The organism is Xenorhabdus bovienii SS-2004 (genome assembly GCF_000027225.1).
Classification (GTDB): Bacteria; Pseudomonadota; Gammaproteobacteria; order Enterobacterales; family Enterobacteriaceae; genus Xenorhabdus; species Xenorhabdus bovienii_C.
The window spans coordinates 4,036,450-4,151,792 of record NC_013892.1; the positions used below are offsets into that span (position 1 = coordinate 4,036,450).

Consider the following 115,343-nt stretch of genomic DNA (forward strand, 5'->3'; position numbering starts at 1 on the left):
TCCCTGCTCAAGTCCAACTGATTGCTGCCATGAACCCAAGCCCAACGGGATATCATCAAGGATTGCACAATCGCAGTAGCCCACAGCAAATATTACGCTATCTCTCCAAATTATCAGGTCCTTTTTTAGATCGTTTTGACCTCTCAATTGAAGTTCCCTTACTTCCTTCAGGTATCTTAAGCCAGTCATCAGAAAAACATGGCGAAAGTAGCTATGAAGTCAAAAAACGGGTACAAATTGCCAGAAAAGTGCAAATAGAACGATGTGGACATGTGAATGCTTATCTCAATCGCAAACAAACTGACAGCGCTTGTAAACTAAAAATGGAAGATTCAATTTTTCTGGAAGATACGCTACTGAAATTAGGCTTATCTGTCCGTGCCTGGCACCGAATACTCAAAGTTTCACGCACGATTGCAGACCTGAAAGAACAAAAAAGAATAGAAAGACCAGATATTATGGAAGCACTCAGCTACCGGAGCATGGATAGGTTACTTATTCAACTACAGAAACAAGCAGGGTAATCTGGAAGAGGGGCTATTTCGCCCCTCTTGATGGATCATTACTATCAATGATGATATTAATCATCAGTATCGGTATAGTCCTCCGCAGAATCTATCTGCGGTTTTCCGCCGGAAAGAGTATGAAAACGTTTTGGACGGCTGATTTTTGCCAAATACTTTATCCATACTTTTTCCTCTGTCGTTGCAGGGGCACGCTCACCTCGGCAAACGGCAACAAACAGTTTTTCTTCTTCTGTTTGAGGTTCACGTTTACCAAGATCCAATTCATTGAACGCATGGCCATAACGTTCTAGCAATTGGGCCTCTTTGATGGTGAAATCACCATGACGGGAAAATCCGCGTGGATAATTTCTATTATCAAAAAAACGATTAGTCGTGATGAAGCTTTCAGCCATCTGACACACTCCTAACTCTACTGTCATACTAATTATGGCGCGGAGTATTAGGTAGGCTTGACATTCTGTAAAACAAAATATTTAAATCTTAACGACAAAAACTATTGGAGATACATGTGGACACTGAATTACTGAAAACCTTTTTGGAAGTCAGTAAGACTCGTCACTTTGGTCGGGCAGCTGAATCACTCTATCTAACACAATCCGCTGTTAGCTTTCGGATCCGCCAATTAGAAAATCAGCTGGGTACCAATTTATTTACACGGCATCGCAATAATATTCGCCTGACAGCCGCAGGGGAACGCCTTGTGCCCTATGCAGAATCACTAATGAATACTTGGCAGTTAGCAAAGAAAGAAATCAGTTATGTCTCACAGCATACAGAACTCTCTATCGGTGCTACGGCGTCCTTATGGGAGGGCTACCTGATATCTTGGCTGAGTACTTTTTATCAGCATCATCAAGGGATGAGAATTGAATCTCGAGTTTCTACACGCCAAATTCTGGTCAAACAACTACACTCCCGTGAATTAGATCTCTTAATCACGACAGAACCGCCCAAAATGGATGAATTCCAAAGTCAATTGATCGGTAATATCCAACTCGTTTTATCGACAACGCAACATAATCTTAAACAAGGCATAGAAAATTACATCAAGTTGGAGTGGGGAGCTGATTTTCACCAGCAAGAGCAACAGATCTTAAAAAATGACTATCCGCCGATCATTACAACCACATCAGCACATATTGCCCGAGAATTACTAAATAGCGTAAATGCTGCAGCTTTTCTGCCTGTGCATTGGCAGGAAGACTATCCTAAACTGGTAACTTCACCCAATAAAGAACTAATCAAACGTCCATTATATGCGGTATGGTTGCAAAACAGCGATCAACAAACATTTATTCAGCAGTTATTAAAAATTCCTGTCGAAAAAGCGCCTATAACAGGCTAAGAACGGTGTTGTGAAAATAATTGGGATTTTTCTACAAGCAGACAATGGACACGGAGGAGGTAAGTTACAAGCAAGAAAAAACCCAGCTAAATTTAGCTGGGCTATTAATCTGAAAGCTATATCAATTATTACTTAGTTGTTAACTGGCAGGGGCGGAGAGACTCGAACTCCCAACACCCGGTTTTGGAGACCGGTGCTCTACCAATTGAACTACGCCCCTAAATACGGTGGCGGTGCGGACGGGACTCGAACCCGCGACCCCCGGCGTGACAGGCCGGTATTCTAACCAACTGAACTACCGCACCACCGAATTTTTTTTATCCATTTGACTGGAACTTCAGTAGACTTCTGCTTATGAGTCATACTGGCTAAATAGATGTCTGGCAGTGCCCTACTCTCACATGGGGAGACCCCACACTACCATCGGCGCTACGGCGTTTCACTGCTGAGTTCGGCATGGGATCAGGTGGGACCACCGCGCTATGGCCGCCAGACAAATTCTGTGTTCAATCCCGAACAAGCTGCTGTTTTTCATTTGAAACTGCGTCTCTCTCTCTCACCAAAACACCTTCGGTGTTGTCAGGTTAAGCCTCACGGTTCATTAGTACTGGTTAGCTCAACGTATCGCTACGCTTACACACCCAGCCTATCCACGTCCTCGTCTTGAACGTTCCTTCAGTATCCTCAAGGGACAAGGGAAGACTCATCTCAAGGCAAGTTTCCCGCTTAGATGCTTTCAGCGGTTATCTCTTCCGCACTTAGCTACCGGGCAGTGCCATTGGCATGACAACCCGAACACCAGTGGTGCGTCCACTCCGGTCCTCTCGTACTAGGAGCAGCCCCTTTCAATCTTCCAACGCCCACGGCAGATAGGGACCGAACTGTCTCACGACGTTCTAAACCCAGCTCGCGTACCACTTTAAACGGCGAACAGCCGTACCCTTGGGACCTACTTCAGCCCCAGGATGTGATGAGCCGACATCGAGGTGCCAAACACCGCCGTCGATATGAACTCTTGGGCGGTATCAGCCTGTTATCCCCGGAGTACCTTTTATCCGTTGAGCGATGGCCCTTCCATTCAGAACCACCGGATCACTATGACCTACTTTCGTACCTGCTCGAGCTGTCACTCTCGCAGTCAAGCTAGCTTATGCCATTGCACTAACCTCACGATGTCCGACCGTGATTAGCTAACCTTCGTGCTCCTCCGTTACGCTTTGGGAGGAGACCGCCCCAGTCAAACTACCCACCAGACACTGTCCGCGACCCGGATAACGGGCCTGCGTTAGAACATCAAACATTCAAGGGTGGTATTTCAAGGATGGCTCCGTGCAGACTGGCGTCCGCACTTCACAGCCTCCCACCTATCCTACACATCAAGGTTCAAGGTTCAGTGTCAAGCTATAGTAAAGGTTCACGGGGTCTTTCCGTCTTGCCGCGGGTACACTGCATCTTCACAGCGAGTTCAATTTCACTGAGTCTCGGGTGGAGACAGCCTGGCCATCATTACGCCATTCGTGCAGGTCGGAACTTACCCGACAAGGAATTTCGCTACCTTAGGACCGTTATAGTTACGGCCGCCGTTTACTGGGGCTTCGATCAAGAGCTTCGCGTTGCCGCTAACCCCATCAATTAACCTTCCAGCACCGGGCAGGCGTCACACCGTATACGTCCACTTTCGTGTTTGCACAGTGCTGTGTTTTTATTAAACAGTTGCAGCCAGCTGGTATCTGCGACTGGCCTCGGCTCGGGGAGCAAGTCCCGTCACCTGGCGCCAGCGTGCCTTCTCCCGAAGTTACGGCACCATTTTGCCTAGTTCCTTCACCCGAGTTCTCTCAAGCGCCTGAGTATTCTCTACCTGACCACCTGTGTCGGTTTGGGGTACGATTCACTGTTACCTGATGCTTAGAGGCTTTTCCTGGAAGCAGGGCATCAACCACTTCAGCACCGTAGTGCCTCGTTATCACGCCTCAGTGTTCACGGAAGAACGGATTTACCAATTCTTCCCACCTACACGCTTGAACCGGGACAACCGTCGCCCGGCTGGTCTAGCCTTCTCCGTCCCCCCTTCGCAGTAACACCGAGTACGGGAATATTAACCCGTTTCCCATCGACTACGCCTTTCGGCCTCGCCTTAGGGGTCGACTCACCCTGCCCCGATTAACGTTGGACAGGAACCCTTGGTCTTCCGGCGAGCGGGTTTTTCACCCGCTTTATCGTTACTTATGTCAGCATTCGCACTTCTGATACCTCCAGCATGCCTCACAGCACACCTTCGCAGGCTTACAGAACGCTCCCCTACCCAACAACACCTAAGTGTTGCTGCCGCAGCTTCGGTGCATGGTTTAGCCCCGTTACATCTTCCGCGCAGGCCGACTCGACCAGTGAGCTATTACGCTTTCTTTAAATGATGGCTGCTTCTAAGCCAACATCCTGGCTGTCTGAGCCTTCCCACTTCGTTTCCCACTTAACCATGACTTGGGGACCTTAGCTGGCGGTCTGGGTTGTTTCCCTCTTCACGACGGACGTTAGCACCCGCCGTGTGTCTCCCGTGATAACATTCTTCGGTATTCGCAGTTTGCATCGGGTTGGTAAGTCGGGATGACCCCCTAGCCGAAACAGTGCTCTACCCCCGAAGATGAATTCACGAGGCGCTACCTAAATAGCTTTCGGGGAGAACCAGCTATCTCCCGGTTTGATTGGCCTTTCACCCCCAGCCACAAGTCATCCGCTAATTTTTCAACATTAGTCGGTTCGGTCCTCCAGTTAGTGTTACCCAACCTTCAACCTGCCCATGGCTAGATCACCGGGTTTCGGGTCTATACCCTGCAACTTAACGCCCAGTTAAGACTCGGTTTCCCTGCGGCTCCCCTAAACGGTTAACCTTGCTACAGAATATAAGTCGCTGACCCATTATACAAAAGGTACGCAGTCACCCTGATAAATCAAGGCTCCCACTGCTTGTACGTACACGGTTTCAGGTTCTATTTCACTCCCCTCGCCGGGGTTCTTTTCGCCTTTCCCTCACGGTACTGGTTCACTATCGGTCAGTCAGGAGTATTTAGCCTTGGAGGATGGTCCCCCCATGTTCAGACAGGATACCACGTGTCCCGCCCTACTCGTCGAACTCACACCACCAGTGTCTTCAGATACGGGGCTATCACCCTTTACTGCCGGCCTTTCCAGACCGTTCTCCTGACGCTGATGCTGATGTTGGTTCTGGGCTGTTCCCCGTTCGCTCGCCGCTACTGGGGGAATCTCGGTTGATTTCTTTTCCTCGGGGTACTGAGATGTTTCAGTTCCCCCGGTTCGCCTCCGGACCCTATGAATTCAGGCCAGGATAGTGCAACGGATTGCACTGGGTTTCCCCATTCGGGTATCGCCGGTTATTGCGGTTCATATCACCTTACCGGCGCTTATCGCAGATTAGCACGCCCTTCATCGCCTCTGACTGCCTAGGCATCCACCGTGTACGCTTAGTCGCTTAACCTCACAACCCGAAGGTGTCTTCGGGTGTGCGTTTTGAGAGACTCACCAGTCCCGTCCATGACGGCACTGATTGTTTCAAATTTTCAGCTTGTTCCAGATTGTTAAAGAGCAAAAATTTCACAACACACGGGTGTTTTCCCCATGGGTTCTGAAATGATTTGTATGGTGGAGCTAAGCGGGATCGAACCGCTGACCTCCTGCGTGCAAGGCAGGCGCTCTCCCAGCTGAGCTATAGCCCCATACAGTGTTATCACCGGCCTGTCAGACAACTGTGCAGACCGTTTCCCCGCCCGCCGTTTCAACGCAGATAACACCGCTGCATCCGCACCGGGTCACCCTGGAAAGGGCCAGGAGTCAACGTGTCTGGTAGGCCTGAGTGGACTTGAACCACCGACCTCACCCTTATCAGGGGTGCGCTCTAACCACCTGAGCTACAAGCCTATACCGTGATACTCTATTTTCATCAGACAATCTGTGTGGACACTGCACAATCACTATCATTCAGGTAAGGAGGTGATCCAACCGCAGGTTCCCCTACGGTTACCTTGTTACGACTTCACCCCAGTCATGAATCACAAAGTGGTAAGCGCCCCCCCGAAGGTTAAGCTACCTACTTCTTTTGCAACCCACTCCCATGGTGTGACGGGCGGTGTGTACAAGGCCCGGGAACGTATTCACCGTAGCATTCTGATCTACGATTACTAGCGATTCCGACTTCATGGAGTCGAGTTGCAGACTCCAATCCGGACTACGACAGACTTTATGAGTTCCGCTTGCTCTCGCGAGGTCGCTTCTCTTTGTATCTGCCATTGTAGCACGTGTGTAGCCCTACTCGTAAGGGCCATGATGACTTGACGTCATCCCCACCTTCCTCCGGTTTATCACCGGCAGTCTCCCTTGAGTTCCCACCATCACGTGCTGGCAACAAAGGATAAGGGTTGCGCTCGTTGCGGGACTTAACCCAACATTTCACAACACGAGCTGACGACAGCCATGCAGCACCTGTCTCTCAGGTCCCGAAGGCACTCCGCCATCTCTGGCAGATTCTGAGGATGTCAAGAGTAGGTAAGGTTCTTCGCGTTGCATCGAATTAAACCACATGCTCCACCGCTTGTGCGGGCCCCCGTCAATTCATTTGAGTTTTAACCTTGCGGCCGTACTCCCCAGGCGGTCGATTTAACGCGTTAGCTCCGGAAGCCACGCCTCAAGGGCACAACCTCCAAATCGACATCGTTTACAGCGTGGACTACCAGGGTATCTAATCCTGTTTGCTCCCCACGCTTTCGCACCTGAGCGTCAGTCTTCGTCCAGGGGGCCGCCTTCGCCACCGGTATTCCTCCACATCTCTACGCATTTCACCGCTACACGTGGAATTCTACCCCCCTCTACGAGACTCTAGTCAACCAGTTTTAGATGCCGTTCCCAGGTTGAGCCCGGGGATTTCACATCTAACTTAATTGACCGCCTGCGTGCGCTTTACGCCCAGTAATTCCGATTAACGCTTGCACCCTCCGTATTACCGCGGCTGCTGGCACGGAGTTAGCCGGTGCTTCTTCTGCGGGTAACGTCAATCAACAACGCTGTTTACGCTGTTGCCTTCCTCCCCGCTGAAAGTACTTTACAACCCGAAGGCCTTCTTCATACACGCGGCATGGCTGCATCAGGCTTGCGCCCATTGTGCAATATTCCCCACTGCTGCCTCCCGTAGGAGTCTGGGCCGTGTCTCAGTCCCAGTGTGGCTGGTCATCCTCTCAGACCAGCTAGGGATCGTCGCCTAGGTGAGCCATTACCCCACCTACTAGCTAATCCCATCTGGGTTCATCCGATGGCGTGAGGCCCGAAGGTCCCCCACTTTGCTCCAAAGAGGTTATGCGGTATTAGCCACCGTTTCCAGTGGTTATCCCCCTCCATCGGGCAGATCCCCAGACATTACTCACCCGTCCGCCGCTCGCCGGCAGGGAAGCAAGCTTCCCCCCGCTGCCGCTCGACTTGCATGTGTTAGGCCTGCCGCCAGCGTTCAATCTGAGCCATGATCAAACTCTTCAATTAAAAGTCTGATGCTCAAAGAATTGTTACTGTTAGTTCGTAATGAATTAACTGTTTTAGTCACTCTTTAAGACTTTAAAGTTTTCGGCATCTTGCGATGCTGTCGATACTGTCTTGTGAGTGCCCACACAGATTGTCTGATTAAATTGTTAAAGAGCGGTCCGACCGGAGCAGGGCTCCGTGCCGTGAGGCTGCGTATCTTACGCTTTCCTCGCCGGGTGTCAAGCCTTTATTTTCAGGGCTTTTCTCCCGCTGTCCTCGGCGGCGTGTCTTCGCTCAGCGTCGGTCAGTGGTGGCGCATTATAGGGACTTTTCCGTGCTTGGCAATAGTTTTTCTGAATTTTATTTTCAAGCGAGCATTTTTTGCTCCGCCAAATACAAAAAGCACCCAATCGGGACGAATTTAATACAGTTCTTCCATTGCATGGTGGTCTATTACTCAATAACATCGCTGATAATTGTTATCCACTCTTACTGCTGTTGAGGTTTTTTATGTCTACTGTTTTACGCCAATACTTAAATCTCTATCCACAGGTTGGTCAAAGAGTCATGTTAGATTCTTCTTCTATTGTGATTGGAGATGTCAGATTAGCGAATGATGTAAGTATTTGGCCCCTTGTGGTTATCCGTGGTGATGTAAATTATGTTTCAATTGGTGCACGTACAAATATTCAGGATGGTTCCGTTTTGCATGTTACTCATAAATCACCTGATAATCCCGCTGGCTTCCCATTGATAATAGGAGAAGAGGTCACTGTTGGTCATAAAACGATGCTGCATGGCTGTAAGATTGGAAACCGAGTACTGGTTGGCATAGGTTCTATTCTACTTGATGGCGCTATTATTGAAGATGATGTTGTTATTGGGGCGGGAACTCTTGTCCCTCCAGGAAAGAAATTAGAAAGCGGATATCTGTATATAGGCAGCCCCGCCAAACAAGTGAGAAAACTCAAACCTGAAGAACTGGAAGGGCTACTTTATTCCGCTAATAACTACACCTACTGGAAAGATAATTATTTAGCAGACACGTCAGAGGGCAAGGAGTAACGCCCAAATTGATCATCATGCCCACTCAAGATGGCGGCTTCAAATTTCTCTTCTAGATCCCAGCGATGTCGGTGAAATAAGTCCAGTGGGTGATGATCTTTACCATAACGTTCAGCTAGCTCATCGGAACTAATCATACATTGTACCAATAACCCATCGACCATAGCTGGGAAAATCACTTTGCTTTCCATCTCATTCCATTCTTCACGATCAGGAAATTGAATAGCTTGATTCATGCGTGTAACTCTCGCCTCAAAGCGGTTAAAACTGATTCTATTTCAGGGAATACTCCATGCCACAATTCAAAAGCATTCGCAGCTTGCCACACCAACATTCCTAATCCATCAGCCAAACGTGAAATACCATTTTGCCGGGCAAAATCAAGGAATGGAGTTAATCCGTGTTGGTAATACATATCGTAACAAGCAATATCATTGCAAAAAATCAGCGGTGATACCTCAGGAATCTGCCCATCAATACCAGAAGCAGTCGCATTGATGATGATATCGAAATCTGGGGAAAGAAGGGATTCCATTTCAATTGGCTGAATATCGCCCAATTGGGAAAATTTATCTGCAATTATCTGCGCACGCGCGAATGTACGGTTCGTGATAGTGACGGCACATCCTAGTTCTAATAAAGGAGATAACACTCCTTTTGCTGCACCACCAGCCCCAATAATCAGAATATGCCGGCCCTTAGTAATGAAACCTAACCGCTGTAAATCTGCCAGTAACCCGACCCCATCAGTATTATCACCAAGGAGACGATTACCTTCAATCAATTTTAATGTGTTAACCGCACCACTAATTCTTGCTCGCTCAGTCAATTCATCTGAGCGCTGATAAGCCCTTTCTTTAAAAGGTACAGTAATATTCGCTCCTAGACCGCCCCGTTCAAAAAAACGATCCAAAGTTTGTTCAAAATGTTCTATCGGAGCAAGCACCCGCCCATATAGATGATCAATCCCCGTCTGATCAGCAAATAATCGATGAATGTAAGGAGATTTACTGTGTGCAATAGGGTTACCAAAAACCGCAAATTTATCCATTATTCCCTACCCTTGTCGATATAATTTGCCGGTTAAGGCATCTCTGATTTCTGATGGATTTTTACGTCCCCCTACTTCTCCTTCCAAAACAGGAACTCGGTTTCCAAATTGTTGACGAACTTCTTCCGCACTCCGACATGGCTCTAGTCCGCTTAAATTTGCACTTGTCGATACAAGGGCTTTCCCATAAAAAGAGCATAATTGTTTAACCAGAGGATGATCTGTGACCCGAACCGCCAGTGTTGAAAATTGCCCTGTTAACCATTTTGGTGTCGTCGTTTTCGCTGGTATTACCCATGTCACGGGACCAGGCCAAAATGAAAATACTGTTTCTTTCTGTATATCATTAAGTTGCTCATCATCAATATAAAGGCATAACCTTTCATAGCTATCAGCAATGAGAATTAGCCCTTTTTCCCACGGTCGATTTTTCAGCGATAATAATTCGTTCACTGCTTTCTCGCTGTCAGGATCACAACCCAATCCAAAAACGGCCTCTGTCGGATAAGCAATCACTTTTTCTTCTTTTAACGCAGTGATAATCACATCAAATGCAGGTGAGACTTTGTTACTCATTATATTTCTCAATTTCATTGATTTGCGGCTTGCTACACAGTTTACTGGCACAAAACAACTTTACGCCTTGAGCCGTTCTCTTTTCTATTAACAATGGGTAATGGCAGAAAAGACATTCTCCGGATACCGGCTTATTGTTAAGTACAAACTGACACTCTGGGTATCGGTTGCAGGCATGAAATGTTTTACCAAAACGTGACTTACGCTGGAATAATTTTCCTTGTTGACATTGGGGGCAATTAATCGATGTGTCATCGGGTTTATCGATCAATTCTGTGTGTTCACATTCAGGATAATGACTGCAACCAATGAACATGCCATAACGTCCTTGTCGCAAAACCAGAGTAAAGCCACACTTCGGGCAAACTTGCCCATCCAATTCTTTAACAATATGTCCATCTCCTTGAGTCTTTAGAGGACGAACGTAATGGCATGATGGATAGCTGGAACACGCATAAAATAAACCATGAGTTCCATTACGGATCACTAATTCAGCGCCACACTCAGGGCAATGTTCTGTTTCTTTTATCTCAAAGGGAACTTTCTTAGACATATCTCACTCGTTGAATCACAGCCACAATAATGTTGGAAAAAGTATAAATTAAACAGATCAATTTACCCGAATATAGCCACCAGCAACAACGGCGACTTTTCCCATGAGTTCCAGCTCCAAAAGTCTAGTCATGACTTCTGTGACAGGAAGACAAGAGCGTTGAGCAATCACATCAACTGGAGTAACTTCGTGACTTACGTTAACCAGCACATCAGCAAATGGCAACTCTATTTGGTCAACTTGCACGCGTTCTTCTTTTTCTATATTCAACCATCGAAACGCGCCATTAATATGTTCCATTATATCCGTTGGATTCACTGCCAAATAAGCCCCCTGCTTTATCAACCAATGATTGCCCTCACTTGAAGGAGTGCCTAATGCACCAGGTAATGCAAAAATATCTCGCCCCTGTTCAAGCGCACAACGCGCTGTAATCAACGAACCACTCTTTTCATAAGCTTCTACAATAAGAAGAGCGAGACTCAAGCCACTAATGATCCGATTGCGCCTTGGAAAATTTTTAGCTTTAGGTGGCATTTCAGGGAAAAACTCAGAAACTAATGCACCATTTTCTTCAATAAACCGCGCCAGAGAGTCATGCCGATAGGGATAAATTTTTTCAAGCCCACTGCCAAGTACAGCAATGGTTTTTCCGCCAGCACTAAGCGCTGCCTGATGGCAAATCCCATCAATACCGATTGCCAACCCACTGGTTATCACAACTCCATTTTTCGCTAATTCACCAGCAAAGATTTTCCCCCATTTCTCACCATAAAAACTTGCTGACCTACTACCCACCATTGCCACCTGCTTTTGGGATAACACAGTTACATCCCCTGACACAAAAAGCATAAGTGGAGGAGAGTGTATCTGTTTTAATAAAGGTGGGTATGCGGGATGAGAGAAGGTCAACAAATGGTTGCCCGGCCGCTCCAACCACGTAAAGCAAATAGCCAGCTCAGTAGAGTTAGCCTTAGTAAACTGTAAACACTGTGTGGGAGACAAACCACACGCCTTAAGTTCATTATTACTATAGTTTTGAGTTCTCAATAGATGTTCTATAATAGACACAGCTTTAATCGTTGAAAGATGGGAAACCATCTTCATTCGCAACCATATTTCCATCTCTTTCATAATGTCATCCTGACCTGATTGATAACTTGACTGGCCTTGATTAATTTATGGTCGATACTGTCAATCTAAATAGGAAATGTCTAGAATAGGCACAAATTATCACTCACTTCTTGGATACAGATCTAAACATATATGTCAGTTTTACAAGTATTACATTACCCAGACGAGCGACTTCGCACAATTGCAAAGCCAGTTGAAAAAGTCGATGCAGGAATTCAGAGCATCATTGATGATATGTTCGAAACAATGTATGCAGAAGAAGGTATCGGTTTAGCTGCAACACAAGTCGATATTCATCAGCGAATTATAGTCATTGATGTCTCTGAGAATCGTGATCAACGCCTTGTCCTCATCAACCCCGAATTGATGAATGAAGTTGGTGCAACAGGAATTGAGGAAGGATGTTTATCTGTCCCTGAACAACGCGCATTTGTACCACGTTTTGAGCAAGTAAAAATTAAAGCTTTAGATTATCACGGGCAGCAGTTTGAGTTGGAAGCTGACGACCTGCTAGCAATCTGTATTCAACATGAAATGGATCATCTGGTAGGTAAACTTTTTATCGATTATCTGTCACCATTGAAACGCCAGCGTATTCGCCAGAAAGTTGAAAAAATTGACCGTCTGAGAGCTAAAGAAAAATAAACTTTATCATTACAGGAAATAACAGTGTCTGATTCTTTACGTATTATTTTTGCCGGAAATCCTGATTTCGCGGTTCACCATTTGGCTGCTTTATTAAAATCTCAACATCAAGTTGTCGGAGTTCTCACCCGACCAGACAAACCGGCAGGAAGAGGTAAAAAACTGACACCAAGTCCTGTAAAAGCATTGGCTGAAGAACATAGTATTTCTGTTTTCCAGCCAAAAACCTTACGCACAGAAGAAAGCCAGCAATGGATCATGCATCAGCAGGCAGATATTATGATCGTTGTTGCGTATGGCCTGATTCTGCCTCAAGCCGTTCTGGACATACCACGCTTAGGATGCCTGAATGTCCATGGTTCTTTGTTACCACGCTGGCGTGGCGCCGCTCCGATTCAGCGTGCAATCTGGGCGGGAGATCAAGAAACTGGCATAACAATTATGCAAATGGATGCTGGTCTTGATACCGGTAATATGCTACTAAAAGCAGCTTGCCCAATTACAAATCAAGATACCAGCTCCAGCCTGTATGAAAAACTTGCCAATATTGGTCCTGATGCATTACTTAACACATTAGATCTGATAATATTAGGAAATTGCCAACCAAGCATTCAGGATGGTACTTTAGCAACTTACGCTGAAAAACTCAGTAAAGATGAAGCCAAAATGGACTGGCATTTACCTGCCATTCAGCTTGAACGTTGTGTCCGCTCATTTAACCCATGGCCGATGAGCTTCTTTCTCATTGATGAATACCCCATTAAGGTATGGCACGCTGAAGCCATTGCTGAACAAACTACTCACTCCCCTGGAACCATCATTAAGGCAGATAAGAAAGGTATTCAAATTGCAACCTCTGATGGAATATTAAATATCACACAATTGCAAGCATCAGGTAAGAAAGCAATGCCAGCCGCCGATTTCTTAAACTCAAAACGTGATTGGTTTACACCGGGTAACAAAATCAAATGAAATTAATTTGCCTGTATACTCTGAGCATACGGGCGTCTTCCTTTTTATAATGCTGACAACCGTCAGCTTTTTTTGACCATATCATGAAAAATACATATAACCTGCGAAACATCGCCGCAAAAGCGATCCATCAAGTACTGGAACAAGGGCAGTCACTCAGCACTGTTATTCCTGAACTCCAACAAAGAGTTTCTGACAAAGATAAAGCTCTTCTCCAAGAACTCTGTTTTGGCGTAATAAGGGTATTACCTCAACTAGAATGGTTCATTGGTCAGTTGATGGCAAAGCCATTGAAAGGCAAACAACGCATTTTTCACTATCTAATCATGGTTGGAATCTATCAGCTCACTTATACTCGTATACCTGCACATGCAGCGCTTGCCGAAACCGTCAATGGCGCGATCAGTTTAAAACGTCCGCAATTAAAAGGCTTAATTAATGGCGTTCTCCGCCAATTTCAGCGCCAACAACAGACATTAGTCGAGCAAGTTAATAATGTCAGCTGCCATTTACATCCCAAATGGCTGTTAGATCATATTCAAAAAGCCTATCCACAGGACTGGCAAAAGATTATTGACGCAAATAATCAAAAACCTCCCATGTGGTTACGAGTTAATCAGCGCTATCATAGTGCTAATCAATATCTAGCTCTGTTGCAAGAAGCTAATATAGACGCAGAGCTAGATGAAAATCATCCCAGCGCTATTCGCTTGCTAAATCCTTGCCCTGTTAACACTCTACCCGGATTCGATCAAGGATGGGTGACTATTCAAGATCGCTCTGCTCAAGGGTGTGCTGAATTATTAACGCCATGTGACGGAGAATCTATACTGGATCTGTGTGCTGCCCCTGGAGGAAAAACCACCCATATCCTTGAGATAGCGCCAAAGTCAAAAGTACTTGCCGTCGATATTGATGAACAGAGAATTAAACGAGTGAAAGAAAATTTACAGCGCCTTAATTTGCATGCTGTCGTCAAAACAGGTGATGGACGTTTTCCACATGAATGGGCAACAGGGGAACAGTTCGATCGCATTCTTCTTGATGCACCATGCTCAGCAACAGGTGTTATTCGTCGTCACCCTGACATAAAATGGCTGCGTCGAAATGAAGATATTGACCAATTGGTTACGCTACAAACTGAAATCCTTGATGCCATTTGGCCATATTTAAAGAAACATGGCACTCTGGTTTATGCAACCTGCTCCATTTTACCTCATGAAAATAGCCAACAAATAAAAGCATTCTTAGGACGCCACACAGATGCTGCATTATCAGATACAGGCACGCTTGACAAACCAGGGATACAAATTATTCCTGAAACAACAGGTGGTGACGGCTTCTTTTATGCCCGACTAACTAAGTATTGACGTATCTTCCTCGTCAAAATATCGGATCAGCAGGGATTTTGTGACTTTACTAAAATATCAAAAAATAGGAATACAGCTTCTAACACGAAGAGAATACTATGAAAATAATTATTCTGGGTGCTGGTCAGGTTGGTGGAACATTAGCTGAAAATTTGGTTGATGAAAATAATGATATTACTGTCGTTGATACCGATACTGATCGCTTACGCCAGTTACAGGACAAATTCGATCTACGGGTTGTAAATGGTCACGGCTCCCACCCCAGAGTATTGAGGGAAGCAGGTGCAGAAGATGCCGATATGTTGGTAGCCGTCACAAATTCAGATGAAACCAACATGATTGCGTGCCAGATCGCTTACTCCTTATTTAATACCCCCAATAAAGTCGCTCGGATACGTTCATCAGAATATATCTATGAATCAGAGAAATTATTTCAACCCAATGATATCCCTATTGATTATCTGATATCTCCTGAGCAATTGGTTATTGATTACATCTATAAATTAATTCAATACCCCGGAGCATTACAAGTTGTCAATTTTGCGGAAGGCCGTGTCAGTATCGTCGCGGTCAAAGCCTACTATGGGGGTTCACTAGTGGGTAATGCATTATCCTCGCTTCGAGAGCATATGCCACATATCGATAGCAAAGTTGCTGCAATATTTCGTCAAGACCGCCCGATCAGGCCACAAGGCTCCACAATTATTGAAGCGGGAGATGAAGTATTTTTTGTTGCCGCATCACAACATATCAGAGCGGTGATGAGTGAATTACAACGCCTTGAAAAACCATATAAACGTCTCATGATTGTTGGAGGTGGGAACGTCGGTGCAGGTTTAGCGCTGCGACTTGAGAAAGATTACAGCGTCAAGCTGATTGAACATAATCAAGAAAGAGCTACAAAGCTAGCAGAGCTCTTGCACGATACTATCGTTTTCTACGGTGATGCCTCTGATCAAGAGCTTCTGTCAGAAGAACATATTGAACAAGTCGATGTTTTCATTGCATTAACTAACGATGACGAAGCCAACATTATGTCAGCCATGCTTGCAAAACGAATGGGAGCCAAAAAAGCGATGGTTCTTATTCAACGCAGTGCATATGTTGATTTAGTACAAGGTGGTGTTATTGATATCGCCATCTCACCTCAGCAAGCTACCATTTCTGCATTACTTGGCCATGTCCGTAAAGCAGATATCGTCAGTGTATCTTCATTAAGAAGGGGAGTAGCCGAAGCTATTGAAGCCATAGCACATGGTGACGAGCATACTTCCAAAGTAGTTGGACGCAAGATTGGTGATATTAGACTACCACCAGGCACGATAATTGGCGCAATTGTCCGCGGTGAAGAAGTAATCATTGCCAATGATTACAGCATCATCCAACAAGGCGACCATGTAATCATGTTTATTACCGATAAAAAATTTGTTCCTGAAGTGGAAAAACTATTCCAGCCGAGCCCTTTTTTCCTGTAAGAAACACCTGCTTTGCTAAATCAGATAATACTTCCCGCTCAATAAATTAGAAGGCCAATGATAACAACTTGAAAAAATTATCATCATTGGCCTCCCAACCACTACTTTTGCCATGTTTTTCTTTACGACTATAACTTCCTTTACCCTTTTTGTTTGCTTCTACTCTCTGCCTAAATAAAGGGTCGTGCAACAGTGCCTCTATAGCATTATCTTTGATGACGCCTTTTTTATGGCGGTATGTCGTCATAATGTCCTCTAATGACATTCAATTGGTTAATGATTGAGCAATCATACTCTCAGCACCCGAAATAATAAAGAAAAATTATTTATTAGTTGCTCCTTCTTCCAAAATTTCCAATATGGAACAATATGTGCTGGTATGCGCACTACCACAACATGCATCACTCAACATTTTTAAAGAATTGCGCATTTTTTGCATTTCCAATAATTTATCTTCGACCTCCTGTAATCTAGAATCAACAATTTGTTTCGATTCTTGACATGTATGATGCTCAGGATCAACACGAATAGACAGTAACTCTACAATCGCTTCCAGTGTAAAACCCGATTGTTTTGCATAACGAATAAAACGTAATCGTTGTAAATCCTGTTCGGTATAAAGTCTATAACCGCCTTCTGTTCTTTCCTCATGAGCCATCAAACCTTGTTTTTCATAAAAACGAATAGTATCAGGCGTGACACTCGCTAATTTAGCCAACTGACCAATGCGATACATAGTGAATCACCTAACAAATAGGAAATAAGTTCAATACTATCAGAATAGGTTAAGAGAGCACCAGCACAGGTGAAATTTGCAGATTAACTTGTAGAAAACAAGATAGATAATTATTGGAAGGAAAAATAAAGAGCAATAAAAAACCGGGTGTTATCCCGGTTTTTTATGCTTCTACAGATTACTCTGCAGATGCTGCTTCTGTCTGAGACTCAACGGTGCGGTCAACAAGCTCGATGTATGCCATCGGAGCATTGTCACCAGCACGGAAGCCACACTTCAGGATACGAGTGTAACCACCTGCACGGCTCGCAAAACGCGGACCCAGTTCATTAAACAGTTTTGCCACGATTTCGTTATCACGAGTACGGGCGAATGCCAGACGACGATTAGCTACGCTGTCGGTCTTGGCAAGAGTAATCAGCGGCTCAACGACGCGACGCAGTTCTTTCGCTTTAGGCAGAGTCGTCTTGATGATCTCATGACGAACCAAAGAACCTGCCATGTTGCGGAACATAGCTTGGCGATGGCTGCTGTTGCGGTTCAATTGACGACCACTCTTACGATGGCGCATGACCTTATCCTTCTCAGTAAAACCTTAACCTGTGATCAAGTTATTCATCAGCAATACTTGCTGGTGGCCAGTTTTCCAGACGCATGCCCAGAGAAAGTCCACGCGAAGCCAGTACGTCTTTAATCTCAGTAAGAGATTTTTTACCCAGATTAGGTGTCTTAAGTAACTCAACCTCGGTACGCTGTACCAGATCACCGATGTAGTGGATAGCTTCTGCCTTAAGGCAGTTAGCAGAGCGGACAGTCAATTCCAGATCGTCAACAGGGCGCAGCAGGATCGGATCAAACTCTGGCTTCTCTTCTTTAACTTCTGGTTGACGTACATCACGTAAATCAACAAAAGCTTCCAGTTGTTCGGCCAGAATGGTAGCTGCACGGCGAATCGCCTCTTCAGGATCGATTGTGCCGTTAGTCTCCATTTCGATAACCAGCTTATCCAAGTCAGTACGCTGTTCTACACGAGCTGCTTCAACATTGTAGGCAATACGCTCTACTGGGCTATAGCAAGCATCTACTAACAAACGACCGATAGGGCGCTCATCTTCTTCCGAATGAATTCGGGCAGAAGCCGGCACATAACCACGACCGCGCTGAACTTTAATACGCATGCTAATGGAAGCACTTCCGTCAGTCAGATGGCAGATTACGTGCTGCGGCTTGACGATTTCAACATCACCATCATGGATGATGTCGGCTGCAGTCACAGGGCCAATGCCAGATTTATTCAAGGTAAGGATAACTTCATCTTTACCCTGAACTTTCACCGCTAGCCCTTTCAGATTGAGGAGAATCTCCAGGATATCTTCCTGTACGCCTTCTTTGGTGCTGTACTCATGCAGTACACCATCAATCTCAACCTCAGTCACCGCACAACCCGGCATAGACGAAAGCAGAATACGGCGCAGTGCGTTGCCAAGAGTATGGCCAAAGCCACGCTCTAATGGCTCAAGGGTCACCTTGGCGTGCGTCGAACTGACTTGCTCGATATCTACCAGGCGCGGTTTTAGAAACTCTGTCACAGAACCCTGCATTGTGTCCTCTCTTTGGTGCTAAGCTTTACTTAGAGTAAAGCTCGACGATCAGGTGTTCGTTAATGTCAGCGGATAGATCAGTACGTTCAGGAATACGTTTGAACACACCTTCCATCTTCGCAGCATCAACTTCCAACCAAGTTGGTTTCTCACGCTGCTCAGCCAGCTCTAAAGCTGCCTTAATACGAGCCTGCTTCTTCGCTTTTTCACGAACGCTGACTACGTCATTCGGGGATACCTGATAAGAAGCGATATTGACAACGCAACCATTTACCATGATAGCCTTATGGCTCACCATCTGACGTGATTCAGCACGAGTCGCGCCGAAGCCCATACGATAAACGACGTTATCTAAGCGACCTTCCAGCAGAGTCAACAGGTTTTCACCTGTGTTGCCTTTCAGACGAGTCGCTTCTTTATAGTAGTTACGGAATTGACGTTCCAGAACGCCGTAAGTACGACGAACTTTTTGTTTTTCACGTAACTGCACACCATAGTCAGACAGACGCGGTTTACGTGCGCCGTGCTGGCCTGGTGCCTGTTCTAATTTACACTTGGTGTCAATCGCGCGAACGCCAGACTTCAGGAAAAGGTCTGTACCCTCGCGACGGCTCAGCTTGAGCTTAGGACCCAAATATCTTGCCATTTTCTTTCTCCAACAATCCTAAAAACGAAGACGTCTTATTAAACTTAAACGCGACGTTTTTTCGGTGGGCGACAACCGTTATGAGGAATCGGAGTCACATCAGTAATATTAGTGATGCGGAAACCAGCCGCGTTTAATGCGCGAATAGTTGACTCACGGCCAGGACCAGGTCCTTTAACCATAACTTCCAGGTTCTTAATTCCGTATTCTTTTACTGCTTCAGCACAGCGCTCTGCTGCAACCTGAGCCGCAAACGGAGTAGATTTACGAGAACCACGGAAACCGGAACCACCTGCAGTTGCCCAACCCAAAGCATTACCCTGACGATCAGTAATAGTAACGATTGTGTTGTTGAAAGAAGCATGGATATGAGCCACACCGTCAGAGACTTGTTTTCTTACACGCTTACGTGCACGAATAGGTGCTTTTGCCATTATTCAATACCCCGATTATTTCTTGATCGGCTTACGCGGACCCTTACGGGTACGTGCATTGGTCTTAGTACGCTGACCGCGAACTGGCAGACCACGACGATGACGCAAACCACGATAGCAACCAAGGTCCATCAGACGTTTGATACTCAGGGTCACTTCACGACGCAGATCACCTTCTACAACGTATTTGGCAACTTCGTCACGCAGCTTGTCAATTTGCTCTTCAGACAGCTCACTGATCTTAACATTTTCAGCAATACACGCTGCTTCACAGATTTGCTGTGAGCGGGTTTTACCGATGCCGTAAATCGAGGTTAACGCGATTACGGTATGTTTCTGATCAGGAATGTTAATGCCTGCTATACGGGCCACTATGCACTCCTACAATATTTATTCACTGCAACATCATTCTGAAAAGCCCGTTTTCAGGATACTCAAATAATGTTGCTGTCAGATAAAAAAGATTGGCTGGCTAATTTAGCCAGCTCAACCCAACTTTGCAAGAAAAATATGCGATTAAATTAGCCTTGGCGTTGTTTATGCTTAGGCTCTGCACTGCAGATTACACGTACGATACCGTTACGTTTAACTATTTTGCAGTTGCGGCATAATTTCTTGACGGAAGCACGAACTTTCATTTTTACTCTCCGTAACTTCTCAAGCAAACCGATTAACGGTTATACCCTTTTAGGTTTGCCTTCTTCAATGCAGACTCATATTGACTCGACATCATCAGAGTTTGCACTTGAGCCATAAAGTCCATGATGACGACAACTACAATCAGTAAGGAAGTACCACCAAAATAAAATGGAACTTTCATTGCGTCACGCATGAACTCCGGGATTAAGCAGATAAAGGTAATGTATAACGCACCAACTAAGGTCAGGCGAGTCATTACCTTATCGATATACTTAGCCGTTTGCTCTCCCGGACGAATTCCTGGTACAAATGCACCGGACTTCTTCAGGTTATCTGCTGTTTCTCTTGGATTAAACACCAAAGCCGTGTAGAAGAAACAGAAGAAGATGATTGCAGATGCGTACAATAACACATAAAGCGGTTGACCTGGCTGCAAATACATAGAAATAGTTGTCAGCCAATTCCAGCCTGTTCCACCACCAAACCAAGAGGCTATGGTACCAGGGAACAAAATAATACTAGAAGCAAAAATTGCAGGGATAACCCCAGCCATATTCACTTTCAACGGTAAATGTGTACTTTGTGCCGCATAAACTCTTCGACCTTGTTGACGCTTAGCATAGTTAACAACGATACGGCGTTGACCACGCTCCATGAAAACAACGAAGAAAGTTACGGCAAACACTAATACTGCAACCAACAGCAACAGGAGGAAGTGCAGATCGCCTTGCCGAGCTTGCTCGATGGTGTGACCAATTGCAGGCGGTAAACCCGCAACGATACCAGCAAAGATTATGATTGAAATACCGTTACCGATACCTCGTTCAGTAATCTGCTCACCCAGCCACATCAGGAACATGGTTCCCGTGACCAAACTTACAACAGCCGTGAAATAGAACGCAAAGCCAGGGTTAATAACTAAACCTTGCATTCCAGGCATATTCGGCAACCCAGTAGCAATACCGATTGACTGGAATATTGCCAGCACTAACGTACCATAACGGGTGTATTGACTGATCTTACGACGACCAGCTTCCCCTTCCTTCTTAATCTCTGCTAAACGGGGATTAACCACAGTTAGCAACTGGATAATGATAGATGCAGAAATATACGGCATTATACCCAGTGCGAAGATAGAAGCACGGCTTAAAGCACCACCAGAGAACATGTTAAACATTTCAATGATGGTGCCTCGTTGCTGTTCGAGCAATTTGGCAAGCACAGTGGCATCAATACCAGGGATTGGAATAAAAGAGCCAATACGGAAAACAATCAGAGCTCCAATAACAAACAAAAGTCTGCGTTTTAACTCGCTTAATCCGCCTTTAGCACTTTGAAAATCTAATCCTGGTTGTTTAGCCATCTGTTACTTATTCCTCAATTTTACCGCCAGCAGCTTCAATTGCAGCACGGGCGCCTTTCGTAACACGTAAGCCACGCACAGTTACTGCGCGATTGACTTCGCCAGAAAGCATAACTTTTGCGAATTCAATTTGAGGGCCAACAATGTTAGCAGCTTTCAGTGCATTCAGATCGATAACATCGCCTTCAACATGGGCAAAATCAGACAGACGAATTTCTGCAGTGATCATTGCCTTACGTGAAGTAAAACCAAATTTTGGCAGGCGACGGTATAAAGGCATTTGGCCGCCTTCAAAACCACGACGAACACCACCGCCAGAACGAGATTTCTGACCTTTGTGTCCACGACCGCCGGTTTTACCTAGGCCAGAACCGATACCACGACCTACACGTTTAGATGCGTGCTTAGCACCTTCAGCCGGAGACAGAGTATTTAAGCGCATCTGTTACTCCTCAACTTTAACCATATAGGAAACCAAGTTGACCATACCACGAACCGCTGGTGTATCTTCGCGTTCAACAGTATGACCAATGCGACGCAGACCTAAACCAGTCAGAGTTGCCTTATGCTTAGGCAAACGACCAATTGAGCTGCGAACCTGAGTAATTTTAATAGTCTTAGCCATGGTCATTACCCCTGAATTTCTTCGACGGATTTGCCACGCTTAGCTGCGACCATTTCTGGAGACTTCATGCTGTCTAAAGCGTCCAGAGTTGCACGAACCACGTTGATCGGGTTAGTGGAACCGTAGGTTTTAGCCAGTACGTTACGAACTCCAGCCACTTCCAGAACAGCACGCATCGCGCCACCGGCGATGATACCTGTACCTTCGTGAGCAGGCTGCATGAACACGCGAGAACCGGTGTGTCCACCTTTCACTGGGTGGTGCAGGGTGCCGCTGTTAAGTGCGACGTTTTTCATATTGCGACGTGCTTTTTCCATCGCTTTCTGGATCGCTGCCGGAACTTCGCGTGCTTTGCCGTAGCCAAAACCAACGCGACCGTTACCATCACCAACTACAGTCAGTGCTGTAAAGCTGAAAATACGGCCACCTTTGACGGTTTTAGATACGCGGTTTACCGCGATCAGCTTTTCCTGCAGTTCGCCAGCTTGTTTTTCGATGTGAGCCATCTTACACCTCTACCTTAGAACTGAAGGCCAGCTTCACGGGCAGCATCTGCCAGTGCCTGGACTCTACCATGATATTGGAAACCAGAACGGTCAAAGGATACATTTTTGATACCTTTTTCCAGAGCACGTTCAGCAACAATTTTACCAACTACTGCTGCGGCTTCTTTGTTTCCAGTAAATTTCAGTTGTTCACTAATAGCTTTTTCTGTAGTAGAAGCGGCCACCAGAGTTTCAGAACCATTTGGTGCGATAACCTGCGCATAAATATGGCGAGGGGTACGGTGTACCACCAGGCGAGTTGCACCCAGTTCCTGGAGCTTGCGGCGTGCGCGGGTCGCACGACGGATACGAGCTGCTTTCTTATCCATAGTGTTACCTTACTTCTTCTTAGCCTCTTTGGTACGCACGACTTCATCGGCGTAACGAACACCCTTGCCTTTATATGGCTCAGGACGACGATAGGCACGCAGATCTGCCGCAACCTGACCAATCACCTGCTTATCAGCACCTTTCAGTACGATTTCAGTTTGTGACGGGCATTCCGCAGTTATGCCTGCTGGCAGTTGATGCTCAACCGGATGCGAGAAGCCTAAAGACAAACTAACAGCGTTGCCTTTAACTGCCGCACGGTAACCTACACCCACCAGCTGAAGCTTCTTGGTGAAGCCTTCGTTAACACCGATAACCATTGCATTCAGCAGAGAACGAGTTGTACCTGCCTGTGCCCAAGCATCAGCAAAACCTTCGCGTGGAGCGAAAGTCAGTTGGCCATCCGCATGTTTAACTTCAACTGCATTGTGGATTTTACGACTTAGTTCGCCGTTTTTACCCTTAATCGAAATAACCTGACCGTTGAGTTTAACCTCTACGCCGGCAGGAATGACGACGGGTGCTTTTGCAACACGAGACATTCTTTCCTCCCGAATTAAGCTACGTAGCAGAGAATCTCGCCACCCAGACCAGCTTGGCGAGCTGCACGATCAGTCATTACACCTTTAGAGGTAGAAATAACAGCGATACCCAAACCAGCCATAACTTTTGGCAGCTCATCTTTTTTCTTATAGATGCGCAGACTTGGGCGGCTTACACGCTGAATGCTTTCTACAACAGCCTTACCTTGGAAGTATTTCAGAGTGACTTCCAGTTCTGGCTTAGTGTCGCCTTCGATTTTAAAATCTTCAATGTAACCTTCTTCCTTCAGCACGTTGGCAATTGCCACTTTCAGCTTGGAGGAAGGCATGGTGACCGCAACTTTATTCGCGGCCTGACCGTTACGGATACGGGTCAGCATATCCGCGATCGGATCTTGCATGCTCATCTGTCTTTACTCCCGTGATTCAATTGGTGACAATTACCAGCTAGCCTTTTTAAGGCCCGGGATTTCACCGCGCATAGCGGCTTCACGGACTTTAATACGGCTCAACCCAAACTTCCGCAAAAATGCATGCGGACGCCCAGTCTGACGGCAGCGGTTACGCTGACGACAAGGGCTGGAATCACGTGGCAGTGTTTGCAGCTTGAGAACAGCATTCCAACGGTCTTCGTCAGATGCGTTTACATCAGAGATGATCGCTTTCAGTTCAACGCGTTTTGCGAAGAATTTCTCAGCTAATTTCGCACGTTTTACATCACGCGCTTTCATTGATTGCTTAGCCATGAATACCCTGCCTTACTTGCGGAACGGGAAGTTAAACGCAGCCAACAGTGCCCGGCCTTCATCATCAGATTTCGCAGTAGTGGTGATAGTAATATCTAAACCACGTACACGATCCACTTTATCATAATCGATTTCAGGGAAGATGATTTGCTCACGCACACCCATGCTGTAGTTACCACGACCATCAAATGATTTAGCGGATAAACCACGGAAGTCACGAATACGTGGTACAGCAATAGAAATCAGGCGCTCAAAGAACTCCCACATACGTTCGCCACGCAGGGTTACTTTACAGCCGATTGGATAGCCCTGACGGATTTTGAAGCCTGCAACTGATTTGCGTGCTTTGGTGATCAATGGTTTCTGACCAGAGATTGCTGTCAAGTCAGCTGCTGCATTGTCCAGCAGTTTTTTGTCAGCGATAGCTTCACCAACACCCATGTTCAGGGTGATCTTCTCGACCCGAGGGACTTGCATGACAGAATGGTAACCGAACTGACTCATCAGTTTCTGGACTACCTCGTCTTTGTAGTAATCATGCAGTTTCGCCATCGTATACTCCAAATTACTTGATAGTTTCGTTATTAGATTTGAAGAAACGAACTTTTTTGCCGTCTTCAAACCTAAAACCTACACGGTCAGCCTTGCTGGTTGCTGCATTAAAGATTGCAACGTTAGAAACATTAATAGCTGCTTCTTTTTCAACGATGCCACCTGGTTGATTCAGTGCCGGAACCGGCTTCTGATGTTTCTTAACCAGATTGATACCTTCAACGATAATTTTACCAGAAGAAAGAACCTGTTTTACTTTACCGCGCTTACCTTTATCTTTGCCAGTCAGCACGATAATTTCGTCATCACGACGGATTTTCGCTGCCATAGTTTCGCTCCTTACAGTACTTCAGGTGCCAGGGAGATAATTTTCATGAACTTTTCATTACGAAGTTCACGAGTTACCGGCCCAAAAATACGCGTACCGATAACTTGCTCACTATTGTTGTTCAACAATACACAAGCATTGCTATCAAAGCGAATGACAGAACCGTCCGGGCGACGAACACCCTTCTTGGTGCGCACCACTACCGCTTTCAGGACATCACCTTTTTTGACTTTACCACGAGGAATTGCTTCCTTGATGGTAATCTTGATAACATCACCGACGTTTGCGTAGCGACGGTGCGAGCCACCTAGAACCTTGATACACATTACGCGACGTGCACCGGAGTTGTCGGCCACGTTCAGCATAGTCTGTTCTTGGATCATTTTAGTGCTCCGCTAAATGTCAACTACTACTGAGCCCACTTCAGATACAAAGAGGCCGTATTCAATATCCCATATTACGAGGGCGCGGCATTATAACACCACATCCACGCTATGGACAGAAAAATAAACGGCCCGTTACTTTTTGAGCCGTTTATTTTGTGTGAGATAGCAGCTTATTATAAAACCGCTTTCTCAACGACGCGAACTAAAGTCCAAGATTTAGTCTTAGACAGTGGACGGGTTTCGCGGATTTCCACCACATCGCCAATTCCACATTCATTGCTCTCGTCATGTACGTGCAGTTTAGTCGTACGTTTGATGAATTTACCATACAGAGGGTGTTTCACCACACGTTCAATAGCAACAACAATGGACTTTTCCATTTTATCGCTAATAACACGACCTTGCAGAGTACGGATTTTATCGGTCATTACGCACCCGCCTTCTCAGTCAGTAAAGTCTTAACGCGTGCAATATTACGACGCACTTGTTTCAACAGGTGAGACTGTTGCAGCTGGCCACTTGCCGCCTGCATACGGAGATTAAATTGCTCACGTAACAGGTTCAGCAGCTCAGTGTTCAGCTCTTCAACGCTTTTATCGCGCAGCTCTTGTGCTTTCATTACATCACCGTCTTAGTTACAAAGGTGGTTTTGATAGGCAGTTTCGCTGCTGCCAGCTTGAATGCTTCACGAGCCAGCTCTTCAGGCACACCGTCCATTTCATACAGGACTTTACCGGGCTGGATCAAGGCAACCCAATACTCTACGTTACCTTTACCTTTACCCATACGCACTTCGAGTGGCTTTTCGGTGATAGGTTTGTCTGGGAATACACGGATCCAGATTTTACCTTGACGCTTAATTGCACGGGTCATAGCACGACGTGCCGCTTCAATCTGACGAGCAGTCAGACGACCACGACCCACAGCTTTCAGACCGAAAGTGCCGAAGCTAACATCCGCACCTGCAGCCAGACCACGGTTGCGGCCTTTATGCACCTTACGGAATTTCGTACGCTTTGGTTGTAACATCAGCGACTCTCCTTACTTGCGGCCTTTACGCTGCTGCTTTTTAGGTTGAGCAGCCGGTTTTTCCGCCTGTTCAACTGCAGCCATACCACCCAGGATCTCACCTTTGAAGATCCATACCTTAACGCCGATTACACCATAAGTGGTGTGCGCTTCTGAAGTGTTATAATCGATGTCTGCACGCAGAGTGTGCAGAGGTACACGACCTTCACGGTACCATTCAGTACGCGCAATCTCAGCACCGCCTAAACGACCACTGACTTCCACTTTGATGCCTTTAGCGCCCAGACGCATAGCATTTTGTACAGCACGTTTCATCGCACGACGGAACATTACACGACGTTCCAATTGTGAACTAATGCTGTCCGCAACTAATTTTGCGTCCAATTCAGGCTTGCGCACTTCGGCAATATTAATCTGCGCAGGAACACCAGCGATCTCCGCTACAGTCTTACGCAGTTTTTCAACGTCTTCACCTTTCTTACCGATAACGATACCTGGGCGGGCAGTGTGAATTGTCACACGGATGCTTTTTGCAGGACGTTCGATAACGATACGTGAAATAGATGCCTTAACCAGTTCTTTGTTCAAGTACTGGCGCACTTTAAAATCGCTGTCCAGGTTGTCAGCGAATTCTTTGGTATTCGCATACCAGGTAGAGTTCCAAGGTTTGACAATCCCCAGACGAATACCATTAGGATGTACTTTCTGACCCATTGCTAGTCTCCAGAGTCTCAGCGATCGGACACAACCACAGTAATGTGGCTGGTGCGCTTTAGGATACGATCTGCACGGCCTTTGGCACGAGGCATAATACGCTTCATGGTTGGGCCTTCGTCTACGAAAATTTTCGTGACTTTCAGATCATCGATGTCAGCGCCATCGTTGTGTTCTGCGTTAGCAATAGCAGACTCAAGTACTTTCTTCACTAAACCAGCAGCTTTCTTGTTGGTATAGAGCAGAGTTTCCAGAGCTTGCGACACTTTCTTACCGCGGATCAGGTCAGCCACGAGGCGAACCTTCTGAGCAGAAGAACGAGCGTGGCGATGTTTAGCGATAGTTTCCATCTCTTCCTCCTACCTTAGCGCTTTTTAGCCTTTTTATCGGCCGCATGGCCGCGATAAGTACGGGTCGGCGCGAATTCACCCAGTTTGTGACCAACCATTTCGTCGGAAACAAAAACTGGAACGTGCTGACGACCATTATGGACAGCGATGGTCAAACCGATCATGTTAGGAAAGATCGTTGAACGACGGGACCAAGTCTTAATAGGCTTTTTGTCTCCGCTTTCCACCGCTTTCTCTACCTTCTTCAGCAAGTGCAGGTCAATAAATGGACCTTTCTTGAGAGAACGTGGCATGGTTTATCCTCTAATTATTATTTAGAACGGCGGCGTACGATGTATTGATCAGTACGTTTGTTACTACGGGTCTTCTTACCTTTGGTCTGGATGCCCCATGGAGTTACAGGGTGTTTACCAAAGTTACGACCTTCACCACCACCATGTGGATGGTCTACTGGGTTCATCGCCGTACCACGAACGGTAGGACGGATACCACGCCAGCGGCTTGCACCAGCTTTACCCAGAACGCGTAACATGTGCTCTGCGTTACCAACTTCACCTAAAGTAGCGCGACAGTCAGACAGCACTTTACGCATTTCACCAGAACGCAGACGCAAGGTTACATAGGAACCGTCACGTGCAACGATCTGAGCGTAAGTACCTGCTGAACGAGCCAGCTGACCACCTTTACCTGGTTTCATTTCTATGTTGTGAACAGTAGAACCAACCGGGATATTGCGCATTGGCAGAGCATTACCGGCCTTGATTGCTGAATCAGCACCAGACTGGATTTGATCACCTGCTTTCAGACCCTTAGGTGCAAGGATGTAACGACGCTCACCGTCTCTATACAGAACTAGTGCGATGTTCGCTGAACGGTTTGGATCATATTCCAGACGTTCAACAACAGCAGGGATACCATCTTTGTTGCGTTTAAAGTCAACCAGACGATAATGCTGTTTATGGCCACCACCAATGTGACGAGTGGTAATACGACCATTGTTGTTACGACCACCAGTTTTGTTGTTTTTTTCCAACAACGGAGCATAAGGTTTGCCCTTATGCAGCTCAGGGTTAACCACTTTAACAACGTGGCGACGGCCCGGAGACGTAGGTTTACATTTAACAATTGCCATTGTTCTTTACTCCTCCGACTTACTCAGCGCCGCCGCCGAAGTCCAAGTTCTGGCCTTCTTTCAGGGTGACGTAAGCTTTTTTCCAGTCGCTACGACGACCAATACGCTGACCGTGGCGTTTAACTTTACCTTTAACTAGCAAAGTGTTTACACCTTCAACTTCAACTTCGAAGAGTTTCTGTACGGCAGCTTTGATCTCTGCTTTAGTCGCGTCTTTCGCAACTTTGAGAACGATGGTGTTGCTTTTTTCCATCGCTGTAGAAGCTTTTTCAGATACGTGCGGCGCGCACAGTATTTTCAGCAGACGTTCTTCACGGATCATGCCAGCATCTCCTCAACCTGCTTTACAGCATCAGCAGTCATAACCACTTTGTCGAAGGCGATCAGGCTTACTGGGTCGATACCTGCTGCATCACGAACGTCAACCTTATACAGGTTACGAGCTGCTAAGAACAGGTTCTCATCAACTTCGCCAGTGACAATCAGCACGTCTTGCAGAGCCATTTCTTTCAGTTTCTGTACCAGCAGCTTAGTTTTAGGTGCTTCAACAGAGAACTTCTCGACAACGATCAGACGTTCTTGACGTACCAGTTCAGATAAGATGCTTTTTAGAGCACCGCGGTACATCTTTTTATTAACTTTTTGACTGTGGTCCTGTGGCTTCGCTGCAAAAGTTACACCACCAGAGCGCCAGATTGGACTCTTAATAGAACCTGCACGTGCACGACCAGTACCTTTCTGACGCCATGGTTTTTTACCTGAACCAGAAACTTCAGCACGAGTTTTCTGAGCACGAGTACCTTGACGAGCACCAGCTGCGTACGCAACAACTACTTGATGCACAAGCGCTTCATTGAAGTCACGCCCGAAGGTAGTTTCGGAAACAGTCAGCGCGCTTTGCGCGTCTTTCATTACCAATTCCATTCCTATCTCCTCGACGTTACGCCTTAACAGCCGGTTTTACGATCAGGTCACTGCCAGTTGCACCTGGAACAGCACCTTTGACCAGCAGCAGGTTACGCTCAGCGTCAACACGTACTACATCTAGGCTCTGAACAGTTACACGTTCATTACCCATTTGGCCTGCCATTTTCTTACCTTTGAATACCTTGCCCGGGGTCTGGTTCTGACCGATAGAACCCGGAACACGATGAGACAAGGAGTTGCCATGGGTAGCATCTTGAGTACGGAAGTTCCAGCGTTTAACAGTACCCGCGAAACCTTTACCTTTAGATGTACCAGTAACGTCGACTTTTTTAACGTTAGCGAAAATTTCAACGCTAATGCTTTGACCCACTGTGTACTCTTCGTCGTCTAATGACAGACGGAACTCACGCAGAGTACGGCCAGCTTCAACGCCAGCTTTAGCGAAATGACCTGCTTCAGGTTTATTAACGCGGTTAGCTTTTTTGCTACCAGTCGTTACCTGAATTGCGCGATAACCGTCACTCTCTTGGTCTTTAACCTGAGTTATGCGGTTCTCTTCGATTTCGATAACACTTACAGGGATAGAAACGCCATCTTCAGTGAAGATGCGAGTCATGCCCACTTTTTTACCGACTAAACCAATCATTGTTTCAACCTCTCAATCGTTCAATGACCTGATTAACCCAGGCTGATCTGCACGTCTACACCAGCAGCCAGATCCAGACGCATCAGAGCATCAACGGTTTTCTCGGTTGGCTCAACGATGTCAACCAGACGTTTGTGAGTGCGAATCTCGTACTGATCACGCGCATCTTTGTTAACATGCGGAGAAATCAGAACGGTAAAACGCTCCTTACGAGTCGGCAGCGGGATCGGACCGCGAACTTGCGCACCAGTGCGCTTAGCGGTCTCTACGATTTCCGCAGTTGATTGATCGATTAAACGGTGATCAAATGCTTTCAGGCGGATACGGATTCTTTGGTTCTGCATGAGACCAGAGCTCCAACTATTTTATAAACGTAAATAATTACTACTCACACCCATTTCGATTGATGGGGGAGTGTAATCGTTCAATGTATAACCCCCATATCGGGAGTATTTTAACATGGCGGTAAATTACCGCTCATTACTGATGATAAATCAGTCCTACTCTACTGCGTAGGTAAGCTCGCTTATTATACGTGAATTTGCTGACAATGCAAGATAAGGGTGAAAGCTATTCAAAAGATAGGCAAGGAGGGGAAAACGCCCTATGCAAATTTATAGGGCGTTAATATTATTTCGTTATTCTTCAACAAGTTGAGATTGGATATAATTTTGTATTCCCACTCGATTGATCAAGTCCAGTTGGGTTTCCAACCAGTCTATGTGATTCTCTTCGTCAGAAAGAACCTCAATCATCAAGTCTCTGCTTACATAATCATAAGCTGAATCGGCATATGCAATTGCCTCTCTCAGATCCTTGGCACCGCGTATCTCTAGTGCTAGATCGGATTGCAGCATTTCTTCTATATCCTCACCGATATTGAGTTTGCCCAAATCCTGTAGATTTGGCAAACCTTCCAGAAACAAGATACGCTCAATATACTTATCAGCGTGTTTCATCTCCTCAATAGATTCACGATATTCAACTTCATTTAGACGCATTAACCCCCAGTTTTTAAACATTCGGGCATGTAAAAAATACTGGTTGATGGCAACAAGTTCATTGCCAAGAAGTTTATTAAGATGTGCAATTATCTTTTTATCACCTTTCATAGCTAGCTCCTCCACTTCCAGTACCTATAGTGTAGTACTAGTTCAGCAGAGTAATTGCAAGATAATTGTGTTTATTTTAAGCGAAATTATTTATGGGAGACAGTTGGGCAATCTCCTCATTCATTATTTCACGTGCTTGACGTATACATTTTCCACAATTGCTCCCTACAGGCACAAAGTCCCTCAGCTCTCTGATAGAACGAACATGTTGCTGGCAAACAATATTGCGTATCGTTTTATCGCTTATAGCATTACAGAGACAGATATACATGGAAGCACTCTTCTAACTATTTAGGCTAGGCACAATAGATATGACTCTACCTTTCATCTTTCAAGTTACTACCTTGTTGGTCACTCTCACTCACCTCAGTCATATCGCTATCTATGCTCTTAGAGATTTGTTCGCTTGCCATCAATTACAACTTGGGTATGGAGCATAGTCATATTTATAAAATAATAGATACTGCCAAATAGTAAATAGAAATAACTCTCATTTCAATTATTGTTTTTATTTTGTTTATAGATAAAAAATCTATGGTCCCCACCTTTTTTGCAACACTGATTTTTGATTGATGTTGGCTTGCTTAAATCTATCCGGCGTCACTATGGGCAGGGATGCCCGCGCCTCGATGAGTTCCGCACCTGATAAGCCTAAAAAACCGCACGGCTTCAGAGAGCCATTTTTTATGTCAGGATTCCATCAGGTCGATAAGCCGTTCATGTCATCAATAATCAGTCTTCGCAAAACCAGATTGGGAACTGCTTTAATTAACGATTAACCTGCCAGTCAGACTGGCGTCGTCGTTACCTTTCGAACACAGTTTGCCGTGTTGTGATTGCCCAGGCTATCCGGGCTAATTTGTTGGCCAGCGCACAGGCCACAACATTTGAGTGTTTTCGCTCAAGCTGAGCCTTTACCCATTCAGCCAGCCTTCCTGACTGATAATCGATTCTCTGGATAAAGACTCTGGCGCACTGGACAAGTAACCGTCGCAGATTTTTGTCTCCGCGTTTACTTATCCCTAAAAGCGTATTTTTGCCACCCGTGCTGTACTGGCGTGGTACCAGACCGGTTGAAGCAGCAAAATCCCGGCTACAGCCATACTGCTTACCATCGCCCAGCTGCGATGATAAGACGCTGGCAGTTATCGGACCCACGCCCGGTATTGTCTGAAGACGCTGTCCTGTTTCATCACGTCTCAGCTCCTGCTCCAGTGCCGTCTCAAGCTCGGTGAGCTGTTCGACAAGATAAAGATAATGGGCATGTAAGCGCATCAGCAACTGTGCCAGATAGGGAGGAAGTTCGTTCTCTGCCAAGACGGTTGAAAGTCTTTTTATCACGGCGGTTCCGATCGGCATACTGATGCCAAATTCCAGTAAAAAAGCGTGCATCTGATTAGTGGTTTTAACCCTGTCTCTGACCAGTGATTCTCTGACCCGATGCAGGGCGCGCATAGCTTGTTGCGCCTCTGTTCGTGGTTGCACAAATCGCATGGAGGGACGAGATGCAGCTTCGCATATGGCTTCAGCATCCACAAAATCGTTCTTGTTGCTCTTTACAAAAGGACGAACAAATTGTGGAGAAATCAGCTTCGCTTCGTGACCAAAAGCAGCGATCCGGCGAGCCATAAAGTGAGCACCGGCGCAGGCTTCCATTACAACAGTCGCTGATGGCGATCCCGCTAAAAACTCCATCAGTCTGGCGCGGGTAAATTTTTTACGCAGCAGGGCCTTTCCTGATTTGTCCTGACAGTGAACGTGGAAAGAATGTTTGCCGAGATCAATACCAATAAGCGTAACGTTTTGCATGATGGTCTTCTCCTGAAAGAAACACCCTGCCAGCATACCGCTCACAGGGTGGTGGGGACCATCTCATTAACCACCGTTTCCGGTGGTTCAAAATTTGAAAGAGAAGCTATAGCTTCTCTTTTTTCATAATTTTTTAATAATCAAAAGCTAAGCAATCACTTTAGCAACAACACCAGCACCTACAGTACGGCCACCTTCACGGATTGCGAAACGCAGACCTTCGTCCATTGCGATTGGAGCAATCAGGGTAACGATCATGTTGATGTTGTCACCTGGCATTACCATCTCAACGCCTTCTGGCAGTTCGATAGTTCCGGTTACATCAGTTGTACGGAAGTAGAACTGAGGACGGTAACCTTTGAAGAATGGAGTATGACGGCCACCTTCATCTTTGCTCAGAATATAAACTTCTGATTCGAATTGAGTGTGCGGCTGGATTGAACCTGGTTTAGCCAGTACCTGACCACGTTGGATTTCGTCACGCTTAGTACCACGCAGCAGAACACCTACGTTCTCACCAGCACGGCCTTCGTCCAGCAATTTGCGGAACATTTCAACGCCAGTACAAGTTGTTTTCACCGTATCTGTGATACCAACGATTGAAACTTCGTCACCCACTTTAACGATACCACGCTCAACACGACCAGTAACTACAGTACCACGGCCAGAGATGGAGAATACGTCTTCGATTGGCAGCAGGAATGGCTTGTCAATGTCACGCTCTGGCTCTGGGATGTAGGAATCCAGTGCATCTGCCAGTTCGATGATTTTCGCTTCCCACTCTGCTTCACCTTCCAGCGCTTTCAGAGCAGAACCACGGATGATTGGCGTATCATCGCCTGGGAAATCGTACTGAGACAGCAGCTCACGGACTTCCATTTCAACCAGTTCCAGCAGCTCTTCATCATCAACCATGTCACATTTGTTCAGGAACACGATGATGTATGGAACGCCTACCTGACGACCCAGCAGGATGTGCTCACGAGTCTGTGGCATTGGGCCATCAGTTGCAGCAACAACCAGAACTGCGCCATCCATCTGAGCAGCACCCGTGATCATGTTTTTAACATAGTCGGCGTGGCCTGGGCAGTCAACGTGCGCATAGTGGCGAGTTGGGGTATCGTATTCTACGTGAGAAGTAGAAATGGTGATACCACGCGCTTTTTCTTCTGGTGCATTATCGATCTGATCGAATGCACGAGCGCTACCGCCGTAAGTTTTCGCCAGAACAGTAGTGATTGCTGCAGTCAGGGTAGTTTTACCGTGGTCAACGTGGCCGATAGTACCAACGTTAACGTGCGGTTTTTTACGTTCAAACTTTTCTTTAGACATTAGATTGTTCCTCTAAAACACGGAATCGGTGGTTTCACCACATCAACCAAGCAGTCGCTTGTTAGATATTTACAGGAAGAAAAATCAGGAGGCAAGAACGGGGGAAGTGGTGCTGATAGGCAGATTCGAACTGCCGACCTCACCCTTACCAAGGGTGTGCTCTACCAACTGAGCTATATCAGCACATCTTGGAGCGGGCAGCGGGAATCGAACCCGCATCATCAGCTTGGAAGGCTGAGGTAATAGCCATTATACGATGCCCGCGTGAACTCGGCTACCTGACTTTAATCAGCTGTTTATTGTATCTCAAGTATCTTCTCTGGAAGTAGTAACTAGAGCAGAACACTCAAGAAAAAAAACTGGTTAATGGTGGTGGGGGAAGGATTCGAACCTTCGAAGTCTGTGACGGCAGATTTACAGTCTGCTCCCTTTGGCCGCTCGGGAACCCCACCTTTCCAAATTTTTAATGGTGCCGGCACCAAGAGTCGAACTCGGGACCTACTGATTACAAGTCAGTTGCTCTACCAACTGAGCTATGCCGGCATCAAGTGCTGCGCATTTTAGGTAGTGTTGGGTCACGATGCAACAAAAAAATTGTTTTTTTTATTCTTTCGTTCACAAAACGATCACCACTGGTATTTTTGCTGGTTTTTTCAATAATGTTGGTATAAATAATCAACAAAAATCATTACTACTCAAGCAGCAAGAAACAGATTCACCAAATCTTTTTAAAAAATCATTCATACTACTGGCTCTTTTTTAAAAAAAGTAAGAAATAGGCTAGAAAAACAAACAAGAAAATTGTTCAATTTTTTTACAATTTTGTATTTCCTATCAAAAAAATCACTAAAATCATAAAAAAATCTACGCCTGTAGTAGCGCAACCGATATGATGAGATTTATTTTTTGTCGGATACGGGTGTTCACAACAACCTGTCCAACCTGCATAGACAGGCAGATGTTGGCTTATGAATAAGAAAGAATCTTTTTTGACGACTCCATATTTACAATTTGATCGTGAGCATTGGGCAACATTACGTGACTCAGTGCCTTTGACACTCACAGCAGAAGAGATTGCTGCTTTAAAGGGGATTAATGAAGAGATTTCAATAGAAGAAGTGGTTCAGATCTATCTTCCATTGTCACGTCTACTCAATTTTTACATTAGTTCCAATTTGCGGCGGCAAGCCGTCCTTGAACAATTTTTAGGGACTGGTGGGCAAAAAATACCTTACATCATTGGCATAGCAGGTAGTGTTGCTGTTGGAAAGAGCACAACCGCGCGTTTATTACAAGCATTGTTAAGCCGCTGGCCCGAACATCGCCGCGTTAAACTAGTAACGACAGACGGTTTTTTGCACTCTAATAATGTGTTGAATGAACGTGGCTTAATGAAAAAAAAGGGTTTCCCTGAATCCTACGATATGCGCAACCTAGTGAAATTCGTTGCTGATATAAAATCAGGCACCGAAAAAGTTACAGCGCCAGTATACTCTCACCTTAGCTACGATATTGTCCCCAATGAACAACTGATCATCGAGCGTCCAGATATTTTGATCCTTGAAGGACTAAACGTGCTGCAAAGTGGTATGGATTATCCACATGAACCACATCATGTGTTTGTGTCTGATTTTGTCGATTTTTCTATTTATGTCGATGCGTCAGAAGAATTGCTCGAACAGTGGTATATCAACCGTTTTCTTAAGTTCCGGCAAGGGGCTTTTTCTGATCCAGACTCTTATTTCCACAATTATTCTAAGTTAACTACCGAAGCAGCGATAAAAGTTGCATCAAATATTTGGCTCGAAATTAATGGCTTAAACTTACAACAAAATATTTTACCAACTAGAGAGCGCGCTAGCCTAATTATGACTAAAGGAGCGAATCACGCTATTGAAAGTGTCAGGTTGAGAAAATAAAGCAGTAGCCGGAACTATTTCCGGCTTTGCATTCAACAACCTCTGAGGGAAATTTCACCACCAATATATGGCGTAATAACACCATTTATATCAAGCAGCAACGCTCCTTGCTGATCAATTCCACGGGCCGTTCCATAAATTTCCTGATTTCCAATAACCAGCTTTACTGAACGATTCATAAAATTATCTAATTTTGACCACCGGAAAAGAAATGGAGATAATCCTTCGTTTTCAAATTGAATTAACGCTTTTTTAAGCTCAAGAATAATTTCAGAAATTAATTTATTGCGTTCAACCACTATTCCCGCTTGCTGTAGATTAGTCCACTGCTGGTTAATCAATTTTTGCTGTTCACTACTCATTGAAATATTCATACCTATTCCGATAACAATCTGAGCCGCATCACCCGTTTTTCCTATCAATTCAACTAATATTCCTGCCAGCTTTTTATCATCCAAATAGAGATCATTCGGCCATTTCACTTTTACTCTTTCAGCACCCTGGCGGTTAAGCACTTCCGCAATGACGATCCCAACGACCAGACTTAATCCTATTGCTGCGGCAGGCCCTTGCTCCAAGCGCCAATACATGGATAAATATAAATTTCTACCAAAAGCAGAAATCCACTGCCTGCCACGGCGTCCCCTTCCGGCATACTGATATTCGGCGACACAAGCGTCACCTGAATCGAGTTCTGACAATTTCTCCAGCAAATACTGATTAGTAGAATCGATAACAGGTATAACTTCGAGACGATCATTTGGCAGGTAACCTGCAATAAGCTCTTTATCCAGCAGATCCATTGATGCTGGGAAACGATAACCCTTACCCGGGATAGTTAAAATTTCTACGCCCCATTCACGAATGGTCTGAATATGCTTATTTATTCCCGCACGACTCATTCCTAATTCTTGACCAAGTTGCTGCCCGGAATGAACTTCGCCATCTGATAACACTTTAATTAATTTTAATGGAATACTAATATCTTTCATGAAATACATTCCACTGCATCTATCTCACCCTCACTACCAATGAAACGTACTTCAGGCTCTAAGAAAATATTAAATTTTTCTGCTACTTTTTTGCGTACATAAGTCGCCAAAGCAGTAATATCCTGACCCGTTGCATTACCTTTATTGATTAACACCAGTGCCTGTTTCATATGTATCGCAGCGTCACCAATACAATAACCTTTCAAGTGACATTGATCTATCAGCCAACCTGCCGCTATCTTTACATTATGTTCATTATGGTGATATTGGGGACACTCTGGATAATCAAATTTGATCTTTTGCGCCAATTCAATAAGTACAATTGGATTTTTAAAAAAACTGCCAGCATTCCCGATAATAACAGGATCGGGTAACTTACTCTGACGCATTTCACAAACAGCATTGAATATGCGTTCTGGTGTTACGCTTTCACTTGAGAACTGTGTTAAGCCACCATAAGTTAATATTGGCTTCCAAACCTTACTCAACTGCAAACCAACTGCTGTTATAGCATAACCATCTTTATATTGATGTTTAAAGATACTATCTCTATAAGCAAATTGGCATTCATTTGCCATAAGATGAATCAGTTTGCCAGTTTTCAACTCTATTAGATCGACATATTCACAGACATGTTTAAATTCAATTCCATATGCACCAATATTTTGAATTGGTGCTGACCCTACACTTCCTGGAATCAACGCTAAATTTTCTAAGCCATAGATCTGTTGATGGAGAAGGCGAACGATCAGCTGATGCCAGTTTTCACCAGCGCCAACATGGATATGCCATGCTGTATCCGATTCTTGTATATCAACACCAAGAATACGGTTCAATATCACAGTACCTTTAAAATTTTCGGTAAAAAGAACATTACTCCCCCCACCAAGTAATAAAATGGGATGCTCTTTTTCCTCCGCTTCTTGCCATGCGGACAACAGTGATGCAACTGAAGTTACAGTAGAAATATGATCAGCACAGGCTGAAATACCAAACGTGTTGAACTCTTTTAATTGGATAGATTGACAGGCAGACATTTACTTCAAGCTCGATAAGTAATTTATCTGTAGTCTATCAGACTCTACATTTGAAAGATAAATCAGTAATTACTGGATATGATAATAAAAAACTAAGAAACGCAAAAGGCCACTCAAATGAGTGGCCTTTTGACTGGGTATTAAAGCTTGGCAGTTCCCTACTCTCACATGGGGAGACCCCACACTACCATCGGCGCTACGGCGTTTCACTACTGAGTTCGGCATGGGGTCAGGTGGGACCGCCGCGCTATTGCTGCCAAGCAAATTCTGTTTTACTTGCCGAACATATTATTTATTTATGGTGCTGATACCCAGATTCGAACTGGGGACCTCACCCTTACCAAGGGTGTGCTCTACCAACTGAGCCATATCAGCATGAGCTATTTTCGGTCACTATAAATGTGATTCCGAATGCTGAAATAAAAATTGTTGTCATATGGACAACAATTATAAATAGATGTCTGGCAGTGCCCTACTCTCACATGGGGAGACCCCACACTACCATCGGCGCTACGGCGTTTCACTGCTGAGTTCGGCATGGGATCAGGTGGGACCACCGCGCTATGGCCGCCAGACAAATTCTGTGTTCAATCCCGAACAAGCTGCTGTTTTTCATTTGAAACTGCGTCTCTCTCTCACCAAAACACCTTCGGTGTTGTCAGGTTAAGCCTCACGGTTCATTAGTACTGGTTAGCTCAACGTATCGCTACGCTTACACACCCAGCCTATCCACGTCCTCGTCTTGAACGTTCCTTCAGTATCCTCAAGGGACAAGGGAAGACTCATCTCAAGGCAAGTTTCCCGCTTAGATGCTTTCAGCGGTTATCTCTTCCGCACTTAGCTACCGGGCAGTGCCATTGGCATGACAACCCGAACACCAGTGGTGCGTCCACTCCGGTCCTCTCGTACTAGGAGCAGCCCCTTTCAATCTTCCAACGCCCACGGCAGATAGGGACCGAACTGTCTCACGACGTTCTAAACCCAGCTCGCGTACCACTTTAAACGGCGAACAGCCGTACCCTTGGGACCTACTTCAGCCCCAGGATGTGATGAGCCGACATCGAGGTGCCAAACACCGCCGTCGATATGAACTCTTGGGCGGTATCAGCCTGTTATCCCCGGAGTACCTTTTATCCGTTGAGCGATGGCCCTTCCATTCAGAACCACCGGATCACTATGACCTACTTTCGTACCTGCTCGAGCTGTCACTCTCGCAGTCAAGCTAGCTTATGCCATTGCACTAACCTCACGATGTCCGACCGTGATTAGCTAACCTTCGTGCTCCTCCGTTACGCTTTGGGAGGAGACCGCCCCAGTCAAACTACCCACCAGACACTGTCCGCGACCCGGATAACGGGCCTGCGTTAGAACATCAAACATTCAAGGGTGGTATTTCAAGGATGGCTCCGTGCAGACTGGCGTCCACACTTCACAGCCTCCCACCTATCCTACACATCAAGGTTCAAGGTTCAGTGTCAAGCTATAGTAAAGGTTCACGGGGTCTTTCCGTCTTGCCGCGGGTACACTGCATCTTCACAGCGAGTTCAATTTCACTGAGTCTCGGGTGGAGACAGCCTGGCCATCATTACGCCATTCGTGCAGGTCGGAACTTACCCGACAAGGAATTTCGCTACCTTAGGACCGTTATAGTTACGGCCGCCGTTTACTGGGGCTTCGATCAAGAGCTTCGCGTTGCCGCTAACCCCATCAATTAACCTTCCAGCACCGGGCAGGCGTCACACCGTATACGTCCACTTTCGTGTTTGCACAGTGCTGTGTTTTTATTAAACAGTTGCAGCCAGCTGGTATCTGCGACTGGCCTCGGCTCGGGGAGCAAGTCCCGTCACCTGGCGCCAGCGTGCCTTCTCCCGAAGTTACGGCACCATTTTGCCTAGTTCCTTCACCCGAGTTCTCTCAAGCGCCTGAGTATTCTCTACCTGACCACCTGTGTCGGTTTGGGGTACGATTCACTGTTACCTGATGCTTAGAGGCTTTTCCTGGAAGCAGGGCATCAACCACTTCAGCACCGTAGTGCCTCGTTATCACGCCTCAGTGTTCACGGAAGAACGGATTTACCAATTCTTCCCACCTACACGCTTGAACCGGGACAACCGTCGCCCGGCTGGTCTAGCCTTCTCCGTCCCCCCTTCGCAGTAACACCGAGTACGGGAATATTAACCCGTTTCCCATCGACTACGCCTTTCGGCCTCGCCTTAGGGGTCGACTCACCCTGCCCCGATTAACGTTGGACAGGAACCCTTGGTCTTCCGGCGAGCGGGTTTTTCACCCGCTTTATCGTTACTTATGTCAGCATTCGCACTTCTGATACCTCCAGCATGCCTCACAGCACACCTTCGCAGGCTTACAGAACGCTCCCCTACCCAACAACACCTAAGTGTTGCTGCCGCAGCTTCGGTGCATGGTTTAGCCCCGTTACATCTTCCGCGCAGGCCGACTCGACCAGTGAGCTATTACGCTTTCTTTAAATGATGGCTGCTTCTAAGCCAACATCCTGGCTGTCTGAGCCTTCCCACTTCGTTTCCCACTTAACCATGACTTGGGGACCTTAGCTGGCGGTCTGGGTTGTTTCCCTCTTCACGACGGACGTTAGCACCCGCCGTGTGTCTCCCGTGATAACATTCTTCGGTATTCGCAGTTTGCATCGGGTTGGTAAGTCGGGATGACCCCCTAGCCGAAACAGTGCTCTACCCCCGAAGATGAATTCACGAGGCGCTACCTAAATAGCTTTCGGGGAGAACCAGCTATCTCCCGGTTTGATTGGCCTTTCACCCCCAGCCACAAGTCATCCGCTAATTTTTCAACATTAGTCGGTTCGGTCCTCCAGTTAGTGTTACCCAACCTTCAACCTGCCCATGGCTAGATCACCGGGTTTCGGGTCTATACCCTGCAACTTAACGCCCAGTTAAGACTCGGTTTCCCTGCGGCTCCCCTAAACGGTTAACCTTGCTACAGAATATAAGTCGCTGACCCATTATACAAAAGGTACGCAGTCACCCTGATAAATCAAGGCTCCCACTGCTTGTACGTACACGGTTTCAGGTTCTATTTCACTCCCCTCGCCGGGGTTCTTTTCGCCTTTCCCTCACGGTACTGGTTCACTATCGGTCAGTCAGGAGTATTTAGCCTTGGAGGATGGTCCCCCCATGTTCAGACAGGATACCACGTGTCCCGCCCTACTCGTCGAACTCACACCACCAGTGTCTTCAGATACGGGGCTATCACCCTTTACTGCCGGCCTTTCCAGACCGTTCTCCTGACGCTGATGCTGATGTTGGTTCTGGGCTGTTCCCCGTTCGCTCGCCGCTACTGGGGGAATCTCGGTTGATTTCTTTTCCTCGGGGTACTGAGATGTTTCAGTTCCCCCGGTTCGCCTCCGGACCCTATGAATTCAGGCCAGGATAGTGCAACGGATTGCACTGGGTTTCCCCATTCGGGTATCGCCGGTTATTGCGGTTCATATCACCTTACCGGCGCTTATCGCAGATTAGCACGCCCTTCATCGCCTCTGACTGCCTAGGCATCCACCGTGTACGCTTAGTCGCTTAACCTCACAACCCGAAGGTGTCTTCGGGTGTGCGTTTTGAGAGACTCACCAGTCCCGTCCATGACGGCACTGATTGTTTCAAATTTTCAGCTTGTTCCAGATTATTAAAGAGCGTTATTGGTAAACCGACTTTGCAGTCCGTTTACCAATAATTCGGTGACCCTGCCTTTCACACAGTGCCTGAACAGGATGGCGTCCCCTAGGGGATTCGAACCCCTGTTACCGCCGTGAAAGGGCGGTGTCCTAGGCCTCTAGACGAAGGGGACTCAAGTCTTCTTCGCGGGCATTCCTGCTCATTTTCTTTCATCAGACAATCTGTGTGGACACTGCACAATCACTATCATTCAGGTAAGGAGGTGATCCAACCGCAGGTTCCCCTACGGTTACCTTGTTACGACTTCACCCCAGTCATGAATCACAAAGTGGTAAGCGCCCCCCCGAAGGTTAAGCTACCTACTTCTTTTGCAACCCACTCCCATGGTGTGACGGGCGGTGTGTACAAGGCCCGGGAACGTATTCACCGTAGCATTCTGATCTACGATTACTAGCGATTCCGACTTCATGGAGTCGAGTTGCAGACTCCAATCCGGACTACGACAGACTTTATGAGTTCCGCTTGCTCTCGCGAGGTCGCTTCTCTTTGTATCTGCCATTGTAGCACGTGTGTAGCCCTACTCGTAAGGGCCATGATGACTTGACGTCATCCCCACCTTCCTCCGGTTTATCACCGGCAGTCTCCCTTGAGTTCCCACCATCACGTGCTGGCAACAAAGGATAAGGGTTGCGCTCGTTGCGGGACTTAACCCAACATTTCACAACACGAGCTGACGACAGCCATGCAGCACCTGTCTCTCAGGTCCCGAAGGCACTCCGCCATCTCTGGCAGATTCTGAGGATGTCAAGAGTAGGTAAGGTTCTTCGCGTTGCATCGAATTAAACCACATGCTCCACCGCTTGTGCGGGCCCCCGTCAATTCATTTGAGTTTTAACCTTGCGGCCGTACTCCCCAGGCGGTCGATTTAACGCGTTAGCTCCGGAAGCCACGCCTCAAGGGCACAACCTCCAAATCGACATCGTTTACAGCGTGGACTACCAGGGTATCTAATCCTGTTTGCTCCCCACGCTTTCGCACCTGAGCGTCAGTCTTCGTCCAGGGGGCCGCCTTCGCCACCGGTATTCCTCCACATCTCTACGCATTTCACCGCTACACGTGGAATTCTACCCCCCTCTACGAGACTCTAGTCAACCAGTTTTAGATGCCGTTCCCAGGTTGAGCCCGGGGATTTCACATCTAACTTAACTGACCGCCTGCGTGCGCTTTACGCCCAGTAATTCCGATTAACGCTTGCACCCTCCGTATTACCGCGGCTGCTGGCACGGAGTTAGCCGGTGCTTCTTCTGCGGGTAACGTCAATCAACAACGCTATTTACGCTGTTGCCTTCCTCCCCGCTGAAAGTACTTTACAACCCGAAGGCCTTCTTCATACACGCGGCATGGCTGCATCAGGCTTGCGCCCATTGTGCAATATTCCCCACTGCTGCCTCCCGTAGGAGTCTGGGCCGTGTCTCAGTCCCAGTGTGGCTGGTCATCCTCTCAGACCAGCTAGGGATCGTCGCCTAGGTGAGCCTTTACCCCACCTACTAGCTAATCCCATCTGGGTTCATCCGATGGCGTGAGGCCCGAAGGTCCCCCACTTTGCTCCAAAGAGGTTATGCGGTATTAGCCACCGTTTCCAGTGGTTATCCCCCTCCATCGGGCAGATCCCCAGACATTACTCACCCGTCCGCCGCTCGCCGGCAGGGAAGCAAGCTTCCCCCCGCTGCCGCTCGACTTGCATGTGTTAGGCCTGCCGCCAGCGTTCAATCTGAGCCATGATCAAACTCTTCAATTAAAAGTCTGATGCTCAAAGAATTGTTACTGTTAGTTCGTAATGAATTAACTGTTTTAGTCACTCTTTAAGACTTTAAAGTTTTCGGCATCTTGCGATGCTGTCGATACTGTCTTGTGAGTGCCCACACAGATTGTCTGATTAAATTGTTAAAGAGCGGTCCGACCGGAGCAGGGCTCCGTATCGTGAGGCTGCGTATCTTACGCTTTCCTCGCCGGGTGTCAAGCCTTTATTTTCAGGGCTTTTCTCCCGCTGGCCTCGGCGGCGTGTCTTCGCTCAGCGTCGGTCAGTGGTGGCGCATTATAGGGACTTTTCCGTGCCTGGCAATAGTTTTTTTGAGAAAAACCACCAACTGATGATTATTGCAACAAATTTCACTTAAGTTGCCAGTTTTTCCAGCGTAAGGAAGCCATAATCTCGTAATACGGGTCGCAGAGCCTCGCTATTTAGGTCTATTTTTGTGCAATAAGCCAAATTATCCGCCGTTGTTAAAAATAAACTATTTTGGTTCTTCACCAACCACACCGTTCTACGCGCAATAGCAGCTCCAGAATCAATCAATCGTGTGCCATCAGGAAAAACTTGTGAAAGCTCTTCTGCAATCAGAGGGAAGTGAGTACAACCTAAGATGACAGTATCTGGCGGTTCTTTCATTCTCAACCACGGTTTGAGAATTTTTTCCAATATTTCCAGTGGGATCTTCTCACCATGCAGTTTTCGTTCGGCTAACTCTACCAATTCTGCAGAACCTATAGAATGAACCTGACAATCCGTGGCAAATCTTGCAATTAATTCTTTGGTGTAGTCGCGATTGACTGTAGCCCGTGTCGCCAATAATCCTATTACTCGGTTACAAGTCAACTTTGCCGCAGGCTTGATTGCGGGCACAACACCAACAACGGGAAAAGAAAAACGTTCGCGCAATGCAGGCAAACTAACCGTGCTAGCTGTATTACAGGCAATGATGACAATAGCCAGGGGGTGTCTTTTCTGAATTTCATCGACAACTTGAACGACCCGCTCAATGATCACTTCCGCCGTTTTTTCTCCATAAGGAAATGCTTCATTATCGAAAGCATATATATAGTGGAGCTCCGGCAATAATTGTCGAATTTCTTGGTATACAGATAAACCGCCCACACCTGAATCAAAAATTAGAATCGTTGGTCGGGCGGTTTTAGGTAAATCAGAAGTTGTAGCTTCCAGTGAGAAAGTATTCTCGGCCTGGGGTGCGATAGCCATACGCTGTCTCATAATTTTTATCAAACAGATTGGCTATTCTAGCACGGATTGTGAGGTGGTTAGTGATTGGGTATGATGCGCTGATATCCCATAAACTGACGCCACCCAATTTAAGGGGCTTCGGAGGATAAACACTATAATCTGCATCATCGCGCTGACCGATATATTGATAGGTTACTCCCCAATCAATATTGTATAATTCCCAATCTAATTGATATTTAACCTGCTGTTTAGCCCTGCGAGCTAGCTGCTTATTATTGCCATCACGCGGATCAACATACTGTAATGTCAATTGGTGCTGGAATATTCCGGTATCCATGGTTCCTGTCCATTCAACACCTTTGATTTTTGCCTTACCAATGTTCTCATAGCGGTTATTGGCAAAATTTATCAGTTGTTCAATATCATTATGATAAACAGATAAGCGCCAATTCAGTGCCCCAGTTAATCCTTCAATTCCACCTTCCCACTGTTTACTTTTTTCTGGTTTGAGACTTTCATTTCCCCATTTGCTATAGAGTTGATTCAATGTTGGAGCCTTAAATGCGGTTCCATACGAGACGATCAACCGATAGCCATCAATGAATTCCCAACCCATTCCAGTTTGCCATGTGGTATTCCAATTATATTCAGAATGACGGTCTGAACGAACAGCACCCTCCAGCGTGACATCATGAATCTTTTGCTGTGACGTCAAATACAGGCCAGTGTTATCTACGTCTTTTTGTACAGGAATATTATTCGAACCTGCCGCAACCGATTCTCTTTTCCAGTCAACACCACCGCTAATTGCGCCATGACTCACTTGCCATGAATTTCCCCATTGCACATTGTATTGTTTGGAGTTACTTAGGCTGGAGCCTTTGCCATAACGCCCATATTTGGGATCATAGTTGTAATCTTTGACATGGCTGTAACTGGTAATCCATTGTGCAGAATAAATTCCCTGTGTAAATTGAAGGCCTGCATCATAAGTACGACTGAATAGCTCTCGAGTATCTATCAGCATCTGATTATAACTATCATAATAGGCATCATAAGCCGTTCGGTTATTCAATCCATGCACACGAGCAAACCCACTGAACTGATCATTAAATTTATGGTCAACGCCCAGCCACAGCATTTTGCTCATAAAACCATCACGATCCGGCTGACGATACCCGCCCGTACCGCCACCAGCCACCACATCGAATCCTTTGGTATAGGTATATCCAGCCGCTGCGGTCAATAAGGTATTCTCGCCGAGCTTCTGTTGGGTCGAACCATTATAGTTCTGGTATCCGTGCGAGCCGATACCTGCATTCAATGTTGTTCCCTTTTGCTCTCGCTTGGTAATGATATTGATTACCCCACCAATGGCATCAGAACCATATACGGCAGAGCGAGCACCGCGGATATACTCAATTCTCTGAACCATTGAAAGCGGTATCTGGCTATAATCGGCCGCACCCGTGATACCCGCCTGATTTAAGCGAATACCATCTATTAGCACCAATGTATGATGTGATTCCGTACCTCGAACAAATAAAGAAGCGTGTTGCCCTATTCCCCCATTCTGCGCAATATCAATACTGGGTAGGCGACGTAGAACGTCAACCAAGCTGCTGGATTGCCAGCGATCTATCTCTTCGCGGGTTACCACCGTCATTGGTGCTAAAACTGAAGAAACAGGCTGTTTAAAGCGGTTCGCGGTCACCACCAGTGGCTCTTGATTATCAGCAACTGCAAAATGGCTCCAGCTAGAAAACACTGCCACAGAAGCAGCAGATAAAAGGATACGTTTGTTATTTGTCATGAGAGAATGGCATCTAACTATATTGAATCTAGCGAATAAAGTGTCATGCTACGATGAAGGCGAGAAGCAGTCCAGAATGACCCCCTATCAAAAAGAGGCTCATGTGCCAGAAAACTGGACATCCTTTTCACTTTCCCTACAATGCCGCTCGGAAATTTTTCTTAACGCGACCATACGAGAACCAGATAATGCAGAATGTCTTGCCAACGGAAGATTATGAAAATCAATTGATGGAAAAGGTCCATCGTCTGAAAGGAATGATGATGCCATTTAGTGCACCTGAGCCTGAGGTTTTCCGTTCCCCTGCATCACATTACAGAATGCGCGCTGAATTCCGCATCTGGCATGAGCAAGATGATCTTTACCACATTATGTTTGACCAGCAGACCAAACAACGTATTCGTATTGATCAATTTCCGGTTGCCAATGAGCTGATTAACCAGATGATGCAGTCAATCATTGCGGGCGTGAAAGATAATTCACTCTTGCGTCATAAACTGTTTCAAGTGGATTATCTGTCAACCCTCAGTAATAAGATTATTGTCTCTCTGCTTTATCATAAAAAGTTGAATGATGAATGGCGCGAGCATGCCATCACACTACGTGATCAATTAAAAGCAAATGGATTTGATGTTCAGCTGATCGGGCGAGCGTCAAAAACCAAGATCATACTCGACCATGACTATATTGATGAAGAACTGCCGATTGCGGGTAAAACGATGATTTACCGTCAAGTTGAAAACAGTTTCACGCAACCGAATGCCAGCATCAATACTCATATGTTGGAATGGGCAGTGGGTATTACAAAAGGCGCCAAGGGAGATCTACTAGAGCTATATTGTGGTAATGGCAATTTTTCTCTAGCATTAGCACAGAACTTTGATCGCGTACTGGCGACAGAAATTGCCAAACCTTCGGTTGCTGCCGCGCAATTTAATATTGAAGCGAACCAAATTGATAATGTGCAAATTATCCGTATGTCAGCAGAAGAGTTTACTCAAGCAATGAATGGAGAGCGGGAATTTAACCGACTGCATGGCATTGATCTAAAAAGCTATCAATGTGAAACCATTTTTGTTGATCCTCCACGCAGTGGATTAGATGATGCAACAGTTAAAATGGTACAGGGATACTCACAGATTCTTTATATTTCCTGTAATCCAGAAACACTCAGCCAGAATCTGGAAACACTGACACAAACCCATAAAATAAGCCGACTGGCACTCTTTGATCAATTCCCTTATACGCACCATATGGAGTGTGGTGTATTACTGGAAAAACGTATTTAATCACCATCTACTATAGCTGAAAAATTAGTTGGGAGACCAAAACGCCACAGCGATCAATTTGTGGCGTTATTCCTTCAGCCGTTATCAGGAAAATAATCAGCCATGGCTTTCTGAAGTGAGTATAGCTTGTTGTTTACGCCCTTTGATCTTTCTGTAAATCCAAAATACTAAAGCAGCATCAATCACGACAGGCAGGAAATTAGAACCAATTTCTGGATATTCCACCCGAATGATGGCGCTGTAAATGAAGATTCCTAAGAAAAAGCAGCCAGCCACCAACTTTGGTAATCCATCTGCCATTGGATAATTCAAATAACGATGATGGAGGCAATACAGAGATAATACCAGTGCAATAATCGGGAAAATTGAAAAAGGCACAAGCGAGTTGAAAAATGCTGAGAAAGTTCCGTGTGTTGCCAATCCAACGATAAGAGCCAGCAACATAGTGCTTTTATCTTGGCGGTATTGTTCCATCGTATTATTCTCCTTTCATTATTATTCAAGAGGTTTTAGGGACAGTCTTTTTTTCTTGTTCCCGCCGATACCAATAATAAGCACCTTTGGAAATCAGGCGGAGTTGCAAAACTAAACGTTCTTCGAGACGACGCCTTTTTTCCTCATCAATATCCAGCGCTTCTGCACCTGCGCTGAATACGATTGTCACCATCGCCTCAGCTTGAATTTCAGTAAAATGACGCGGCATGTGGCTTGCCTGTTCGAGGTAGTCTGCCAGCTCTGCAATAAAATGTTGGATTTCCCGTGCGACAGCTGCACGAAACTCAGCCGATGTACCGGAACGTTCGCGCAGTAATAACCGGAAAGCATTGGGATTGTTACCGATGAATTCCATGAACGTTGAAACAGAGGTTCGGATGACGCTGCCGCCTTTTGCGATACGCTGACGCGCCTGACGCATTAACTGACGCAACATCAAGCCGCTTTCATCCACCATTGTCAGCCCCAGTTCATCCACATCCCGAAAATGCCGATAAAATGAAGTAGGCGCGATACCCGCTTCTCGAGCTACTTCCCGTAAGCTCAGACTTGTGAAACTCCGCTCAGCACTGAGTTGGCTGAATGCGGCTTCAATCAGGGAACGACGGGTTTTTTCTTTCTGTTTCGCTCTGACACCAGTTACGTTACTCACCACAATCCTGATATATCCATTCGACTATATAATAAAGCAAATATATCAGATTCTGCTGTGTTTGCTGTGATTGTTCTCTTAAAGCTATTATCCCATATTCTCCGGTTTCATTTCTAAGTAATAGGATAAAAACCGTATGGTCATTAGGTTATTACATCAAGTAATGTTAAGATAGAGTTGTTATTTTGTGTAAAAACAGGTCTTTCCTCTATGCAATATACTCATTTTGATGCCATTGTGATTGGCTCTGGTCCCGGAGGGGAAGGAGCAGCAATGGGGCTGGTGAAACAGGAAAAAAACGTTGCAGTTATAGAACGTTACAATAGTGTCGGTGGTGGCTGTACCCATTGGGGTACAATTCCATCGAAAGCTCTCCGCCATGCTGTCAGTCGTATTATCGAATTTAATCAAAACCCCCTCTATAGTGATAACTCCCGCATTCTTCGTTCCTCATTTTCTGAAATCCTGCGCCATGCTGACGTTGTCATTAGCCAGCAAACCAAAATGCGTCAGGGTTTTTATGAACGTAATCGGTGCCAAATGTTTGCGGGCGAGGCAGCATTCATTGATGAACATCGTGTGAGTGTCCGTTATGCTGATGGTAGTGTTGATATATTAAGTGCAGATAAGATAATCATTGCCACTGGTTCCCGTCCTTACTGCCCTCCTGATGTTGATTTCACTCACTCCCGTATTTATAACAGCGACACCATCCTGCAACTGGATCATGAACCACGCCACGTTATCATTTACGGCGCGGGGGTGATTGGCTGTGAATATGCTTCTATCTTCCGAGGGCTGGGCGTTAAGGTGGATTTGATCAATACCCGTGATCATCTGCTGTCTTTTCTTGATCAAGAGATGTCTGATGCCCTGTCCTATCATTTCTGGAATAGTGGCACGGTCATCCGCCATAACGAAGAATATGAAAAAATTGAAGGTCTTGATGATGGCGTGATTGTTCATCTGAAATCCGGCAAAAAGGTCAAGGCAGACTGTCTACTGTATGCCAATGGCCGCACCGGCAATACAGATAAGCTAGGGTTGGAAAATGTCGGTCTGGAAACAGACAGCCGTGGTTTACTGAAAGTGAATCGCGTCTATCAGAGCAGCAATGAGAACATTTACGCCGTTGGCGATGTCATCGGCTATCCGAGTCTGGCTTCTGCTGCGTATGATCAGGGGCGCATTGCCGCAAAAGCTATCATGACCGGAAGCGCCAACCTGCATCTGGTGGAAGATATTCCAACAGGGATTTATACCATTCCTGAAATCAGTTCAATCGGTAAAACCGAGCAGCAGCTCACTGCGATGAAAATCCCGTATGAGGTAGGGCGCGCCCAATTCAAACATCTGGCAAGGGCGCAAATTGCCGGCATGAATGTTGGCAGTATAAAGATCCTGTTCCATCGTGAAACAAAACAGATTCTGGGCATCCACTGTTTTGGTGAACGTGCCGCAGAGATCATCCATATCGGCCAAGCCATTATGGAACAAAAAGGAGAAGGCAATACTATCGAATATTTCGTTAATACAACCTTCAACTATCCAACAATGGCAGAAGCCTACCGTGTTGCTGCACTCAATGGGTTAAATCGGTTATTTTAATGTTTTGCCAAAAACTTCGAAATAGTCACCCATTTTAGCTCGAATCGCCTCTGCCAATTGCTCATAGCGACTGCGCAGAGGTGAGCCGGGGCGATAAACCAAGATAATCGTACGTTTAGGCTCTGGTTCGATACATTCCAGATAGCAGACACCATCGCGTTTTTTCTCTTTTGGCACAGCCAAATCAGGCAGCAATGTAATCCCACTGCCTGCTGATACCATATTACGCAGGGTTTCCAGACTGGTTGCCCTAAAATGAGTATCTTCTTTGGCTCCAGCCTGAAAACAGAAACCCATCGCCTGATCACGCAAACAATGTCCATCTTCCAGCATTAATAATTTTTCGCCAGCAAGCTCTTCCATTTTGATATGCGTCCTATTCGCCCATCGGTGCCCTTCATAAATTGCTAGTTTCATCGGTTCTTCAAAGAGTGGCACTTCAATGAACGCTTCGGTTTCTTTTACCAAAGCCAGAATGACACAATCGAGTTTTCCGCTATCGAGTTGCGCCAACAGGTTCTGAGTCTGAGCCTCATGTAAATACATTTCCAGCTTGGGGAACAGCTTGTGCAACTCAGGAATGATAAGAGGCAGGATATAGGGACCAACGGTGGGGATAAGGCCGATATGCAGAGGACCAGACATGCTTTCACCTTGAAGATACGCCATTTCCTGCAAGACTTTCACTTCTCGCAATACCGTTTTGGCCTGTTCCACCAGCAACATTCCCTGTTGCGTGAACAGCACTTTACGACTGGTGCGCTCTAGCAGCATCACGCCCAACTCATCTTCAAGTTTACGGATTTGCCCACTCAGTGTCGGTTGGCTAACATGACAAGAATCAGCGGCTCGGCGGAAATGCCGATATTCGGCAAGCGCTACAAGGTATTCCAGATCGCGGATATTCATTCCCAACCTCAGTATTTGATATCAATGATAGAATTGATCAATAAATCATTATATGCACGAGGGAATAAAACTATCAAATTCATCAAAAAAATTACTATTACATCATCATTTCGTTTATGGGCAGTAAACTCACAGTATTCCTCTTCAGAAACCAGCACTGCTTTACTAAAAGATTTGTTACAATTTAATATAGAAAAACCTGCCGGATTGGGCAGGCTTATATTATGTTCTCAGGCTAATCTATCGTTAACCGCTGTTTAACCGCTGCAATCGCCTGTGCCACCTGTTGCTGTGATACACCGCCTTTTGCCAGCCGTTTATCCAAACAGGATTGCAGCGATAAAACGTCATACACATCTAGCGAAATAGCTTCGCTGAATTTTTGCAGTTCAAACAAAGACAGTTCTTCCAGCGCCTTACCTTCCGCTATGGCCGCAATTACCACTTCACCAACAATATGATGCGCTTCACGGAATGGAACTCCTTTTACCACTAAATAATCCGCCAGTTCAGTCGCGTTGGCATAACCCTGTTTTGCAGCTTCCTCACAGCGCCCGCGTTTCACCTGAATGCCATCCAGCACCAGCACCGCCATATGCAGGCAATCCCGCCATGTATCCAGTGCATCAAACAAACCTTCTTTATCTTCCTGCATATCTTTGTTATAAGCGAGGGGAAGCCCTTTCAGCGTTATCATCATGCCCGTCAATGCGCCCTGAACCCGGCCACATTTGCCACGAATAAGCTCCAGCGCATCAGGGTTTTTCTTTTGCGGCATCAGGGAAGAGCCGGAAGTTACCCGATCTGATAACTCAATAAAACCCGCTTCTCCACTGTTAAAGAAAATCAGGTCTTCAGCAAAGCGTGAAAGGTGGATCATGCTGATACTGGCATCTGACAATAGCTCCAGAACATGATCCCGATCGGAAACGCTATCCAGACTATTACGTGTTGCCGAGGCAAAACCGAGCCATGATGCTAATTGTTCACGATCGATATCATAGGCTGTTCCCGCCAGTGCGCCACAGCCCAGTGGGCTGACATCCAGCCGTTTCAGTGCATCTTGCAGGCGGCTCTCATCACGATCCAGCATTTCGGCATAGGCGAGGCACCAATGAGCGAAAGTGACTGGCTGCGCCCTCTGCAAATGGGTATAACCGGGCATCACCGCATCTTGATTATTCTCCGCCGTAATCACCAGCGCCTGTTGCAATTCCACAAGTGCCTGCTGAATATCGGCTATCTGATCCTTACACCACAGTTTCAGGTCAGTTGCGACTTGATCATTACGGCTACGACCTGTGTGAAGTTTTTTCCCCAAATCGCCCACTTTCGCGATAAGTTGACCTTCCACCCAGCTATGAATATCTTCCACATCGCTTTTCAAAATGGCCTTGGGGTTGGCCCGCACTTCACCCAGTAACTCATTCAGCGCCAGTTCCAGTTTTTGCTGTTCTTCGGAAACCAATACTCCCACCGTAACCAGCGCCTTTGACCATGCAACAGAACCAATAATATCCTGCTCCGCCAAGCGATAATCAAAACGCAGAGAATCGTTAAATTGTTTGAATCGCTGATCGGCTTCCTGACTGAAACGTCCGCCCCAAAGTGCCATATGTCGTTCCTGTTTTCTCTATTTAATAAAGGTTAATTGCTCAGAAATTATTTTTTGCTGTTCAGTGTACGAATACGTGAAGAAAGCGAATAGAGGCGAATGAACCCTTCTGCATGGCGGTGATCGTAGACTTCATCTTCTCCAAAAGTAGCGAACTCTTCAGAATAGAGACTGTATGTCGATTTTTTCTGTTCAGCGGTCACCTGGCCTTTATACAGTTTTAAGACCACTGCCCCACTGACACTGTCAGCCAACGTTTCCGCAGCAGCCTGAATCGACTGGCGCAATGGTGCAAACCAACGACCATCGTAGACGACATAGGACATTTCCAACCCCAATTGCTGACGCCATTTGAAGCTGTCGCGATCCAACACCAACTGTTCAATTCCCCGCAATGCGGCCATCATGATGGTTCCACCCGGTGTTTCATAACAACCACGGGATTTCATGCCTACCAAACGGTTTTCCACAATGTCGATACGGCCGATACCATGTTTGGCTCCCAGTTCATTCAATGCATTAAGACATTGATAGGGTGACAACCCCTTACCATTCACGCCAACCACCTCACCTTTTTCAACCGTGACGGTGACATATTCTGGCTCATTCTGCGCATCTTCTGGCTCTGCTGTCCACACCCAGCAATCTTTATTGGCAGCATTCCATGTACTTTCCAATACCCCGCCTTCGGTTGAGATATGCCATGCGTTTTCGTCACGGCTGTAAATTTTTTCCAGCGTGGCGGTGGTGGGAATATCGCGGACTTTCAGATAATCAAGCAGAGCCTCACGGGAACGCAGATCCCATTCACGCCACGGAGCAACCACTTTCAGATGCGGCGCTAACGCAGTATAAGTACTTTCAAACCGAACCTGATCGTTACCTTTGCCCGTTGCCCCGTGAGCTACAGAATCAGCGCCCACTTTCAGCGCCAGTTCGACCTGTGCCTTGGCAATAATTGGGCGTGCCATTGATGTACCAAGCAAATAGCTGCCTTCATACAATGCGCCCGTTTTCAGTACGGGATAAACATACTCTTTGATGAACTCTTCACGCAGGTCGATAACGTGACATTCCGACGCACCAGATCGCAACGCTTTCTGCTCCACACCTTCTAAATCTTCGCGGCTTTGACCAACGTCAGCAACAAATGCGACAACTTCACAATTGTCATAATGTTCTTTCAACCAAGGAATAATCGCAGATGTATCTAAACCACCAGAATATGCTAGAACGATTTTTTTAATGCTTTTAGTCATAGGGATAACCTTTTATTTTTGTTCATATCAGTCAAATACTGTGCCACTAATCGGTAAAACCAAGCCAATTACGCCGAAATTCGCGTACCTGTGGGTATGCCATTAAATAATGCAATTAATTGTTCGGTATGTCGCCAGCTTGCAATATCAACCGGATGCTTCAGCGTTTTTGCCGCTTCTAAGGCCGCATTAACTTTCACAATCATGCCGTCAGTTATGATGCCATGCTCAATGAGCTGTTCTATTTTTTCCGCTGTTAGCTCTGGGATTTTCTGGCCTTTTCCATCCAAAATACCGCTGACATCAGACAGAAAGACCAGATCCGCATTTAACACCTGCGCAATGGCGGTTGCCGCCTGATCTGCATTCACATTCATCAGCTCACCATTTTCGGTGATACCAATAGAACTGATAATTGGCATATAACCGACATCCAGCAAAATTTTCAGGAGATCGGGTTTACCCGGATGAGCTTTTCCAGTGTGGCCGAATTCCTCATCAAACTGGGAAACTTGCACCACACCACCATCTCCCAGACACAATCCAATCGCAGGCAATCGGTATTTTATCGCGCAAGCCAGCAGTGCCTTATTAGCAGTTCCTGCCAATGTCCCCGTCACGATATTAATCTGATCTGCTGGCGTTACCCTCAGGCCCTGTATCTTCACAATCGGTAACTGCAATCTCTGCATCAGTTCATCAACTAAACAGCCACCGCCATGTACAATGACTAACGGGCGCTTATGCGTCTTCCGATATGACTGCAATGTGGAAAATAACCGCGCCAGCGCTTCTTCGCTGTCTAACAACACACCACCCAATTTGATAACTAACGGTTCCATCGGATTTATCCTCTGTCGGTATTAAAATCTGCCGGAATTAAAGCAATGCCTGAGTTTCTGCAAACCCAAAACGAATATTCATGCACTGTACTGCTTGTGCTGCCGCGCCTTTCAACAAATTATCCTCAGCACCGACAATAATCAGGTGCTGTCCTTGCACAGCAAAACCAATATCGCAGAATGGCAAACCCACGACGGCTTTCAATGCCGGCATACCTTCCGTGTATAGACGCACCAACGGTTTATCATGATACGCCAGCTGGTAGGCTTCCCTAATTTGCTTTTCTGTTACACCTGATTTCAACTTGCAGGTGATCGTAGCGAGAATACCCCGCGAGAAATTACCCAGATGAGGGATAAAAATGACCTCAGTACCTAAATGTGTCGCGATCTCGGGTTGATGACGATGATTAAAAATCCCGTAAGGCTGCAAACTAACTTCACAGAAGCTGTTGTTAATGGTTGCTTTCCGGCCTGCTCCACTGACACCACTCACAGCATTGATAACGGGCCATTGTTCAGTATCCAGCAGATTTTTTTCCAGCAAAGGCTTCAATGAAAGCTGAGAAACAGTGGGATAACAGCCGGGAACCGCGATCAACTGGGCAGTTTTGATTTTTTCCGCCTGCCACTCCGCCAGCCCGTAAACTGCCTTATCAAGCCAAGCCGTATTTTTATGCTCGAACCCATAGTATTTTGAATAAAATTGTGTATTTTGTACGCGATAGGCTCCGGATAAATCGAAGACTGTGCAACCTGCTTGTAGAAATATCGGCACAATATCATGGCTGATTTCATGGGCAGTGGCGAGGAAGACGACATCAATACCATTCACTGCTTCAGCCACATCAGTCAGCGGCTGTAAAGGTAAATCAACAATGCCCTTGTACTGCGGGTAGAGATCTGAAAAACATTTCCCCGCATCTGAACTTTGAGACGAAACCATTAAGCCAGAAAGGTGGACATGGAGATGACGTTGTAGATATGCTGCTAACTCTGCTCCGGTATAGCCACTGGCACCAACTATCAGCGTATTCAACATGGGACTTATTCACCTTGTAGTAGTAACCCAATCACATTATTGCATTTATATTCAATTATAATGCATGAATATTGATACTATCATGAGTAAGGGCTGTCAACAGTGAATATTAAATTACCATCATTTATTAGATTATATCATCAGCTCATTGCTACACCTTCCATCAGCGCAACCGATGCTGAACTGGATCAAAGTAATGAAATATTAATCAACCTGCTGGCTGGCTGGTTGAAAGACCTTGGTTTTAACATTGAGATTCAGCCCGTTCCTGAAACCCGTGGCAAGTTCAATATGCTGGCAACATTGGGTAGTGGTTCTGGAGGTTTATTGTTATGTGGTCATACAGATACTGTGCCATTCGATGAGGGACGCTGGACACAAGATCCATTCACACTGAGCGAACGCGATGGCAAGCTTTACGGACTCGGTACTGCTGATATGAAAGGCTTCTTTGCTTTCATCATTGATGCTCTGCGGGATGTTGATCCCAGTAAACTAACTCATCCGCTTTACATTCTGGCCACCGCAGATGAAGAAACATCGATGGCAGGCGCGCGTTATTTTGCTGCCAATACCGCCATTCGGCCTGATTTCGCCATTATTGGCGAACCAACATCGTTACAGCCTATCCATGCGCATAAGGGACACTTAGCTCATGTTATCCGCATTGAGGGAAAATCCGGCCATTCCAGCGATCCCGCACGTGGTGTCAACGCACTTGAACTCATGCACGAATCCATCACGCAATTGATGGAATTACGCACTACCTTGCAGGAACGCTATCACAATCCAGCATTTGTTATTCCTCATCCAACTATGAATTTCGGCCATATTCACGGTGGTGATGCGGCAAACCGCATCTGTGCCTGCTGTGAACTGCATATGGATATTCGCCCGCTGCCCGGATTGACCGTGCAGGATATGGACGAATTACTGCATAAAGCACTAGAGCCGGTGAAACAGCGCTGGCCGGGACGTTTAAGCGTTACTCCTCTCCACCCCCCCATTCCGGGTTATCAATGCCTGACCGATCACAAATTGGTTGGCGTGATCGAAAATTTGTTGGGAGCGAAAGCAGAAACCGTCAATTATTGTACTGAAGCGCCTTTTATTCAGGAATTGTGTCCGACATTAGTCTTGGGACCAGGATCAATTGAACAGGCACACCAGCCCGACGAATTTTTAGGTATGGAATTTATTGAGCCGACCAGAAAATTGATTTCTCAGCTGATTGAGCATTTTTGCCTGCAAACCCATTAATTTTACTACAATTGAGAGAATATCCAGTAAAAGTTTTAACCCCGATAAGTGCGTCGGGGTTTATCGCTATTTTCTGACCAAAACAACGCACAAAACTTCATAAATTCCTCTCAGTATCACTCATAATCCGCATAGCTCCGTTCACAAGCCAATTAAATCAGGCGTTTCTCTTGCTCTGCCCAACATGAATTTCTTTCCTGATCATTTTGAATATTCCTCATTTCGGATAAGTCACTTTGCTGTTGACTAAACATAATGCTTAGCCCATTCTATTTAGACATCTAAACGTATAGACATGTAAACACTTAAGCATCTAAACGTAAGCGGGTCAAAATATTCCGCTGATTTACAAGGATACAGGGTATGAGTTTTTTTCACGCTAATCAGCGAGAAGCGCTGAATCAGAATTTGGCTGAGCTTGAAGGGCAGATTCGTGTTTCTTTTGAGTTCTTTCCACCCAGCACGACTGCGATGGAGCAAACCCTGTGGAATTCCATTGAGCGCTTAAGCAAACTGAAGCCTAAATTTGTCTCCGTAACCTATGGTGCCAATTCCGGTGAACGCAACCGCACTCATAGCATCATCAAGGGCATTAAAGACAAAACCGGCCTTGATGCTGCCCCTCACTTGACTTGCATTGATGCCAACCGTGAGGAACTGCGTAATATTGCTCACGATTATTGGGAGAGTGGTATTCGTCACATTGTGGCATTGCGCGGTGATTTACCCGAGAGCAACGGTAAACCGGAAATGTATGGTGCCGACTTAGTTGAGCTCTTAAAAAAAGAAGCGGATTTTGATATCTCCGTTGCTGCTTACCCAGAAGTGCATCCTGAAGCGAAAAGTGCTCAGTCGGATCTGATTAACCTGAAACGCAAAATTGATGCGGGAGCAAATCGCGCCATTACCCAATTCTTTTTTGATGTAGAAAGTTACCTGCGTTTTCGCGATCGCTGTGTTGCAACGGGAATTGATGTGGAAATTGTACCGGGAATTCTGCCCGTCTCGAACTTCCGTCAGTTACAGCGGTTTGCCACAATGACTAACGTCCGCATCCCAAGCTGGATGACCAGAATGTTTGAAGGACTGGATGATGATCCGGAAAGCCGCAATTTAGTTGGTGCATCCATTGCGATGGACATGGTGAAAATTCTCAGTCGCGAAGGGGTGAAAGATTTTCATTTTTATACTCTGAATCGGGCGGAATTAAGTTACGCCATCTGCCACACGCTGGGAGTTCGTCCTTGTTGATTGTTGATAGAATTAACAGACGCTGGGCCAAGATAAGATTTCTTTGCTGATCACAATCAAACGGTGGCGATGTAAATCGGAATCGCCTCCTTAACAGAGGGCATCCCACTTCTCAAGAAAGAAAATTGTACGTTCTACGTTCTTTTCTGAAATACACAGTTATCCACATTCTCAGTCAGATATAGCTACTCTGAACCGAGCGGAATAGGGGTTCAGCGTTGTTGTGGATGGCACTCACTATATGCTTACCGACAATGTTCTCATTTCACAGGAGGCCAGAGCTGAGAAGTATGCACCAACGCTAATATCCAAACACTTTCCCCTGAAACCTCATAAACCAGCCGATAGTTCTCATTCAGGAAAACTTACAATGTCCCTGAAATTTCACCGGCATGTCCCATATAAGGAAATTCAATCAACCGTTCCGCAGCAGTTTCGAATAACTCATCCATTTTTACGGCGGCCACTGGATTTTTAGTAACAAGATATTCCCATATTGCTTCACTATCCTGCAAAGCTTGAGGTGTCTATATGACCTTCATTTAACGGCCTTTTTCTGTGCTCTACGAGCTGCAAAAATCGCTTTGGCATCCGTATATTCAACACCCTCTCCAGCATTTATGGATTAACCTTAATATATTGAATATTATATATAATTGTGACACATAGAAAAAAACAATAGAATCTGCGAATAAAGCTATTAAATTAACCTGAACTCTGGATAAAATAATTCTTAATCAAAAATAAAAAAGCCGAACAGTTCCCCATTCGGCATTTTTCATTCAGAAAATCAAAAGCTAGCCGGTATTGCGCATCCCTGCCGCAACCCCCGCAATCGTCACCATTAATGCTTGTTCAAGGTGCGGATCTGGCTGTTCCTGCTGACGGGAACGCTGTAATAGTTCTGCCTGTAGCACATTCAGCGGGTCGGTATAGACGTTACGCAACGCAATGGATTCCGCAATCCACGGCAAGTCCGCCATTAATTGCTCATCCTGCGAAATCGTCAGCACAGTTTTAATATCCTCTGCCAACTGATTACGCAGCGTTATTCCCAACGGCCACAGTTTTTTATCCACCAAGCGTTGATCATAATATTCCGCCAGCCATAAATCGGCCTTGGCAAATACCATCTCTAACATGGCAATGCGGGTATTAAAGAAAGGCCAGTCGCGACACATATCTGCTAACACCGACAGTTTACCCGCATCAATCACATGTTGCAGCGCTGCTCCCGCACCCAACCATGCTGGCAACATCAGGCGGTTTTGCGTCCAAGCGAATATCCAAGGGATCGCACGCAGGCTTTCTACACCGCCGGTCGGACGACGCTTGGCTGGCCGTGACCCTAAAGGCAATTTCGCCAATTCCTGTTCTGGCGTCGCCGCTCGGAAGTAAGGTACGAATTCGGGCTGCTCACGGACATAATCACGATACATGTCACAGGAAACATCAGAGAGCGTATCCATGACTTGCTTCCACTCCGGTTTTGGCTCTGGCGGCGGCAGTAAATTTGCTTCCAAAATTGCACTGGCATACAACGCCAGACTGCTAATCGTCACCTGTGGTAAACCAAACTTAAAGCGGATCATTTCGCCCTGCTCCGTCACACGTAACCCACCTTTCAGACTGCCCGGCGGCTGAGAAAGCAAAGCGGAATGCGCTGGAGCACCACCACGGCCAATCGTACCACCACGTCCGTGGAACAGCGTCAGCGTTACGCTTTCCTGCTCACACACTTTGATCAACGCATCCTGTGCCCGATATTGCGCCCATGATGCCGCCATCACTCCCGCATCTTTGGCAGAGTCGGAATAGCCAATCATCACCATCTGCTTATCCTGAATCAGCTCGCGATACCAGCCAATTCCCAGTAATTGCTGGATCACACTTTCCGCATTATTCAGGTCATCAAGGGTTTCAAACAACGGTGCAACAGGCAATTTCAGTGAGCAACCCGCTTCTTTCAGTAGCAACTTCACGGCCAGTACATCCGAGGGAACTTTCGCCATAGAAATGACATAGGCTGCAATCGCATCTTGTGGCGATTCGGCAATGACCTTACAGGTTTCGAAGACTTCTAGGGTTTCTTCACTCGGCTGCCAACAATGCGGAATAAGCGGACGTTTTGAATTCAATTCACGCAGCAGAAAAGTTTGTTTCTCCGTTTCTGACCAGCTCGCATAATCTCCGAGCTCCAGATATTGGGTCAGCTCTGCAATGGCATCGGTGTGGCGGGTGCTTTCCTGACGGATATCAATACGCACCAACGACAAACCAAAGCAGCGAATGCGGCGCAAGGTATCCAACAATTGGCCATTAGCGATAATTTCCATACCGCAGGTTTTCAGTGATTGATAGCAGGCATACAGCGGTTGCCACAATTGTTCGTTATGCAGCAGCAAACCCACAGGTGGCAGGACTCGCTCTCCTTTAAGGTGTTTCTCCAGATACGTCAGTGTGCTATTTAATTGCGTCCGCAATTGTTTGGCGATTTCACGGTAAGGTTCCAGCACCCCATCACCACCCGCAAGCTGGCGCAGTTCAGGTGTACACTCCGACATAGAGAGTTCAGAAACTAACACCTGAATATCTTTCAAAAATAGATCCGCTGCTTTCCAGCGACTGAGCAACAATACATGGCGAGTAATTTCTGCGGTAACGTTGGGGTTCCCATCACGATCGCCACCCATCCAAGAAGTGAAACGAATCGGTACGGCTTCCACAGGTAAGCTATAGCCAATGGATTCTTCCAATTGCTCATTGAATTCACGCAGAAATGCAGGAACACCTTCCCACAAACTATTTTCCACCACCGCAAATCCCCATTTGGCTTCATCAATCGGGGTGGGGCGAATTTTGCGGATTTCATCGGTATGCCATGATTGGGCAATCAACTGGCGTAAACGGCGCATGATATTAATGCGTTCATAATCCGCCAGATCATCATGGTCAAGCTGTGACAGACAGGCATTCACTTCGACCAGTTTATGAATCAGAGTACGACGGGCAATTTCGGTAGGGTGTGCCGTCAAGACCAATTCAATGGCAAGTTCATTGACTGCATTGATCAAGTCATCATTACTGAATTTTTTATCTTTCAGCCGATTGAACAAAGCCTCTAGCGCTACAGGATTGCTAGCCGCTTCACCATGCGGTGAAATGCTGTGATATTGTTCGGCAACGTTGGCCAGATTAAGAAACTGGTTAAAGGCCCGAGCAACCGGCAATAACTCATCATTGGATAAATTTTGCAGTGTAGATAAAAGTTGCTGCCGGTCAGCTTCATTTCCTGCACGGGATGATTTGGATAATTTCCTTATCGTTTCAACTTTATCAAGAATGCTTTCTCCCAGTGCTTCTTTGATAGTGTTACCCAATAACTTACCAAGCATACTGACATTACTGCGCATTGCAGAATATTGTTGATTCATGTGGTTTCTGACCTTGTGTTGCTGTATTTAACCTATTTCACCAGATCGTTGATCGATTCAATCGGCATCCACCCTGTTTGCAGAGCATGTTTTTTGTTTATTTCTGAGGCTCTATTCATATCAGAAAACGAGCAATTTGGGCGAATTTTATGAAATTTAATAGCGGATTCTTTTTTATAAGCGGCTCTGATTGCCTGACTCGCGTATGCTCAACAAACAGAAGAATAAGACGTTTTTTATTAATTGGATGGTGATTGAATCGGCTTGTTCCGGTTATCTATCAAACAAAGGTGCAGAAAATAACTTTCCGTAACTAGCAGGGATAAAAATGAGCAATATCCCTGCCGCAAAATTGACTGCCTAAACTTAAAGAAGCTGTGACAAACGGTTCAAATCTGATTGAATCGCTCCTGCCGTCACATCCCGTCCAGCGCCTGGACCACGGATCACCAGTGGATTGTCACGATACCAGCGGCTTTCTATCGCAAAGACATTATCCCCCGGTAATAACGAAGCTAAGGGGTGATCTGCACGCACGGCTTCGACACCAACTTTTGCTTTACCACTGGTGGCATCAAAGCGAGCGACATAACGCAGTACCATGCCCATTTCCTGTGATGCTTCCAACCGCTGGAGCATTTGCTCATTAATAACGGCACTATTTTCAAAGAAGTCTTCGATGGAACCGGTTCTGGCCTCTACTGGCACGAGGGATTCAACACGCACCTGATCAGGCTCTATCTCATAACCCGCCTCGCGAGCCAGAATAATCAGCTTGCGCATTACATCCTGACCGGACAAATCGATACGGGGATCAGGCTCCGTCAATCCTTGCTGCCACGCCTGCTCCACCAAATCACTGAAAGGTACGGAGCCATCAAATTGCAGGAACAGCCATGATAACGTCCCTGAAAAAATACCGCTGATAGACAGAATGGTATCGCCACTTTCCCGCAAATCTCTGACGGAGTGGTTAATCGGCAACCCTGCACCAACGGTCGCATTGTATAACCAATGACGGCCGGTTTTTGCAAAAGCATCGCGAACCATGCGATAAGTGTTACTGTTTGAAGAACCTGCAATTTTATTGGCGCTGATGACATGAAAGCCATAGCTGGCGAAATCAATATAGTCTTTAGCCAACTCCTCGCTTGCAGTGACATCCAACACCACCAAATCGTCATAAGGGTGCGCTCTCATCCACAAAAACAGCGCATCGTCTTCATGTTGAGTGGCTTCATCACCAAAGAATGCCAATGCTCGACTCGCATCAAGCCCCTGATAATTCAGCAAGCTCCGACGACTGTCCACAATCCCCGCCAAAATAAATTCAAAACCACTGCGGGCAGAAATATTCTTCTGTTCACGAGCGAACAATTCTAGCCAACGTGAGCCAATGTTTCCCTTGCCAAACAGCACCAGACCAATGCGTTTTTCTGCCCGGAACAGACTTTGGTGCAATCCCTGAATCAAATGTGAAGTCTGGCTCAGGCGCAGAACAGCAACAAGGCTGATACCCTCTTCCGCATGCCAGATAAATTCAATGGGCTGGTCTTTAAGCTGCTGATAAAAACGGTGGCTATGCAACGGATTCTTGCACACTCCCGCCCCGACCAAAGCCACCAGCGCCAATCCTTCTCGCAAAGACAATTTTCCTGGCAAAGACGCATCCTGCAACACATCGAGAGCACTGTTCACGACTTCAGAGGTATAACAAAGCTGAATCAAATTACAGTCAGCGTGCAGACCTGTCGCCAACGGCCGAATTTGTGCGCGTTTCAGCAATGAATCAATGTCCTTGTAAATCTGCTTGAAATCATGGGCAGAAGAAATATGCAGTTCAATCAGACAGACATCATCATGACTGGTCACGATTTTCGCCCCAGTACCTGTTGCCAGCACCCGCTCAATGCGGGTAGATCCTTGTTCAGGCTGGTAGCTGCAACGCAATTGCAAGTCGATATCACTGACGGAAACAGGCTGCAAAGTGCGGGTATGAAGGACGGGTGCCGCCAGACGCGCCAGTTCACTGGCTTCATCCAAACGCAGTAAAGGCAACAGGCACGCATCCTTTACTTTACGCGGATCAGCACTGTAAACACCCGCTACGTCGCTCCAAATCGTCACTTTTTTGGCGCCTGCCAGTGCACCAACCTGTGTGGCAGAATAATCACTGCCATTACGTCCCAGCAGTACGGTTTCTCCTTTCTGATTTCTGGAGATAAACCCCGTGACCACCAAACGCTTACTGGGATTTTGGATCAACAGTTGGCTCAGTAAAGGCTGGGACAAGTTCACATCAACCTGCGGCTGGGCAGCGCGTTCTGCCCGCAGAAATTGGCGTGCATCCAGCCATGCACTGGAAATACCCTTATGCTCAAGCACAGCCGCCATCAAACGGGCTGACCAGATTTCACCATGCCCGACCACCTCGGCGTACGTAATGTCAGTAATCGGTTTGTCCAGCAATACACTTAATTTTTCCAGGTCCGAGATAAAATGTGCTACGAGTTCTTCCGCAATCACTTCAGGCAATAAACCTCTGATCAGCTCCTGCTGATAACGCCTCAATGATTGCTGTACTTGATGTGCTGAGATGCGGTCACTCTGGCTCAGTTTCAACCAATCAATAAGCTGATTGGTTGTACTCCCTGCTGCCGATACCACCATCAAATCACCCGGCTGGCTATAATTCGCCATAATTTCTGCAACCCGCTGATAGCATTTCACATCGGCAAGGCTGCTGCCGCCAAATTTATGTAACTGGCGGCCAAATTCCGCCCCCGCTGTTGCCAGTGCACTCATGATTAATGATTACCTCGTTGCTGCTGCCTGAAACGCTTTGTCCAGATCCGCAATTAAATCCTGACTATCTTCAATTCCTACAGAGACACGAAGAAGTGAATCCGTGATCCCTGCCTGCGCCCTTGCTTCTGCCGCCATTCCCGCATGTGTCATCGTCGCAGTATGAGAAATCAACGACTCTACACCACCGAGAGATTCAGCCAGAGTAAATAATTTTAACGCAGATAAAAAATGGCGTAGGGTTTGTTCATCACCATCAAGTTCAAAACTCAGCATCGCCCCAAAGCCTGTTTGTTGTTTAAGGGCAATTTCATGCCCGGGATGATTTTTCAAAGCAGGGTAGTAGAGTTTTTTCACTTGTGGCTGTTGTTGCAGGTACTCAGCAATAGCCGCTGCGTTATTCTGCTGTAGCATTACCCGTGCAGACAGGGTACGAATACCCCGCAACAGCAGGTAGCTGTCAAAGGCGGCACCTGTGATACCAATATTGTTTGCCCACCACGCCAGATTTTCTGCGATCACGGGATCTTTGGCGATAATCGCCCCCGCAATCAGATCGGAATGCCCATTCAGGTACTTCGTACAGGAGTGAACAACTAAATCAGCGCCCAAATCCAATGGCTTTTGCAATACAGGACTCAAGAAAGTGTTATCAACAACCGCCAGTGCTCCAACTTTATGCGCCAACCCACAGATATATTGAATATCAACAATGCGCAGCAGAGGATTACTCGGCGTTTCTATCAGCACCAGTTTTGGCTTTTGCGCCAGAGCCTGTTTCAGGGCTTGATTATCCGACTGATCAACAAAAATAACGTTGTACGCCCCACGTTTACTCAGACTGTCAAACAGGCGGTAACTACCGCCATAACAATCATGGGGAGCCACCAATAAATCCCCCGGTTGCAAGAAAACGGTACACAGCAGGTGAATCGCCGACATGCCGCTGCTGGTCATGACTGCCCCCGCTCCACCTTCCAGCTCAGCCAGAACCTGCTGAACGACATCCCGGCTGGGATTTCCACGTCGGGAATAGTCATGTGCCCTTGGCTCATTGAAACCAGTGAAATTATATGTGCTGGAAAGATAGATAGGCGGAACTACACAACCATATTGTTCATCAATATTTGCACCACTTTGAACCGCGACTGTTGCTTGTTTGCATCCCATAACCTTTGCCCGTCACTTTATTATTGGAGTCACCAAAGAATAACGACTGGAAAGATAGACGTCAATACATCTAGACATCTAAAATCATTTAAGGTTTAATTGCACAATTGGCTCATTGTCCCCATTTTTTATGTTAGCTCCGGGCATATTTTACGAATTAGTGCTGCCATAGCGATATAGCCAATAGGGGAATTATGCTAAAATAATGAATTACCGACATGAAAACAGATCAGAAACTTCCCGTTTTTCTGGTTTCAATTGTTTGATTTCAAGACTATTTAAGGTATCTCATGGCTGAGTGGAATGGTGAGTATGTCAGCCCTTATGCTGAACATGGCAAAAAAAGTGAACAAGTCAAAAAAATTACGGTTTCAATTCCATTAAAGGTCTTGAAAATACTGACTGATGAGCGCACTCGTCGTCAAGTGAATAATCTGCGTCATGCAACAAATAGCGAATTGCTGTGTGAAGCGTTTCTTCATGCTTTCACTGGACAGCCCTTGCCTAATGATGATGATTTACGTAAAGAGCGTCATGATGAAATCCCAGAGGCAGCGAAAGACATAATGCGTGAGCTCGGTATTGATCCTGAAACATGGGAATACTGATGCAAACAAAAACGCCCGATGCAAACATCGGGCGTTTTTGTTTCAACCGTACTGCCTGTAAAGTTTACAGGCAGAAAATGGTCATTACTTACTAGAGCCTGGAACGCTGAAACGTTTGTTGAAGCGATCAACACGACCACCGGTCGCAACGTCACGCTGCTTGCCTGTGTAGAACGGGTGGCATTCACCACAAACGTCCAGATTCAGGTTGTGATTAACGGTAGAGTTGATAGTGATAACGTTACCGCAAGAGCAAGATGCAGTAATTGCTTCGTATTTAGGATGAATACCTTTTCTCATAGGAAACCTCTGTTAAGGCCGTGTCGCTATCCAGCCTTGTTGCCGCCAGACACCACACGTCGTGTTGATTGAAATAAGCTCGGTAATTTCTGTACCAAAGGCGGCGGATCATACAGAATATCGGTTTATTGCGCAATGAAATCTGCTGATTTGCTATGATACCCTTATCACTGTATTTTTCTTTAGCTGTTCCTATGTCTGGTCATTAATTATCCGGAAATCGCCTTATGACAGTTGTTCAGGTTGCGCTGCCTGTACCCTTAACCCGCTCTTTTGATTATCTATTACCCGAAGGATTACCGTTGCCCATGACAGGTGTGCGGGTGCTTGTGCCGTTTGGCAAGCGCAATGCAATAGGCATTGTCACTGGAACCGCAGGCAACAGCCAAATTCCCCTTGAACAGCTCAAGCCACTTGCCGCGATCCTTGATGCACAACCGCTTTTCCCTGACGACCTTTGGCAATTGCTCCAGTGGTCAGCCTGCTATTATCACTATCCACTGGGAGAAGTATTATTCCATGCCATGCCCGTCTTACTGCGACAGGGAAAACCCGCCGAATTTACTCCACTTTGGCAATGGCAGGTTACAGAAGCAGGCCATGAATTCCCTCTGGAGCAGCTTAAGCGTTCCGTTAAACAGCAACAAGCGCTGGCTTCGCTACGCCTGAAACCCATTTACCGTCATCAAATTTCTGAACTGGAATTCAGCGAAAGCGCACTGCAATCATTGAAAAAGAAAGCGCTGATTGATCTGCATCCGATACAGCCGGAGGCAGAAAACTGGCATGAGCAGTTTCAGATTATTGGTGAACGACTACAACTCAATACAGAGCAGGCCACCGCAGTCGGCACTGTCCGAGCAGAAGATCAGATTTTTTCTCCATGGTTGCTTGCGGGTATTACGGGTTCAGGCAAAACTGAAGTGTATCTTAGTGTGCTGGAAAATATTCTCGCACAGGGAAAACAAGCGCTGATTTTAGTCCCGGAAATTGGTCTGACTCCGCAAACTATCCGCCGATTCAGAGAACGTTTCAATGCACCTGTCGATGTCCTGCACTCCGCCTTAAATGACAGTGAACGCCTGTCGGTATGGCTACGAGCCAAACGGGGAGATAACGCGATTGTCATTGGTACGCGTTCCGCATTGTTCACCCCCTTTGCCCATCTGGGCGTCATCATTATCGATGAAGAACATGACAGCTCCTATAAACAGCAAGAGGGCTGGCGCTATCACGCCCGTGATTTGGCCGTGTTCCGAGCCAAGAAAGAAAACATTCCCATCATGATGGGTACAGCAACGCCGGCTCTAGAAACGCTGTTCAATGTGCAGCAGGGGAAATATCGACAATTGACACTGACCCAACGAGCAGGTGAAGCCAAGCCTGCAGTTCAGCATTTGCTGGATTTGAAAGGCTTGCCATTGACAGTCGGTTTATCCCAGCCGCTCATCAATCGCATTGGTGAGCATCTGAAAGCGGATAATCAAGTCATCCTGTTTCTGAACCGCCGTGGTTATTCCCCCGCTTTGCTTTGCCATGAATGTGGCTGGATAGCGGAATGCCAACGCTGCGATCACTACTACACTCTGCACCAGAGCCATCGCCATCTGCGTTGCCATCACTGTGACAGCCAGCGTCCGATCCCGCGCCAATGCCCCCAGTGTGGCACTACTCATTTAATTCCCGTCGGATTAGGAACCGAGCAGCTTGAAGATGGCATCACAAAATTGTTTCCTGATATTCCCGTTACCCGTATCGATCGGGACACCACCAGCCGCAAGGGAGCATTGGAACAACAACTGGCGGCAGTGCACCAAGGTGGTGCCCGTATTTTAATTGGTACTCAGATGTTGGCGAAAGGCCACCATTTCCCAGATGTCACTTTAGTCGTCTTGCTTGATGTTGATGGCGCTCTGTTTTCTGCCGATTTCCGGGCGGCTGAACGTTTCGCTCAACTGTATACCCAAGTCTCCGGCCGCGCGGGACGGGCGGGTAAACGAGGGGAAGTTGTCCTTCAGACCCACCATCCCGAACATCCACTCTTGCAGGTGTTGCTGGAAAAAGGTTATGACGCATTTGCCCGTCAAGCGATGGAAGAACGTCAACAAGTGTTTCTGCCGCCGTTTGCCAGCCACATTCTGCTCCGTTCAGAAGACCACGACAATCAGCAAGCCCCTGCTTTTTTGCAGCAAATGCGTCAATTATTTGAACATCACGCTCTGCGTGATGAGCATTTATGGATCATGGGGCCAGTTCCCGCATTACAGGCCAAACGTGGTGGCCACTTTCGCTGGCAATTACTGATTCAACACCCTTCACGTATTTTTCTACAGAAAATGATGGCGGCAATTTATCCGCAAATCACCGCGCTCCCACAGGCACGCAAGGTGAAATGGAACATTGATGTTGATCCCACAGAAGGCTGATAGCAGAAATTGAAAATGGCGCGTTGTCGCAAAGGCCCCAAATCAAACAGAACATTCTGAAAAAACAGAGACAATTATTTCCTTAATTTGCGAAGTAACTCTGATAAATGATTCCTATCACATTTTTTATGCAAACAAAGTAACAGATTGATCTGTTACTTTGTTTAAAATGCACTTATTAATATGACTGTAGAAAATGAACCGCCAGCGTTTCCCTCTCCGGAATGACTGGCGTTTTTTTAGCAGCCAGGAAGCAACCGTTTCGCTGCCTGTAGAAAGTAAGGAGTGAACTATGGAAAAAAAGAATGGCACATTAGCAACCATGAAAGATGTCGCCAATGTGGCTGGTGTTTCTACCGCAACTGTATCAAGAACCCTTATGAATCCTGACAAGGTTTCTGCCCGTACCCGTCAGAAAGTAGAAAGTGCCGTACTGGAAGTAGGCTACTATCCTCATAACCTTGCCAAAAATTTAAGACGCAATGAATCCAGAGCAATCTTGGTTATTGTTCCCAATATCAGCGACCCTTTCTTTACCGAAGTCATTCGCGGTATTGAAGAAACAGCAGCAGAGCATGGCTATCTGGTTCTGATTGGCGACTGTAAGCATCAGCAGCAACAAGAACATGCCTTTATCAATCTTCTGATTACCAAACGGATTGACGGCATGGTGCTGCTTGGCTCAAACATTCCTTTCGATGTTTCCAAAGAAGAACAAAAAAACCTGCCACCAATGGTTATGGCCAACGAATTCGCACCTGATCTGGAACTACCGACTGTCCACATTGACAATCTGACTTCAGCTTTCAACGCTACCTATCACTTACAAAAACTGGGACACAAGCGCATCGCTTGTATTACAGGGCCAGAAACGATGCCACTGTGCCATTACCGGCTTCAGGGCTACATTCAGGCATTGCACCGTACGGGGGAAGCGATCCGCGAAGATTATATTGTCAGGGGCGATTTTACCCATGAAAGCGGAGCGGAATTGGCAGAGATCCTACTTAACCTGCCAGAGCCACCCAGCGCGATTTTCTGCCATAGTGATATCATGGCTATTGGCGCAATGTGGCAAGCCAAGAAAATGGGATTAAAATTACCAGAAGATCTGTCAGTTATTGGCTTTGATAATTTAAATCTGGCGCAATACAGCGAGCCACCGCTAACAACCGTGGCACAGCCATGTTATGAGATTGGGTATTATTCAATACTGTTGTTGCTGGAGCAGCTTCAAGGCCGCATGGTTTCCAAAGGTTCACGATTATTGGATGCAGAATTGCTCATTCGTGCGAGCACTTGTTCGCCTAAAAGCTAGGCAAATAACCGCAGATTCAGTAACATTAGTTATCTATCCCTTAATTTTTTTAAACAACTTCAGCGAATTAAATAGTGGCACAACGAGATTATGTAAGTCGCGGGCGTTCTAATCCCCGTCAGAAAGGCACTGGTAAGAAAAAAAATCAGGCTCAAGGATTACCCAAAACTACATTAGCCGTTGCCGTGGCCTTGGTGGTCATGTTTATTGGTGGCCTTTATTTCATCGCACACACTAAGAACGATAGTGCACAAAATACACCACCACCCGCTCATCATGCCAAAAACCAGGGACTACCGCCAAAACCGGAAGAACGCTGGACTTACATTAAAGAGTTGGAAAACCGTCCTGTTGGACTTCCTTCGACACAGGAACCGACTTCTGCTAATCAACCAACCAACCAACCAGCAAAACTAACGCAAGAACAACTCCAATTACTTGCACAGATGGAGGCAGATATTCGCCAGCCCCCAACGCCATTAAAAGAAGTGCCTTACAACAGTGAACCTGTTCCTCGCTCACAGGTCATTATCACCTTGCCTGAACAAAAGCCGTTTGTTGCACAAGAAAAGACCCCGCCAGCACAATCTCTGGCCCCCAATGAAACCAATAAATCACCGAAGCCTGCGATAAATGAATCCAAGCTGATGCTACAGTGTGGCTCATTTCGAACAACAGAGCAGGCAGAATCCGTTCGTGCCAGCCTCGCATTCGCAGGCATTGAGAGCCAGATTACAACAAAAGACAATTGGAACCGGGTTGTAGTAGGGCCTTATAAAAACAAGGAATCCGCGGAAAAAATGCGCAGCCATGTTACAGATGCGGGTGTACCTGGCTGTATTCTCCGCCCTTCCGGGGGTTGAAAAACCAGAAAAATACCCCATCTTAATCGCTAATAACAGACACACGGTGCTTTTCCAGCAATACAGCTTGCAATTGTGGCATAACAAGCCAAAGTACCGTGTGTAACGTCTTCTATTTTGTAACCAGGGGCTAACTCGTGACTACAATCGTAAGTGTTCGCCGTAATGGCCAGGTCGTCATCGGTGGTGATGGACAAGCAACAATGGGTCATACCGTCATGAAAGGCAATGTCCGCAAAGTACGCCGCCTATACAATGACAAAGTCATCGCGGGTTTTGCCGGCGGCACCGCAGATGCATTTACTCTGTTCGAGCTGTTTGAACGCAAACTCGAAATGCATCAGGGGCATCTGACCAAAGCAGCCGTTGAACTTGCCAAAGACTGGCGAACAGATCGCATGCTTCGCAAGCTGGAAGCTCTTCTTGCGGTAGCAGATGAAAATGCTTCTCTGATCATTACAGGTAACGGTGATGTGATTCAACCAGAAAATGACCTGATTGCCATTGGTTCCGGTGGTTCATACGCACAGGCAGCCGCCCGGGCAATGCTGGAAACGACCGAACTCAGCGCCAGGGAAATCGCAGAACGCGCCCTGACTATTGCAGGCGATATCTGTATCTACACCAACCATAATCACAACTTCGAAGAACTGCCTTCAAAAGCGTAAGGATAGATAGCATGTCTGAAATGACTCCTCGCGAAATTGTCAGCGAACTTGACAACCACATTATCGGTCAGGATAAAGCAAAACGCGCTGTCGCCATTGCTCTGCGTAACCGCTGGCGTCGTATGCAGTTGGATGAAACACTGCGTCATGAAGTTACCCCGAAAAATATTTTGATGATAGGCCCAACCGGTGTCGGTAAAACCGAAATTGCCCGTCGTCTGGCAAAACTGGCCAACGCGCCTTTTATCAAAGTTGAAGCGACCAAATTCACAGAAGTCGGTTATGTTGGTAAAGAAGTCGATTCAATTATCCGTGATTTGACTGATGCGGCCGTAAAAATGGTGCGTCTGCAATCTATTGAGAAAAACCGCTATCGTGCCGAAGAGTTAGCCGAAGAACGCATTCTGGATGTTTTGCTCCCACCAGCGAAAAACAACTGGGGGCAAACAGAAACCCAATCCGAACCTTCTACTGCCCGTCAAGCATTCCGCAAGAAGCTGCGCGAAGGGCAGTTAGACGACAAAGAAATCGAAATTGACGTCGCATCTGCACCTGTTGGCGTGGAAATCATGGCTCCTCCAGGCATGGAAGAGATGACCAACCAACTGCAATCTATGTTCCAGAACCTTGCTGGTCAGAAGCAAAAAACACGCAAAATGAAAATCAAGGATGCGTTCAAGCTGCTGGTGGAAGAAGAAGCCGCAAAACTGGTTAATCCTGAAGAGCTGAAACAGCAGGCCATTGATGCCGTTGAGCAGCACGGCATCGTCTTTATCGATGAGATCGATAAAATCTGTAAACGTGGCCAGACTTCCGGCCCAGATGTTTCCCGTGAAGGCGTCCAACGCGATCTGCTGCCACTGGTTGAAGGCTGCACCGTTTCTACCAAACACGGCATGGTAAAAACCGATCACATCCTGTTCATCGCCTCCGGCGCGTTTCAGGTTTCCAGCCCTTCCGACCTGATCCCTGAGCTTCAGGGTCGTCTGCCAATTCGTGTTGAGCTGCAAGCGCTGACAACAGAAGACTTTGAACGGATCCTGACAGAACCTAACGCTTCACTGACTGAACAGTATAAGGCGTTAATGGCGACAGAAGGCATGAATATCGATTTCACAACTGACGGCATCCGCAAACTCGCCGAAGCCGCATGGCGAGTAAATGAAACGACCGAAAATATTGGTGCCCGCCGTCTGTATACTGTGCTTGAACGCATGATGGAAGATATTTCTTTCGACGCCAGTGAACGTCAAGGACATTCGGTTGAAATCAATGCCGATTACGTTAAAGAGCATTTGGATGAGCTCGTTGCAGATGAAGATCTGAGCCGATTTATTTTATAATCGGCAACCTGAGCCTTATTCACTCGCAATGAAGAAATGGGAGGCTTGCCTCCCATTTCTTCATTTTCATTGCAATAAAATTTATCATACCAACAATACGTAATAACAATATGAATTCAACAACGTCTATCAGTCAGATGCAGGCATGGTTGGAAAGCTTGCGCCCCAAAACGCTCCCACTTGCCGTGGCAGCTGTCGTGAGCGGTTCTGCCCTTGCAGCATGGACAGGCCATTTCAAGTGGCCTGTGGCGTTGCTGGCTTTATTGACTGCTGCCCTGCTGCAAATCCTTTCCAACCTCGCCAATGATTATGGTGATGTCGCTAAAGGCAGCGATACAGAAAAGCGTATTGGCCCGATGCGTGGTATGCAAAAAGGTGTGATTACGGCCGAACAGATGAAAACCGCCTTGAAGATCACTGTGCTGACCTCCTGTTTATCGGGGATTGCTCTCATCACCGTCGCCTGTAACAGCCCAAGCGATATCATCGGCTTTCTGGCGCTGGGAGTACTGGCTATCGTTGCGGCCATCACTTACACCGTGGGAACCAAACCCTATGGCTATATGGGGCTGGGCGATCTTTCCGTCCTGATTTTTTTTGGCTGGCTGAGTGTCATTGGCACCTATTACCTGCAAGCCAATACTTTTGATCTGAGTACCGTGCTGCCAGCAACCGCCTGTGGCTTACTCTCCGTGGCAGTCTTGAATATTAATAACTTGCGCGATATAGAAAGTGATCGCCAAAATGGTAAAAATACGCTGGCCGTCAGGCTGGGAGCAAAAAAAGCCCGCTATTACCACGCAGCTCTGCTGATCTGTGCCATCCTCTGTCTTGCCGCCTTTACACTCCTGCACCTGAAGAGCTGGTCTGGCTGGTTATTCCTGCTCGCCGTTCCCCTGCTGTTGAAGCATATGTGGAAGGTACTGCACGATCAGACATCAGAAGGCATGCGCCCAATGCTGGTACAAATGGTCAAAGCCGCATTATTGACTAATGTTCTGTTTTCCATCGGATTGGTATTTAATTAAGCGAGTAAGTATCAGTTTTACACATAAGTTTTAAGATTGATGATTTTGCCAACACTAGCTTGAAAAGGATATACTGTCTGTCCTTTGCATAAACCAGACGTAAATCCCATGAAATATGATACTTCCGAACTTTGTGATATCTATCAAGAAGATGTGAACGTGGTAGAACCTTTATTCTCCAACTTTGGTGGACGTACTTCATTTGGTGGTCAAATCATCACGGTGAAATGCTTTGAAGACAATGGCCTGCTTTATGATGTGCTGGAAGAAAATGGCAGTGGCCGTATTTTACTCGTTGATGGTGGCGGGTCTGTCCGCAAAGCGCTGGTTGATGCCGGGCTGGCTCAGCTTGCCGTCAGCAATGAGTGGGAAGGCATTGTTGTCTATGGTGCAGTACGTCAGGTCGATTCCCTTGCAGAGCTTGATATCGGCATTCAGGCGATGGCTGCGATCCCAGCAGGCTCTAACAGTGAAGGCATCGGAGAAAGTGATATCAGGGTGAATTTTGGCGGAGTGACTTTCTTTTCCGGCGATTATCTCTACGCTGATAATACTGGCATGATTTTATCAGATGTCCCGTTGGAAATTGACGAAGAAGATGATGAAGTATGATCACTTCATCATCTATTATGTCAAAATGTTAAAGAGGGCGTATTCATCGCCCTTCTCAACAAAACGGCAATACTGATTTACTGCACATCTTCCATTTTACCCAGCAAAGTCCGCAAACGTTCTTGCCACGCCAGTTGTTCCTGTTTGAACTGTTCATTCTCACGCACCAACGAGTCGTGGCTACTTGCCGCACTTTGGATATCCTGAGACAACGCTGCGTTCCTTTCTTTCAGTTCTTCAATTTCCATTTGCAGGAGAGTTATGGTATCAATCGCCTGCTGAACTTTAGATTCTAGCTTTTCAAAAACTTCAAATGACATTCTCGAGCCCTCTTTTAAGCAATTCCTTGATTGTATTTAGCCAGTTAAGGCCTGTCTAGTTTCATCCTTTCAATGTTCGTTATAACGAGAAATATAGTGACTAATCCGAAATGCAAGCGAGATCACATTTCCATGATGAACAAAACCCCAGTCAAATGCGAATTCGCTCATTTTGTTGACGCAACACGCAGATTTCAATTTCGCTATTTCTCGTTTACGCTCATTAACGATAAATTCACAGTCATCTTTCTTTTAAGAAAAGAAAGCACTAATAATTAATTTCCTCTGTTCTTTTTTATAGGATCTAGAAATGAGCCAGACCACCACACCAACATTATCAGGTCAATGCATTTCAGAATTTTTGGGTACTGCATTGCTCGTTTTCTTCGGCTTAGGCTGCGTTGCCGCTGCCCGACTGGCAGGTGCACAACTGGGGCTATGGGAAATCAGCATTATCTGGGGCTTCGGTGTTGCCCTCGCTGTTTATCTGACTGCCGGAATTTCAGGTGCACACCTCAATCCCGCAGTCACCATCGCCTTATGCCTTTTTGCCAGTTTTGACAGAAAAAAAGTGCTCCCTTACATCATTGCCCAAATGCTCGGCGGATTTGCCGCTGCCGCCATTGTCTATATGATGTATTACAACCTTTTCCTTGATTATGAGCAAGTTCACAACATTGTTCGTGGTTCACAGGAAAGCCTTTTCACGGCTGGTGTATTCTCCACTTATCCTGCGTCACAGCTATCTGTATTACACGCGTTTATTGTCGAGATTATCATTGCAGCTGTCTTACTTTGCCTGATTCTGGCACTGACAGACGATGGCAATGGCATTCCGCGCGGCCCAATGGCTCCGCTGTTAATCGGCATTTTGATTGCCGTTATCGGTGGTTCATTTGGTTCTTTGACCGGATTTGCTCTGAACCCAGCCCGTGATTTTGGCCCTAAACTAGTCGCTTATTTAGCTGGCTGGGGAGATATTGCCCTGACAGGAGGCAGAGACATTCCTTATTGTCTTGTGCCGTTGGTAGCCCCCTTCATTGGTGCAATTCTAGGCGCACTCGGTTATCGAAAACTGATTGCCCGCCATTTACCGCGTGCGGTGTAAAGTTGCCATATTGAAAAATGGCAGCAAATAAAAATAAAAAATGAATAAATTAAATACCAGGTTATCATTATGACAATAGAAAATATCACTGAAAAAAAATATATCGTCGCCCTCGATCAAGGGACAACCAGTTCACGAGCTGTCGTACTCGATCACGATGCCAATATTGTCTGTATTTCACAGCGTGAATTCCCGCAAATCTACCCCAAACCAGGCTGGGTAGAGCACGACCCAATGGAAATCTGGGCCAGCCAAAGCTCAACATTGGTCGAAGTGCTGGCAAAATCTGATATCAGTTCAGATCAAATTGCCAGCATAGGGATCACTAACCAGCGAGAAACAACGATTGTCTGGGAAAAAGAAACAGGTAGGCCAGTTTATAACGCGATTGTATGGCAATGTCGCCGAACAGCAGATATTTGTACCAAATTAAAACAAAAAGAAGGATTAGAAGAATATATCCGCCACAATACTGGCTTGGTTGTCGATCCTTACTTCTCCGGAACAAAAATAAAATGGATTCTGGATAATGTAGAAGGCATCCGCCATCGTGCTGAAAATGGCGAACTGTTATTCGGTACAGTCGATACCTGGCTCGTCTGGAAAATGACTCAGGGTCGTGTGCATGTGACCGATTACACCAATGCTTCCCGCACCATGCTATTCAATATCCACAATCTCGATTGGGATCAGAAAATCCTTGATGAGCTGGATATTCCCCGCATTATGCTGCCAAAAGTGTCATCTTCGTCAGAGATTTATGGTCAGACCAATATTGGTGGTAAAGGTGGCACACGCATTCCTATCGCGGGTATTGCAGGCGACCAGCAGGCAGCCCTGTACGGCCAATTGTGTGTTCATCCCGGCATGGCAAAAAATACTTACGGGACAGGCTGCTTCCTGCTGATGAATACAGGAACAGATGCAGTACGTTCCAGTCACGGCCTGCTGACCACTATTGCCTGCGGGCCACGGGGTGAAGTGAACTATGCACTGGAAGGCGCTGTCTTCGTTGGCGGCGCGTCTATCCAATGGCTACGTGATGAATTGAAACTCATCGCCGATGCGGCGGATTCCGAATATTTCGCCACTAAAGTGAAGGACAGCAATGGTGTGTACGTTGTACCAGCCTTTACTGGCCTAGGCGCACCTTACTGGGACCCTTACGCCCGTGGCGCTATTTTCGGCCTGACTCGTGGTGCGAACAGCAACCATATTATTCGCGCCACGCTAGAATCTATCGCTTACCAGACCCGTGATGTATTGGATGCAATGCAGGCTGACTCCGGCACACGCCTGAAATCCCTGCGTGTAGATGGTGGGGCTGTCGCTAACAATTTCCTGATGCAATTCCAGGCCGATATTCTGGGTACTCGTGTAGAACGCCCTGACGTACGTGAAAGTACAGCGTTGGGTGCCGCCTTCCTCGCTGGCCTGGCCGTCGGTTTCTGGAAAGACCTTGATGAAGTGAAGAGCAAAGCGACAATCGAAAAAGAGTTCCGTCCGGGCATCGAAACCACTGAGCGAAACCATAAATATAATGGCTGGAAAAAAGCGGTTGCCCGCGCTCAGGAATGGGAAGACCGCGCTTAAGAAAATACGGAAATCAAAGCTCTGACAAGCATACCGCTCTGTCAGAGCCTTTTAGCGGGAATGCGCGTTCCCGCCAGATGCTATTACGGTTTTATGAGGCCGTATGCTCCTGGCGCTGAACGCGCTGGGAAATAGGTAACCAACAGAACAAAATAAGCAGTGCCATGGAAAACATCAGCATACCGACGCTGAACTGGCTATTTTGCGGCAACATCGCCGACAACCATGTCGTCACGCCAGAACCAACATTCTGCAATCCACCCACCAGCGCCCCCGCAGCTCCAGCCAAATAAGGAAATGGCTCCATAGCACCAGTGGTAGCCAATGGAAACAGCATACCGGCACCGAAAAAGAATAAAGTTGCAGGGATCAGCAGTGTCCAGACATTCATAATACCGAACCAGCCGGGCAGCCACATCAATACGCCTGCCAGCAAACAGCACATGACAGAATGCCACATCAGCCGATAAAACGTTTTGCCATCACGCCCCGCATACCACGCACCCAAAAATGCGGCAGGGATCGGCAAAATAAACAGGATACTGACCGTTAAGCTATCCAATCCCAATACAGCGCCCATCAACACACCGCTACTGGCTTCAAAAACCGCGACGCCAGCCAGACCACCAACCAGCATAATCAGGTAGGCAACAAAAGCACTATTGGAGAGTAATTGCTGGAAAGAAACCAGCATGGTGCTCTGTTTTGTCTGCACAGGGCGGGTTTCCGGCAAGTGTTGGAACAAAAAGAAGGCTACTGTTGCCCCCAATGATAGCAGGAACCAATAGCAGGCACGCCAACCAAAATAATAACCAACCATGCCACCTATCATCGGTGCCAGCAAAGGGCTGACCAGCACGGCCATATTTAGCAGACTATTAGCATAACGCAACGACGTCCCGGTATATAAATCCCTCGGCATGGTGCGCACCATAACCCCCGCCACCCCCGTTCCCAGCCCCTGAAATACACTGGCAATCACCAGCACCAGCAAACTGGAGGCAAACAATGCGCAGGTTGTTGCCACCAGAAAAAGGGTCATTCCGGCCAAAATCACTGGGCGGCGACCAATCTTATCGGATAACGGCCCATAAAAAATCTGTGAAATCCCGTAAGAAAACAAGTATGCCGCCATGACTCTTTGTACTTCGCCAGCAGGCTGACCAAAATCACTCGCCATATCTGCAATAACAGGCACATAAATTGTTTGTGTCATCTGACCCACCGCAGCCAGAGCAATCAACATCACTAATAAATTAAAGTGTTCTATTTTTCTCATCGCATTTACATACAATTTATTTAAGTACAGTTGATTAAACTAAAATTTATTTAAGTTCAGTTTAATCAATGGATAACGCGCAACAACAAAGCCCTCAGGTTTTCAATTAAGTGCCTGAAGTACCGACTTCGTTAGATGTGATTGACTTAACAAATTTATATTCTTTCCAGACAGGATACAATTTCACATGAAGAAAAAATAACAGTGATATTATCCATATATGTCAATAAAAGTGTACATATATAACCAAGGCATTGGCATAAATAAAGACAATCAAACTGTAACACGTAATCGATAAGTCTATTCCCGACAATCACGTAGAATTGTCATAAAAATCATCAATTCATGCAGTGTTTTTTTGTAGAGAGGCTAATTGTAATGGCAAACTGGGTTACAGGAAAAGTTACCGACATAACCAATTGGACAGATTCACTATTCAGCATCAAAGTTCATGCACCGATTGAAAGATTTACCGCCGGCCAATTCGCAAAATTGGCTCTCGAAATTGAAGGCGAACGTATCCAACGCGCTTATTCTTACGTTAATTCCCCCGACGACAATAGCCTGGAATTTTATTTAGTTACCGTTCCTGAAGGGAAACTCAGCCCCCGGCTCGCAGAATTAAAGAATGGGGAGGAACTCCTCGTTACAGAACAGGCAGCGGGTTTTTTTGTCCTTGATGAAATCCCCGATTGCCAAACCCTATGGATGCTTTCAACCGGTACAGCCATTGGCCCTTACCTTTCCATTCTCCAACAAGGGGAGAATCTGGAACGGTTTGAAAATATTGTTTTGGTTCATGCCGTGAGACTGGAACAAGATTTGAGTTATTTGCCGATGATGCAACAACTAGAAAAAAAGTTTCAAGGCAAATTAAGAATCCAGACCATTGTCAGCCGTGAAAAATGCCCAGATTCACTCATGGGCAGAATTCCGGCATTAATTGAAAGTGGCGAGCTGGAAGCTGCCGTTGGTTTACCGATGCAGGCAGAAAACAGTCACATTATGCTGTGTGGGAATCCCCAAATGGCCAAGGACACCCAACAGCTTCTGAAAGAACAACGCAATATGGCAAAACACCTGCGCCGTAAACCAGGGCATATCACCAGCGAACAATATTGGTAATCACAGCATCGCTAACCCGCTAATCAGCGTTTTGGGGCTGGTTCACTGGCAGAAATATACTCAACCGTTTCTGCCATCTCACCAAAACGGTTTGATCCTTCCATACCACGAAATACACCGCAATCCAGCACAATCATAACGAAAATCAGCGTTGGAATGAAACGACCAATCCCCCATTGCCAGATAGGTGTCATTGCGCTCCAATCAAGGGAAAGCAATACCCAGGCCAAAACCAGCAGTAACATCCATCCACCACGTTTATTTCGGTCATGCAGACGTTTCGCTATAATCGCTGCTGTCGGGTACAGGATCAAAGCGATACCCGCTGTAGCATAATGCATGGGGAGGGTGTTCAGGCCATGCAAGGTCAAAAGCATAAATATCAGGGCGAAACAGATGCCGATACCGATCCAGAATTCCCGTCGCCCAATTCGGCCTTTGAATGAGAATCCCCATTGTTGTAATGTCATGTATTCTTTTCCAATTGTGGATGCTGTTTTTCCGGTATTTACACTCAACGAGTACAACATGAAAACAGGCATGAATAAACTTCTGATGACAATATTAATCGCTTTTGGTATCAGTTTGCCATTATCCGCTTTAGCAGGCGAGCCTTCTGTCACACCGGACACGCGCTCACAGTTGATGTATTTACTGCCTGATTCCCCCACTTTCGAGGAAACCATTCCTGTATTTCGGGAAAAATACAACAAAAAATACCCTGAAATCCCCCTGCATGAATATAAAGTGATTGTAAGTAAAGATATCTCCCTGCCTTTCATTCGTGCCGCCAGCAAGATTAACGAAAAAATTTATTCTTCGGCAGTACTGGAACGAGGCAGCGAAAAAATTAAAAGCCTGCAAATTACCCTGCTGCCACCACAAAGCGAACCTGAGAAAGAACACAATCTCGCACTGATAAAACAGTATATTACTGCGCTGATCAGCCAATTCGAGCCCACGCTTTCCCCAGAACAAGCCAACAAACAATTAGAAAGACTTTTACAGGCTGCGCAAAGCCACCGATTTTTCAGCCAAAAAATCGGTGCGATACGTTATGTCATCGTAAACAGCAGCGAAAATATAATGACCTTCGCAATTGAACCGATTAAGCTATCGTTATCTGACGCACCCGCGAGCAAAAATTAGTGACGCAGCGCAGAGCTATTCGCACCGATGATCTTTATACTGTCGGGATTCCACTTATAGGGAATGGCACAAATGCTATTCCCTATAAGCGTGTTAATTCAGATCGCAATTTGATTATTTTCTGGTTGGAGGGAAAAACATGCGACATCCATTAGTTATGGGAAACTGGAAATTAAATGGCAGTACCCACATGGTTAACGACCTGATTGCAGGCCTGCGTAAAGAACTGAGCAATGTTGACGGCTGTGGCGTCGCTATCGCACCACCAACAGTTTATGTTTCTCTGGCAAAAAATGCACTGGCTGGCAGCCGTATCGCTCTGGGTGCACAAGATGTTGACGTTAACCTTTCTGGTGCATTCACCGGCGAAACATCCGCTGAAATGCTGAAAGATGTGGGCGCGAAATATATCATTATCGGTCATTCTGAGCGCCGGACTTACCATAAAGAAAGCGATGAGCTGATTGCGAAAAAATTCACCATCCTGAAAGAACAAGGACTGATTCCCGTTCTGTGCATTGGTGAAACCGAACAGGAAAATGAAGCAGGCCAAACCGAAGCCGTATGCGCACGCCAAATCGATGCTGTTCTGAATACACTGGGTGCCGAAGCCTTCAAAGATACCGTTATCGCATACGAGCCCGTCTGGGCAATTGGTACGGGTAAATCAGCGACTCCTGCACAAGCACAGGCTGTTCATAAATTTATCCGTGATCATATCGCGAAGCAAGATGCAGCTATCGCTGGACAGGTCATCATTCAATACGGCGGTTCCGTCAATGCCGGCAACGCGGCAGAACTGTTCACCCAGCCAGATATCGATGGTGCTCTGGTTGGTGGTGCATCCCTGAAAGCCGATGCTTTCGCCGTTATTGTGAAAGCCGCTGCCGAAGCGAAAAAGGCATAACACGATTTAATTGTCGCTCAAACAATTAACAATAAAGAAAATGCCTATAAAATCTATGGTCCCCACCTTTTTTGCAACACTGATTTTTGATTGATGTTGGCTTGCTTAAATCTATCCGGCGTCACTATGGGCAGGGATGCCCGCGCCTCGATGAGTTCCGCACCTGATAAGCCTAAAAAACCGCACGGCTTCAGAGAGCCATTTTTTATGTCAGGATTCCATCAGGTCGATAAGCCGTTCATGTCATCAATAATCAGTCTTCGCAAAACCAGATTGGGAACTGCTTTAATTAACGATTAACCTGCCAGTCAGACTGGCGTCGTCGTTACCTTTCGAACACAGTTTGCCGTGTTGTGATTGCCCAGGCTATCCGGGCTAATTTGTTGGCCAGCGCACAGGCCACAACATTTGAGTGTTTTCGCTCAAGCTGAGCCTTTACCCATTCAGCCAGCCTTCCTGACTGATAATCGATTCTCTGGATAAAGACTCTGGCGCACTGGACAAGTAACCGTCGCAGATTTTTGTCTCCGCGTTTACTTATCCCTAAAAGCGTATTTTTGCCACCCGTGCTGTACTGGCGTGGTACCAGACCGGTTGAAGCAGCAAAATCCCGGCTACAGCCATACTGCTTACCATCGCCCAGCTGCGATGATAAGACGCTGGCAGTTATCGGACCCACGCCCGGTATTGTCTGAAGACGCTGTCCTGTTTCATCACGTCTCAGCTCCTGCTCCAGTGCCGTCTCAAGCTCGGTGAGCTGTTCGACAAGATAAAGATAATGGGCATGTAAACGCATCAGCAACTGTGCCAGATAGGGAGGAAGTTCGTTCTCTGCCAAGACGGTTGAAAGTCTTTTTATCACGGCGGTTCCGATCGGCATACTGATGCCAAATTCCAGTAAAAAAGCGTGCATCTGATTAGTGGTTTTAACCCTGTCTCTGACCAGTGATTCTCTGACCCGATGCAGGGCGCGCATAGCTTGTTGCGCCTCTGTTCGTGGTTGCACAAATCGCATGGAGGGACGAGATGCAGCTTCGCATATGGCTTCAGCATCCACAAAATCGTTCTTGTTGCTCTTTACAAAAGGACGAACAAATTGTGGAGAAATCAGCTTCGCTTCGTGACCAAAAGCAGCGATCCGGCGAGCCATAAAGTGAGCACCGGCGCAGGCTTCCATTACAACAGTCGCTGATGGCGATCCCGCTAAAAACTCCATCAGTCTGGCGCGGGTAAATTTTTTACGCAGCAGGGCCTTTCCTGATTTGTCCTGACAGTGAACGTGGAAAGAATGTTTGCCGAGATCAATACCAATAAGCGTAACGTTTTGCATGATGGTCTTCTCCTGAAAGAAACACCCTGCCAGCATACCGCTCACAGGGTGGTGGGGACCATCTTGTATCTTTAATCTGGTTTATTATGGTTAAGTTAGATTGGTAACAATCATGCAGTCAGATAACCATCAAGGGATTAAGCCCGTTAATGAGCTTTCGACGCATGATTGTGACTTTTCTTCGAGAAACCCGAACAGTTGCTTGAAACACAATTCGTATTTGCAAGAATGGGAGCCGAAGAACCATGACTAAAACGATTTGTATCGGTATTGATGTTGCCAAAGCTTCACTTGAAATTGCACTTGGTGCTCAGGGAACCGTAATGACATATCCAAATACCCCTGAAGGTCATGATGAACTAGCGGCTACACTGACCAACTATGAGATTGATTTAGTTGTATTAGAAGCAACAGGGGGTTATGAGGTATCCGTTGCTTGTGTTTTACAGACCATAGGGCTGGCTGTTGCTATCGTCAATCCCCGACAAGCCCGTGACTTTGCTAAGGCAATGGGTAACTTAGCCAAAACCGATAAAATAGATGCTCAGGTGCTGGCACAGTTAGCCCTGGTTTTATCTCAACGAACAGACCGGGATAAAATAGTCAGGATATTGCCCTCTGCTCAGCAACGAGTCTTGCAAGCCATGATCGCACGTCGTCGCCAATTGGTCGTACTTTCCATCTCAGAACGCCAAAGGTTGGGGAATTGCCATCCAGACATTCGAGAAAGCATCACTTTAATGATCAGCTTTATACAGGAACAGCTTAAGGTCATTGAATCTGCCTTGTCTAAACACATTAAAACCTATCATCGTTCCAAACTCGATTTATTATCTACAGTAAAAGGCGTTGGGCCTGCCACAATAGCCACTTTGATCGCTGATGTACCGGAGTTGGGTAAGTTAACACGCCGGGAAATTAGTGCCTTGATTGGTGTTGCACCGTTTAATCGAGATTCTGGATTTTTCCGGGGGAAACGAACAATCTTTGGAGGAAGAGCAATGGTGCGTCGAATGCTATATATGGCCACGTTAACGGCAATTAGATTTAACCCCGTTCTCTGCGCTTTCTACAAGAGATTGACCGAAGCAGGCAAGCCAAACAAAGTCGCCATCGTTGCGTGTATGCGTAAATTACTGGTCATTCTCAATGCAATGATAAAAACAAATAGACCGTGGGACGAATCATTCCACACGGTGTAAAGTGAAAGACAGTTGCTCATTAACCGCCACGGAATATCATCCAATGGCGGTTATTTCTAAACATTAACGCCGGATGATTTCATCGAAAATGCCACCCGTGGCAAAATGCACCTTCTGGGCCTTATCCCAGCCACCAAATACTTCATCAATCGTGAACAATTTCAGTACGGGAAAAACAGCGTGATATTTTTCTGCAATGGCTTTATCACGGGGACGATAATAATTATTTGCCGCAATTTCCTGTCCGACAGGAGAATACAAGTATTTCAAGTATTCCGTTGCCAGTTTACGTGTTCCCCGTTTATCAACCACCTTATCGACAACGGCAACGGTTGGCTCTGCCAGAATGGAAAGACTCGGTGTAACAATCTCAAACTTACCCTGAGCCAGTGCATGGGTAGCCAATAACGCTTCGTTTTCCCATGCGATCAATACATCCCCGATTCCACGCTCCACAAAAGTATTAGTTGCACCACGCGCGCCAGAATCCAACACTTCGACATTCTTATAAAGCGCCTTAACGAAGGCTTTAGTCTTGCCTTGATCCTGATTATTCTGTGCCAGCCCATATCCCCAAGCCGCCAGATAATTCCAACGCGCGCCACCGGACGTTTTTGGATTCGGTGTCACGACAGAAACACCGGGACGAACCAAATCTGACCAATCCTTGATATGTTTGGGATTGCCCTTACGTACCAGAAAAACAATGGTTGAAGTATAAGGCGCGGAATTCTCCGGCAGGCGATCAATCCAATCCTTGGCAATGCGGCCACGCTCTGCAATCGCATTCACATCATATGCCAGCGCCAATGTCACCACATCCGCCTGAAGGCCGTTGATGACAGACGTTGCCTGCTTACCCGAACCACCGTGTGACTGGCGGACTGTTACGTGATCTCCGGTTTTTTGCTGCCAATACTGACTGAATGCCTGATCATACTGCTGATACAATTCACGGGTAGGGTCGTAAGAAACATTCAAGAGTTGCACCTCTTTTGCCCATGCACTACCTCCTGCCAAGACCATCAATAATGCCGTCAATACGGCACACCTTCTTGCTGCCCATCTCGTGACCATTCTGAAATGCTCCCCTAAGCTATTTATGGTATCGCCATAAAAGCTGACAGAAAGCAGTATGACGCAGAAATAATTTAAAATTTCTGCTTATGCATAAGTGGAATATAGTGCAGAAAAGAGCAGCCATAAAATATGGCAGCCCTTGAAAAAGTATGTTGCAGGTGAGAAAGGTTTAGTAAAGCTGCTTCGCCGTTTCCAGCCAGTCTTTCTTGAAAACACGCTGCATATTTTGCACCGCATCGATAATATCGTGATGAACAAGTTTCTCGTTCTGGATACCCACACAACGGCCACCAAAACCTTCCATCAGCAACTGGACAGAATAAGCCCCCATGCGAGAAGCCAGAATACGGTCATACGCCACCGGCGCACCGCCACGTTGAATATGCCCCAGTACTGTTGCACGGGTTTCATGACGTGTTTCTGCTTCAATGTATTTCGCCAATTCATCCACATTGCAGACATGCTCAGTAATGGCAACGATGGCGTGGCGCTTACCTTTTTGGATACCCGCCTTGATTTCCGCCAGTAATTCTTCACGATCGAACGGGATTTCATTCTCAGGCAAAACAATGAATTCGCATCCACCCGCAATTGCCGCAGACAACGTCAAATCACCACAATAGCGCCCCATCACTTCTACAATCGAAATACGCTTGTGGGACGTCGAAGTATCGCGCAGACGGTCAATCGCCTCTACAACTGTTTCCAGCGCCGTAAAATAACCGATAGTGTAATCCGTTCCTGCCACATCATTGTCAATCGTACCAGGCAGGCCAATACAAGGAAAACCCGCTTCAGTCAGCTTTTTCGCCCCTAAATAAGAACCATCTCCCCCAATCACCACCAGCGCATCAATGTCATTTTTACGCATATTTTCAATGGCAATTTCACGGACTTTATCATCCCTGAATTCAGGAAAACGCGCCGATCCCAGAAACGTCCCACCACGGTTAATCATGTCGGAAACACTGAAACGGTCTAGCTTCTTCATGCGGTTTTCATACAACCCCAGATAGCCATCATAAATGCCGTAAACCTCCAACCCTTCGGTTAAAGCGACACGAACAACTCCACGAATAGCGGCGTTCATGCCAGGCGCATCACCGCCACTCGTTAAGACTCCGATTCTTTTAATCTTGTTGATCATGATGACCTCTGACTTGTAGATGTAATATTTACCAATCTGCTGACTGATCCCCTGACGGGAAAATTTACGGCGGTTTTACGAAACCCTGATCGTCACTTCATTAGCTGAATTGATTCAACTCCATCTATGATACGGAAAAACACCCAGTCTGCATTAAGATTATGTTTATTTTCTGACGCTCTTTTGATTATGAATAAATTCCCCGTTAATCCCAACGGTTTTTATGCTCCTCTGGCACAACGGAACAAGGATCTTGGTGAATAATAATATCGGCGCCCGGAAACCTATCCCGCAATTTATTTTCAATCCCCTCAGCCAAAGCATGCGCGTCCACCAGCGGCAGGTGATCATCTATCTCCAGATGGAACTGAATAAAACGCGTTGGACCTGACTGGCGTGTTCGCAGATCATGCCCACCCGCGATTCCGGGATAGCACTTGATCATCTCAATAATCTCTTGCCGCTCCTCATCGGGCAAAGCGCGATCAAGCAAAGATTGTACGGCATCATATCCCATCCGTAACGCACTATAGAGGATATAAGCCCCGATTCCCAAAGCAAACAGGGCATCCGCACGCCGGAAACCATACATACTCAAGACCAGTGCCAGAAGAATCGCCCCATTCATCAACAAATCGGATTTGTAATGCAACATATCCGCGCGAATAGCCTGACTTTGAGTTTTATTGATCACCCATTTCTGGAACGTCACCAAGCAGATCGTTGAAATCAAGGCGACGACGATCACCCAGATACCTATCGTCGCATGCTCCAATGGCTCGGGGGAAACCAAATGCTGAAAACCCGTTAAAAACAGGAAAATGGCCGATCCGGAAATAAACATGCTTTGGGCAAGCGCCGCCAGCGATTCCGCCTTACCATGCCCGAAGGTATGTTCTTTATCGGCAGGCTGGAGCGAATAGCGTACAGCGAAAAAATTAGTCAAAGAAGCGGCCAGATCGACTAAAGAGTCCACCAGCGCCGCCAATAAGCTCACCGACCCCGTCAACCACCACGCAAAAATTTTCACGACCAGCAACACACTGGCCAGCACCGTTGCCAACAACGCAGCAGCACTGACCCATCGCCCATAATTTATACTCATTGACTACCGCCCTTCGGTTATTCAGTCTCAGGTATAAAAATAGCGTGTTAGATGGAAAAATATAGGGGCAGCAAAACAAAGCGAATCAATTCTATCCAACATACCGCCATGCCCCTCAATAATTCCGCCAAAGTCTTTCACTCCACTGTCACGCTTGATTGCTGACATACACAACCCACCAATAAAGCCCATCAACGTGATAGCCAATGACATCAGCCCCGCTTCCCACGGTGAAAACGGCGTCACCCAATACAGTGACATCCCTAGCAGCGAAGAGGCCAAAATCCCCCCAATAAATCCTTCAACCGTTTTATTGGGGCTTAATTTCGGCACAATCGGGCGCTTACCGAATAACTTGCCGAATACATACTGCAAAATATCGGACATCTGCACGACAATCATCAGGAACAGCAATAGCTTGATATTCTGATCCTCATAATCGGGTATATGCAACATCAACAAGGCCGGAGCATGGCTCAGGGCAAACACCGTGATCAGCATTGCCGATTGGATTTTAGCGGTTCGTTCCAGAAAGCGGGTGGTATCCCCAACCAAAGCAATACGCACAGGCAAAAACAGAAAAACGTAAACCGGAATAAAAACTGAGAATAAGCCGTACCATTGCATCCCAATCAAGACATACTGGATTGGCATAAAGACAAAGAAACACCAGAAAAGAGCCTCATGATCACCACGGCGAGTCGGTGTCAATGTGATGAATTCACGCAGGGCAAAAAATGACATCACCGTAAACAGGATCACCGACCCCACAGACCCAACGATAACAGCCAGCACACAGATGATACACATCATCCACCAGCCACGAATTCTGGCATTCAGGTTATCGATAGTCGCACTGCGCTTTGCCCCCGAATACCGAAGCGACAATATGCCACCAATCGCACTGGCGATAATCAATACCCCAAATATCCCACCCAGCAGAAGCATCAGGCCATTATCAATCTTGATCATCGCATCAACTCCTCCAATGCAGACTGAGCACGTTGCAAGAAGGCGACTTTGCTTTCATTTTCACCCAATTTATCCAGAGGCTTGCCAAATGTTGCCGAACAAATAATCGGTACCAATAATCTTTTTCCTTTCGGCAGGACACGATTCGAATTTTCCAGATAGACAGGGATCATTTCAGCATCAGGGTACTGACGAGCCAGATGATACAAACCTCCCTTAAACGGATTGAGTTGTTCACCATCTCCCCGTGTACCTTCTGGAAAGAAAATCAACGACTCTTTTTTCGCCAGAATAGCTTCCAAAGGTGCAAGAACCCCGGATTTTGAAGTATGTTCTCCTTTACGTTCAATCAAGACTGCACGAAATACCTTATACATAAGATAGCGACGCAGCTTGGTTTTATCCCAATAATCCCGTGCAGCTACAGGATGAATCTGATAACGCAATTTGGGGGGAAGCCCAGACCAGATCACCAATCCATCAAGATGGCTGGTATGATTTGCATAATAAATACGGCTTGAGGTCGATGGCTGACAGCCAATCCATCGTACTTGTACACCGGTCAAGACACGGCACAGGCCCAATAACGTCGCGCCCATGCATCTTGCTAACAGGCTTATTTTATGAGAGTTAGCCATATTGGGTATCCTTATCCCTTACTGTGTAATAACAGTGATAAGATTTTCTAATTAGCGGCTTAAGAGAAGGTAAGATAATCAAGATTGGTCAAGATAACAACGGGCTGAGGGCACGTTATTCCCAAGCAGAGGAGAGCTAAATTCATCCAAGCCTATATTGATACGGGCTAATAAGCAATCTCCTCATTAATAGAGAATTACCCTTATAATTTAGTGCGGTAAAATAAAAAATAAGAACCTAGCCCACCAAAAATGCGGCCATGAGCGGTTCTCCTGACATTTTGGGGCTGAAAGACGGCTCAATAGACGGTCGTGTATTAAATAGTTAGAATGCTCACTAAATATAGTTTTCACGCTCAATGAAAGTGCCTATCACTTTATCGTGCATTTCTTCAGATTTGGAATAACCGATTGTTTTTCTATTCAGCCTTTTTATTCGGGTACGATGGGTAAGGTTGGTTCTCTCTATACGTTGGGTAAATATCTTTCCAGTAAGATGGACTTCTTCAGGAAGACAATCATAAACGGCATAATCATCCGTACAGTAAAACCGGATATTAAAGGGTGACAAGAGTGCCAGTAGTTTTTCCCATGTTTTTCTGCTGTGATCCCCAAAAGTATGTGCCACTATCCGTTTCATACGCGGCTCCCAGGCATACCAGAGCCAGCGCTGATTTTTCTGACTCCCCACAAACGACTCCTGCTCATCCACTTCACAGATAAGATGAATGTCATCCCCGTCAAGAGGAAGCGTCGTCACGTTCCGGGGGTTGAGTTTTTAAGCGTTTTCATCACAGTAGCTGTTGCCACCTTCAATACGCGGGCCGTGTCACGGATGCCGCTGTTATTCATCGCCATATCAATAGTCTGCTCTTTGACTCCCGGTTTGCAAGCTTGATAGGTGTATGCCAACTGAAAGACTTTACTGCAGGCATAGCAGCGGTAGCGGGGATAACCTCTATGACCTTTTCCCTGTCCTTTGACATCTTCTGATTGGTGACAATAACGACAATCAACTTCTACTTTAGCCATGTTCCACCACGAAATACCGGAAGATTATCATAACAACTAACTATTTAATACATGACCCAATAGACGGCATTAATAGGGGTTCAGTTATTTTGGAAATCTTCTGCGCGATCAACCAATACAGATAAAAAAGAGGTTCTGGCAAGTTCATGGGCATTTGGGGTCATGATACTAATGAGTTGATATTTTTTCGGCTCACACCAATGACGGGTATACACAAGATAGCTATTACTCTTACGTGCAACAACGGGCATCTTAGCTGACCACGGTTCCTCATCAGGTAATTTGATATGTATTTTGAAAACAAAAGAGGCGCATAGGGATGCATGATCTTCCCAGCGCCCCTCATCACCAAAAATAATCGGCCTCAACCCACCATTTTTCCATTCTTTCAAAAGTTTGGCGTACTATCTGGCAACAGCAGGTAATTCAATATCTTTGTGAATGGAAACAGTTACCACAATATCACCATTAATGAAACATTGGCTTATCAAGGCCCAGCGCTTGATGTTCAGAGCTAATTAATGCTTGAACACCTTCTTTACTGAACTGATCTGCCATTTCAAGCACATTAGGTGATTCATGTGTATTTTTAGTAAATGTGAGAATTTCTTCATATGTATAACGCAAATCCGCTGCTGACCGGCCAAACTGCATAATCGTATTTCGAAGTTCTTGATCACTTGTTTGATTTAAAGCCACTTTTGATGCTCTAACTAATACAGCGCAAAGCGTGATATGTCTTGTTAAATAATTCAGATTATCTCTGGCAAATTTAGACATACTTTTATCATCAATAGGAATACGTTTTTCTTCCCATTCCGCACGCAGATTTCGCAAATGCCCTCTCATACGGTTAGCCATATCAGCAACGTATTTCTGTGCTTCAGCAATAGGCATATACACCATAGAATCATTAACATTTTGTAACATTAACGTATTCTGTGTTGTCGATGTTGCCATGTAACTACCAACGCTATCAGCAGGGACTGGTGCGAGTGATAAAGCCATAGCAGCGGCGATAGAAGAAATGTTATTTTTGCTGATTCTCATAAAATGTGCGCTTTAAATATGATGATTTAACATATTTGATTGAAGCATATAACAGTGTCATTTGTCCATAAATTGTACGGAAAGATTATTTGTTCAACACTAATTTGTGATACAACACTTGAAAATTTTCAAGTTGCTTATAAAATTTTTATAGCTGATTTTTAAAGAGAATTAATTTCAAGCCAGATAAAAAAAAGCCCCACAAGGGGGCTGAAAGACAGGGATGGTGTCTATGGCAAGGAAAACTGTTGTTGATGCAACTTTACGTCAAGGGTATTAATAGAAATCAGTTCATTTCTCGATTAACACGCACTTCATAACGTCTCTGGAGCTGTACTTTCTGCTCTGTTGTCAACAATTGATAAATCTGATTGCGAATACGAGCGATCTCTACACTCAAATCAACATTTTCTTTCGCTATTTTTTCAAGCTGCGACCTGACCGCAGCCTCATCAAAATTCGTTGAATCCAAAAGGCTATACATCTTCCGACGTTCAGCTCTAATATCTGCCACGGGTTTCTCATGCAGACGTTGCTTTTTCACTAAATCCCATATCTGCTGGCGTTGCTGCTCTGTTAAGCTGACTCCAGCGAAGATACAACTATAGTTATAGTTACGTTCATCATTCAGGCAATAACTAACGTTATTCTTATTACCATATGGCATACAATATTGAGAGAAGTCATCCGCAATAACATTATCAGTACCAGCAGTTCCAGCTAAAGCATCGGTTGCCCCAAGAACAAACATTGACGCTAAAGCCAAGATTGCTATGTTACGCATCAAATAATTCCTCGCTTTCTCGAACAGTACTATTCGATGTCAGTGCGGATCACTATAACCCTGCTGCTGCAAACTAGCGTCAGAGCATGTAAAAGAACGTAAAGTTATGGAATAGCAAAGTTTGTTATCGTATTTTGCTCTCGGAGGAAGAAAACATGCATAAAATCTTATTAGTTGATGATGACCGTGAACTGACATCGCTATTAAAAGAGTTGCTCGAGATGGAAGGATTCACTGTTGTGCTCGCTCATGATGGCGAACAGGCATTACAATATATCGATTCTTCAATCGATCTGCTACTACTGGATATCATGATGCCACGTAAAAACGGCATTGAGACACTAAAAGAGCTACGACAAGACCATCAGACTCCCGTTATTATGCTAACGGCCCGTGGAAGCGATTTAGACCGTGTTCTGGGGTTAGAACTGGGTGCTGATGATTATCTTCCTAAGCCGTTCAATGATCGTGAACTGGTGGCCCGTATACGTGCGATCCTGCGCCGTTCCAACTGGAGCGAACAACAGGCTGATAGTGGGACACCTGTACTCGAGGTCGATAAACTACAGCTCAACCCTGGGCGGCAGGAAGCCAGCTTTGACGGTACAATTTTGGATCTTACCGGAACAGAATTCACCCTGCTTTATTTATTAGCGCAACATTTAGGACAAGTCGTTTCCCGCGAACACTTGAGTCAGGAAGTCTTGGGAAAACGGTTGACACCCTTTGACAGAGCCATTGATATGCATATTTCCAACCTGCGCCGTAAATTGCCGAACCGGACTGACGAGTTACCTTGGTTTAAGACATTACGCGGTCGTGGATACTTAATGGTCTCTGCAAAATGATCAATAGTTTGACAGCCCGTATTTTTGCGATTTTCTGGCTTACACTGGCGCTCGTCCTGATGGTGGCCTTGATGGCACCAAAACTGGATTCACGGCAATTGACACCGCTGTTGGACAGTGAATATCAACAGGGCATCATACTCGCGAAACAGATAGAAAAAGAGTTAACCCGCTACCCTGCTAATGAACTGTTTTGGTGGCTACGACTGGATCGCGCAATTGCAAAGTGGACGCCGCCGGGGCAACTTTTACTGCTCGTTACCAGTGAAGGACGTATCGTTGATATCCAGACCAGTGAAAAGCAGGTTGTCCGTAACTTCATTGGTCAATCCAATAATGCAGATCATCCCAAGAAGAAGAAATATGGTCGCTCTGAAATACTCGGGCCCTTTTCTATCCGCGATGGTGAAGATCACTACCAGCTTTACCTCATTAGGCCCGCAGGTAGCCCCCAGTCTGACTTTATTAACTTAATGTTTGACCGACCCCTTTTATTACCTGCTGCAACCATGTTAATTAGTGCGCCATTACTATTATGGCTGGCATGGAGTTTAGCCAAACCTGCCCGTAAATTGAAAAATGCGGCAGATCAGGTTGCGAAAGGCAATTTACGGCCACATCCTGAACTGGAATCAGGCCCACAAGAATTTTTAGCCGCTGGCAGCAGCTTCAACCAGATGATCAACGCGCTGGACAGAATGGTGACAGCCCAACAACGGCTGATTTCCGATATTTCTCATGAACTGCGCACACCACTGACTCGCCTGCAATTGGCTAGCGCCCTGCTGCGCCGACGTCATGGTGAGAGCAAAGAGCTGCAACGTATTGAAACAGAAACTCAACGATTAGATGAGATGATCAATGATCTTCTGGTACTTTCCCGCAATCAGCATAAGAATGAACTGCTGCGAGAAAATATCAAAGCCAACGATATATGGCACGATATCCTGGAGAATGCCAAATTCGAAGTCGAACAGATGAACAAAACGCTGGATATCGTCTCCCCTCCGGGTTCTTGGGTTATCTACTGTAATCCGGCAGTACTCGGTAGTGCATTCGAAAACATCGTCCGTAATGCCCTGCGTTATTCTAGTAGTCATATCGCCGTTGCGTTTAAGGCGGATAACCATGGAGTGACAATTACGGTTGACGATGATGGCCCAGGAGTCAGCCCTGAAGACCGTGAACAAATCTTCCGCCCGTTTTATCGGACAGATGAAGCGAGGGATAGAGAATCGGGTGGAACAGGATTGGGGCTGGCGATTGTTGAAACGGCAGTGAGCCAGCACCGAGGATGGGTGAAAGCAGAAGATAGTCCTTTAGGTGGGTTACGGCTGATAATTTGGTTGCCGTTGCATGGGAGATGAACCACTTTCATCTTAAAATTTAGATAGTTACGGCTTGTAATAGTTAAAGAAAAAAAATTATTGTACTTGACCTCAAAGCAGCGAAGGTCTAACCTCGTCGCTGCTTAACACAAATGGTTTGTGCTTATGGTTTTTATTAAACGATAAAATCCTTTTATATCAAATGGATGAATAAATCGCAAAGTATAATAGGCACTCTGGGAGCCGTAACCTAGTGCGGTAGCTTTATGTTATCTAACATTCTAAGTACAAAAACTTCTACTCTTCTATATACTCCATACCCTCACGTCATAAGTGTCACATAAGCTAAAAGAATATTTTTATTCTAAGAGTATTTTTTTAGCTTACTTTTATATGGTATATTAAAGGCCTATAACATGTCATCACTGAATAAATTAGTTAACAAATTTAATAACAAAAGTGCAAATATAGCTATTGTTGGACTAGGGTATGTTGGTTTACCTTTAATGCTACGCTACAACGATATTGGTTTTAAAGTTATCGGCTTTGATATAGATAAAGATAAAACAGAAAAATTAAGCCGAGGTCTAAGCTATATTGAACATATTTCCTCTTCCAGAATTCAAAAAGCTATTGAAACTGGCTTTGAAGCAACCACTGATTTTTCAAGAATATCAGAATGTGATGCAATTATTCTCTGTGTGCCTACCCCATTAAATAAATATAGAGAACCAGATATGAGTTTCGTCATAAATACAACAGATATGGTGAAACCATTTTTAAGAAAAGGTCAAGTGCTTTCTTTAGAAAGCACAACTTACCCAGGCACAACTGAAGAAGAGTTATTACCTAGAGCAGAAGAAAGTGGCTTAAGAGTTGGTGAAGATATATTTCTAGTATATTCACCAGAACGTGAAGATCCAGGTAACCCAGATTTCGAAACAAGAACTATTCCGAAAGTAATAGGTGGTCACACAGAAAATTGCTTAAACGCTGGCATTGCAGTTTACCAACCAGCTATTGATAAAGTCGTTCCTGTCAGCTCCACAAAAGCTGCTGAAATGACAAAACTACTTGAGAATATACATCGAGCGGTTAATATCGGATTAGTCAATGAGATGAAGCTAGTTGCAGATAAAATGGGCATTGATATACATGAAGTAATCAGAGCTGCAGCAACAAAACCATTTGGCTTTGTTCCTTATTACCCAGGTCCTGGGTTGGGTGGTCACTGCATACCGATTGATCCTTTTTATCTAACATGGAAAGCTAGAGAATACGGCGTTAATACCCGTTTCATTGAACTTTCTGGTGAAGTTAATTCATCAATGCCAGATTATGTTGTTACTAAAACAGTCTTAGCTTTAAATAAAGTTAATAAATCAATTAATGGTAGCAATGTGCTTGTCTTAGGCATTTCATATAAGAAAAATGTTGATGATATGAGAGAGAGCCCATCAGTCCATATAATGGAAAAATTAAGAGACTTAGGTGCATTCGTAGAATATTCAGATCCTCACGTACCTGCTTTCCCTAAAATGCGTGAACACCAGTTCGATCTAATAAGCCAATCTATAACTTCAAATAATTTAAAAGAATTCGATTGTATTATTTTAGCAACAGACCACGATAAATTTGACTATGACTTAATAATTAACAATGCAAAATTAATTGTTGATACTCGTGGAAAATATTCTCCTAATCATAATAACGTGATAAAAGCTTAATTTAGGATTAAATATGTTTGATATTATCAAAGGTAGAAAAATAAAATTTGCACTGGTTGGATGTGGAAGGATTGCTAAAAACCATTTTAACTCTTTAGATGCACATAAAAATAATGCCGAGTTAGTTGCTGTTTGTGATACAGACCCTGTTGCCCTCAATACCGCTATGGAAAAAACAGGCGCTAATGGATTTAATAACCTACATGATATGCTGGATAACATTTCAGCTGATATTATCATCCTAACTACACCTTCAGGACTCCATCCTGAACAAGCCATTGCTTGCCTAGAAAAAGGTTTCCATGTAGTTACTGAAAAACCCATGGCCACTCGTTTTTCTGATGGAGAGAAAATGGTTAAAGCTGCGGACAAAGCTGGCAAACGCTTATTCGTAGTCAAACAAAATCGCTTAAACGCAACTCTCCAATTGCTGAAACGCGCAGTAGAAGAACAACGTTTTGGTCAAATCAATATGGTTCACCTCAATGTATTTTGGACTCGCCCTCAAGATTACTACGATCAAGCTGCATGGCGTGGTACATGGGAATTTGATGGTGGTGCATTTATGAATCAGGCTAGCCATTATGTTGATTTGCTAGAATGGCTGATTGGCCCAGTCAAAGACATTCAAGCAATGATGTCTACACACTTAGACATTGAAGCTGAAGATACAGGTGTACTAAATATTAGATGGCGAAACGGCGCGCTAGGCTCAATGGCTGTCACTATGTGTACTTATCCTAGCAACCTAGAAGGCTCTATCACTATATTAGGGGAAAAAGGGAGTGTTAGAGTTGGCGGTTTAGCCGTTAATGAAATTCAAGAGTGGAATTTTGCCGACGAAAAAGATTATGACCAACAAGTAAAAGGTGCCAATTACGAAACCACTTCAGTATACGGTTTTGGACATCCATTATATTATAAAAATGTTATCGATGTAATGAGAGGAGAAGCAGAACCAATGACTGATGGAAGGGAAGGATTAAAATCTCTTGAATTACTAATTGCTGCTTACCTTTCTGCCAGAGATAATAAAACGGTGTCTTTACCTTTGATATATTAATGTGGGTAATCTAATTATGTCAATCACAGAAGAAGTCATGATCCATACGAGTGCCATCGTTGATGATGGTGCTAAAATAGGAAAGAATAGCCGAATTTGGCATTTTACACATATTTGCTCTGGTGCCCAAATTGGTGAAAACTGTTCTCTAGGTCAAAACGTATTTATTGGAAATAAAGTAATTATTGGAAACCACTGCAAAATACAAAATAATATTTCCATCTATGATAATGTTTATTTAGAGGACGGTGTTTTTTGTGGTCCAAGTATGGTTTTTACTAATGTCTATAATCCTCGATCTTTCATCGAAAGAAAGAATGAGTATAAAAATACTTTAGTAAAAAAAGGAGCAACTTTAGGTGCCAACTGCACCATAGTTTGTGGAACAACAATTGGTTCTTATGCTTTTATCGGTGCTGGAGCTGTTGTCAATAAAGATGTTCCTGATTACGCACTGATGGTCGGGGTACCAGCAAAACAAATAGGTTGGATGAGTGAATTTGGTGAACAGTTAGATCTACCATTGCATGGAAAATCCACTACAACATGTCCTTATACAGGGCATATCTATCACTTAGATGATAACAGTGTAAAAAAAATCAAATAATATAGGAAGAATATATAATGCAATTCACAGATCTAGCAGCACAACAATTAAAAATTAAAGATAAAATAGACGAAAATATCCAAAAAGTATTAGCACATGGAAAATATATTCTAGGTCCAGAAGTCTCGGAATTAGAAGAAAAACTCGTTGAATATACTGGAGCAAAATATTGTATCACATGTGCGAATGGAACCGATGCTTTGCAAATTGCTTTAATGGCTATTGGTATCAAACCCGGCGATGAAGTTATTACTCCTGGATTTACTTATATTGCTACAGCTGAAACAGTCGCTCTTTTAGGCGGTATTCCTGTATATGTTGATGTAAAGCCAACAACTTATAATTTAGATCCAGCACTATTAGAAGCTGCAATAACTCCTAAAACTAAAGCAATTATTCCTGTTTCTTTATATGGTCAATGTGCTGATTTTGACGAAATCAATGCAATAGCAGAAAAACATAATATTACCGTTATAGAAGATGCAGCCCAAAGTTTTGGAGCAACATATAAAGGTAAACGCTCTTGTAACTTAACAACTATTGCATGTACAAGCTTCTTTCCAAGTAAACCACTAGGATGCTACGGTGATGGTGGTGCTATTTTTACAAGCGATGAAGGATTAGCAAAAATTATTCGTCAAATTGCTCGTCATGGACAAGATAGAAGATATCATCATATAAGAGTTGGTGTTAATAGTCGTTTAGATACTCTACAAGCTGCAATTCTTCTACCGAAGTTAGAAATTTTCGATGAAGAAATGAAATCACGTCAAATAGTTGCTAAAAATTATAATAGAGCTTTAAATCAAATTGGCATCCTGACTACTCCATATATCGAATCCCATAATGTAAGTGCTTATGCGCAGTATACAATTCGTGTTAGAAATCGTGATGAACTACAGTTGCGATTAAAGGAACAAGGCATTCCAACAACTGTTCATTATCCTATACCATTAAATAAACAACCTGCTGTTGCTAATAATACAATCCTTCCAGTTGGAGATATAATTTCTCAAGAAGTTATTAGCTTGCCTATGCACCCTTATTTGGAAAATTCAGATATAAGAAAAATAATAAGAAGCATAAAATAATCACATGAATTATATTAAAAACATTCTTCTTAAAATAAAAGAGAAAAATAAATTTTACTATAATGTGCTATCTTTGGCAGGAGGAACATTATTAGCTCAATTAATTACAATAGCTTTTATGCCTTTAATGACAAGATTATATTCACCGAATTCCTTTGGAGTATTGGCAACATATATAAGTATAATCGCTATACTCAATGTAATTGTAAGTCTGCGTTATGAATTAGCTATTGTTTTGCCTAAGTATGATAATCAAGCTAAAGTTATTTTATTTTTAGCCTTAGCATTCACTATAATTACATCTTTCACATCCATATTAATAATAATATTTTTCCCAAAAAAGTTACTAGGGAATATGGGACTACAAGATTTTAATAACTATTTATACCTAATCCCAGCGTCATTATTATTCATTGGAATTTATCAGGCATTAACTTATTGGGCCAGCAGAAATAAAAATTTCACTCTGATTGCCAGAACAAAATTCAGTCAAACTCTATCAATGCTTATTGCCCAGCTGTCTTTATATAAATTACAAGATTTAGGCTTGATATTAGGGCAATTATTAAATCAATTCATGGGAAGTCTAAAATTATATAAATATTCAAAAAAAACCAAATCTTTTGTCATACCATCGCGGAAAAGATTAATATGGGGCATACGAAAATATAAAGATTTCCCTAAGTACATTTTAATGGGTTCCCTATTAGATAATACTAGCTCTAGGATACCTATATTTTTATTAGCAATACATTTTAATCCAGCATATGCTGGGTTCTATGCAATAACAGATAGAATCCTAACACTTCCTGTTCAATTAATTGGAAAATCACTATCTAATGTCTATTATGCTGAGGCTTCCAATTTTTACAGGGAAAATAGACTAAATGAATTAACCTATCAAATATATAAAAAACTTGTAACATTAGCTTTTCCTTTCGTAATATTGATAATGCTAATTTCACCAACCATGTTTAATTATATTTTTGGAAACGAATGGAAAACTGCAGGACATTATGCAAGGATACTTTGTATGTTGATGTACATAGTATTTATTACATCCCCAATAAGTTCAGCATATATGATATTAGGAAAACAGAAAATCTGGACATTATTTCAAGCAATAATACTACTAACAAGCATAGTTACATTATATATTGGTATATATTTAGATAATGACATATATACTATCCTGTTCTATTCTATAGGAAACATGCTATGTTGGAGTATCATTTTAGTTTATCTTTTTAGAATATTAAAGATAAAATTCAAACAATACTTCAAAGACCAGTATATAAATTTTATATTATCATTACTCACAAACTCTCCTTTAATAATATATATGTTATACATACACCTAAATAATACTCAAGAAAATACTATATATTGGGCTGGATGTATAATTATCTCATTAATATTAATTATATTTAGATACATGCATATGTTAAAGAAAAAGGTATAAAATGAAACCTAAAATAATATTATCAAACGATTGGTTTTATGAAGAAATAAAAAATGGCACCATATATATAAAAGGAAATATTTTTTTAAAAAAAGAAAAAATAGATAAAAATCAAATAATCGATATATTAATTAAAAGTAAGAAAAAAAATAATATACCTGAAGCCATAAAAAATTTTAATGGTTTCTTTTCCATTATATTTTATCACGAAGATAATGTTATTTTAATAACGGATCATATTAGAAGCATACCTATAATTTATGCACTAAATGAAAATGAATTGATAATAAGCGATATTGCTATAAACATAAGGGAAAATTTAACCATATCTGAAATAAATAATTCAGCTAAAACAGAAATCATTTTAAATTCATTTGTAGCTGGTGATGAAACATTATCTAAAAACATAAAACAAGTAGAGGCAGGCTGTATAGTCATAATCAAAGAAAAAACTATAGAAAAACAGTATTATAACATTCGTATAAATAACACATATGATTATGACAATGTGGAATTTTATAACAAAAATAAAAAAATATTATCAGATTCAATTCAAAGATTAATAAATTTTGCTAATGGCAGAAAGATTGTTATACCTCTCAGCGCCGGATATGATTCAAAATTAATCGCAACTCTTCTAAAAAAATCAAACTATAACAATATCATTAGTTATAGTTATGGTAGAGAAAATTGCGATGAAATAAAAAAAAGCAAACAAGTGGCAAATAGCTTAAATATACCTTGGATATTTATAGATTATGGAAAATTCAATTTCAAGAAACATATAACCGATAAAAACACTCAAAATTATATGTTATATGCATGCAACTATGTAAGTTTACCCCATACACAAGATTTCCTTGCAGTGAAATATCTTAAAGATAATAACCTAATTCCAAATGACTCTATTTTTGTTCCAGGACATAGTATCGCAAGTGCTTTTCCCCTTATAAATAAAAATATAGATAAGATAAAATCTACACGTGAGATTGTAGATCACATTTATAATCTATACTATAACAATGACCCATATTTAAAAAAGAAGAACAAAAATGCAATAAAAAATAAGATTAAGGAAATAATAAAAACAGCAGGATATTACGACAACAGTCATCTTTCAGATGTTATACTATTTTGGGCAGCATATGAAGATGACGTTAAATTTATTATAAATTCTATTAAAGTCTACGAGTTTTTTGGATATACATTTTGGTTGCCATTATGGGATAAAAATTACTCAGATTTCTGGATGCAAACTTCACATAAATTTAAATATCATAGAACATGGTATGAGCATTTTATCAGAAATCAATTTGAATATTTTCAAAAAGAAAAATATAACGAAGATGAAGAAAAGCCAATAATAGAATTACCTAAAAACAAAGAAAATAAAATAATTTCATTATTAAAGAAAATAACAATATTAAGAAGATTAAAAAAATCAATATATTTCCTTTTTCCAAAGAATGATTTCAGAGGAACATCATATACCTACAATAAATTCGAAGTATTTTTATTACACATGCAAGGGAAACATTTACACTCCAAATATACTTTAGACCTTATTAATAAACATATTATAAAAAAATAAATTAACTCTTAAAATTAGATAATTAAACACTAAAAATTAAATTACTTTAGAGCCTTAATATGAATCTATTAAAAAAAACCATAAAAGCATTAGTACCTCAAAAAGCATTAATTAAATTGAAAAGTGTTTTATACTTTAACGGTCTTTTACCTTATAAACCTAGAGTATATAAGATTATGTACAAAAATAAGACCTTATACCTTAGTAATGCTATTGATGTTACGCATTGGTCAAAACTAGATATAGGTAATAATACCTTTATTTGGCATTTTACTATATTAGATACATATAATGGCATAAAGATAGGAAATGACTGCCAAATAGGCACAAGAGTGGGAATATTTACTCATAGTAGCCATAATTCTATACGTCTTTACAATAAAGAATATCATAATATTCCTTTTCAAGAACTTCAAGGAAGAATAAAAGGTAGTGTTGAGATTGATGATAATACTTTTATTGGCGCAAATGCAATCATTATGCCCAATACAAAAATAGGGAAAGGATGTATAGTAACAGCATTCTCTTATGTGCAAGGAAATTTTAGTGACTTTTCAATAATCGCTGGAAATCCTGCAAAAAAAGTCGGAGATGTACGAAAGATTGATTATAGATTATTAAAAAAACATCCAGAATTAATTGAATCATATTTAAAATATTTTAACTATAAATCTATTGGGGCTCTTATTGATCATGAAGAATAATAAAGAATTATATAAAAATCTCTGCGAAACAGAGAAAACAATCCCTATATTTAGTCAAGCTTGGTGGCTTGACGCAACTGCAGGAATAGAAAATTGGGATGTAGCTATCGTTCAAAAGGAAAATGGAGAAATTATTGCCTCCCTACCTTATATGATAAAGAAAGTTCAATTTCTAAAAAAAATCACTCAGCCCAAATTAACACAGTTTCTAGGTCCCTGGTTCAAGGAAAATAATAGCAATTACACCAAGTCACTAGGTCAACAAAAAGATCTAATGTTTTCACTCATAGAGCAGCTACCTGAATTTCATTCCTTTTCTCAAAATTGGAATCATTCTCAACAAAATTGGTTGCCATTCTATTGGAAAAATTTTTCCCAAAGTACAAGATATACATATAGAATTACAGACATAAGTAATGAGGAGAAATTATGGAATGGATTTCAATCAAATATAAGAGGTTATATTCGCAAAGCAAAAGAACGTTATGAGCTAGAAATACGTACAGATTTAGATATTCATGAATTCTTAAAATTAAATAACAAGGTATTTGAACGTCAAAATAAAACTCCTCCATACGAAGATAACTTTGTTATCGATCTGGATAGAGTTTGTTCAGAAAAAAAATCTCGGAAAATTTTTATTGCTCAAGATAAATTAGGCAGAAAACATGCTGGAGCTTACCTAATATGGGATAACAATAACGCATACTATATTATGGCAGGAGCAGACCCATCACTTCCAAATAGTGGGGCAACAAGTTTATGTTTATGGGAAGCAATAAAATTTGCATCTACAGTGACAAAAAATTTTGACTTTGAAGGCTCTATGCTTGAACCTGTTGAAAGATTTTTTAGAGCATTTGGCGCTGAACAAACACCATATTTTCATATCTCTAAAACAAATTCAAAGATATTAAAAACATATTATTTCCTTAAAAATTTAAAATAACACTTATATTCCTCCCACTTAAAGATGTAGTTTCTTAATGAGAATTAATCATTACAAATAAATTAATTACACATTTTACCCTACATCTTCATGTTCATGTTCATGTTCTAAAGATATACAAAAATGAAATCCATTAATTCTAACATACTGCTTTGGTTCCAACTTATTATAAGAGAACGATTTGGAATTCCAATTAATGCTTCATATACAGAGAAAGGTATAAAATTATATCTTCAAAAAGAAGAAAAATATATTATACTTGACGAATTACAATCAAGCTTCTATTCCATAGATACAAAATTGTCGTTTACTACTTGGAATGGATGTGAAGAAGGCTGGGAGACAATATTAGCCTCCCCCTTACCAGCACCAACAATTAAAAATTTACCAAAACCTTTAATTGAAAAAAAGTCATATGGACATAATATTCATTATGATATTATTGGTTTAACTTATTGGATATTATCTAGAATAGAAGAAATAAATAAAGAGCAAGTATTAGATAATCACTATAGGTTCCCTGCCATTGAGTCTCATGCCTATAAAAATAATTATCTAAATCGCCCAATTGTTGATGAATGGTTACATATTTTAAGACAAATAATTGAAAAAACTTGGCCAAATGCAGTGCTAAAAAAGCATCAATTTAGATTTAATGCTACACATGATGTTGATAGACCATATAGATTTAAATATTGTAAATTAACTAAATTAATAAAAAATATTGCTGGCGATGTAATTCGTAAGAAAGTATTTTCATCAATTATATATGCTCCTTTTATAAAAATATCAAATAATAAACATGTTCTTAATAAGGATCTATATTTTACTTTTGATTGGATTATGAACCTATCAGAAAAAAATAACATAAAGAGTGAGTTCTATTTCATCTGTGGGCGAACAGATAGAACTAAAGACGCTGATTATGAGATTGAAGACCCACTAATACGAGGTTTACTTCGAAAAATTCATTCTAGAGGACATGTTATAGGATTACATCCTAGCTATAGTTCCTTCCAAGATCCACAACAAATAAAAGAAGAATTTTCTCGCTTACAAAATGTATGTGCTGAGGAAAATATAAAACAAAAACAGTATGGTGGACGAATGCATTATTTACGATGGTCACACCCAGAAACTCTAGTTGCATGGAATAATGCTGGCTTAAACTATGATAGCACTCTCGGCTATGCTGATAGGCCTGGTTTTCGTTGTGGTACTTGTTTTGAATATCCCGCAATAAACCCTCTAACAAATGAAATTTTAAACATAAGAATAAGACCTTTGATTGTAATGGAATCCTCTATATTGAAATATATGAACATTAAAAATACCAACGATGCAAAGACCTTGTTTTTATATTATAAAAATATATGCAAAAAGTTTAATGGTGAGTTTACATTACTATGGCATAATAGTGAACTTTATAATAATAAAATGAGAGAAATATATTTAGCATTGTTAACTGAATAGGCATGAAGTGAAAATATTTAAATTACTAGAGAAACGTTATATATATTTCTTTCTATCAATATTATATAAACTTCTACTAGACATATCATATGTTAATTTTGTAAATCCATTATATGGATATTCAGGTTTTCATATTAATTTCAATATATTACAATATTTTTTTGGGTGGATTTTATTTTTACTATTACTAATTTTATCTCCACACCTTATGAATAAAATATCTGACTACTTTCATTCCCAAGCCTTGTTTGCTTTATTAGCTCCTATTATTGTACTATACGGAATGGATTCAAATTTACCTCTTACTCCTGTTATTTATTCATTAGCCTCCATTTTATTTATAAGGTGGTTGACCAATACTTCTATAAAAACACCTAAAATATCAATAGTACCAATAATAAAAAATGGCGACAAAATTTTCTATCTAATATCATTAATAATGGTTATATATCTTGTTTGTTGGTATTTTTTTTCTGGTGCAGTAAATAATATAAATTTTAATATAACTAAAGTTTATGAATTTAGAGAAAAAAATAGTGCAATAACAAATATAGGTATTTTAGCTTATGTTAATGATTGGGTCTACAGTGTTTTTTCTTTATCACTCCTTGGCTATTCTTTATGGAGAAAAAAATACATCACGTTTTTATTTGTTATAATATGTCAAATCTTTTTCTATAGTATATCAGCCCATAAATCGGTATTATTTGCACCTTTTTTTGTAATTGGAATTTATTTTTATTTTAGTCGTACTAATGCTCTATCATCTGTGCCATTAGTTTTTAGCACTACCGTTCTTTGTGGTTTATTATTATATAACATAGTTAATGAAACTATTTTTCCTTCTATGTTTATTAGGCGTGTTTTTTTTGTACCTGCTAATTTAACTTATGTCTATTTTGAATTTTTCCAACATAACCCTTATTCTATGTGGAGCAATTCTATATTAAAATTTATACAACCTAATATTTATGAGGCGGGAATATCTAAAACCATTGGAATATATATAGGCACTGACATATATGCTAATAATGGATATATAAGCAGCGGTTTTGCTCAAGCAGGATTACTAGGCATATTCTTATATAGTATAATACTTGGTATATATCTAAAATGGTTAAATATATTATCTAATAAAGGCCCTACATTATGGCTTGGATTAATATTAGTTGTAACACCTTTGAGAAGCTTATTAATTTCATCAGATCTATTAACTGTGATGCTTACACATGGTCTATTTGTAGCTACTCTAATGTTGATTTTACTCAGAAAGAATAAATAACAATCATGAAAATTGCACACTTAACTTCAGTTCATCATCGTTATGACACTCGTATTTTATTAAAAGAATGTACATCTCTTAGTACATTTGGTTATGATGTATATTTAATTGTTGCAGATGGAAAAGAAGATGAACTTATTCAAAACATAAATATACTAGATGTAGGAAAACCATCAGGGAGGCTCAACAGGATATTAACATCCACTAATAAGATATATAAAAAAGCCTTAGAAGTAGATGCAAATATATATCATCTACACGATCCTGAACTCATACCCATTGGGTTAAAATTAAAAAAGAAAGGTAAAATAGTTATTTTTGACTCACACGAAAATGTTTCACAGCAAATACTTGGAAAACCATACTTACAAAAAAGTTTAAAAAAAATAATTTCTAGATTATATTCATATTATGAAAAATACAGCTTATCCAAATTTGATGGTATAATATCTGCAACCACATCAATCAAAGAAAAATTAATAAAAATCAATAAAAACACAATCGCTGTGAATAATTTCCCTATCATAAATGATATAACCAATACAAATATCATCTGGGATAAAAAAGAAAATAGAATATGTTATGTTGGTGCAATTTCTAATATTAGGGGTATAAAAGAAATGGTTGAATCTGTTTCTGATATAAAAACAAACACTAAAATAACCATAGGAGGAAATTTCCCAAATAACAAATTTGAGAATGAAGTAAAAAATAACAAAAATTCAAATGAAATTGAATTCTTAGGCTTTTTAAATAGAAAGCAAATAAATGAATTATTTTCCATATCAAAAGCAGGTCTAGTAGTATTACATCCAACTATAAATTACTTAGACTCTCTTCCTGTAAAAATGTTTGAATACATGGCCGCAGGAATTCCTATAATTGCCTCAAATTTCCCCTTATGGAAAGAAATTATATCTAGTAACAATTGTGGCCTTCTTGTAAATCCCCTTGAACCTACAGAAATAGCTAATGCCATAGATTTTATAATAAATAACTCAGACATATCAAAAGAAATGGGGAAAAACGCAAGAGTAGCAATAGAAAAAAAATATAATTGGTCTATAGAATGCGAAAAACTTTTAGATTTCTATACTAAAATAGATGAATTATCGTTATCCAACTAAATATTAAACTACATAATGAATAGTCTAGTTTCAATTATAATGCCCACTTATAACTCATCAAAGTATATTGAAGATAGTATTAACTCAATCCTAAAGCAAACATATAAACACTGGGAGCTTATTATTACTGATGATCATTCAAATGATAATACTTTTGATATAATATCTAAATACTCTCTAATATATCCTCAAATAAAAATTTTTAAACATGAAAAAAATCTTGGTGCAGGGGCTGCTAGAAATAACAGTATAGAACACTCTAGTGGGAGATTTATAGCTTTTCTAGATAGCGATGATCTATGGCATCCTAATAAATTAGAAAAACAAATTTCCTTTATGCTTAAAAAAGAATGTGCTCTTTCTTATAGTTACTATCAAAAAATAAATGAAGATGGACAATTAAAAGGAATTATAAAGGCTCCCAAATTTACTAACAGCAAAAAATTATTATTCACGAATGTTATTGGATGCCTAACTGCTATCTATGACACTCAAAAAGTTGGAAAGTTATACATGCCGCTGATAAGAAGAAGACAAGATATGGCTCTTTGGTTAAAGATAATGAATATTTCAGGCAATGCCTATGGCATTCCAGAAATTTTAGCTTACTATCGAGTTTCAAAAAATAGCTTATCTGGAAATAAGTATAATGCAGCTAAATCTCAATGGCATTTATATAGAAATATATTAACTCTAGGTTTTGTTAAATCATCCATTTATTTCATTTCATACGCTTTTTTTGGTTTAATTAAAAAATTTAAATAGAGAACATTTAAGAATGGATATAACAATAGCAGGTATAGGATACGTGGGCTTATCTAACGGAATTCTTTTATCACAAAAACATAAAGTTATTGCGTTAGATATTAGCGAAGAAAAAGTCAATCTTATAAATAAAAAAAAATCTCCAGTTGTCGATAAAGAAATAGAATTCTATATAAAAGAAAAAAAATTAGACCTCATTGCAACACTTGATAAAAAACTTGCATATGAAAACGCTGACTTTGTTATCATTGCAACACCTACAGATTACGACCCTAAAACTAACTATTTTAATATAAAATCTGTCGAATCTGTCATAGAAGATGTTCTGTATTATAATCCCACAGCTATAATGATAATTAAATCAACAATTCCTGTTGGTTTTACGAAACAGATGAGAGAAAAATATAATACGGACAATATTATTTTCTCTCCAGAATTTCTCAGAGAAGGACGCGCATTATACGACAATTTATATCCATCTAGAATTGTTATTGGCGAAAAATCTGAAAGGGCACAATTATTTTCTGATCTTCTACTCGAAGGAGCTATAAAAAAAGACATTCCTATTCTTTTTACTGAATCAACTGAAGCAGAAGCAATAAAATTATTTTCAAATACATATTTAGCTATGCGAGTAGCATATTTTAACGAACTTGATAGTTATGCAGAAATCAATGAATTAAACACTCGCCAAATTATCGAAGGTGTTTCTTTAGATCCTAGAATTGGTAATCACTATAATAATCCATCATTTGGATATGGTGGCTATTGCTTACCTAAAGACACTAAACAATTACTTGCTAACTATCAAAAAGTACCAAATAATATTATTAATGCAATTGTGGAAGCTAATCGTACACGCAAAGATTTTATCGCTGATTCAATCCTTAGCAAAAATCCTAAAATTGTCGGTGTTTATCGATTAATTATGAAATCAAACTCTGACAATTTTAGAGCATCTTCAATTCAGGGGATCATGAAAAGAATCAAAGCTAAAGGCATTGAAGTTGTTATATTTGAACCAGAAATGACAGATGAGTATTTTTTCAACTCTAAACTTATTCGCGATTTAGAATATTTTAAATCTATATCAGATATAATTATCTCTAATCGCATGTCTGAAGAACTCAAGGATGTGAAAGAAAAAGTGTATACGCGAGATTTATTTGGTAACGATTAATTATTTAAAATATTAATAATATTTGATAAAAATTAACCATCCCAAGAGATAACAGTTATTAGATATGCTACTCAAATTAATTTAATGCCACACTTACTATTAACAATTACACTCTCTACCTCATTCTGTTATCATATGTCCCATGCTAAACATCGTCCTATTCGAACCAGAAATCCCGCCTAACACGGGAAACATTATTCGCCTTTGTGCCAACACAGGCTGCCAGCTTCATTTAATCCAACCCTTGGGCTTCACATGGGATGATAAACGCCTGCGTCGCGCAGGGTTGGATTACCACGAGTTCGCTAACATTAAACAGCATCACGATTTCCATGCTTTCTTGGTAAGTGAAGGTTTAAGTCCGGTGAATTCACAATCCCCGTCTGGGGCGCGGTTGTTTGCCTTAACCACAAAAGGCACGCCAGCGCACAGTAATGTCAGCTATCAGGATGGTGATTACCTGATGTTTGGCCCAGAAACCCGTGGGTTACCCGCTTATGTATTAGATAATATGCCAACAGAGCAGAAAATCAGGATCCCTATGCTGTCAGACAGTCGCAGTATGAATCTTTCCAATTCTGTGGCTGTGGTGGTTTTTGAAGCATGGCGGCAGCTGGGATATTCAGGGGCGTTATTACGGGATTAATATTAGGCCATTCAGCGCTTGTATCACGCTGAATGGCTTTAATTCTTGATTACAAACAGCGATAGGATCTCAAATCCCATCCCCATACTCAAACCCATTATTGATACCATTAAAATGCTGGTTCATATCCAGTGATGGTTTGTCACTTTCGGGTTTACCCACAATCCGCGCCGGTACGCCCGCAACGGTGGTATGAGGTGGAACAGCACGTAAGACAACGGAACCCGCCCCAATTTTCGCGCCACGGCCAATTTCAATATTGCCGAGGATCTTAGAGCCTGCACCAATCATCACCCCTTCACGCACTTTCGGATGACGATCCCCGCCAGCTTTGCCTGTACCACCAAGTGTGACAGATTGCAGAATGGAGACATCATTCTCAACCACTGCGGTTTCACCAATCACAATACCGGTTGCGTGGTCGAGCATGATACCGCAGCCAATTTTCGCGGCTGGGTGAATATCGACACTAAAAGAGACGGATATCTGATTTTGCATATAAATCGCCAATGCCTTGCGCTCTTGATTCCAGAGCCAGTGCGCTATGCGGTATGCCTGTAATGCATGGAAGCCTTTAAGATAGAGTAACGGTGTTGAATATTTGTCCACGGCGGGGTCACGCAGGCGAACGGCTTTGATATCACGGGCTGCCGAGCCAATCATCTCTGGATCGCTGCGGTAAGCGTCTTCAACAACTTCTCTGACCGCAATCGCAGGCATAATCGGGGTTGCCAGTTTATTTGCCAGCATATAGCTCAAAGCACTACCAAGGTTTTCATGCTTGAGTAATGTTGCGTGAAAAAAACTGGCTAACATGGGTTCACAATCAGCCAGCTCCCTTGCTTCATTCTTTATATTTTTCCAGACTTCGTTCAGTTCTTCTCGAGACATAGCAATCATTCTCATTTGACTGTTTCCCGCCCTAAGTGGACTCACTTCCCACTATACACTCTGATACATCGAACGAGGATTTACGGCTATTTTAGCTAACTCAAGAGTTAAGGTTTTCTCCCTCATCTCTTGTCGCTCTGCCCAATAATGTCTGGGCTGCTTCGATAACGTTCTTATTACAATATAGTATCTGATAGATCTGTTCTGTAATCGGCATCTCAACACCGGCTCGTTCTGCCAATGCCCGAGCTTCTTTGGTGTTACGATAGCCTTCAACAACTTGACCAATCTCACGTTGTGCATCGTCAACGCTGATACCTTGACCCAGCATCATGCCAAAACGACGGTTACGAGATTGGTTATCAGTACAGGTCAAAACTAAATCACCCAATCCGGCCATACCTATAAATGTCGAAGGATCAGCGCCTAATGCGATACCAAGGCGACTCATCTCGGCCAAGCCTCGGGTGATTAATGCTGTGCGAGCATTTGCCCCAAAACCCATACCATCAGATATCCCGGCACCAATTGCAATAACATTTTTTATTGCGCCGCCAAGCTGTACGCCAGTGAAATCCGGGTTCTTATACACACGAAAACTTTTGCCGCAGTGAAAAAGCTGCTGGAGTTCTTCGCCAAATTCAGGGGTCGTCGCAGATACAGCAATTGCTGTCGGCAAACCTGCTGCCAGTTCTTTGGCGAATGTCGGGCCAGATACCACAGCCAATGGGATTTCGTTACCCAATATCTCACGTGCCACATCCTGCAATAAACGCCCGGTTTCTGCTTCAAGGCCTTTCGTTGCCCAGACAATCCGGGAATCCGGCTGTAAATATGGTTTTATCTGCTGTAATACATCCCCGAAAACATGGCTGGGAACCACGATCAGAATATTACTGCTGGTTGAAACCGCATTTTTCAGGTCTGCTTCGAGCAATAAGTTATCAGGGAAAGAAATATCCGGCAAAAATGCCTGATTGCAACGCGCCTGCTGCAAGGCGTGGATATGCTGAGGGTTATGCCCCCAGAGCACAACTTCATGCCCGTTGCGAGCCAGTGTGATGGCTAAAGCGGTGCCGTATGAACCGGCACCGATAACTGTCATAGAAGCGGTATTCATCAGGCTTCCTGAGTAGTCTCACTAGGCTCAGACTGTTCAGCCTGCTGTTGCAGGTAATTCATGAACAGCGCATCAAAGTTGACTGGCGCCAGATTCAGTTGTGGGAAAGTACCACGGCCTACCAGGCTGGTGATGCACTCACGGGCATATGGGAACAGAATGTTCGGGCAATAGGCACCTAAGCAATGTGCCAATTGGGTTCCATCAATACCGTCGATAGAGAAAATACCCGCCTGCTGAACTTCACACAGGAACGCCGTTTCTTCCCCTAATGCCGCTGTGACAGTAACACGCAGAACAACTTCATAGACTCCCTGAGCTAATTCATTGGAGGCGGTATCCAAATCCAATTTGACTTCCGGCTGCCATTCCAGCTGGAAAATCTGAGGTGCTTTCGGTGCTTCGAAAGAAACATCTTTCGTGTAGATACGCTGGATCTGGAAAGCCATTTCGGTGTTGTTTTGTTCTGACATAATGATTTTACCTTGTTAAGACGTCCTGATTAAACTTTGATGACGTAAGCATACCGCTTACACCCGTGTTCGTTATTTTTTGCCTCGGGCCAATGGCAGATTTTCACCTGACCATCCCGTAATTCCCTCTTTCAGGGAATAAACCCGTTCAAAGCCTGCACGGATCAGATGCTCAGCCGGCGTTCTGGATTCCAGACCATTCGCTGAAACCACAATGACAAGCTGTTTTTTATGCTTTTCAAACTCACCCAGATTATTTTCTTTAATCTCAGATGGTGTCAGGTTAACGGAACCAATAATATGCCCTCTGCGGAAATCGTCACGGGAGCGTAAATCCACGACGACAGCATCTTCCTTATTGATGAAATGGATAGCCTGTGCACGGGTGATCTCTTTACTCTTGGAGAACACGCTTTTTGCCGTCATGACAATGACAGCCACCAGCAATGCAATCCAGGCAAGACTCAGGATAGTATTCCGGCTAATAAATTGCATGATTTCTTGCAGCATGGGGGGAAACAACTCCCGTTAGTTAATAACAAATATCTAAGGTAGCAGAGTATACCTGTGTGTTGCGTCAATTACAGCCAATTAGCGCCAGCCCAGTGTAGATTTTGCGGAGAGTTTCGAGAAAAAGCAAAAATCCTCCGAGATTCATTTGATTGTCATGTTTCACCAAAATATTTTATATCACACGGAGCCGGTGCAGGATTTTCACCAATAAATGAGCTAAATTAACTAAAATTTATATTATTTAAAAAGATAAAAAACAGTCTGTTCTCTGGTCAGAAGTAACCCCTCATGAAATAATCGGACACGATATGATCGGCAAGGTACTCAATAAGATGGCTGATAGTAAGGATCTAAAGAGCCGTAATCAGCGGCAGAAGCAGGATCAATGGCAACCCCAGAACAGAAGCTTATTGCTCTGTATATTGCTGTTTGCCTTTTTCAGCACAGATACCTTTGCCAATCAGATTTCAGAGAGTAAAAACCAGCTCAAGGATATTCAGCAAGATATTGCCGAGAAAGAGGAAAGTGTCAAGCAACAGCAAAAAAAACGCACTAATCTGCTGAGTCAATTAAAGGATCAAGAGAGCACAATCTCAGAAGTGGGGCTTTCTCTACATGGCACTCAAACCCGCTTGAATAAACTGGGCAATGAAATTACATCACTGAATGCGAATATCAAACGCCTGCAAATT

119 protein-coding genes, 10 tRNA genes and 7 rRNA genes (2 of these 136 only partly in view) are annotated in these 115,343 nt (G+C 44.1%); 46 read left to right on the forward strand and 90 right to left on the reverse strand.

Translation table 11 applies throughout. The features are described 5' to 3' along the window. Positions 1 to 524 carry the 3' portion of a YifB family Mg chelatase-like AAA ATPase gene (locus XBJ1_RS17895; RefSeq protein ID WP_012990460.1) on the forward strand. The gene continues 1,003 nt to the left of window position 1, outside the view, so 524 of the gene's 1,527 nt are visible here — the last part of the coding sequence; the start codon falls outside the window, past its left edge; its stop codon occupies positions 522 to 524. A 56-nt stretch (positions 525 to 580) separates the two neighbouring features. Here the strand turns inward: XBJ1_RS17895 and XBJ1_RS17900 are convergent, their stop codons facing one another. Then, the gene (locus XBJ1_RS17900; RefSeq protein ID WP_012990461.1) at positions 581 to 919 is read right to left on the reverse strand and encodes a DUF413 domain-containing protein; all 339 of its coding nucleotides are present in this window, start codon (positions 917 to 919) and stop codon (positions 581 to 583) included. Positions 920 to 1,035: 116 nt separating this feature from the next. Between XBJ1_RS17900 and hdfR the strand changes: the two genes are divergently transcribed. After that, positions 1,036 to 1,872 (forward strand): HTH-type transcriptional regulator HdfR, encoded by an 837-nt coding sequence (hdfR, locus tag XBJ1_RS17905; RefSeq protein WP_012990462.1) that lies wholly within the window; start codon positions 1,036 to 1,038, stop codon positions 1,870 to 1,872. 144 nt (positions 1,873 to 2,016) lie between these two features. On the opposite strand, the gene XBJ1_RS17910 is transcribed toward hdfR, so the two are convergent. The 7 genes from XBJ1_RS17910 to XBJ1_RS17940 form a co-directional block, all read right to left on the reverse strand. Continuing rightward, positions 2,017 to 2,092 (reverse strand) — tRNA-Trp (locus XBJ1_RS17910). 8 nt (positions 2,093 to 2,100) lie between these two features. Further along, positions 2,101 to 2,177: transfer RNA gene (locus tag XBJ1_RS17915), tRNA-Asp, on the reverse strand. 73 nt (positions 2,178 to 2,250) lie between these two features. Beyond that, positions 2,251 to 2,366: ribosomal RNA gene (rrf, locus tag XBJ1_RS17920) — 5S ribosomal RNA — on the reverse strand. 86 nt (positions 2,367 to 2,452) lie between these two features. Then, a 23S ribosomal RNA gene (locus XBJ1_RS17925) occupies positions 2,453 to 5,362 on the reverse strand. A 162-nt stretch (positions 5,363 to 5,524) separates the two neighbouring features. Further along, positions 5,525 to 5,600: transfer RNA gene (locus XBJ1_RS17930), tRNA-Ala, on the reverse strand. Positions 5,601 to 5,725: 125 nt separating this feature from the next. Beyond that, positions 5,726 to 5,802: transfer RNA gene (locus XBJ1_RS17935), tRNA-Ile, on the reverse strand. Between the two features lie 65 nt (positions 5,803 to 5,867). Then, a 16S ribosomal RNA gene (locus XBJ1_RS17940) occupies positions 5,868 to 7,410 on the reverse strand. The 16S, 23S and 5S rRNA genes sit together here with 4 tRNA genes alongside, the layout of an rRNA operon. Before the next feature lie 489 nt (positions 7,411 to 7,899). Between XBJ1_RS17940 and XBJ1_RS17945 the strand changes: the two genes are divergently transcribed. Then, on the forward strand, positions 7,900 to 8,454 hold the full coding sequence (locus XBJ1_RS17945) for a gamma carbonic anhydrase family protein (protein ID WP_012990464.1): 555 nt from the start codon (positions 7,900 to 7,902) through the stop codon (positions 8,452 to 8,454). Here the strand turns inward: XBJ1_RS17945 and XBJ1_RS17950 are convergent. From XBJ1_RS17950 to dprA, 5 genes are read right to left on the reverse strand one after another with little or no spacing between them, the layout of a single operon-like run. After that, positions 8,421 to 8,690: a DUF1488 domain-containing protein gene (locus tag XBJ1_RS17950; protein ID WP_012990465.1), complete on the reverse strand. Its 270-nt coding sequence runs from the start codon at positions 8,688 to 8,690 to the stop codon at positions 8,421 to 8,423. The genes XBJ1_RS17945 and XBJ1_RS17950 overlap by 34 nt on opposite strands. Further along, entirely contained in the window at positions 8,687 to 9,505 is an 819-nt protein-coding gene (gene aroE, locus XBJ1_RS17955; RefSeq protein ID WP_012990466.1) for a shikimate dehydrogenase, read from the reverse strand. Before aroE ends, XBJ1_RS17950 begins: the two co-directional genes overlap by 4 nt. Positions 9,506 to 9,511: 6 nt before the next feature. Next, complete coding sequence (tsaC, locus tag XBJ1_RS17960; protein WP_012990467.1) at positions 9,512 to 10,081, reverse strand: L-threonylcarbamoyladenylate synthase type 1 TsaC; 570 nt, start codon at positions 10,079 to 10,081, stop codon at positions 9,512 to 9,514. Then, positions 10,074 to 10,634 carry a DNA topoisomerase family protein gene (locus XBJ1_RS17965; RefSeq protein ID WP_012990468.1) on the reverse strand — a complete coding sequence of 187 codons (561 nt, stop codon included), beginning with the start codon at positions 10,632 to 10,634 and terminating at the stop codon, positions 10,074 to 10,076. The genes tsaC and XBJ1_RS17965 overlap by 8 nt, the downstream gene beginning before the upstream one ends. A gap of 57 nt (positions 10,635 to 10,691) precedes the next feature. Beyond that, positions 10,692 to 11,768, reverse strand: a complete 1,077-nt coding sequence (gene dprA, locus XBJ1_RS17970; RefSeq protein WP_012990469.1) for a DNA-protecting protein DprA — start codon at positions 11,766 to 11,768, stop codon at positions 10,692 to 10,694. A 132-nt stretch (positions 11,769 to 11,900) separates the two neighbouring features. On the opposite strand from dprA, the gene def reads away from it, so the two are divergent. The 4 genes from def (at position 11,901) to trkA (ending at position 16,230) form a co-directional block, all read left to right on the forward strand. After that, positions 11,901 to 12,413, forward strand: coding sequence for a peptide deformylase (def, locus tag XBJ1_RS17975; RefSeq protein WP_012990470.1), 513 nt, complete (start codon positions 11,901 to 11,903; stop codon positions 12,411 to 12,413). 24 nt (positions 12,414 to 12,437) lie between these two features. Next, complete coding sequence (gene fmt / locus XBJ1_RS17980) at positions 12,438 to 13,385, forward strand: methionyl-tRNA formyltransferase (protein WP_012990471.1); 948 nt, start codon at positions 12,438 to 12,440, stop codon at positions 13,383 to 13,385. Positions 13,386 to 13,468: 83 nt separating this feature from the next. After that, positions 13,469 to 14,755 carry a 16S rRNA (cytosine(967)-C(5))-methyltransferase RsmB gene (rsmB, locus tag XBJ1_RS17985; protein ID WP_012990472.1) on the forward strand — a complete coding sequence of 429 codons (1,287 nt, stop codon included), beginning with the start codon at positions 13,469 to 13,471 and terminating at the stop codon, positions 14,753 to 14,755. A 98-nt stretch (positions 14,756 to 14,853) separates the two neighbouring features. Beyond that, positions 14,854 to 16,230, forward strand: coding sequence for a Trk system potassium transporter TrkA (trkA, locus tag XBJ1_RS17990; protein ID WP_012990473.1), 1,377 nt, complete (start codon positions 14,854 to 14,856; stop codon positions 16,228 to 16,230). A 46-nt stretch (positions 16,231 to 16,276) separates the two neighbouring features. Here the strand turns inward: trkA and XBJ1_RS17995 are convergent, their stop codons facing one another. The 32 genes from XBJ1_RS17995 to bfd form a co-directional block, all read right to left on the reverse strand. Beyond that, a complete protein-coding gene (locus XBJ1_RS17995) occupies positions 16,277 to 16,477 on the reverse strand; it encodes an alternative ribosome-rescue factor A (protein ID WP_012990474.1) in 201 nt (66 codons plus the stop codon). Between the two features lie 75 nt (positions 16,478 to 16,552). Beyond that, entirely contained in the window at positions 16,553 to 16,966 is a 414-nt protein-coding gene (gene zntR / locus XBJ1_RS18000) for a Zn(2+)-responsive transcriptional regulator (protein ID WP_012990475.1), read from the reverse strand. A gap of 178 nt (positions 16,967 to 17,144) precedes the next feature. After that, positions 17,145 to 17,537, reverse strand: a complete 393-nt coding sequence (rplQ, locus tag XBJ1_RS18005) for a 50S ribosomal protein L17 (RefSeq protein WP_012990476.1) — start codon at positions 17,535 to 17,537, stop codon at positions 17,145 to 17,147. 40 nt (positions 17,538 to 17,577) lie between these two features. Beyond that, on the reverse strand, positions 17,578 to 18,567 hold the full coding sequence (locus XBJ1_RS18010) for a DNA-directed RNA polymerase subunit alpha (RefSeq protein WP_012990477.1): 990 nt from the start codon (positions 18,565 to 18,567) through the stop codon (positions 17,578 to 17,580). Between the two features lie 25 nt (positions 18,568 to 18,592). Next, positions 18,593 to 19,213: a 30S ribosomal protein S4 gene (gene rpsD / locus XBJ1_RS18015; protein ID WP_012990478.1), complete on the reverse strand. Its 621-nt coding sequence runs from the start codon at positions 19,211 to 19,213 to the stop codon at positions 18,593 to 18,595. Between the two features lie 44 nt (positions 19,214 to 19,257). Then, positions 19,258 to 19,647 carry a 30S ribosomal protein S11 gene (gene rpsK, locus XBJ1_RS18020; RefSeq protein WP_002919257.1) on the reverse strand — a complete coding sequence of 130 codons (390 nt, stop codon included), beginning with the start codon at positions 19,645 to 19,647 and terminating at the stop codon, positions 19,258 to 19,260. Between the two features lie 15 nt (positions 19,648 to 19,662). After that, entirely contained in the window at positions 19,663 to 20,019 is a 357-nt protein-coding gene (gene rpsM / locus XBJ1_RS18025) for a 30S ribosomal protein S13 (RefSeq protein WP_012990479.1), read from the reverse strand. A 149-nt stretch (positions 20,020 to 20,168) separates the two neighbouring features. Then, positions 20,169 to 20,285, reverse strand: a complete 117-nt coding sequence (gene rpmJ / locus XBJ1_RS18030; RefSeq protein WP_012768118.1) for a 50S ribosomal protein L36 — start codon at positions 20,283 to 20,285, stop codon at positions 20,169 to 20,171. A gap of 32 nt (positions 20,286 to 20,317) precedes the next feature. Further along, positions 20,318 to 21,649, reverse strand: coding sequence for a preprotein translocase subunit SecY (gene secY, locus XBJ1_RS18035; protein ID WP_012990480.1), 1,332 nt, complete (start codon positions 21,647 to 21,649; stop codon positions 20,318 to 20,320). 7 nt (positions 21,650 to 21,656) lie between these two features. Further along, complete coding sequence (rplO, locus tag XBJ1_RS18040; RefSeq protein WP_012990481.1) at positions 21,657 to 22,091, reverse strand: 50S ribosomal protein L15; 435 nt, start codon at positions 22,089 to 22,091, stop codon at positions 21,657 to 21,659. Positions 22,092 to 22,094: 3 nt separating this feature from the next. Further along, positions 22,095 to 22,274 carry a 50S ribosomal protein L30 gene (gene rpmD, locus XBJ1_RS18045; RefSeq protein WP_008913894.1) on the reverse strand — a complete coding sequence of 60 codons (180 nt, stop codon included), beginning with the start codon at positions 22,272 to 22,274 and terminating at the stop codon, positions 22,095 to 22,097. A gap of 5 nt (positions 22,275 to 22,279) precedes the next feature. Further along, a complete protein-coding gene (gene rpsE, locus XBJ1_RS18050; protein ID WP_012990482.1) occupies positions 22,280 to 22,780 on the reverse strand; it encodes a 30S ribosomal protein S5 in 501 nt (166 codons plus the stop codon). Between the two features lie 14 nt (positions 22,781 to 22,794). After that, on the reverse strand, positions 22,795 to 23,148 hold the full coding sequence (gene rplR, locus XBJ1_RS18055; RefSeq protein ID WP_012990483.1) for a 50S ribosomal protein L18: 354 nt from the start codon (positions 23,146 to 23,148) through the stop codon (positions 22,795 to 22,797). Between the two features lie 9 nt (positions 23,149 to 23,157). Further along, positions 23,158 to 23,691, reverse strand: a complete 534-nt coding sequence (gene rplF / locus XBJ1_RS18060) for a 50S ribosomal protein L6 (protein WP_012990484.1) — start codon at positions 23,689 to 23,691, stop codon at positions 23,158 to 23,160. Between the two features lie 14 nt (positions 23,692 to 23,705). Then, positions 23,706 to 24,098, reverse strand: coding sequence for a 30S ribosomal protein S8 (gene rpsH, locus XBJ1_RS18065; protein ID WP_012990485.1), 393 nt, complete (start codon positions 24,096 to 24,098; stop codon positions 23,706 to 23,708). Positions 24,099 to 24,131: 33 nt separating this feature from the next. Beyond that, positions 24,132 to 24,437 carry a 30S ribosomal protein S14 gene (gene rpsN / locus XBJ1_RS18070; RefSeq protein WP_010847489.1) on the reverse strand — a complete coding sequence of 102 codons (306 nt, stop codon included), beginning with the start codon at positions 24,435 to 24,437 and terminating at the stop codon, positions 24,132 to 24,134. Positions 24,438 to 24,449: 12 nt separating this feature from the next. After that, complete coding sequence (gene rplE / locus XBJ1_RS18075) at positions 24,450 to 24,989, reverse strand: 50S ribosomal protein L5 (RefSeq protein WP_012990486.1); 540 nt, start codon at positions 24,987 to 24,989, stop codon at positions 24,450 to 24,452. 13 nt (positions 24,990 to 25,002) lie between these two features. After that, positions 25,003 to 25,317, reverse strand: coding sequence for a 50S ribosomal protein L24 (gene rplX / locus XBJ1_RS18080; RefSeq protein WP_012990487.1), 315 nt, complete (start codon positions 25,315 to 25,317; stop codon positions 25,003 to 25,005). A gap of 11 nt (positions 25,318 to 25,328) precedes the next feature. After that, entirely contained in the window at positions 25,329 to 25,700 is a 372-nt protein-coding gene (rplN, locus tag XBJ1_RS18085; RefSeq protein WP_012990488.1) for a 50S ribosomal protein L14, read from the reverse strand. A 176-nt stretch (positions 25,701 to 25,876) separates the two neighbouring features. After that, positions 25,877 to 26,131: a 30S ribosomal protein S17 gene (gene rpsQ, locus XBJ1_RS18090; RefSeq protein WP_012990489.1), complete on the reverse strand. Its 255-nt coding sequence runs from the start codon at positions 26,129 to 26,131 to the stop codon at positions 25,877 to 25,879. Then, positions 26,131 to 26,322: a 50S ribosomal protein L29 gene (rpmC, locus tag XBJ1_RS18095; RefSeq protein WP_012990490.1), complete on the reverse strand. Its 192-nt coding sequence runs from the start codon at positions 26,320 to 26,322 to the stop codon at positions 26,131 to 26,133. Before rpmC ends, rpsQ begins: the two co-directional genes overlap by 1 nt. Next, positions 26,322 to 26,732 carry a 50S ribosomal protein L16 gene (gene rplP / locus XBJ1_RS18100; RefSeq protein WP_012990491.1) on the reverse strand — a complete coding sequence of 137 codons (411 nt, stop codon included), beginning with the start codon at positions 26,730 to 26,732 and terminating at the stop codon, positions 26,322 to 26,324. Before rplP ends, rpmC begins: the two co-directional genes overlap by 1 nt. A gap of 12 nt (positions 26,733 to 26,744) precedes the next feature. Then, positions 26,745 to 27,446 carry a 30S ribosomal protein S3 gene (rpsC, locus tag XBJ1_RS18105; RefSeq protein WP_012990492.1) on the reverse strand — a complete coding sequence of 234 codons (702 nt, stop codon included), beginning with the start codon at positions 27,444 to 27,446 and terminating at the stop codon, positions 26,745 to 26,747. A 17-nt stretch (positions 27,447 to 27,463) separates the two neighbouring features. Next, positions 27,464 to 27,796, reverse strand: coding sequence for a 50S ribosomal protein L22 (gene rplV / locus XBJ1_RS18110; RefSeq protein ID WP_012990493.1), 333 nt, complete (start codon positions 27,794 to 27,796; stop codon positions 27,464 to 27,466). A 14-nt stretch (positions 27,797 to 27,810) separates the two neighbouring features. Continuing rightward, positions 27,811 to 28,089 carry a 30S ribosomal protein S19 gene (gene rpsS, locus XBJ1_RS18115; RefSeq protein WP_011148791.1) on the reverse strand — a complete coding sequence of 93 codons (279 nt, stop codon included), beginning with the start codon at positions 28,087 to 28,089 and terminating at the stop codon, positions 27,811 to 27,813. A gap of 17 nt (positions 28,090 to 28,106) precedes the next feature. Then, entirely contained in the window at positions 28,107 to 28,928 is an 822-nt protein-coding gene (gene rplB, locus XBJ1_RS18120) for a 50S ribosomal protein L2 (protein WP_012990494.1), read from the reverse strand. A gap of 19 nt (positions 28,929 to 28,947) precedes the next feature. Continuing rightward, entirely contained in the window at positions 28,948 to 29,250 is a 303-nt protein-coding gene (gene rplW / locus XBJ1_RS18125; RefSeq protein WP_012990495.1) for a 50S ribosomal protein L23, read from the reverse strand. Further along, positions 29,247 to 29,852 carry a 50S ribosomal protein L4 gene (gene rplD / locus XBJ1_RS18130; RefSeq protein ID WP_012990496.1) on the reverse strand — a complete coding sequence of 202 codons (606 nt, stop codon included), beginning with the start codon at positions 29,850 to 29,852 and terminating at the stop codon, positions 29,247 to 29,249. The genes rplW and rplD overlap by 4 nt, the downstream gene beginning before the upstream one ends. A gap of 16 nt (positions 29,853 to 29,868) precedes the next feature. Further along, positions 29,869 to 30,501 carry a 50S ribosomal protein L3 gene (gene rplC / locus XBJ1_RS18135; RefSeq protein WP_012990497.1) on the reverse strand — a complete coding sequence of 211 codons (633 nt, stop codon included), beginning with the start codon at positions 30,499 to 30,501 and terminating at the stop codon, positions 29,869 to 29,871. A 32-nt stretch (positions 30,502 to 30,533) separates the two neighbouring features. Continuing rightward, positions 30,534 to 30,845 (reverse strand): 30S ribosomal protein S10, encoded by a 312-nt coding sequence (gene rpsJ / locus XBJ1_RS18140; protein ID WP_001181005.1) that lies wholly within the window; start codon positions 30,843 to 30,845, stop codon positions 30,534 to 30,536. Between the two features lie 294 nt (positions 30,846 to 31,139). Next, positions 31,140 to 31,613, reverse strand: a complete 474-nt coding sequence (bfr, locus tag XBJ1_RS18145; RefSeq protein ID WP_012990498.1) for a bacterioferritin — start codon at positions 31,611 to 31,613, stop codon at positions 31,140 to 31,142. 76 nt (positions 31,614 to 31,689) lie between these two features. Then, complete coding sequence (bfd, locus tag XBJ1_RS20355) at positions 31,690 to 31,884, reverse strand: bacterioferritin-associated ferredoxin (RefSeq protein WP_012990499.1); 195 nt, start codon at positions 31,882 to 31,884, stop codon at positions 31,690 to 31,692. A gap of 301 nt (positions 31,885 to 32,185) precedes the next feature. On the opposite strand from bfd, the gene XBJ1_RS21940 reads away from it, so the two are divergent. Beyond that, positions 32,186 to 32,392 (forward strand): hypothetical protein, encoded by a 207-nt coding sequence (locus XBJ1_RS21940; protein WP_162467458.1) that lies wholly within the window; start codon positions 32,186 to 32,188, stop codon positions 32,390 to 32,392. Positions 32,393 to 32,417: 25 nt separating this feature from the next. Here the strand turns inward: XBJ1_RS21940 and XBJ1_RS18150 are convergent, their stop codons facing one another. The 6 genes from XBJ1_RS18150 to XBJ1_RS18175 form a co-directional block, all read right to left on the reverse strand. Then, positions 32,418 to 33,422 carry an IS110 family transposase gene (locus tag XBJ1_RS18150; protein ID WP_012987226.1) on the reverse strand — a complete coding sequence of 335 codons (1,005 nt, stop codon included), beginning with the start codon at positions 33,420 to 33,422 and terminating at the stop codon, positions 32,418 to 32,420. 147 nt (positions 33,423 to 33,569) lie between these two features. Beyond that, positions 33,570 to 34,754: an elongation factor Tu gene (gene tuf / locus XBJ1_RS18155; RefSeq protein WP_012990342.1), complete on the reverse strand. Its 1,185-nt coding sequence runs from the start codon at positions 34,752 to 34,754 to the stop codon at positions 33,570 to 33,572. Positions 34,755 to 34,861: 107 nt separating this feature from the next. Beyond that, positions 34,862 to 34,937: transfer RNA gene (locus tag XBJ1_RS18160), tRNA-Thr, on the reverse strand. A 6-nt stretch (positions 34,938 to 34,943) separates the two neighbouring features. Next, a tRNA-Gly gene (locus XBJ1_RS18165) sits at positions 34,944 to 35,018 on the reverse strand. Positions 35,019 to 35,121: 103 nt separating this feature from the next. Then, positions 35,122 to 35,206: transfer RNA gene (locus XBJ1_RS18170), tRNA-Tyr, on the reverse strand. 15 nt (positions 35,207 to 35,221) lie between these two features. Further along, a tRNA-Thr gene (locus XBJ1_RS18175) sits at positions 35,222 to 35,297 on the reverse strand. A gap of 37 nt (positions 35,298 to 35,334) precedes the next feature. Between XBJ1_RS18175 and XBJ1_RS22700 the strand changes: the two genes are divergently transcribed. Then, positions 35,335 to 35,517, forward strand: a complete 183-nt coding sequence (locus XBJ1_RS22700) for a hypothetical protein (protein ID WP_038199524.1) — start codon at positions 35,335 to 35,337, stop codon at positions 35,515 to 35,517. A gap of 205 nt (positions 35,518 to 35,722) precedes the next feature. Further along, entirely contained in the window at positions 35,723 to 36,673 is a 951-nt protein-coding gene (gene coaA / locus XBJ1_RS18185) for a type I pantothenate kinase (protein ID WP_012990501.1), read from the forward strand. A gap of 32 nt (positions 36,674 to 36,705) precedes the next feature. Here coaA and birA read toward each other — a convergent pair whose 3' ends face one another. The 10 genes from birA to btuB form a co-directional block, all read right to left on the reverse strand. Beyond that, positions 36,706 to 37,665, reverse strand: a complete 960-nt coding sequence (birA, locus tag XBJ1_RS18190; RefSeq protein ID WP_012990502.1) for a bifunctional biotin--[acetyl-CoA-carboxylase] ligase/biotin operon repressor BirA — start codon at positions 37,663 to 37,665, stop codon at positions 36,706 to 36,708. Next, positions 37,662 to 38,702 carry a UDP-N-acetylmuramate dehydrogenase gene (gene murB / locus XBJ1_RS18195; RefSeq protein ID WP_012990503.1) on the reverse strand — a complete coding sequence of 347 codons (1,041 nt, stop codon included), beginning with the start codon at positions 38,700 to 38,702 and terminating at the stop codon, positions 37,662 to 37,664. The genes birA and murB overlap by 4 nt, the downstream gene beginning before the upstream one ends. 145 nt (positions 38,703 to 38,847) lie before the next feature. Further along, a 5S ribosomal RNA gene (gene rrf, locus XBJ1_RS18200) occupies positions 38,848 to 38,963 on the reverse strand. A 38-nt stretch (positions 38,964 to 39,001) separates the two neighbouring features. Next, positions 39,002 to 39,077: transfer RNA gene (locus XBJ1_RS18205), tRNA-Thr, on the reverse strand. Between the two features lie 84 nt (positions 39,078 to 39,161). After that, positions 39,162 to 39,277, reverse strand: a 5S ribosomal RNA gene (gene rrf, locus XBJ1_RS18210). A gap of 84 nt (positions 39,278 to 39,361) precedes the next feature. After that, a 23S ribosomal RNA gene (locus XBJ1_RS18215) occupies positions 39,362 to 42,271 on the reverse strand. A 186-nt stretch (positions 42,272 to 42,457) separates the two neighbouring features. Continuing rightward, positions 42,458 to 42,533, reverse strand: a tRNA-Glu gene (locus XBJ1_RS18220). A gap of 83 nt (positions 42,534 to 42,616) precedes the next feature. Next, a 16S ribosomal RNA gene (locus tag XBJ1_RS18225) occupies positions 42,617 to 44,159 on the reverse strand. Between the two features lie 375 nt (positions 44,160 to 44,534). Then, positions 44,535 to 45,398 carry a glutamate racemase gene (murI, locus tag XBJ1_RS18230; protein ID WP_012990504.1) on the reverse strand — a complete coding sequence of 288 codons (864 nt, stop codon included), beginning with the start codon at positions 45,396 to 45,398 and terminating at the stop codon, positions 44,535 to 44,537. Next, on the reverse strand, positions 45,343 to 47,193 hold the full coding sequence (gene btuB / locus XBJ1_RS18235) for a TonB-dependent vitamin B12 receptor BtuB (protein WP_012990505.1): 1,851 nt from the start codon (positions 47,191 to 47,193) through the stop codon (positions 45,343 to 45,345). The genes murI and btuB overlap by 56 nt, the downstream gene beginning before the upstream one ends. A 188-nt stretch (positions 47,194 to 47,381) precedes the next feature. Here btuB and trmA point away from each other — a divergent pair, with 188 nt between their 5' ends. Beyond that, positions 47,382 to 48,482, forward strand: coding sequence for a tRNA (uridine(54)-C5)-methyltransferase TrmA (gene trmA / locus XBJ1_RS18240; protein ID WP_012990507.1), 1,101 nt, complete (start codon positions 47,382 to 47,384; stop codon positions 48,480 to 48,482). A gap of 96 nt (positions 48,483 to 48,578) precedes the next feature. Here the strand turns inward: trmA and XBJ1_RS18245 are convergent, their stop codons facing one another. Both XBJ1_RS18245 and fabR read right to left on the reverse strand, forming a co-directional pair. Continuing rightward, positions 48,579 to 48,956: a YijD family membrane protein gene (locus tag XBJ1_RS18245; RefSeq protein WP_012990508.1), complete on the reverse strand. Its 378-nt coding sequence runs from the start codon at positions 48,954 to 48,956 to the stop codon at positions 48,579 to 48,581. 25 nt (positions 48,957 to 48,981) lie between these two features. Beyond that, positions 48,982 to 49,629 (reverse strand): HTH-type transcriptional repressor FabR, encoded by a 648-nt coding sequence (fabR, locus tag XBJ1_RS18250; protein ID WP_012990509.1) that lies wholly within the window; start codon positions 49,627 to 49,629, stop codon positions 48,982 to 48,984. A 210-nt stretch (positions 49,630 to 49,839) separates the two neighbouring features. On the opposite strand from fabR, the gene sthA reads away from it, so the two are divergent. Then, a complete protein-coding gene (gene sthA / locus XBJ1_RS18255; RefSeq protein ID WP_012990510.1) occupies positions 49,840 to 51,237 on the forward strand; it encodes a Si-specific NAD(P)(+) transhydrogenase in 1,398 nt (465 codons plus the stop codon). Here sthA and oxyR read toward each other — a convergent pair. From oxyR to argC, 5 genes are all read right to left on the reverse strand, one after another. After that, complete coding sequence (gene oxyR, locus XBJ1_RS18260; protein ID WP_012990511.1) at positions 51,229 to 52,146, reverse strand: DNA-binding transcriptional regulator OxyR; 918 nt, start codon at positions 52,144 to 52,146, stop codon at positions 51,229 to 51,231. The two genes, sthA and oxyR, sit on opposite strands and share 9 nt — an antisense overlap. Before the next feature lie 235 nt (positions 52,147 to 52,381). Continuing rightward, a complete protein-coding gene (argH, locus tag XBJ1_RS18265; protein WP_012990513.1) occupies positions 52,382 to 53,761 on the reverse strand; it encodes an argininosuccinate lyase in 1,380 nt (459 codons plus the stop codon). Between the two features lie 47 nt (positions 53,762 to 53,808). Beyond that, positions 53,809 to 55,020, reverse strand: a complete 1,212-nt coding sequence (locus XBJ1_RS18270) for an argininosuccinate synthase (protein WP_012990514.1) — start codon at positions 55,018 to 55,020, stop codon at positions 53,809 to 53,811. A 68-nt stretch (positions 55,021 to 55,088) separates the two neighbouring features. Beyond that, positions 55,089 to 55,862, reverse strand: a complete 774-nt coding sequence (gene argB, locus XBJ1_RS18275) for an acetylglutamate kinase (RefSeq protein WP_012990515.1) — start codon at positions 55,860 to 55,862, stop codon at positions 55,089 to 55,091. Positions 55,863 to 55,899: 37 nt separating this feature from the next. Then, positions 55,900 to 56,904, reverse strand: a complete 1,005-nt coding sequence (gene argC, locus XBJ1_RS18280) for an N-acetyl-gamma-glutamyl-phosphate reductase (protein ID WP_012990516.1) — start codon at positions 56,902 to 56,904, stop codon at positions 55,900 to 55,902. A gap of 102 nt (positions 56,905 to 57,006) precedes the next feature. On the opposite strand from argC, the gene argE reads away from it, so the two are divergent. Next, positions 57,007 to 58,164: an acetylornithine deacetylase gene (gene argE / locus XBJ1_RS18285; protein ID WP_012990517.1), complete on the forward strand. Its 1,158-nt coding sequence runs from the start codon at positions 57,007 to 57,009 to the stop codon at positions 58,162 to 58,164. A gap of 363 nt (positions 58,165 to 58,527) precedes the next feature. Next, positions 58,528 to 59,415: a methylenetetrahydrofolate reductase gene (gene metF, locus XBJ1_RS18290; RefSeq protein ID WP_012990518.1), complete on the forward strand. Its 888-nt coding sequence runs from the start codon at positions 58,528 to 58,530 to the stop codon at positions 59,413 to 59,415. 365 nt (positions 59,416 to 59,780) lie between these two features. On the opposite strand, the gene XBJ1_RS22705 is transcribed toward metF, so the two are convergent. From XBJ1_RS22705 to metB, 4 genes are all read right to left on the reverse strand, one after another. After that, positions 59,781 to 59,930, reverse strand: a complete 150-nt coding sequence (locus tag XBJ1_RS22705; RefSeq protein WP_012990519.1) for a type II toxin-antitoxin system RelE/ParE family toxin — start codon at positions 59,928 to 59,930, stop codon at positions 59,781 to 59,783. A 282-nt stretch (positions 59,931 to 60,212) separates the two neighbouring features. Then, a complete protein-coding gene (gene ppc / locus XBJ1_RS18300; protein ID WP_012990520.1) occupies positions 60,213 to 62,849 on the reverse strand; it encodes a phosphoenolpyruvate carboxylase in 2,637 nt (878 codons plus the stop codon). A 366-nt stretch (positions 62,850 to 63,215) separates the two neighbouring features. Then, positions 63,216 to 65,654, reverse strand: coding sequence for a bifunctional aspartate kinase/homoserine dehydrogenase II (locus XBJ1_RS18305; protein ID WP_012990521.1), 2,439 nt, complete (start codon positions 65,652 to 65,654; stop codon positions 63,216 to 63,218). 9 nt (positions 65,655 to 65,663) lie between these two features. After that, positions 65,664 to 66,824 (reverse strand): cystathionine gamma-synthase, encoded by a 1,161-nt coding sequence (metB, locus tag XBJ1_RS18310; protein WP_012990522.1) that lies wholly within the window; start codon positions 66,822 to 66,824, stop codon positions 65,664 to 65,666. Positions 66,825 to 67,114: 290 nt separating this feature from the next. On the opposite strand from metB, the gene metJ reads away from it, so the two are divergent. Beyond that, a complete protein-coding gene (gene metJ / locus XBJ1_RS18315; RefSeq protein WP_012990523.1) occupies positions 67,115 to 67,432 on the forward strand; it encodes a met regulon transcriptional regulator MetJ in 318 nt (105 codons plus the stop codon). Between the two features lie 84 nt (positions 67,433 to 67,516). On the opposite strand, the gene rpmE is transcribed toward metJ, so the two are convergent. Then, entirely contained in the window at positions 67,517 to 67,732 is a 216-nt protein-coding gene (rpmE, locus tag XBJ1_RS20360) for a 50S ribosomal protein L31 (protein ID WP_012990524.1), read from the reverse strand. A 227-nt stretch (positions 67,733 to 67,959) separates the two neighbouring features. Between rpmE and priA the strand changes: the two genes are divergently transcribed. The 7 genes from priA to rraA all read left to right on the forward strand — a co-directional run bounded on the left by priA (position 67,960) and on the right by rraA (position 75,990). Further along, a complete protein-coding gene (gene priA / locus XBJ1_RS18320; protein WP_012990525.1) occupies positions 67,960 to 70,158 on the forward strand; it encodes a primosomal protein N' in 2,199 nt (732 codons plus the stop codon). Positions 70,159 to 70,450: 292 nt separating this feature from the next. After that, positions 70,451 to 71,476, forward strand: coding sequence for a DNA-binding transcriptional regulator CytR (cytR, locus tag XBJ1_RS18325; protein WP_012990527.1), 1,026 nt, complete (start codon positions 70,451 to 70,453; stop codon positions 71,474 to 71,476). Between the two features lie 74 nt (positions 71,477 to 71,550). Next, positions 71,551 to 72,339, forward strand: coding sequence for a cell division protein FtsN (ftsN, locus tag XBJ1_RS18330; RefSeq protein ID WP_012990528.1), 789 nt, complete (start codon positions 71,551 to 71,553; stop codon positions 72,337 to 72,339). Between the two features lie 137 nt (positions 72,340 to 72,476). After that, positions 72,477 to 73,007, forward strand: a complete 531-nt coding sequence (gene hslV / locus XBJ1_RS18335; protein ID WP_012990529.1) for an ATP-dependent protease subunit HslV — start codon at positions 72,477 to 72,479, stop codon at positions 73,005 to 73,007. Between the two features lie 11 nt (positions 73,008 to 73,018). Next, positions 73,019 to 74,350, forward strand: coding sequence for an HslU--HslV peptidase ATPase subunit (gene hslU, locus XBJ1_RS18340; protein ID WP_012990530.1), 1,332 nt, complete (start codon positions 73,019 to 73,021; stop codon positions 74,348 to 74,350). 110 nt (positions 74,351 to 74,460) lie between these two features. Continuing rightward, complete coding sequence (locus XBJ1_RS18345; protein WP_012990531.1) at positions 74,461 to 75,378, forward strand: 1,4-dihydroxy-2-naphthoate polyprenyltransferase; 918 nt, start codon at positions 74,461 to 74,463, stop codon at positions 75,376 to 75,378. 108 nt (positions 75,379 to 75,486) lie between these two features. Then, positions 75,487 to 75,990, forward strand: a complete 504-nt coding sequence (rraA, locus tag XBJ1_RS18350) for a ribonuclease E activity regulator RraA (protein WP_012990532.1) — start codon at positions 75,487 to 75,489, stop codon at positions 75,988 to 75,990. Positions 75,991 to 76,067: 77 nt separating this feature from the next. On the opposite strand, the gene zapB is transcribed toward rraA, so the two are convergent. Continuing rightward, entirely contained in the window at positions 76,068 to 76,310 is a 243-nt protein-coding gene (zapB, locus tag XBJ1_RS18355; protein ID WP_012990533.1) for a cell division protein ZapB, read from the reverse strand. Positions 76,311 to 76,620: 310 nt separating this feature from the next. On the opposite strand from zapB, the gene XBJ1_RS18360 reads away from it, so the two are divergent. Together XBJ1_RS18360 and glpK are read left to right on the forward strand one after the other, a co-directional pair. After that, positions 76,621 to 77,418 (forward strand): MIP/aquaporin family protein, encoded by a 798-nt coding sequence (locus XBJ1_RS18360; protein ID WP_012990535.1) that lies wholly within the window; start codon positions 76,621 to 76,623, stop codon positions 77,416 to 77,418. A 69-nt stretch (positions 77,419 to 77,487) separates the two neighbouring features. Continuing rightward, positions 77,488 to 79,011, forward strand: coding sequence for a glycerol kinase GlpK (glpK, locus tag XBJ1_RS18365; RefSeq protein WP_012990536.1), 1,524 nt, complete (start codon positions 77,488 to 77,490; stop codon positions 79,009 to 79,011). 91 nt (positions 79,012 to 79,102) lie between these two features. Here the strand turns inward: glpK and emrD are convergent, their stop codons facing one another. Next, on the reverse strand, positions 79,103 to 80,290 hold the full coding sequence (emrD, locus tag XBJ1_RS18370; protein ID WP_012990537.1) for a multidrug efflux MFS transporter EmrD: 1,188 nt from the start codon (positions 80,288 to 80,290) through the stop codon (positions 79,103 to 79,105). Positions 80,291 to 80,668: 378 nt separating this feature from the next. Here emrD and fpr point away from each other — a divergent pair, with 378 nt between their 5' ends. Beyond that, complete coding sequence (gene fpr / locus XBJ1_RS18375; protein WP_012990538.1) at positions 80,669 to 81,415, forward strand: ferredoxin--NADP(+) reductase; 747 nt, start codon at positions 80,669 to 80,671, stop codon at positions 81,413 to 81,415. A 23-nt stretch (positions 81,416 to 81,438) separates the two neighbouring features. On the opposite strand, the gene XBJ1_RS18380 is transcribed toward fpr, so the two are convergent. After that, positions 81,439 to 81,885, reverse strand: coding sequence for a DUF805 domain-containing protein (locus XBJ1_RS18380; protein ID WP_038199530.1), 447 nt, complete (start codon positions 81,883 to 81,885; stop codon positions 81,439 to 81,441). Between the two features lie 58 nt (positions 81,886 to 81,943). Between XBJ1_RS18380 and XBJ1_RS18385 the strand changes: the two genes are divergently transcribed. From XBJ1_RS18385 to XBJ1_RS21945, 3 genes are all read left to right on the forward strand, one after another. Beyond that, on the forward strand, positions 81,944 to 82,564 hold the full coding sequence (locus tag XBJ1_RS18385; RefSeq protein WP_038199533.1) for a DUF1454 family protein: 621 nt from the start codon (positions 81,944 to 81,946) through the stop codon (positions 82,562 to 82,564). A 139-nt stretch (positions 82,565 to 82,703) separates the two neighbouring features. Next, the gene (tpiA, locus tag XBJ1_RS18390) at positions 82,704 to 83,471 is read left to right on the forward strand and encodes a triose-phosphate isomerase (RefSeq protein ID WP_012990542.1); all 768 of its coding nucleotides are present in this window, start codon (positions 82,704 to 82,706) and stop codon (positions 83,469 to 83,471) included. 93 nt (positions 83,472 to 83,564) lie between these two features. Then, the gene (locus XBJ1_RS21945; protein ID WP_162467458.1) at positions 83,565 to 83,771 is read left to right on the forward strand and encodes a hypothetical protein; all 207 of its coding nucleotides are present in this window, start codon (positions 83,565 to 83,567) and stop codon (positions 83,769 to 83,771) included. A 25-nt stretch (positions 83,772 to 83,796) separates the two neighbouring features. On the opposite strand, the gene XBJ1_RS18395 is transcribed toward XBJ1_RS21945, so the two are convergent. After that, positions 83,797 to 84,801, reverse strand: coding sequence for an IS110 family transposase (locus XBJ1_RS18395; protein WP_012987226.1), 1,005 nt, complete (start codon positions 84,799 to 84,801; stop codon positions 83,797 to 83,799). A 245-nt stretch (positions 84,802 to 85,046) separates the two neighbouring features. On the opposite strand from XBJ1_RS18395, the gene XBJ1_RS18400 reads away from it, so the two are divergent. Beyond that, complete coding sequence (locus XBJ1_RS18400) at positions 85,047 to 86,003, forward strand: IS110 family transposase (RefSeq protein WP_012987297.1); 957 nt, start codon at positions 85,047 to 85,049, stop codon at positions 86,001 to 86,003. 63 nt (positions 86,004 to 86,066) lie between these two features. Here XBJ1_RS18400 and XBJ1_RS18405 read toward each other — a convergent pair whose 3' ends face one another. From XBJ1_RS18405 to XBJ1_RS18450, 9 genes are all read right to left on the reverse strand, one after another. Then, positions 86,067 to 87,080, reverse strand: a complete 1,014-nt coding sequence (locus XBJ1_RS18405) for a sulfate ABC transporter substrate-binding protein (RefSeq protein WP_012990543.1) — start codon at positions 87,078 to 87,080, stop codon at positions 86,067 to 86,069. A gap of 172 nt (positions 87,081 to 87,252) precedes the next feature. Continuing rightward, on the reverse strand, positions 87,253 to 88,230 hold the full coding sequence (gene pfkA, locus XBJ1_RS18410; protein WP_012990544.1) for a 6-phosphofructokinase: 978 nt from the start codon (positions 88,228 to 88,230) through the stop codon (positions 87,253 to 87,255). Positions 88,231 to 88,435: 205 nt separating this feature from the next. Further along, on the reverse strand, positions 88,436 to 89,335 hold the full coding sequence (fieF, locus tag XBJ1_RS18415; protein WP_012990545.1) for a CDF family cation-efflux transporter FieF: 900 nt from the start codon (positions 89,333 to 89,335) through the stop codon (positions 88,436 to 88,438). Between the two features lie 27 nt (positions 89,336 to 89,362). Beyond that, positions 89,363 to 90,307 carry a phosphatidate cytidylyltransferase gene (locus XBJ1_RS18420; protein ID WP_012990546.1) on the reverse strand — a complete coding sequence of 315 codons (945 nt, stop codon included), beginning with the start codon at positions 90,305 to 90,307 and terminating at the stop codon, positions 89,363 to 89,365. Further along, positions 90,304 to 90,945: a lysophospholipid acyltransferase family protein gene (locus XBJ1_RS18425; RefSeq protein WP_012990547.1), complete on the reverse strand. Its 642-nt coding sequence runs from the start codon at positions 90,943 to 90,945 to the stop codon at positions 90,304 to 90,306. The genes XBJ1_RS18420 and XBJ1_RS18425 overlap by 4 nt, the downstream gene beginning before the upstream one ends. Before the next feature lie 337 nt (positions 90,946 to 91,282). Beyond that, positions 91,283 to 91,977 (reverse strand): IS1 family transposase gene (locus XBJ1_RS21100; RefSeq protein WP_143827614.1). Its coding sequence is split into 2 segments (ribosomal slippage): positions 91,283 to 91,725 and positions 91,725 to 91,977, totalling 696 coding nucleotides; the frame shifts between segments, so codons are not numbered across the junction. A gap of 80 nt (positions 91,978 to 92,057) precedes the next feature. Then, the gene (locus XBJ1_RS18440; RefSeq protein WP_012990548.1) at positions 92,058 to 92,369 is read right to left on the reverse strand and encodes a type II toxin-antitoxin system YafO family toxin; all 312 of its coding nucleotides are present in this window, start codon (positions 92,367 to 92,369) and stop codon (positions 92,058 to 92,060) included. Between the two features lie 76 nt (positions 92,370 to 92,445). After that, positions 92,446 to 93,027, reverse strand: a complete 582-nt coding sequence (locus XBJ1_RS18445) for a hypothetical protein (RefSeq protein WP_012990549.1) — start codon at positions 93,025 to 93,027, stop codon at positions 92,446 to 92,448. A 286-nt stretch (positions 93,028 to 93,313) separates the two neighbouring features. Then, the gene (locus tag XBJ1_RS18450; protein ID WP_012990550.1) at positions 93,314 to 93,811 is read right to left on the reverse strand and encodes a Spy/CpxP family protein refolding chaperone; all 498 of its coding nucleotides are present in this window, start codon (positions 93,809 to 93,811) and stop codon (positions 93,314 to 93,316) included. A gap of 155 nt (positions 93,812 to 93,966) precedes the next feature. On the opposite strand from XBJ1_RS18450, the gene cpxR reads away from it, so the two are divergent. The 16 genes from cpxR to trmL all read left to right on the forward strand — a co-directional run bounded on the left by cpxR (position 93,967) and on the right by trmL (position 111,654). Then, on the forward strand, positions 93,967 to 94,659 hold the full coding sequence (gene cpxR / locus XBJ1_RS18455; RefSeq protein WP_012990551.1) for an envelope stress response regulator transcription factor CpxR: 693 nt from the start codon (positions 93,967 to 93,969) through the stop codon (positions 94,657 to 94,659). Next, positions 94,656 to 96,026 carry an envelope stress sensor histidine kinase CpxA gene (cpxA, locus tag XBJ1_RS18460; RefSeq protein ID WP_012990552.1) on the forward strand — a complete coding sequence of 457 codons (1,371 nt, stop codon included), beginning with the start codon at positions 94,656 to 94,658 and terminating at the stop codon, positions 96,024 to 96,026. The genes cpxR and cpxA overlap by 4 nt, the downstream gene beginning before the upstream one ends. Positions 96,027 to 96,403: 377 nt before the next feature. After that, positions 96,404 to 97,714 (forward strand): nucleotide sugar dehydrogenase, encoded by a 1,311-nt coding sequence (locus XBJ1_RS18465; RefSeq protein ID WP_012990553.1) that lies wholly within the window; start codon positions 96,404 to 96,406, stop codon positions 97,712 to 97,714. A gap of 13 nt (positions 97,715 to 97,727) precedes the next feature. Then, a complete protein-coding gene (locus tag XBJ1_RS18470; RefSeq protein WP_012990554.1) occupies positions 97,728 to 98,777 on the forward strand; it encodes a Gfo/Idh/MocA family protein in 1,050 nt (349 codons plus the stop codon). Between the two features lie 16 nt (positions 98,778 to 98,793). Further along, positions 98,794 to 99,384 (forward strand): acyltransferase, encoded by a 591-nt coding sequence (locus XBJ1_RS18475; RefSeq protein WP_012990555.1) that lies wholly within the window; start codon positions 98,794 to 98,796, stop codon positions 99,382 to 99,384. A 17-nt stretch (positions 99,385 to 99,401) separates the two neighbouring features. Beyond that, positions 99,402 to 100,475 (forward strand): DegT/DnrJ/EryC1/StrS family aminotransferase, encoded by a 1,074-nt coding sequence (locus XBJ1_RS18480; protein ID WP_012990556.1) that lies wholly within the window; start codon positions 99,402 to 99,404, stop codon positions 100,473 to 100,475. Between the two features lie 4 nt (positions 100,476 to 100,479). Next, complete coding sequence (locus XBJ1_RS18485; protein WP_012990557.1) at positions 100,480 to 101,937, forward strand: lipopolysaccharide biosynthesis protein; 1,458 nt, start codon at positions 100,480 to 100,482, stop codon at positions 101,935 to 101,937. Position 101,938: 1 nt separating this feature from the next. Continuing rightward, positions 101,939 to 103,528: a hypothetical protein gene (locus XBJ1_RS18490; RefSeq protein WP_012990558.1), complete on the forward strand. Its 1,590-nt coding sequence runs from the start codon at positions 101,939 to 101,941 to the stop codon at positions 103,526 to 103,528. Positions 103,529 to 103,587: 59 nt separating this feature from the next. Further along, a complete protein-coding gene (locus XBJ1_RS19150; RefSeq protein ID WP_012990559.1) occupies positions 103,588 to 104,232 on the forward strand; it encodes an acyltransferase in 645 nt (214 codons plus the stop codon). Continuing rightward, a complete protein-coding gene (locus XBJ1_RS18500) occupies positions 104,222 to 105,181 on the forward strand; it encodes a GNAT family N-acetyltransferase (RefSeq protein WP_012990560.1) in 960 nt (319 codons plus the stop codon). Before XBJ1_RS19150 ends, XBJ1_RS18500 begins: the two co-directional genes overlap by 11 nt. A 123-nt stretch (positions 105,182 to 105,304) precedes the next feature. Then, positions 105,305 to 106,654, forward strand: coding sequence for a polysaccharide deacetylase family protein (locus XBJ1_RS18505; protein WP_038199650.1), 1,350 nt, complete (start codon positions 105,305 to 105,307; stop codon positions 106,652 to 106,654). A 208-nt stretch (positions 106,655 to 106,862) separates the two neighbouring features. Next, positions 106,863 to 107,936, forward strand: a complete 1,074-nt coding sequence (locus XBJ1_RS18510; RefSeq protein ID WP_143827701.1) for a hypothetical protein — start codon at positions 106,863 to 106,865, stop codon at positions 107,934 to 107,936. A 5-nt stretch (positions 107,937 to 107,941) separates the two neighbouring features. Then, positions 107,942 to 109,063, forward strand: coding sequence for a glycosyltransferase (locus tag XBJ1_RS18515; protein ID WP_012990562.1), 1,122 nt, complete (start codon positions 107,942 to 107,944; stop codon positions 109,061 to 109,063). A gap of 15 nt (positions 109,064 to 109,078) precedes the next feature. Then, positions 109,079 to 109,828 carry a glycosyltransferase family 2 protein gene (locus tag XBJ1_RS18520; RefSeq protein WP_012990563.1) on the forward strand — a complete coding sequence of 250 codons (750 nt, stop codon included), beginning with the start codon at positions 109,079 to 109,081 and terminating at the stop codon, positions 109,826 to 109,828. 13 nt (positions 109,829 to 109,841) lie between these two features. Beyond that, positions 109,842 to 111,008 (forward strand): nucleotide sugar dehydrogenase, encoded by a 1,167-nt coding sequence (locus XBJ1_RS18525; RefSeq protein ID WP_012990564.1) that lies wholly within the window; start codon positions 109,842 to 109,844, stop codon positions 111,006 to 111,008. Between the two features lie 142 nt (positions 111,009 to 111,150). Next, positions 111,151 to 111,654, forward strand: a complete 504-nt coding sequence (gene trmL / locus XBJ1_RS18530) for a tRNA (uridine(34)/cytosine(34)/5-carboxymethylaminomethyluridine(34)-2'-O)-methyltransferase TrmL (RefSeq protein ID WP_012990565.1) — start codon at positions 111,151 to 111,153, stop codon at positions 111,652 to 111,654. 69 nt (positions 111,655 to 111,723) lie between these two features. On the opposite strand, the gene cysE is transcribed toward trmL, so the two are convergent. The 4 genes from cysE to XBJ1_RS18550 form a co-directional block, all read right to left on the reverse strand. Then, positions 111,724 to 112,545, reverse strand: coding sequence for a serine O-acetyltransferase (cysE, locus tag XBJ1_RS18535; protein ID WP_038199648.1), 822 nt, complete (start codon positions 112,543 to 112,545; stop codon positions 111,724 to 111,726). A 100-nt stretch (positions 112,546 to 112,645) separates the two neighbouring features. Continuing rightward, positions 112,646 to 113,665 carry an NAD(P)H-dependent glycerol-3-phosphate dehydrogenase gene (gpsA, locus tag XBJ1_RS18540; protein WP_012990567.1) on the reverse strand — a complete coding sequence of 340 codons (1,020 nt, stop codon included), beginning with the start codon at positions 113,663 to 113,665 and terminating at the stop codon, positions 112,646 to 112,648. Next, positions 113,665 to 114,138 (reverse strand): protein-export chaperone SecB, encoded by a 474-nt coding sequence (secB, locus tag XBJ1_RS18545; protein ID WP_012990568.1) that lies wholly within the window; start codon positions 114,136 to 114,138, stop codon positions 113,665 to 113,667. Before secB ends, gpsA begins: the two co-directional genes overlap by 1 nt. A 72-nt stretch (positions 114,139 to 114,210) precedes the next feature. Further along, positions 114,211 to 114,648 (reverse strand): rhodanese-like domain-containing protein, encoded by a 438-nt coding sequence (locus XBJ1_RS18550; protein WP_012990569.1) that lies wholly within the window; start codon positions 114,646 to 114,648, stop codon positions 114,211 to 114,213. A gap of 335 nt (positions 114,649 to 114,983) precedes the next feature. On the opposite strand from XBJ1_RS18550, the gene envC reads away from it, so the two are divergent. Continuing rightward, positions 114,984 to 115,343, forward strand: partial view of a murein hydrolase activator EnvC gene (envC, locus tag XBJ1_RS18555; RefSeq protein WP_012990570.1) — the beginning only. 948 nt of this gene lie beyond the right edge of the window; 360 of the gene's 1,308 nt are visible here — the first part of the coding sequence; the start codon lies at positions 114,984 to 114,986; its stop codon lies off the right edge, out of view.

Coding starts and splice junctions, on each gene's coding strand:
- murI (WP_012990504.1), bottom strand. CDS start 45,398: ATGGCTATCGCACCCCAGGCCGAGAATACTTTCTCACTGGAAGCTACA.
- XBJ1_RS18270 (WP_012990514.1), bottom strand. CDS start 55,020: ATGACTAAAAGCATTAAAAAAATCGTTCTAGCATATTCTGGTGGTTTA.
- trkA (WP_012990473.1), top strand. CDS start 14,854: ATGAAAATAATTATTCTGGGTGCTGGTCAGGTTGGTGGAACATTAGCT.
- XBJ1_RS22700 (WP_038199524.1), top strand. CDS start 35,335: ATGCAACAAAAAAATTGTTTTTTTTATTCTTTCGTTCACAAAACGATC.
- rpsJ (WP_001181005.1), bottom strand. CDS start 30,845: ATGCAGAACCAAAGAATCCGTATCCGCCTGAAAGCATTTGATCACCGT.
- hslU (WP_012990530.1), top strand. CDS start 73,019: ATGTCTGAAATGACTCCTCGCGAAATTGTCAGCGAACTTGACAACCAC.
- XBJ1_RS18345 (WP_012990531.1), top strand. CDS start 74,461: ATGAATTCAACAACGTCTATCAGTCAGATGCAGGCATGGTTGGAAAGC.
- XBJ1_RS17995 (WP_012990474.1), bottom strand. CDS start 16,477: ATGACGACATACCGCCATAAAAAAGGCGTCATCAAAGATAATGCTATA.
- XBJ1_RS18525 (WP_012990564.1), top strand. CDS start 109,842: ATGGATATAACAATAGCAGGTATAGGATACGTGGGCTTATCTAACGGA.
- glpK (WP_012990536.1), top strand. CDS start 77,488: ATGACAATAGAAAATATCACTGAAAAAAAATATATCGTCGCCCTCGAT.
- coaA (WP_012990501.1), top strand. CDS start 35,723: ATGAATAAGAAAGAATCTTTTTTGACGACTCCATATTTACAATTTGAT.
- XBJ1_RS18245 (WP_012990508.1), bottom strand. CDS start 48,956: ATGGAACAATACCGCCAAGATAAAAGCACTATGTTGCTGGCTCTTATC.
- XBJ1_RS18465 (WP_012990553.1), top strand. CDS start 96,404: ATGTCATCACTGAATAAATTAGTTAACAAATTTAATAACAAAAGTGCA.
- rplW (WP_012990495.1), bottom strand. CDS start 29,250: ATGATCCGTGAAGAACGTCTGCTGAAAATACTGTGCGCGCCGCACGTA.
- cpxA (WP_012990552.1), top strand. CDS start 94,656: ATGATCAATAGTTTGACAGCCCGTATTTTTGCGATTTTCTGGCTTACA.
- XBJ1_RS18380 (WP_038199530.1), bottom strand. CDS start 81,885: ATGACATTACAACAATGGGGATTCTCATTCAAAGGCCGAATTGGGCGA.
- fieF (WP_012990545.1), bottom strand. CDS start 89,335: ATGAGTATAAATTATGGGCGATGGGTCAGTGCTGCTGCGTTGTTGGCA.
- XBJ1_RS19150 (WP_012990559.1), top strand. CDS start 103,588: ATGAATCTATTAAAAAAAACCATAAAAGCATTAGTACCTCAAAAAGCA.
- rpmD (WP_008913894.1), bottom strand. CDS start 22,274: ATGGCTAAGACTATTAAAATTACTCAGGTTCGCAGCTCAATTGGTCGT.
- murB (WP_012990503.1), bottom strand. CDS start 38,702: ATGTCTGCCTGTCAATCTATCCAATTAAAAGAGTTCAACACGTTTGGT.
- XBJ1_RS18360 (WP_012990535.1), top strand. CDS start 76,621: ATGAGCCAGACCACCACACCAACATTATCAGGTCAATGCATTTCAGAA.
- rpsC (WP_012990492.1), bottom strand. CDS start 27,446: ATGGGTCAGAAAGTACATCCTAATGGTATTCGTCTGGGGATTGTCAAA.
- metJ (WP_012990523.1), top strand. CDS start 67,115: ATGGCTGAGTGGAATGGTGAGTATGTCAGCCCTTATGCTGAACATGGC.
- XBJ1_RS18395 (WP_012987226.1), bottom strand. CDS start 84,801: ATGCAAAACGTTACGCTTATTGGTATTGATCTCGGCAAACATTCTTTC.
- ppc (WP_012990520.1), bottom strand. CDS start 62,849: ATGAATCAACAATATTCTGCAATGCGCAGTAATGTCAGTATGCTTGGT.
- rraA (WP_012990532.1), top strand. CDS start 75,487: ATGAAATATGATACTTCCGAACTTTGTGATATCTATCAAGAAGATGTG.
- rpmC (WP_012990490.1), bottom strand. CDS start 26,322: ATGAAAGCACAAGAGCTGCGCGATAAAAGCGTTGAAGAGCTGAACACT.
- rsmB (WP_012990472.1), top strand. CDS start 13,469: ATGAAAAATACATATAACCTGCGAAACATCGCCGCAAAAGCGATCCAT.
- XBJ1_RS18150 (WP_012987226.1), bottom strand. CDS start 33,422: ATGCAAAACGTTACGCTTATTGGTATTGATCTCGGCAAACATTCTTTC.
- rpsH (WP_012990485.1), bottom strand. CDS start 24,098: ATGAGCATGCAAGATCCGATCGCGGATATGCTGACCCGTATCCGTAAC.
- emrD (WP_012990537.1), bottom strand. CDS start 80,290: ATGAGAAAAATAGAACACTTTAATTTATTAGTGATGTTGATTGCTCTG.
- rplB (WP_012990494.1), bottom strand. CDS start 28,928: ATGGCAATTGTTAAATGTAAACCTACGTCTCCGGGCCGTCGCCACGTT.
- fpr (WP_012990538.1), top strand. CDS start 80,669: ATGGCAAACTGGGTTACAGGAAAAGTTACCGACATAACCAATTGGACA.
- XBJ1_RS18385 (WP_038199533.1), top strand. CDS start 81,944: ATGAAAACAGGCATGAATAAACTTCTGATGACAATATTAATCGCTTTT.
- argC (WP_012990516.1), bottom strand. CDS start 56,904: ATGTTGAATACGCTGATAGTTGGTGCCAGTGGCTATACCGGAGCAGAG.
- XBJ1_RS21940 (WP_162467458.1), top strand. CDS start 32,186: ATGTTGGCTTGCTTAAATCTATCCGGCGTCACTATGGGCAGGGATGCC.
- gpsA (WP_012990567.1), bottom strand. CDS start 113,665: ATGAATACCGCTTCTATGACAGTTATCGGTGCCGGTTCATACGGCACC.
- XBJ1_RS18470 (WP_012990554.1), top strand. CDS start 97,728: ATGTTTGATATTATCAAAGGTAGAAAAATAAAATTTGCACTGGTTGGA.
- XBJ1_RS18520 (WP_012990563.1), top strand. CDS start 109,079: ATGAATAGTCTAGTTTCAATTATAATGCCCACTTATAACTCATCAAAG.
- argB (WP_012990515.1), bottom strand. CDS start 55,862: ATGGAACCGTTAGTTATCAAATTGGGTGGTGTGTTGTTAGACAGCGAA.
- metF (WP_012990518.1), top strand. CDS start 58,528: ATGAGTTTTTTTCACGCTAATCAGCGAGAAGCGCTGAATCAGAATTTG.
- rplP (WP_012990491.1), bottom strand. CDS start 26,732: ATGTTACAACCAAAGCGTACGAAATTCCGTAAGGTGCATAAAGGCCGC.
- rpsK (WP_002919257.1), bottom strand. CDS start 19,647: ATGGCAAAAGCACCTATTCGTGCACGTAAGCGTGTAAGAAAACAAGTC.
- XBJ1_RS17900 (WP_012990461.1), bottom strand. CDS start 919: ATGGCTGAAAGCTTCATCACGACTAATCGTTTTTTTGATAATAGAAAT.
- dprA (WP_012990469.1), bottom strand. CDS start 11,768: ATGAAAGAGATGGAAATATGGTTGCGAATGAAGATGGTTTCCCATCTT.
- tuf (WP_012990342.1), bottom strand. CDS start 34,754: ATGTCTAAAGAAAAGTTTGAACGTAAAAAACCGCACGTTAACGTTGGT.
- rplD (WP_012990496.1), bottom strand. CDS start 29,852: ATGGAATTGGTAATGAAAGACGCGCAAAGCGCGCTGACTGTTTCCGAA.
- XBJ1_RS18485 (WP_012990557.1), top strand. CDS start 100,480: ATGAATTATATTAAAAACATTCTTCTTAAAATAAAAGAGAAAAATAAA.
- trmL (WP_012990565.1), top strand. CDS start 111,151: ATGCTAAACATCGTCCTATTCGAACCAGAAATCCCGCCTAACACGGGA.
- rplR (WP_012990483.1), bottom strand. CDS start 23,148: ATGGATAAGAAAGCAGCTCGTATCCGTCGTGCGACCCGCGCACGCCGC.
- XBJ1_RS18500 (WP_012990560.1), top strand. CDS start 104,222: ATGAAGAATAATAAAGAATTATATAAAAATCTCTGCGAAACAGAGAAA.
- rplQ (WP_012990476.1), bottom strand. CDS start 17,537: ATGCGCCATCGTAAGAGTGGTCGTCAATTGAACCGCAACAGCAGCCAT.
- rpsD (WP_012990478.1), bottom strand. CDS start 19,213: ATGGCAAGATATTTGGGTCCTAAGCTCAAGCTGAGCCGTCGCGAGGGT.
- birA (WP_012990502.1), bottom strand. CDS start 37,665: ATGAAAGATATTAGTATTCCATTAAAATTAATTAAAGTGTTATCAGAT.
- pfkA (WP_012990544.1), bottom strand. CDS start 88,230: ATGATCAACAAGATTAAAAGAATCGGAGTCTTAACGAGTGGCGGTGAT.
- aroE (WP_012990466.1), bottom strand. CDS start 9,505: ATGGATAAATTTGCGGTTTTTGGTAACCCTATTGCACACAGTAAATCT.
- rpmE (WP_012990524.1), bottom strand. CDS start 67,732: ATGAGAAAAGGTATTCATCCTAAATACGAAGCAATTACTGCATCTTGC.
- cytR (WP_012990527.1), top strand. CDS start 70,451: ATGGAAAAAAAGAATGGCACATTAGCAACCATGAAAGATGTCGCCAAT.
- rpsQ (WP_012990489.1), bottom strand. CDS start 26,131: ATGACCGATAAAATCCGTACTCTGCAAGGTCGTGTTATTAGCGATAAA.
- rplC (WP_012990497.1), bottom strand. CDS start 30,501: ATGATTGGTTTAGTCGGTAAAAAAGTGGGCATGACTCGCATCTTCACT.
- bfd (WP_012990499.1), bottom strand. CDS start 31,884: ATGTATATCTGTCTCTGTAATGCTATAAGCGATAAAACGATACGCAAT.
- XBJ1_RS18490 (WP_012990558.1), top strand. CDS start 101,939: ATGAAACCTAAAATAATATTATCAAACGATTGGTTTTATGAAGAAATA.
- XBJ1_RS17950 (WP_012990465.1), bottom strand. CDS start 8,690: ATGAATCAAGCTATTCAATTTCCTGATCGTGAAGAATGGAATGAGATG.
- XBJ1_RS18425 (WP_012990547.1), bottom strand. CDS start 90,945: ATGGCTAACTCTCATAAAATAAGCCTGTTAGCAAGATGCATGGGCGCG.
- XBJ1_RS18420 (WP_012990546.1), bottom strand. CDS start 90,307: ATGATCAAGATTGATAATGGCCTGATGCTTCTGCTGGGTGGGATATTT.
- secY (WP_012990480.1), bottom strand. CDS start 21,649: ATGGCTAAACAACCAGGATTAGATTTTCAAAGTGCTAAAGGCGGATTA.
- trmA (WP_012990507.1), top strand. CDS start 47,382: ATGCAGAATGTCTTGCCAACGGAAGATTATGAAAATCAATTGATGGAA.
- XBJ1_RS18445 (WP_012990549.1), bottom strand. CDS start 93,027: ATGAGAATCAGCAAAAATAACATTTCTTCTATCGCCGCTGCTATGGCT.
- rplF (WP_012990484.1), bottom strand. CDS start 23,691: ATGTCTCGTGTTGCAAAAGCACCCGTCGTCATTCCTGCCGGCGTAGAG.
- argH (WP_012990513.1), bottom strand. CDS start 53,761: ATGGCACTTTGGGGCGGACGTTTCAGTCAGGAAGCCGATCAGCGATTC.
- rplE (WP_012990486.1), bottom strand. CDS start 24,989: ATGGCGAAACTGCATGATTACTACAAAGACGAGGTAGTCCAGAAACTG.
- XBJ1_RS17965 (WP_012990468.1), bottom strand. CDS start 10,634: ATGTCTAAGAAAGTTCCCTTTGAGATAAAAGAAACAGAACATTGCCCT.
- rpsE (WP_012990482.1), bottom strand. CDS start 22,780: ATGGCTCACATCGAAAAACAAGCTGGCGAACTGCAGGAAAAGCTGATC.
- rplN (WP_012990488.1), bottom strand. CDS start 25,700: ATGATCCAAGAACAGACTATGCTGAACGTGGCCGACAACTCCGGTGCA.
- zapB (WP_012990533.1), bottom strand. CDS start 76,310: ATGTCATTTGAAGTTTTTGAAAAGCTAGAATCTAAAGTTCAGCAGGCG.
- cysE (WP_038199648.1), bottom strand. CDS start 112,545: ATGTCTCGAGAAGAACTGAACGAAGTCTGGAAAAATATAAAGAATGAA.
- XBJ1_RS18475 (WP_012990555.1), top strand. CDS start 98,794: ATGTCAATCACAGAAGAAGTCATGATCCATACGAGTGCCATCGTTGAT.
- XBJ1_RS17945 (WP_012990464.1), top strand. CDS start 7,900: ATGTCTACTGTTTTACGCCAATACTTAAATCTCTATCCACAGGTTGGT.
- rplO (WP_012990481.1), bottom strand. CDS start 22,091: ATGCGCTTAAATACTCTGTCTCCGGCTGAAGGTGCTAAGCACGCATCT.
- metB (WP_012990522.1), bottom strand. CDS start 66,824: ATGGGATGCAAACAAGCAACAGTCGCGGTTCAAAGTGGTGCAAATATT.
- XBJ1_RS18305 (WP_012990521.1), bottom strand. CDS start 65,654: ATGAGTGCACTGGCAACAGCGGGGGCGGAATTTGGCCGCCAGTTACAT.
- XBJ1_RS18400 (WP_012987297.1), top strand. CDS start 85,047: ATGACTAAAACGATTTGTATCGGTATTGATGTTGCCAAAGCTTCACTT.
- btuB (WP_012990505.1), bottom strand. CDS start 47,193: ATGACAAATAACAAACGTATCCTTTTATCTGCTGCTTCTGTGGCAGTG.
- secB (WP_012990568.1), bottom strand. CDS start 114,138: ATGTCAGAACAAAACAACACCGAAATGGCTTTCCAGATCCAGCGTATC.
- oxyR (WP_012990511.1), bottom strand. CDS start 52,146: ATGAATATCCGCGATCTGGAATACCTTGTAGCGCTTGCCGAATATCGG.
- tsaC (WP_012990467.1), bottom strand. CDS start 10,081: ATGAGTAACAAAGTCTCACCTGCATTTGATGTGATTATCACTGCGTTA.
- def (WP_012990470.1), top strand. CDS start 11,901: ATGTCAGTTTTACAAGTATTACATTACCCAGACGAGCGACTTCGCACA.
- XBJ1_RS18010 (WP_012990477.1), bottom strand. CDS start 18,567: ATGCAGGGTTCTGTGACAGAGTTTCTAAAACCGCGCCTGGTAGATATC.
- sthA (WP_012990510.1), top strand. CDS start 49,840: ATGCAATATACTCATTTTGATGCCATTGTGATTGGCTCTGGTCCCGGA.
- XBJ1_RS18480 (WP_012990556.1), top strand. CDS start 99,402: ATGCAATTCACAGATCTAGCAGCACAACAATTAAAAATTAAAGATAAA.
- XBJ1_RS18450 (WP_012990550.1), bottom strand. CDS start 93,811: ATGCGTAACATAGCAATCTTGGCTTTAGCGTCAATGTTTGTTCTTGGG.
- XBJ1_RS18510 (WP_143827701.1), top strand. CDS start 106,863: ATGAATAAAATATCTGACTACTTTCATTCCCAAGCCTTGTTTGCTTTA.
- zntR (WP_012990475.1), bottom strand. CDS start 16,966: ATGTATCGCATTGGTCAGTTGGCTAAATTAGCGAGTGTCACGCCTGAT.
- XBJ1_RS18515 (WP_012990562.1), top strand. CDS start 107,942: ATGAAAATTGCACACTTAACTTCAGTTCATCATCGTTATGACACTCGT.
- bfr (WP_012990498.1), bottom strand. CDS start 31,613: ATGAAAGGTGATAAAAAGATAATTGCACATCTTAATAAACTTCTTGGC.
- rpsN (WP_010847489.1), bottom strand. CDS start 24,437: ATGGCTAAGCAATCAATGAAAGCGCGTGATGTAAAACGTGCGAAATTA.
- rpmJ (WP_012768118.1), bottom strand. CDS start 20,285: ATGAAAGTTCGTGCTTCCGTCAAGAAATTATGCCGCAACTGCAAAATA.
- rplX (WP_012990487.1), bottom strand. CDS start 25,317: ATGGCAGCGAAAATCCGTCGTGATGACGAAATTATCGTGCTGACTGGC.
- XBJ1_RS21945 (WP_162467458.1), top strand. CDS start 83,565: ATGTTGGCTTGCTTAAATCTATCCGGCGTCACTATGGGCAGGGATGCC.
- cpxR (WP_012990551.1), top strand. CDS start 93,967: ATGCATAAAATCTTATTAGTTGATGATGACCGTGAACTGACATCGCTA.
- XBJ1_RS18505 (WP_038199650.1), top strand. CDS start 105,305: ATGAAATCCATTAATTCTAACATACTGCTTTGGTTCCAACTTATTATA.
- tpiA (WP_012990542.1), top strand. CDS start 82,704: ATGCGACATCCATTAGTTATGGGAAACTGGAAATTAAATGGCAGTACC.
- rplV (WP_012990493.1), bottom strand. CDS start 27,796: ATGGAAACTATCGCTAAACATCGCCACGCTCGTTCTTCTGCTCAGAAG.
- XBJ1_RS18405 (WP_012990543.1), bottom strand. CDS start 87,080: ATGGTCACGAGATGGGCAGCAAGAAGGTGTGCCGTATTGACGGCATTA.
- priA (WP_012990525.1), top strand. CDS start 67,960: ATGACAGTTGTTCAGGTTGCGCTGCCTGTACCCTTAACCCGCTCTTTT.
- rpsS (WP_011148791.1), bottom strand. CDS start 28,089: ATGCCACGTTCTCTCAAGAAAGGTCCATTTATTGACCTGCACTTGCTG.
- XBJ1_RS18550 (WP_012990569.1), bottom strand. CDS start 114,648: ATGCTGCAAGAAATCATGCAATTTATTAGCCGGAATACTATCCTGAGT.